The 112542-nt window shown below is 58.7% G+C and carries 111 protein-coding genes, 3 tRNA genes and 3 riboswitches (2 of these 117 only partly in view); of the genes, 70 read left to right on the top strand and 44 right to left on the bottom strand.

Annotation, left to right across the window (positions count from 1 at the left end; all coding sequences use genetic code 11):
• The 7 genes in view from KQI82_RS12360 to KQI82_RS12330 are tightly spaced (at most 58 nt apart) and all read left to right on the top strand, a layout consistent with a single transcriptional unit that may run on beyond the window.
• Positions 1 to 925, top strand: partial view of a hypothetical protein gene (locus KQI82_RS12360; protein WP_216633046.1) — the final stretch only. It extends 1277 nt beyond the left edge of the window; only the last 925 of its 2202 coding nucleotides appear in the window; its start codon lies off the left edge, out of view; its stop codon occupies positions 923 to 925.
• A gap of 49 nt (positions 926 to 974) precedes the next feature.
• Complete coding sequence (locus KQI82_RS12355; protein WP_216633045.1) at positions 975 to 1139, top strand: hypothetical protein; 165 nt, start codon at positions 975 to 977, stop codon at positions 1137 to 1139.
• Positions 1140 to 2042, top strand: a complete 903-nt coding sequence (locus KQI82_RS12350; RefSeq protein ID WP_216633044.1) for an Ig-like domain-containing protein — start codon at positions 1140 to 1142, stop codon at positions 2040 to 2042.
• A gap of 5 nt (positions 2043 to 2047) precedes the next feature.
• Complete coding sequence (locus tag KQI82_RS12345) at positions 2048 to 2662, top strand: hypothetical protein (RefSeq protein ID WP_216633043.1); 615 nt, start codon at positions 2048 to 2050, stop codon at positions 2660 to 2662.
• Between the two features lies 1 nt (position 2663).
• Positions 2664 to 4436: an emp24/gp25L/p24 family protein gene (locus KQI82_RS12340; RefSeq protein ID WP_216633042.1), complete on the top strand. Its 1773-nt coding sequence runs from the start codon at positions 2664 to 2666 to the stop codon at positions 4434 to 4436.
• Positions 4437 to 4450: 14 nt separating this feature from the next.
• Complete coding sequence (locus KQI82_RS12335; RefSeq protein ID WP_216633041.1) at positions 4451 to 4681, top strand: hypothetical protein; 231 nt, start codon at positions 4451 to 4453, stop codon at positions 4679 to 4681.
• A 58-nt stretch (positions 4682 to 4739) separates the two neighbouring features.
• On the top strand, positions 4740 to 4895 hold the full coding sequence (locus KQI82_RS12330; protein ID WP_216633040.1) for a hypothetical protein: 156 nt from the start codon (positions 4740 to 4742) through the stop codon (positions 4893 to 4895).
• Here KQI82_RS12330 and KQI82_RS12325 read toward each other — a convergent pair whose 3' ends face one another.
• The gene (locus KQI82_RS12325) at positions 4896 to 5090 is read right to left on the bottom strand and encodes a hypothetical protein (RefSeq protein ID WP_216633039.1); all 195 of its coding nucleotides are present in this window, start codon (positions 5088 to 5090) and stop codon (positions 4896 to 4898) included.
• 92 nt (positions 5091 to 5182) lie between these two features.
• Here KQI82_RS12325 and KQI82_RS12320 point away from each other — a divergent pair, with 92 nt between their 5' ends.
• The 5 genes from KQI82_RS12320 to KQI82_RS12300 all read left to right on the top strand — a co-directional run bounded on the left by KQI82_RS12320 (position 5183) and on the right by KQI82_RS12300 (position 7604).
• Positions 5183 to 5530, top strand: coding sequence for a hypothetical protein (locus KQI82_RS12320; protein WP_216633038.1), 348 nt, complete (start codon positions 5183 to 5185; stop codon positions 5528 to 5530).
• 14 nt (positions 5531 to 5544) lie between these two features.
• Complete coding sequence (locus tag KQI82_RS12315; protein ID WP_216633037.1) at positions 5545 to 5853, top strand: hypothetical protein; 309 nt, start codon at positions 5545 to 5547, stop codon at positions 5851 to 5853.
• A gap of 3 nt (positions 5854 to 5856) precedes the next feature.
• A complete protein-coding gene (locus tag KQI82_RS12310; protein WP_216633036.1) occupies positions 5857 to 6135 on the top strand; it encodes a phage holin family protein in 279 nt (92 codons plus the stop codon).
• Complete coding sequence (locus KQI82_RS15905) at positions 6128 to 7150, top strand: D-Ala-D-Ala carboxypeptidase family metallohydrolase (RefSeq protein WP_216633035.1); 1023 nt, start codon at positions 6128 to 6130, stop codon at positions 7148 to 7150. The genes KQI82_RS12310 and KQI82_RS15905 overlap by 8 nt, the downstream gene beginning before the upstream one ends.
• 184 nt (positions 7151 to 7334) lie before the next feature.
• Positions 7335 to 7604: a helix-turn-helix transcriptional regulator gene (locus tag KQI82_RS12300; RefSeq protein ID WP_216633034.1), complete on the top strand. Its 270-nt coding sequence runs from the start codon at positions 7335 to 7337 to the stop codon at positions 7602 to 7604.
• A gap of 160 nt (positions 7605 to 7764) precedes the next feature.
• On the opposite strand, the gene KQI82_RS12295 is transcribed toward KQI82_RS12300, so the two are convergent.
• Positions 7765 to 9165, bottom strand: coding sequence for an alanine/glycine:cation symporter family protein (locus tag KQI82_RS12295; protein WP_216633033.1), 1401 nt, complete (start codon positions 9163 to 9165; stop codon positions 7765 to 7767).
• A 159-nt stretch (positions 9166 to 9324) separates the two neighbouring features.
• Here KQI82_RS12295 and KQI82_RS12290 point away from each other — a divergent pair, with 159 nt between their 5' ends.
• Entirely contained in the window at positions 9325 to 10185 is an 861-nt protein-coding gene (locus KQI82_RS12290) for a LysR family transcriptional regulator (protein WP_216633032.1), read from the top strand.
• Positions 10186 to 10233: 48 nt separating this feature from the next.
• Here the strand turns inward: KQI82_RS12290 and KQI82_RS12285 are convergent, their stop codons facing one another.
• From KQI82_RS12285 to KQI82_RS12275, 3 genes are all read right to left on the bottom strand, one after another.
• Positions 10234 to 10656 (bottom strand): hypothetical protein, encoded by a 423-nt coding sequence (locus tag KQI82_RS12285; RefSeq protein ID WP_216633031.1) that lies wholly within the window; start codon positions 10654 to 10656, stop codon positions 10234 to 10236.
• 45 nt (positions 10657 to 10701) lie between these two features.
• The gene (locus tag KQI82_RS12280; protein ID WP_187333502.1) at positions 10702 to 10845 is read right to left on the bottom strand and encodes a hypothetical protein; all 144 of its coding nucleotides are present in this window, start codon (positions 10843 to 10845) and stop codon (positions 10702 to 10704) included.
• 119 nt (positions 10846 to 10964) lie between these two features.
• On the bottom strand, positions 10965 to 14102 hold the full coding sequence (locus KQI82_RS12275; protein ID WP_216633030.1) for a UvrD-helicase domain-containing protein: 3138 nt from the start codon (positions 14100 to 14102) through the stop codon (positions 10965 to 10967).
• A 783-nt stretch (positions 14103 to 14885) separates the two neighbouring features.
• Between KQI82_RS12275 and KQI82_RS12270 the strand changes: the two genes are divergently transcribed.
• The 4 genes from KQI82_RS12270 to KQI82_RS12255 are packed head-to-tail and all read left to right on the top strand — an operon-like array spanning position 14886 to position 17484.
• Positions 14886 to 15170 carry a TM1266 family iron-only hydrogenase system putative regulator gene (locus KQI82_RS12270; protein WP_216633029.1) on the top strand — a complete coding sequence of 95 codons (285 nt, stop codon included), beginning with the start codon at positions 14886 to 14888 and terminating at the stop codon, positions 15168 to 15170.
• Between the two features lies 1 nt (position 15171).
• Positions 15172 to 16185 (top strand): ABC transporter substrate-binding protein, encoded by a 1014-nt coding sequence (locus KQI82_RS12265; RefSeq protein WP_216633028.1) that lies wholly within the window; start codon positions 15172 to 15174, stop codon positions 16183 to 16185.
• Complete coding sequence (locus KQI82_RS12260) at positions 16109 to 16921, top strand: ABC transporter permease (protein WP_338148978.1); 813 nt, start codon at positions 16109 to 16111, stop codon at positions 16919 to 16921. Before KQI82_RS12265 ends, KQI82_RS12260 begins: the two co-directional genes overlap by 77 nt.
• Positions 16921 to 17484: an ATP-binding cassette domain-containing protein gene (locus KQI82_RS12255; RefSeq protein WP_216633027.1), complete on the top strand. Its 564-nt coding sequence runs from the start codon at positions 16921 to 16923 to the stop codon at positions 17482 to 17484. Before KQI82_RS12260 ends, KQI82_RS12255 begins: the two co-directional genes overlap by 1 nt.
• 36 nt (positions 17485 to 17520) lie before the next feature.
• Here KQI82_RS12255 and KQI82_RS12250 read toward each other — a convergent pair whose 3' ends face one another.
• Entirely contained in the window at positions 17521 to 18141 is a 621-nt protein-coding gene (locus KQI82_RS12250; protein WP_216633026.1) for a flavodoxin family protein, read from the bottom strand.
• 518 nt (positions 18142 to 18659) lie between these two features.
• Here KQI82_RS12250 and KQI82_RS12245 point away from each other — a divergent pair.
• From KQI82_RS12245 to KQI82_RS12235, 3 genes are all read left to right on the top strand, one after another.
• Entirely contained in the window at positions 18660 to 20102 is a 1443-nt protein-coding gene (locus tag KQI82_RS12245; protein WP_241426704.1) for a stalk domain-containing protein, read from the top strand.
• 334 nt (positions 20103 to 20436) lie between these two features.
• Positions 20437 to 23745 carry an Ig-like domain-containing protein gene (locus KQI82_RS12240; protein ID WP_216633025.1) on the top strand — a complete coding sequence of 1103 codons (3309 nt, stop codon included), beginning with the start codon at positions 20437 to 20439 and terminating at the stop codon, positions 23743 to 23745.
• Between the two features lie 107 nt (positions 23746 to 23852).
• Complete coding sequence (locus KQI82_RS12235; RefSeq protein WP_216633024.1) at positions 23853 to 24059, top strand: sporulation sigma factor SigK; 207 nt, start codon at positions 23853 to 23855, stop codon at positions 24057 to 24059.
• Here the strand turns inward: KQI82_RS12235 and KQI82_RS12230 are convergent.
• Positions 24046 to 25677, bottom strand: a complete 1632-nt coding sequence (locus tag KQI82_RS12230) for a recombinase family protein (protein ID WP_216633023.1) — start codon at positions 25675 to 25677, stop codon at positions 24046 to 24048. The genes KQI82_RS12235 and KQI82_RS12230 overlap by 14 nt on opposite strands.
• A 287-nt stretch (positions 25678 to 25964) precedes the next feature.
• On the opposite strand from KQI82_RS12230, the gene KQI82_RS12225 reads away from it, so the two are divergent.
• The 8 genes from KQI82_RS12225 to mmuM all read left to right on the top strand — a co-directional run bounded on the left by KQI82_RS12225 (position 25965) and on the right by mmuM (position 38157).
• The gene (locus tag KQI82_RS12225; protein ID WP_216633022.1) at positions 25965 to 27119 is read left to right on the top strand and encodes an IS3 family transposase; all 1155 of its coding nucleotides are present in this window, start codon (positions 25965 to 25967) and stop codon (positions 27117 to 27119) included.
• A gap of 407 nt (positions 27120 to 27526) precedes the next feature.
• Positions 27527 to 28825 (top strand): ATP-binding protein, encoded by a 1299-nt coding sequence (locus tag KQI82_RS12220; RefSeq protein WP_216633021.1) that lies wholly within the window; start codon positions 27527 to 27529, stop codon positions 28823 to 28825.
• 94 nt (positions 28826 to 28919) lie between these two features.
• Complete coding sequence (locus KQI82_RS12215; protein WP_216633020.1) at positions 28920 to 30422, top strand: type I restriction-modification system subunit M; 1503 nt, start codon at positions 28920 to 28922, stop codon at positions 30420 to 30422.
• Complete coding sequence (locus tag KQI82_RS12210) at positions 30419 to 31534, top strand: restriction endonuclease subunit S (protein WP_216633019.1); 1116 nt, start codon at positions 30419 to 30421, stop codon at positions 31532 to 31534. Before KQI82_RS12215 ends, KQI82_RS12210 begins: the two co-directional genes overlap by 4 nt.
• Positions 31535 to 31545: 11 nt before the next feature.
• A complete protein-coding gene (locus KQI82_RS12205; protein WP_216633018.1) occupies positions 31546 to 34848 on the top strand; it encodes a DEAD/DEAH box helicase family protein in 3303 nt (1100 codons plus the stop codon).
• Positions 34849 to 35054: 206 nt separating this feature from the next.
• Entirely contained in the window at positions 35055 to 35564 is a 510-nt protein-coding gene (locus KQI82_RS12200) for a sigma-70 family RNA polymerase sigma factor (protein WP_216633017.1), read from the top strand.
• Positions 35565 to 35760: 196 nt separating this feature from the next.
• The gene (locus tag KQI82_RS12195) at positions 35761 to 37194 is read left to right on the top strand and encodes an alanine/glycine:cation symporter family protein (protein ID WP_216633016.1); all 1434 of its coding nucleotides are present in this window, start codon (positions 35761 to 35763) and stop codon (positions 37192 to 37194) included.
• A gap of 3 nt (positions 37195 to 37197) precedes the next feature.
• A complete protein-coding gene (gene mmuM / locus KQI82_RS12190) occupies positions 37198 to 38157 on the top strand; it encodes a homocysteine S-methyltransferase (RefSeq protein ID WP_216633015.1) in 960 nt (319 codons plus the stop codon).
• Positions 38158 to 38233: 76 nt separating this feature from the next.
• On the opposite strand, the gene glyA is transcribed toward mmuM, so the two are convergent.
• The 11 genes from glyA to KQI82_RS12135 all read right to left on the bottom strand — a co-directional run bounded on the left by glyA (position 38234) and on the right by KQI82_RS12135 (position 49883).
• Positions 38234 to 39481, bottom strand: a complete 1248-nt coding sequence (gene glyA / locus KQI82_RS12185; RefSeq protein WP_241426703.1) for a serine hydroxymethyltransferase — start codon at positions 39479 to 39481, stop codon at positions 38234 to 38236.
• A 54-nt stretch (positions 39482 to 39535) separates the two neighbouring features.
• Positions 39536 to 40960: an aminomethyl-transferring glycine dehydrogenase subunit GcvPB gene (gene gcvPB, locus KQI82_RS12180; protein WP_216633014.1), complete on the bottom strand. Its 1425-nt coding sequence runs from the start codon at positions 40958 to 40960 to the stop codon at positions 39536 to 39538.
• Position 40961: 1 nt separating this feature from the next.
• On the bottom strand, positions 40962 to 42275 hold the full coding sequence (gene gcvPA / locus KQI82_RS12175) for an aminomethyl-transferring glycine dehydrogenase subunit GcvPA (protein WP_216633013.1): 1314 nt from the start codon (positions 42273 to 42275) through the stop codon (positions 40962 to 40964).
• A gap of 38 nt (positions 42276 to 42313) precedes the next feature.
• The gene (gene gcvH / locus KQI82_RS12170) at positions 42314 to 42691 is read right to left on the bottom strand and encodes a glycine cleavage system protein GcvH (protein WP_216633012.1); all 378 of its coding nucleotides are present in this window, start codon (positions 42689 to 42691) and stop codon (positions 42314 to 42316) included.
• A 49-nt stretch (positions 42692 to 42740) separates the two neighbouring features.
• Positions 42741 to 43838: a glycine cleavage system aminomethyltransferase GcvT gene (gcvT, locus tag KQI82_RS12165; protein ID WP_216633011.1), complete on the bottom strand. Its 1098-nt coding sequence runs from the start codon at positions 43836 to 43838 to the stop codon at positions 42741 to 42743.
• A gap of 78 nt (positions 43839 to 43916) precedes the next feature.
• A riboswitch (glycine riboswitch) is annotated at positions 43917 to 44008 on the bottom strand.
• A gap of 235 nt (positions 44009 to 44243) precedes the next feature.
• Positions 44244 to 44825: a 5-formyltetrahydrofolate cyclo-ligase gene (locus KQI82_RS12160; protein WP_216633010.1), complete on the bottom strand. Its 582-nt coding sequence runs from the start codon at positions 44823 to 44825 to the stop codon at positions 44244 to 44246.
• A gap of 3 nt (positions 44826 to 44828) precedes the next feature.
• Complete coding sequence (gene dinB, locus KQI82_RS12155; RefSeq protein WP_216633009.1) at positions 44829 to 46034, bottom strand: DNA polymerase IV; 1206 nt, start codon at positions 46032 to 46034, stop codon at positions 44829 to 44831.
• Positions 46035 to 46170: 136 nt separating this feature from the next.
• Positions 46171 to 46560, bottom strand: coding sequence for an SRPBCC family protein (locus KQI82_RS12150; RefSeq protein WP_216633008.1), 390 nt, complete (start codon positions 46558 to 46560; stop codon positions 46171 to 46173).
• Positions 46561 to 46573: 13 nt separating this feature from the next.
• On the bottom strand, positions 46574 to 48499 hold the full coding sequence (locus KQI82_RS12145) for an LTA synthase family protein (RefSeq protein ID WP_216633007.1): 1926 nt from the start codon (positions 48497 to 48499) through the stop codon (positions 46574 to 46576).
• Positions 48500 to 48685: 186 nt separating this feature from the next.
• Positions 48686 to 49303, bottom strand: coding sequence for an ECF transporter S component (locus KQI82_RS12140; RefSeq protein WP_216633006.1), 618 nt, complete (start codon positions 49301 to 49303; stop codon positions 48686 to 48688).
• A gap of 126 nt (positions 49304 to 49429) precedes the next feature.
• A riboswitch (FMN riboswitch) is annotated at positions 49430 to 49564 on the bottom strand.
• 94 nt (positions 49565 to 49658) lie between these two features.
• Positions 49659 to 49883, bottom strand: a complete 225-nt coding sequence (locus KQI82_RS12135) for a helix-turn-helix domain-containing protein (protein WP_216633005.1) — start codon at positions 49881 to 49883, stop codon at positions 49659 to 49661.
• 150 nt (positions 49884 to 50033) lie between these two features.
• Between KQI82_RS12135 and KQI82_RS12130 the strand changes: the two genes are divergently transcribed.
• The 3 genes from KQI82_RS12130 (at position 50034) to KQI82_RS12120 (ending at position 52554) form a co-directional block, all read left to right on the top strand.
• Positions 50034 to 50543, top strand: a complete 510-nt coding sequence (locus KQI82_RS12130; protein WP_216633004.1) for an SLOG family protein — start codon at positions 50034 to 50036, stop codon at positions 50541 to 50543.
• A gap of 624 nt (positions 50544 to 51167) precedes the next feature.
• Positions 51168 to 52013, top strand: a complete 846-nt coding sequence (locus KQI82_RS12125; RefSeq protein WP_216633003.1) for a tyrosine-type recombinase/integrase — start codon at positions 51168 to 51170, stop codon at positions 52011 to 52013.
• Positions 52014 to 52299: 286 nt separating this feature from the next.
• Positions 52300 to 52554, top strand: coding sequence for a hypothetical protein (locus tag KQI82_RS12120; RefSeq protein ID WP_216633002.1), 255 nt, complete (start codon positions 52300 to 52302; stop codon positions 52552 to 52554).
• A 59-nt stretch (positions 52555 to 52613) separates the two neighbouring features.
• Here KQI82_RS12120 and spoVAE read toward each other — a convergent pair whose 3' ends face one another.
• Both spoVAE and spoVAD read right to left on the bottom strand, forming a co-directional pair.
• Positions 52614 to 52970 carry a stage V sporulation protein AE gene (spoVAE, locus tag KQI82_RS12115; protein ID WP_216633001.1) on the bottom strand — a complete coding sequence of 119 codons (357 nt, stop codon included), beginning with the start codon at positions 52968 to 52970 and terminating at the stop codon, positions 52614 to 52616.
• A gap of 9 nt (positions 52971 to 52979) precedes the next feature.
• On the bottom strand, positions 52980 to 53996 hold the full coding sequence (gene spoVAD, locus KQI82_RS12110; protein ID WP_216633000.1) for a stage V sporulation protein AD: 1017 nt from the start codon (positions 53994 to 53996) through the stop codon (positions 52980 to 52982).
• Positions 53997 to 54138: 142 nt separating this feature from the next.
• Here spoVAD and KQI82_RS12105 point away from each other — a divergent pair, with 142 nt between their 5' ends.
• The 3 genes from KQI82_RS12105 to KQI82_RS12095 are packed head-to-tail and all read left to right on the top strand — an operon-like array spanning position 54139 to position 57238.
• Positions 54139 to 54747, top strand: coding sequence for a hypothetical protein (locus KQI82_RS12105; RefSeq protein ID WP_216632999.1), 609 nt, complete (start codon positions 54139 to 54141; stop codon positions 54745 to 54747).
• A complete protein-coding gene (locus KQI82_RS12100) occupies positions 54747 to 56075 on the top strand; it encodes a Na+/H+ antiporter NhaC family protein (protein ID WP_216632998.1) in 1329 nt (442 codons plus the stop codon). The genes KQI82_RS12105 and KQI82_RS12100 overlap by 1 nt, the downstream gene beginning before the upstream one ends.
• Positions 56072 to 57238 (top strand): cation diffusion facilitator family transporter, encoded by a 1167-nt coding sequence (locus KQI82_RS12095; protein ID WP_216632997.1) that lies wholly within the window; start codon positions 56072 to 56074, stop codon positions 57236 to 57238. Before KQI82_RS12100 ends, KQI82_RS12095 begins: the two co-directional genes overlap by 4 nt.
• A 70-nt stretch (positions 57239 to 57308) precedes the next feature.
• On the opposite strand, the gene KQI82_RS12090 is transcribed toward KQI82_RS12095, so the two are convergent.
• Positions 57309 to 57644: an arsenate reductase family protein gene (locus KQI82_RS12090; RefSeq protein WP_216632996.1), complete on the bottom strand. Its 336-nt coding sequence runs from the start codon at positions 57642 to 57644 to the stop codon at positions 57309 to 57311.
• Between the two features lie 44 nt (positions 57645 to 57688).
• Between KQI82_RS12090 and KQI82_RS12085 the strand changes: the two genes are divergently transcribed.
• From KQI82_RS12085 to KQI82_RS12050, 8 genes are all read left to right on the top strand, one after another.
• Positions 57689 to 58399: an NAD-dependent protein deacylase gene (locus KQI82_RS12085; RefSeq protein ID WP_216632995.1), complete on the top strand. Its 711-nt coding sequence runs from the start codon at positions 57689 to 57691 to the stop codon at positions 58397 to 58399.
• Positions 58400 to 58591: 192 nt separating this feature from the next.
• A tRNA-Leu gene (locus KQI82_RS12080) sits at positions 58592 to 58676 on the top strand.
• Between the two features lie 39 nt (positions 58677 to 58715).
• Positions 58716 to 58803: transfer RNA gene (locus KQI82_RS12075), tRNA-Leu, on the top strand.
• 66 nt (positions 58804 to 58869) lie between these two features.
• Positions 58870 to 58957 (top strand) — tRNA-Leu (locus KQI82_RS12070).
• A gap of 264 nt (positions 58958 to 59221) precedes the next feature.
• Positions 59222 to 59899: a response regulator transcription factor gene (locus KQI82_RS12065; protein WP_216632994.1), complete on the top strand. Its 678-nt coding sequence runs from the start codon at positions 59222 to 59224 to the stop codon at positions 59897 to 59899.
• Positions 59900 to 59901: 2 nt separating this feature from the next.
• Entirely contained in the window at positions 59902 to 60882 is a 981-nt protein-coding gene (locus KQI82_RS12060; RefSeq protein ID WP_216632993.1) for a sensor histidine kinase, read from the top strand.
• 103 nt (positions 60883 to 60985) lie between these two features.
• The gene (locus KQI82_RS12055) at positions 60986 to 61753 is read left to right on the top strand and encodes an ABC transporter ATP-binding protein (protein WP_216632992.1); all 768 of its coding nucleotides are present in this window, start codon (positions 60986 to 60988) and stop codon (positions 61751 to 61753) included.
• Positions 61746 to 63704, top strand: a complete 1959-nt coding sequence (locus tag KQI82_RS12050; protein WP_216632991.1) for an ABC transporter permease — start codon at positions 61746 to 61748, stop codon at positions 63702 to 63704. The genes KQI82_RS12055 and KQI82_RS12050 overlap by 8 nt, the downstream gene beginning before the upstream one ends.
• Positions 63705 to 63771: 67 nt before the next feature.
• On the opposite strand, the gene KQI82_RS12045 is transcribed toward KQI82_RS12050, so the two are convergent.
• The 3 genes from KQI82_RS12045 to ade form a co-directional block, all read right to left on the bottom strand.
• Positions 63772 to 64569 carry a TIGR04255 family protein gene (locus tag KQI82_RS12045; protein ID WP_216632990.1) on the bottom strand — a complete coding sequence of 266 codons (798 nt, stop codon included), beginning with the start codon at positions 64567 to 64569 and terminating at the stop codon, positions 63772 to 63774.
• A 65-nt stretch (positions 64570 to 64634) separates the two neighbouring features.
• The gene (locus KQI82_RS12040; RefSeq protein WP_216632989.1) at positions 64635 to 65414 is read right to left on the bottom strand and encodes a cell wall hydrolase; all 780 of its coding nucleotides are present in this window, start codon (positions 65412 to 65414) and stop codon (positions 64635 to 64637) included.
• A 213-nt stretch (positions 65415 to 65627) separates the two neighbouring features.
• Positions 65628 to 67352 carry an adenine deaminase gene (gene ade / locus KQI82_RS12035; RefSeq protein ID WP_216632988.1) on the bottom strand — a complete coding sequence of 575 codons (1725 nt, stop codon included), beginning with the start codon at positions 67350 to 67352 and terminating at the stop codon, positions 65628 to 65630.
• A gap of 222 nt (positions 67353 to 67574) precedes the next feature.
• On the opposite strand from ade, the gene KQI82_RS12030 reads away from it, so the two are divergent.
• On the top strand, positions 67575 to 68201 hold the full coding sequence (locus KQI82_RS12030) for a flavin reductase (RefSeq protein WP_216632987.1): 627 nt from the start codon (positions 67575 to 67577) through the stop codon (positions 68199 to 68201).
• Between the two features lie 70 nt (positions 68202 to 68271).
• Here the strand turns inward: KQI82_RS12030 and KQI82_RS12025 are convergent, their stop codons facing one another.
• Positions 68272 to 68835: a phosphoribosyltransferase family protein gene (locus KQI82_RS12025; protein WP_216632986.1), complete on the bottom strand. Its 564-nt coding sequence runs from the start codon at positions 68833 to 68835 to the stop codon at positions 68272 to 68274.
• Between the two features lie 391 nt (positions 68836 to 69226).
• Here KQI82_RS12025 and gdhA point away from each other — a divergent pair, with 391 nt between their 5' ends.
• Positions 69227 to 70579: an NADP-specific glutamate dehydrogenase gene (gene gdhA, locus KQI82_RS12020; RefSeq protein ID WP_216632985.1), complete on the top strand. Its 1353-nt coding sequence runs from the start codon at positions 69227 to 69229 to the stop codon at positions 70577 to 70579.
• A gap of 135 nt (positions 70580 to 70714) precedes the next feature.
• On the opposite strand, the gene KQI82_RS12015 is transcribed toward gdhA, so the two are convergent.
• Positions 70715 to 70912, bottom strand: a complete 198-nt coding sequence (locus KQI82_RS12015) for an alpha/beta-type small acid-soluble spore protein (protein ID WP_187333554.1) — start codon at positions 70910 to 70912, stop codon at positions 70715 to 70717.
• A gap of 201 nt (positions 70913 to 71113) precedes the next feature.
• Here KQI82_RS12015 and KQI82_RS12010 point away from each other — a divergent pair, with 201 nt between their 5' ends.
• Positions 71114 to 71677, top strand: coding sequence for a hypothetical protein (locus tag KQI82_RS12010; RefSeq protein WP_216632984.1), 564 nt, complete (start codon positions 71114 to 71116; stop codon positions 71675 to 71677).
• A gap of 165 nt (positions 71678 to 71842) precedes the next feature.
• Here the strand turns inward: KQI82_RS12010 and KQI82_RS12005 are convergent, their stop codons facing one another.
• From KQI82_RS12005 to KQI82_RS11990, 4 genes are all read right to left on the bottom strand, one after another.
• On the bottom strand, positions 71843 to 74500 hold the full coding sequence (locus KQI82_RS12005; protein ID WP_216632983.1) for an ABC transporter permease: 2658 nt from the start codon (positions 74498 to 74500) through the stop codon (positions 71843 to 71845).
• 5 nt (positions 74501 to 74505) lie between these two features.
• Positions 74506 to 75177: an ABC transporter ATP-binding protein gene (locus KQI82_RS12000; RefSeq protein WP_216632982.1), complete on the bottom strand. Its 672-nt coding sequence runs from the start codon at positions 75175 to 75177 to the stop codon at positions 74506 to 74508.
• A gap of 104 nt (positions 75178 to 75281) precedes the next feature.
• The gene (locus KQI82_RS11995; protein WP_216632981.1) at positions 75282 to 76190 is read right to left on the bottom strand and encodes a sensor histidine kinase; all 909 of its coding nucleotides are present in this window, start codon (positions 76188 to 76190) and stop codon (positions 75282 to 75284) included.
• Positions 76183 to 76866, bottom strand: a complete 684-nt coding sequence (locus KQI82_RS11990; protein ID WP_216632980.1) for a response regulator transcription factor — start codon at positions 76864 to 76866, stop codon at positions 76183 to 76185. The genes KQI82_RS11995 and KQI82_RS11990 overlap by 8 nt, the downstream gene beginning before the upstream one ends.
• A gap of 187 nt (positions 76867 to 77053) precedes the next feature.
• Between KQI82_RS11990 and KQI82_RS11985 the strand changes: the two genes are divergently transcribed.
• From KQI82_RS11985 to KQI82_RS11970, 4 genes are read left to right on the top strand one after another with little or no spacing between them, the layout of a single operon-like run.
• A complete protein-coding gene (locus KQI82_RS11985; protein WP_216632979.1) occupies positions 77054 to 78808 on the top strand; it encodes an FtsW/RodA/SpoVE family cell cycle protein in 1755 nt (584 codons plus the stop codon).
• Positions 78795 to 80162: a penicillin-binding transpeptidase domain-containing protein gene (locus tag KQI82_RS11980; RefSeq protein ID WP_216632978.1), complete on the top strand. Its 1368-nt coding sequence runs from the start codon at positions 78795 to 78797 to the stop codon at positions 80160 to 80162. Before KQI82_RS11985 ends, KQI82_RS11980 begins: the two co-directional genes overlap by 14 nt.
• A gap of 18 nt (positions 80163 to 80180) precedes the next feature.
• Entirely contained in the window at positions 80181 to 80534 is a 354-nt protein-coding gene (locus KQI82_RS11975) for a CidA/LrgA family protein (RefSeq protein WP_216632977.1), read from the top strand.
• Positions 80531 to 81223, top strand: a complete 693-nt coding sequence (locus tag KQI82_RS11970; protein WP_216632976.1) for an LrgB family protein — start codon at positions 80531 to 80533, stop codon at positions 81221 to 81223. The genes KQI82_RS11975 and KQI82_RS11970 overlap by 4 nt, the downstream gene beginning before the upstream one ends.
• A 37-nt stretch (positions 81224 to 81260) precedes the next feature.
• On the opposite strand, the gene KQI82_RS11965 is transcribed toward KQI82_RS11970, so the two are convergent.
• Positions 81261 to 82517 carry a diaminopimelate decarboxylase gene (locus KQI82_RS11965; protein ID WP_216632975.1) on the bottom strand — a complete coding sequence of 419 codons (1257 nt, stop codon included), beginning with the start codon at positions 82515 to 82517 and terminating at the stop codon, positions 81261 to 81263.
• Positions 82518 to 82926: 409 nt separating this feature from the next.
• Between KQI82_RS11965 and yedF the strand changes: the two genes are divergently transcribed.
• The 4 genes from yedF to KQI82_RS11945 are packed head-to-tail and all read left to right on the top strand — an operon-like array spanning position 82927 to position 85098.
• Positions 82927 to 83538: a sulfurtransferase-like selenium metabolism protein YedF gene (gene yedF, locus KQI82_RS11960; RefSeq protein WP_216632974.1), complete on the top strand. Its 612-nt coding sequence runs from the start codon at positions 82927 to 82929 to the stop codon at positions 83536 to 83538.
• On the top strand, positions 83535 to 84665 hold the full coding sequence (locus tag KQI82_RS11955; RefSeq protein WP_216632973.1) for an aminotransferase class V-fold PLP-dependent enzyme: 1131 nt from the start codon (positions 83535 to 83537) through the stop codon (positions 84663 to 84665). The genes yedF and KQI82_RS11955 overlap by 4 nt, the downstream gene beginning before the upstream one ends.
• 2 nt (positions 84666 to 84667) lie before the next feature.
• Positions 84668 to 84904: a putative Se/S carrier protein gene (locus KQI82_RS11950; protein ID WP_216632972.1), complete on the top strand. Its 237-nt coding sequence runs from the start codon at positions 84668 to 84670 to the stop codon at positions 84902 to 84904.
• Between the two features lie 14 nt (positions 84905 to 84918).
• Positions 84919 to 85098, top strand: coding sequence for a DUF6472 family protein (locus KQI82_RS11945; RefSeq protein WP_216632971.1), 180 nt, complete (start codon positions 84919 to 84921; stop codon positions 85096 to 85098).
• 32 nt (positions 85099 to 85130) lie between these two features.
• Here KQI82_RS11945 and KQI82_RS11940 read toward each other — a convergent pair whose 3' ends face one another.
• Complete coding sequence (locus tag KQI82_RS11940; protein ID WP_216632970.1) at positions 85131 to 85742, bottom strand: single-stranded DNA-binding protein; 612 nt, start codon at positions 85740 to 85742, stop codon at positions 85131 to 85133.
• A 138-nt stretch (positions 85743 to 85880) separates the two neighbouring features.
• Here KQI82_RS11940 and KQI82_RS11935 point away from each other — a divergent pair, with 138 nt between their 5' ends.
• The 3 genes from KQI82_RS11935 to KQI82_RS11925 are packed head-to-tail and all read left to right on the top strand — an operon-like array spanning position 85881 to position 89135.
• A complete protein-coding gene (locus KQI82_RS11935) occupies positions 85881 to 87026 on the top strand; it encodes a DUF2974 domain-containing protein (RefSeq protein ID WP_216632969.1) in 1146 nt (381 codons plus the stop codon).
• On the top strand, positions 87023 to 87544 hold the full coding sequence (locus KQI82_RS11930) for a hypothetical protein (RefSeq protein ID WP_216632968.1): 522 nt from the start codon (positions 87023 to 87025) through the stop codon (positions 87542 to 87544). Before KQI82_RS11935 ends, KQI82_RS11930 begins: the two co-directional genes overlap by 4 nt.
• Positions 87534 to 89135 (top strand): gamma-glutamyltransferase family protein, encoded by a 1602-nt coding sequence (locus KQI82_RS11925; RefSeq protein ID WP_216632967.1) that lies wholly within the window; start codon positions 87534 to 87536, stop codon positions 89133 to 89135. Before KQI82_RS11930 ends, KQI82_RS11925 begins: the two co-directional genes overlap by 11 nt.
• A gap of 45 nt (positions 89136 to 89180) precedes the next feature.
• On the opposite strand, the gene KQI82_RS11920 is transcribed toward KQI82_RS11925, so the two are convergent.
• The 9 genes from KQI82_RS11920 to KQI82_RS11880 form a co-directional block, all read right to left on the bottom strand.
• Complete coding sequence (locus KQI82_RS11920) at positions 89181 to 90380, bottom strand: DUF401 family protein (RefSeq protein ID WP_216632966.1); 1200 nt, start codon at positions 90378 to 90380, stop codon at positions 89181 to 89183.
• A gap of 152 nt (positions 90381 to 90532) precedes the next feature.
• Positions 90533 to 91813, bottom strand: coding sequence for a GTPase ObgE (obgE, locus tag KQI82_RS11915; RefSeq protein ID WP_216632965.1), 1281 nt, complete (start codon positions 91811 to 91813; stop codon positions 90533 to 90535).
• A gap of 107 nt (positions 91814 to 91920) precedes the next feature.
• Positions 91921 to 92202, bottom strand: coding sequence for a 50S ribosomal protein L27 (rpmA, locus tag KQI82_RS11910; protein ID WP_187333584.1), 282 nt, complete (start codon positions 92200 to 92202; stop codon positions 91921 to 91923).
• 48 nt (positions 92203 to 92250) lie between these two features.
• Positions 92251 to 92580: a ribosomal-processing cysteine protease Prp gene (locus tag KQI82_RS11905; RefSeq protein ID WP_216632964.1), complete on the bottom strand. Its 330-nt coding sequence runs from the start codon at positions 92578 to 92580 to the stop codon at positions 92251 to 92253.
• Between the two features lie 4 nt (positions 92581 to 92584).
• Complete coding sequence (gene rplU / locus KQI82_RS11900; RefSeq protein ID WP_216632963.1) at positions 92585 to 92896, bottom strand: 50S ribosomal protein L21; 312 nt, start codon at positions 92894 to 92896, stop codon at positions 92585 to 92587.
• 180 nt (positions 92897 to 93076) lie between these two features.
• Positions 93077 to 93763, bottom strand: a complete 687-nt coding sequence (locus KQI82_RS11895; protein ID WP_216632962.1) for a YczE/YyaS/YitT family protein — start codon at positions 93761 to 93763, stop codon at positions 93077 to 93079.
• Positions 93764 to 93778: 15 nt separating this feature from the next.
• Entirely contained in the window at positions 93779 to 94246 is a 468-nt protein-coding gene (locus tag KQI82_RS11890) for an S-ribosylhomocysteine lyase (protein WP_216632961.1), read from the bottom strand.
• Between the two features lies 1 nt (position 94247).
• On the bottom strand, positions 94248 to 94931 hold the full coding sequence (locus KQI82_RS11885) for a 5'-methylthioadenosine/S-adenosylhomocysteine nucleosidase (protein ID WP_216632960.1): 684 nt from the start codon (positions 94929 to 94931) through the stop codon (positions 94248 to 94250).
• A gap of 102 nt (positions 94932 to 95033) precedes the next feature.
• Complete coding sequence (locus KQI82_RS11880) at positions 95034 to 96239, bottom strand: acetate/propionate family kinase (RefSeq protein WP_216632959.1); 1206 nt, start codon at positions 96237 to 96239, stop codon at positions 95034 to 95036.
• Positions 96240 to 96439: 200 nt separating this feature from the next.
• Here KQI82_RS11880 and KQI82_RS11875 point away from each other — a divergent pair, with 200 nt between their 5' ends.
• The 8 genes from KQI82_RS11875 to KQI82_RS11840 all read left to right on the top strand — a co-directional run bounded on the left by KQI82_RS11875 (position 96440) and on the right by KQI82_RS11840 (position 104826).
• Positions 96440 to 97636: a tRNA(Met) cytidine acetate ligase gene (locus tag KQI82_RS11875; protein ID WP_216632958.1), complete on the top strand. Its 1197-nt coding sequence runs from the start codon at positions 96440 to 96442 to the stop codon at positions 97634 to 97636.
• A gap of 15 nt (positions 97637 to 97651) precedes the next feature.
• Positions 97652 to 98545: a DUF3298 and DUF4163 domain-containing protein gene (locus KQI82_RS11870; protein WP_216632957.1), complete on the top strand. Its 894-nt coding sequence runs from the start codon at positions 97652 to 97654 to the stop codon at positions 98543 to 98545.
• A 115-nt stretch (positions 98546 to 98660) separates the two neighbouring features.
• Positions 98661 to 99107: a MarR family winged helix-turn-helix transcriptional regulator gene (locus KQI82_RS11865; protein ID WP_216632956.1), complete on the top strand. Its 447-nt coding sequence runs from the start codon at positions 98661 to 98663 to the stop codon at positions 99105 to 99107.
• A gap of 33 nt (positions 99108 to 99140) precedes the next feature.
• Positions 99141 to 100487, top strand: a complete 1347-nt coding sequence (locus KQI82_RS11860) for an MATE family efflux transporter (RefSeq protein ID WP_216632955.1) — start codon at positions 99141 to 99143, stop codon at positions 100485 to 100487.
• Positions 100488 to 100710: 223 nt separating this feature from the next.
• Entirely contained in the window at positions 100711 to 102618 is a 1908-nt protein-coding gene (locus KQI82_RS11855; protein WP_216632954.1) for an OPT family oligopeptide transporter, read from the top strand.
• A gap of 71 nt (positions 102619 to 102689) precedes the next feature.
• The gene (locus KQI82_RS11850) at positions 102690 to 103112 is read left to right on the top strand and encodes a PqqD family protein (protein WP_216632953.1); all 423 of its coding nucleotides are present in this window, start codon (positions 102690 to 102692) and stop codon (positions 103110 to 103112) included.
• Positions 103113 to 103116: 4 nt separating this feature from the next.
• Complete coding sequence (locus KQI82_RS11845) at positions 103117 to 104559, top strand: aminoacyl-histidine dipeptidase (RefSeq protein ID WP_216632952.1); 1443 nt, start codon at positions 103117 to 103119, stop codon at positions 104557 to 104559.
• 36 nt (positions 104560 to 104595) lie between these two features.
• Entirely contained in the window at positions 104596 to 104826 is a 231-nt protein-coding gene (locus KQI82_RS11840) for a hypothetical protein (protein ID WP_216632951.1), read from the top strand.
• 50 nt (positions 104827 to 104876) lie between these two features.
• Here KQI82_RS11840 and KQI82_RS11835 read toward each other — a convergent pair whose 3' ends face one another.
• Positions 104877 to 105743 carry a rhomboid family intramembrane serine protease gene (locus KQI82_RS11835; protein WP_241426702.1) on the bottom strand — a complete coding sequence of 289 codons (867 nt, stop codon included), beginning with the start codon at positions 105741 to 105743 and terminating at the stop codon, positions 104877 to 104879.
• A gap of 186 nt (positions 105744 to 105929) precedes the next feature.
• Positions 105930 to 106022, top strand: a riboswitch (SAM riboswitch).
• 90 nt (positions 106023 to 106112) lie between these two features.
• Here KQI82_RS11835 and metK point away from each other — a divergent pair.
• A complete protein-coding gene (gene metK, locus KQI82_RS11830; protein ID WP_216632950.1) occupies positions 106113 to 107297 on the top strand; it encodes a methionine adenosyltransferase in 1185 nt (394 codons plus the stop codon).
• Between the two features lie 243 nt (positions 107298 to 107540).
• The gene (locus KQI82_RS11825; protein WP_216632949.1) at positions 107541 to 107756 is read left to right on the top strand and encodes a cold-shock protein; all 216 of its coding nucleotides are present in this window, start codon (positions 107541 to 107543) and stop codon (positions 107754 to 107756) included.
• An 82-nt stretch (positions 107757 to 107838) separates the two neighbouring features.
• Here KQI82_RS11825 and KQI82_RS11820 read toward each other — a convergent pair whose 3' ends face one another.
• Entirely contained in the window at positions 107839 to 108870 is a 1032-nt protein-coding gene (locus tag KQI82_RS11820) for an acyltransferase family protein (protein ID WP_216632948.1), read from the bottom strand.
• Positions 108871 to 108900: 30 nt separating this feature from the next.
• On the bottom strand, positions 108901 to 109122 hold the full coding sequence (locus KQI82_RS11815; RefSeq protein ID WP_216632947.1) for an AbrB/MazE/SpoVT family DNA-binding domain-containing protein: 222 nt from the start codon (positions 109120 to 109122) through the stop codon (positions 108901 to 108903).
• Between the two features lie 223 nt (positions 109123 to 109345).
• On the opposite strand from KQI82_RS11815, the gene KQI82_RS11810 reads away from it, so the two are divergent.
• The 4 genes in view from KQI82_RS11810 to KQI82_RS11795 are tightly spaced (at most 36 nt apart) and all read left to right on the top strand, a layout consistent with a single transcriptional unit that may run on beyond the window.
• Positions 109346 to 110410, top strand: coding sequence for an FAD-binding protein (locus KQI82_RS11810; protein ID WP_216632946.1), 1065 nt, complete (start codon positions 109346 to 109348; stop codon positions 110408 to 110410).
• Positions 110407 to 111318, top strand: coding sequence for a DMT family transporter (locus tag KQI82_RS11805; protein ID WP_216632945.1), 912 nt, complete (start codon positions 110407 to 110409; stop codon positions 111316 to 111318). Before KQI82_RS11810 ends, KQI82_RS11805 begins: the two co-directional genes overlap by 4 nt.
• 36 nt (positions 111319 to 111354) lie before the next feature.
• Positions 111355 to 112371 carry a glycosyltransferase gene (locus KQI82_RS11800; RefSeq protein ID WP_216632944.1) on the top strand — a complete coding sequence of 339 codons (1017 nt, stop codon included), beginning with the start codon at positions 111355 to 111357 and terminating at the stop codon, positions 112369 to 112371.
• A gap of 15 nt (positions 112372 to 112386) precedes the next feature.
• A protein-coding gene (locus KQI82_RS11795; protein WP_216632943.1) for an O-antigen ligase family protein crosses the window boundary here: on the top strand, positions 112387 to 112542 show its beginning. Its footprint extends 1383 nt past the window's final position; only the first 156 of its 1539 coding nucleotides appear in the window; it begins with the start codon at positions 112387 to 112389; the stop codon falls past the right edge of the window.

Raw genomic sequence — 112542 nt, 5'->3', positions numbered from 1 at the left:
TGGCACCACAAGTATTTACAATATCGGCGGAAACAGCACAGCATCGAGTAAAACCATTAGCATTGACAATCCGTTCATTCATACAACGGAAACGGCTCTAACTGCGGCAAAACAGATATTGAAATCCTATGGTGGCAATCAGATTATAATCTCTGAGCGTGGCGACCCGGCAAATGAACTGGGAGACGTCGACTCCGTACAGCTTGATAAATCGCAGGCTACGTCTGCCAGACGCATTGCACAACAGTTTGCATTTAACGATGGAGTTATGAGTGGGCTGCAAGCCACGTTGATACAGCCGAGCGGGTTCTTTATGTATAACAAGTCAATTGTATTGACTGGCTCCGGGACATGGACTGCGCCGAGCGGCATTACTTCTCTTGGCATTATTGTTGTTGGCGGTGGCGACGGCGGTACAAGCGGAACAGATGGAACGTGGGATACCGCAGGAGTTGATGGAACAAACGGAAACGGCGGAAAGGTGTTTTCGGCGCAAATTTCCATCAATAATGGACAGAGCTTTACATATTCTGCTGGTGCTGGCGGCGCCATTGGAGCGGTCGGCTCTGCGTCTATATTCGGCATATACACAAGCGCAAGCGGTAATATCTATGACTATGGATATATGGACATTAACAATGGCAATGTATACGGAAGAAGCGGAACGGAATTCCCGGCGACTGGGACAGGAGATGGTGGAATTGCAGGAAAGGGAGGCTGCAAAGGAGAACGGAAGTGGGTGACTACCATCACGAAAGACTACACTTGCGGAGGCACGATTACCGGTGGGCAAACAGAGGTATACATTCCTGTGACAACATCCGGATGGGACGTTAGTTGCGAGCCAGGACACGGAACAGATGGAAAGGCCGGGGCGAATGGTTGCATTATCGTGTTCTATGCAGATTTAGGTGGTGAAATGTGATTAATGTTCTGGATGCATCGACCGCTGGCCGCTATGGCAAGGAGGGAGAATGAGCTACACAATCCAGATACCGGAGATCACATCGGCGGACATTGTAGCAAACCCAGTTTCCATCAATATATCGGTCAAGCTGTCCGTTTCCGTCATCGAAAAGACCATTACCCTGGAACCCATGTGGTATTACAGCGGCGAACTCTACGGAGGTGAAGTATAAATGGCAATCTCACAGGTGCGTGCCCGGATAAACAGCACGTGGCACACCCTTACATACAACAGCGCCACCGGGAAGTATGAGGCCACCATCACGGCCCCGGGCGCAACCTCGTACCACCAAAGCGGCGGCTACTACAATGTAACTGTGGAGGCGACCAATGACGCGGGCACCACGGCGACGGCGGACGGCTCCACACTGGACGGCCTGAAGCTGGTGGTGAAGGAGAAGGTGGCTCCGGTCATCACCATCCTCTCACCCACCTCCGGGGCCTATGTGACCAACTCCAAACAGCCGGTGGTCTTCAATGTGGTGGACGAATCCGGCGGCTCAGGCGTGGATTTAAGCTCCCTTGTGGTCAAGTTGGACGGGGCCGCAGTGGCGTCCTCCGCCATTGCCTCCACGGCAATTGCAAACGGGTACAGTGTGACCTATACCCCTGTAAGTGCCTTGTCGGACGGGCCCCACACGGTGCAGATCACCTGCTCCGACCACGACGGTAACGCGGCCGCGGCAAAGAGCACCACATATACTGTGGACACCGTGCCGCCGGTTCTCAATGTGACGGCGCCCACTGACGGCCTGATTACCAACGCCACGGCCCTGACTGTGCGCGGCACCACCAACGACGCCACCTCCAGCCCGGTCAGCGTGGCAATCAAGCTGAATGGGACAGACCAGGGCGCGGTGACGGTTGGTTCCGACGGTGCGTTTACAAAGGCGGTCGTCCTCTCCGAGGGCAGCAACACCATCGTGGTCACAGCCACAGACGCCGCCGGGAAGACCTCCAGTGTGACCAGGACGATCACCCTGGATACCAGCGTACCCACCATCCAAAGCGCGACGATCACGCCCAATCCCGCTGACGCCGGAGCTACGGTGGTCATCTCCGTCCAGATTGGGTGACACCGATGAAACAGGCAATTGCACTCACGCTGCCGTCCTCCACGCTGTATGTATCTGGTGCGGTCAACGATGTGTCCGTTACATGGACCAACACGGAGGGCAACACCTGGGAGGCGGCAGCGGACCGGGCAGAGGATGACGTCTACCGTGTGGCGCTGACCATAGTGCCCACCTCCGGGACTACCACCACGGCGGAGATCACGCTCTACTACGGCATTCTTAACCTCATCACGGACCGGACAAGAGCGGATGTATTCAATGGGACAGACAAGGGGTATTACAACGCGGAGGACTTAAACCGCGTGGGCTCCGCCGTGGAGTATGTGGCTGGGCGGTTTGCCGACTATGGATACTCTGTGGACGTGAGCCCCAGGAAGGACTGGTCCATGGGGGACATCCCCCGTGAAGCCGACATGGTGAAGTACCTCTCCGAGGTGGCACAGCTGCGGAGCCTGGTCTCCGTGCTACCCACCACGCCGGAGACGCCGGGGGACATGGAGTGCCTAAGCTATATGGAGGCAAACAACATTGAGCAGATTCTGGTGGATGTTGATTTTCTGCTGACCAATATGGCCGCCGCGTGGTATTACAGCGGCGAGATTTACGCAGGGGAGTGTTAATATGAAAGATCGTGTGCCGACAAAGCCGGGGCGGGTAAAGCTGACTCCGGTTTCCGGGCAGGCCAACACCTATGACATGGTACGGGCGGACCAGCCCACGCAGGAGGGGACGCCGCTGGGGAAGGCGACTCTGTTTGACTCTGGTGCGGAACAAGCGGTGTTTGGAGATGCTACGGGGGATCATACGCCGGCGGAGGCGTTTGCCGCGCTGCCGAACAGGATCGAGCCGATCGGGACCATTAAGACTACGGTGCGGACTGATCTTGGAGACAAATGGCTGCTGTGCAATGGAGACACTATTTATGGATCAGAGTATCGGGAACTGGTTGATTTGCTGTATAAGAAAGGTGGCCCTTTTAGCAAAAACTTTGCGGAAGTAAATTTATGGGATGGCGGAATATCTTCTCAACTCAATTTCATTAAGTATATAAATGGTTATTTTGTTGTTGGCGGTCAAAGGCGCGTTAACAATACTTATTACGCCTCTATAGCCTATGCTGCATCTCTTGACGGTGAATGGATAAGTTTAGATTTGTGGTCTGGCAGCAGCAGTACTACCCTAAACGATATCACATATGCGAACGGGTATTGGGTTGCTTGCGGAAGACGATACTATAACACCACAAATTACGCGTATATCGCATACTCAACATCTATCTCTACAGGGTGGGCGACCAAAGAATTATGGTATGGCGGAAGCAACTCTTATGCATCTGAAGCGAAAGGTGTTGAGTATGGAAATGACGGCTATTGGGTAGTTTGCGGGACCGCGTACGGAGACAATGACAACCCGAGCATATGTAGAATTGCATATGCGGCATCTCCATATGATACTTGGACGAATAAAAGCCTATACAGCAGCGGAAACACTGATGACACTTTGTATTGTATTAAGTATGCAAATGGCTACTGGGTAGCTGCCGGAATGGCCTATAGTTCCGGTTACAGTACGTCTATTTTTTATACCACTTCACCGAGTGGGACTTGGACAAGAAAACAATTGTGGAAAGGTCTTAATAGCGGAGCCAACAATGCAATCCACCGCCTTAAATATATAAACGGCTATTGGATCGCTTGCGGAGAATATTACACAAGCAGTTATGCATGTAACGCTATGATATCATATGCCACAACTCCAAGTGACACATGGACAAATAAAATCGTATGGTCTTCCACCACGACCAGCAGTGAGGGCAGCAGAGGCGAAGCGGTATATGATATCGTATATACCGAAGGCCGTTGGGTGGTTTGTGGCCATGCATTTAACATAACCAATCGTAAAAAAGGCCGTTTAGCATACACTTCATCTTTCGATAATGAGTGGATGTTGGAGGACCTATGGACTGACGTGGATCACAATGGAGGATTAAGCGGCATTATATACACGGACGGTGTTTTTGGAATTTGCGGACAATATGCCCCCAATAAAGGCCATCTCTGGTATTCGATAGATGCAATCGCGCTTCCAATAGTTGAGGGCGATTTTTACGCCTACATCAAAGCAAAGGAAGGGTTTTCAGAACCGGTCGTAGAGCTGACGCTGGTCGTGAACACCTATGTCATGCCGTCGTTTAACGGCCTTACTGTCACCTGCCCGGATGGGACAACTCTGCACGGAACCAGCGACAAGGTGGAGCAGACGGTTACATTCACATTTACCGTAAACCAGTACGGAACCTATACCGCTGAGGTGGACAACGGCAAGGAGGGCATCAACTCCGGCTCCGTCACCTTTGCTGAAGGCGGCCCCACCACACAGACCATCAGCGTATAAAGGAGGAATGAGCCATGCCAATCACAAAACCGCAGCTCCCGCCCCGCGCGGGATACGTGGAGGTGGTCAATGCCGACGGTCTCCACGTCTACAAGCCCACGCCTGAAACGGCCAGAAAGTTAGCGGAGGAAGAAGCCCTGAAGGCGGAGAACCACGCCCTGAAGGCTCAAATTTCCGCGCTCAGCGACCAGAATGACTTCCAGGAGGAATTGATCGTGGAGCTTGCAAACATCGTATATGCGTGAGTTCTGCGCCTCAGTGGCGCTTACGCTTTACTATTTACTATCGAAAGGAGATCAAGGAATGATGGCCATGTTATTTGCGCAGAGGGTGATCCTTGGAAAGACGGAGTTCAGCGCCGTGCCCAATAAGCTGAAAGAGCAGGTGGCGGAGATTCTGGTCAATGAATGCGGCCTGCCTGAGCTGGTGCCCACGGAGTACGGCGGAACCGCTGAATAATCACTCCTCCCAATGCCCGGTCCTCCAGTTGCGCCCCGGCTCATGGGAAACCCATTTCATAGCCCCGCAGTTAGGACAGGCCTGATCCATGTGGAACCTGGGCCAGAGCTGACCGGCGGCCGGAGGATCAAAGGGGCATGGGGCCCCGCAGCTTCCGCAGATGACCACTACTTTATAGGGATTATGCTTCACCATATCACCCTTTCAGGAGAGAGAAGAATGATACAGAGTATTGCCGCATTACATGCAAATATCCCAGCGATTTTACAAGAGGGAGGGGTGATTGGATGGAGACATTGATCTTACTCCTGTCAGGCGCCGCGGGCGCGGCGATGATCAAGCTGTTGGACGGGATTGTCCAATTCGCCCTCCAGCGCCGGGCAAAGCGTCAGGATGACGGCCAGAGCCAGAAAACAGAGATGGAAAAACGCATCGAGGCCATTGCGGACTGCATGATGGTCTCCATGCTGGACCGCATTCAGTACCTCAGCAAGTGCTACATAAAGGACGGCTCCGTGGATGTGGAGGACCTGAGAAGGCTACACATCATGCATGAAAAGTATCACGCGGTGGGCGGCAACGGGGACCTGGACAGGCTTATGAGCCAGGTGGACGACCTGCCGATCAGGATTTGAAAGGAGAGCGCATTATGAATCTGAAGAAGTACGCATGGAACATCTTTGAGATCGCAAAGGCGAACAACGAGGACCTGGGCGTGGCCCGGAGAATGCTGATCAACAACATCACCAAGGGCATGGCTGTCAACGGCGGAACAGAACTGGATTATCCCGCTCTGTGCAAGCGCTGGGAGGCCATGGATGGCGCGGCCCAGGAGGCTGCCTTGGAGGAGCTGAATGCTTACCTCACCGACTTTTCCACCGACGCGCCCTACCACAGCCTCTGCAAGGCCTTTGAGCAGGGCGACCGGGAGGCATTTGACAAGGCGCTGGAGGGTTAAAAGATGGACATTACCTCATTGGGCATCACGGGGGTGGCGGTGATCACGGTGATCTGCTACCTGATCGGCCAGGCGGTCAAGGTGACGGGTCTTGACAACAAGTACATCCCCGTGATCGTGGGTACGACGGGCGGTATATTGGGCGTGGCGGGCATGTTCCTCATGCCGGACTTCCCGGCTAACGACTACATGACCGCCGTGGCCGTGGGCATCGTGAGCGGCCTCGCCGCCACGGGCATTAACCAGGTGGTCAAGCAGATGGGCGGTGGAGGCAGTGAGTGACCATTGCGCCGTCACCATTCCTTTGAAGGACGTCGCCCGCATTCAGGTTTACATCAACAGCCCCCGCAAGACACTGTCCTCCATCAAGCAGGCCACCGGGGCGGACTACCTCCTCAATGGAACGCTCTACAACATGTCCACCGGGGCCGTCAACTGCCACCTGAAGGTGGAGGGCAGGGTGATTGCCAGGCCGGGGTACTCCGTATACGGCTATGCCTGGGATGTTGGGCCGGACATCGCCATGCGGGTGCTGCCAGCAAACACGGCCAATTACATCGCCTGTACGCCGCTCATCATCGGCGGGGTGAAATCGGCCAGGCCCACCTACGACCCCGGCCAGGGCGGGAGAAGGGGCCGCAGCGCAATCGGGATCAAGGGGGACCGGCTGGCCCTGTACTGCACACGGGACGGGGGGAGCATGGCCCGGACGCCGGAAGGGCTGCGGGATGACCTCTATGCCGCCGGGTGGGACAGCGCGGTCATGTTGGACGGCGGCGGCAGCTCCCAGTGCGACTTTGCCGGGAAGAAGATCACAAGCTCCCGGAAGGTCCAGCATTTGATTCTGGTGTACCTCCGCAAGGGGGACGCATATGAGCCGAAAGGAGACAAGCCCATGATTGAGATAAACGCGTACAGCAAGAAGGCAGACGGCGCCAAGAAGCTGTCTACCAACTTTAAGGTCAGCGAGTTCGCCTGCAAGGACGGCAGCGACGCGATCCTGGTGGCGCCGCGTCTGGTGATGGTGCTCCAGAGCATCCGGAGCCACTTTGGCAGGGCGGTGAACATCACCAGCGCCTACCGTACGCCCCAGTACAACGAGAAGGTGGGCGGGGCGGCGCAGAGCCAGCACTGCTATGGCACGGCGGCCGACATCACGCTCAGCGGCGTCAGCGTGGACAAGATAGCATCCTATGCCCGGCAGATCCTGCCGGACTGGGGCGGCGTGGGCGTCTATGCCAAGCAGGGCTTTGTCCACGTGGATGTGCGGGACGTAAAGGCGGACTGGAACGAATAAAGGAGAGCCCCCGGGGAGAGCGATCTCCTCGGGGGATTTTTTGCTACTCAGTAGTATGAAGTAGTATTGGTGTGCACTGACCTGTTATGATATGATAAATATATAACAAAAAAAGAGAGAGTACGTGTGTTTGGGTCTCGGATGGAAATTTCCTGTGTTCGATTGAATGGAGGAGGTTTTGCTGATGTGCCAGTACAAATCATTACTCCGTATGTTTCTGCGCGACACACTGTATTCCTACCGCAAAGACCACGGGCTCTCACAGGAGCAGATGGCGGAGCTTCTGCACATTTCACCCCGCTCGTATATCGACCAGGAGCACGGCAGGTACAGCTTTTCCGCGCCCACCATGATGTTTTTCATCCTTGCTCTTTCGGATGAGGAAAAGTTGGCCTTGATTCACGGGTTCAAGGAGTACATGGAGAAGGCTGAGGAGCGTGGGGATGTGATGTGAGACTTAATCATGAAATTGCACACAATTTTGCACATGTGTAAAATAATATGCTGTATTTTCAACGAATATAAAGAATTTTATCCGGGGTTCAACTCCCCCGCCTCCACCAAAAAGAAAAGCCAGATGAACCCAATCAGGTTCATCTGGCTTTTCTTTGGCGTTACTTGTGCAGTTGTTCGTACTCCCGCAAAGAGGCAAGGGCCTGCTTGGACATGGGGAGGATGACGGCGATGTTGAAAATGGTCATCAGGCCGATTCCCACGTCTCCCAAGTCCCACACGAACGTGTAGGTGGCCAGCCCTCCGATGAACAGCATCCCCAGCGCCAGCACCTTGTAGGCGGTCTGAGAGAACCAGTTGTCTCCGAAGAGATAAGCCACGTTGGAACGTGCGTAGAAGAGGATGCCGATGAAGGTGGAAAAGCTGAACAGCCACAGAACCACGGCGATGAACACCACGCCGAACCGGCCCAGATGATACTGCATGGAGGCCTGGAGCAGGTCCATGCCCTCCATGCCGGCCACGTTGGTCTCCGGTGTGACCAGCATGATCAGAGCCGTGCAGCTGCAGATGACAATGGTGTCGATGAACACGCCCAGAGCCTGGAGGAGTCCCGACTTGGCCGGATGGGATACGTCCGCCGCGGCCGCTGCGCAGGGGGCGGAGCCGGAGCCGGCCTCGTTGGAGAAAAGGCCCCGCTTCACACCGTTCATCAGTACGGCTCCAAAACCGCCGGCCACCGCCTGCCGCAGACCAAACGCCTCGGAGAAGATGCGCTGAAAGACCGAGGGCAGAAGCGCCGCGTTTTTAATCAGCAGGAACAGGGTAATGACAAAATAGCAGCCCGCCATGATGGGCACCAGCACGTCCAGTACCTTCACCGTGGCGTTTTTCCGCAGCACGATGACGGCGGCCAGCGCGACCAGAACCACCGTGGTGTAAAGGGGCGGAATCTGAAATGCGTTTTGAAAGGCGCTGGAGACGGAGTTGCTGATGACCTGGCTGATGCCGCACCAGCAGATCAGGCCGGAGATGGCAAAAAGAACCGCAATTACGGAATACCGCCGGGCTGTTCCGCCCAACTTTTCCTCGACGAAACGGTGAATATAGTAGGCGGGACCGCCCCGGTAGCCGCCGTAGAGAGGATCTTTCTGCTTGTGGAGCTGGGCCAGCGTGGCCTCAATGAAGGCGGTGGAGGAGCCCAGAAGGGCGGAAATCCACATCCAGAACACCGCGCCCGCCCCGCCTGCGGAGATGGCCGCGACCACGCCGACCAGGTTTCCCATTCCCACCCGGGTGGCGGTGGAGACAATCAGCGCCTGAAGGCCGGAGATGCCGTGCCTGCGGTCTCTGGACCGCTTTTCCGCGGCAACGCGCAGCATTTCCGGAAAGAGACGGATTGGCAGAAAACGGGTGCGGATGGTGAAGTAAATGCCGGTGGGAATCAAAAGCAGCACCAGAAGCGAAATGCCCACAGCGCCTCCGCCGGGCAGGGGAATGGAAAAGAGGTCCCCCCATAAAAACTGATAGACAGTGGAAATAAGTCGGATAATCGGTTCCATTGGCCTGTGTCCCTTTCCTGATTCATGTTTGCCGCCGGCGCGCCGGCAGTTGATTTTTCCAGAAATCAGTATATAATGGGAACGTCTATTTGTAAAATCGATAATTCAGATAAGGAAGATCAAAAAAATAGATGGAGGAAAGCGATGGACCTGCGGAATTTGAGAACATTCATCTATGTCTCGGAGCAGTGCAGCTTTACAAAGGCGGCGGAGCGGCTGGGGTATTCCCAGTCCACGGTCTCCTTCCAGATCAGGCAGCTGGAGGAGGAGCTGAACGTGCGGCTCTTTGAGCGGATTCATCACACGGTGAAGCTGACGGACCAGGGACGGGAAGTGCTGCGCTACGCCCACCGGATGGACAAGCTGAGAGCGGAACTGGAGCAGGACCTGCGGGAGGAGAAAGAGGTGACGGGCCACGTGCGCCTGGCTATGGCGGATTCGCTGTGCACCCAGTTGGGCAGGACGTTTCAGGATTTTTGGATAAGGTACCCGGGCATCAGCCTGAAAATCATTGCGGCGGGCACGGAGGAGATGTTCCGGCTTTTAAACCACAATGAGGTGGACCTGGTCTTCACGCTGGATAATCACATCTACAATACGGAGTACCGGCTGATCCGGGAGGAAAAGATTGAGACCCATTTTGTGGCCGCGCCGGACTGCCCCCTTGTCGGGCGGGAGCGTGTTTCCGTCCGGGAGGTGGCAGACTACCCTTTCCTCCTGACGGAGAAGGGGATGAGCTACCGCCGCCTGATGGATGAACAGCTGGCGTCCCGCTCCCTGGAGGTCAGCCCCATTCTGGAGACGGGCAACACGGAGATCATCTGTCAGCTGGTGTCCCGGGGAGCGGGGTGCGCCTTCCTCCCGGATTACGCTACCGAGGAGGATGTGCTGGCGGGACGGCTGGTGCGGCTAAAGGTGGATGATTTTACGGTGGAGGTTTGGAAGCAGCTGTTCTGCCATCGGGACAAGTGGGTATCCCCCCATCTTCAGTCCGTGATGGCCTACTGCGCCGGAATCTGAAAAGAGATGTGCCGCGGCTTTTAAGCCGCGGCACATCTCTTTTATCCCTTATAAAAAGGGCTTCATCTGTTCCACATTGGACTGCTCGGTTGCAAGAAGCTCTTCCGCCAGCGACCGCACCTGGCGGTCGTCGCCGGCGTAGTCGTGGAGATGCTTCAGGCCCTTGGTGATGCCCATTTGATTTCCCTTGATCACCATCTCGGCAATTTTGGAAGAAGAGGGGTCGGCCAGGGTCTGCACAGTGGACATGACCTCGGAGGAAATCCGGGCCATGAGAGCGGGCTCCCTGGGTGTTTCCCCTTTGGAGCGCAGCATCCGGGCGGAGCGTCTGGAGATGTTCTCATATTCAGAAATCTGGGACTGGATGGACTCTCTCAGCCTGTCGTCGGCCTGTCCCACCACATTTTGAAGTCCCTCTATGCCCATCTCCGCCGTCTCGTGGACATATTGAAGCAATTCGGTATCCTGCATTGTACTCACCTCTGCCAATAGTATGACCAATGGGGACAAGAATACTTAAAGGTCCTCCAGGTCCGCGGCAGGCAGGTCGTTTTCCACGTTGTCCCTTCCCAGGTCAGTGTCGATGACGGGATATACGCTGGGAATGGGTTTTTCCTGCAGTCCCGGCTGGGGAAGCTCAATGCGCTTTTTTTCATCCATTGCAATCACCTCCGACATAGTTTGCCCGCATACGGGCGGTTTATGTCGAATGAGACATTGCACGGAGGTCGGCTGGTAAACTGTTCGGAAAATCTATTTGTTATTTTGATTTAATTCCATTAAAACAGGCTGATCTGCTCCGCCGGGCGCGCGCTTTTCCGCGCGGTTTCCCACCGCACGCACTCCGGAAGCTCCTTCAGGAACAAAGACTCTCCGGATCCGGCGGTGAGGATCAGCTCCTCCCGGGCGCGGGTCATGCCCACATAGAACAACCTCCGTTCCTCCTCCACATCCGTGGTCCGGGTCTGGGCCTCCAGGGGGAGGGTATCCACGCCGGCCAGAAAGACCGCCGGGAACTCCAGCCCTTTGGATGCGTGGAAGGTCATGAGACGCACCGCGCCGGACTCCCAGCCTTTTCCCGCCGCGCGGCACAGGTCCGCCTCCTGTCCCAGGGTCAACGCATTCAGGAAGTCGGGGAAGGAGGCGTGGAAAACCGCCGTGTTTTTCAGCTGTTTTAGGGCGGGCGAACCGCCGTACTGCTCTATCCAGCGCTCGATTAACCGCCAGGGCTTTTCACTGCCCACCAGGGGCAAATAGGCTTCCGTCCGGGCCAGCCAATCCTCCAGGAGGCCGTGGCCCCGCGCGGTATCCCGCAGGGCCTCCGGGTTCAGAACCTCCAGGTCGCGGCAGGCTGCCTGGGCGATTTGGATCAGATCGGCGGGGCAGTCCCACACAAGGCGCAGAGCGGTTTTTAGGGCCGCGCCGTGGCCGGGGCTCAGGAGAAAGTGGAAAAAGGAGAGGAGGCCACGGACCTCGTCCCGCTCCAAAAACTCCTCCCGGCCCGTTACCACACAGGGAATGTCGTCGTGGCGCAGACACTTTTCCACTAACTCCAGCTGACGATGGGTGCGGCAGAGGACGGCAATGTCGGAAAAGGCCCGGGCATTCCGCTCGTGATTTAGTCCCTGGGCCTCTAACATGTCCACGCCGCCGGTCATGCGGCCAATCTCTTTGGCAATGAAAACGCTCTCTTCAAACCCTCCCGCGGCCCGCACCAGGCGCACCTGGGGACCGGAGAGACGGTTGGGTCGGAGGCGGCGGAGGCCGCCGGGGTTTTTTGCGATGACCCCAAGGGCGGATTCCAGAATCTCGGGCGTGGAGCGGTAGTTTTCCATGAGGCGGATTTCCCGCCTCTCAGGATACTCCTCCATCAATTGCCGGAAGCAGCGTCCGCTGGCGCCGCGGAAGCCGTAGATGGACTGGTCGCCGTCGCCGATGACGAAAAGGCTTGCGCCACTCCGGCTCCAGGCGCGGACCAGGTCGTACTGGACCGCGTTGATATCCTGGAATTCATCCACCAGCAGGTGGGTAAACCCCCTGCGTCCGGTGGTGTCTAACTTCAGCGCCTCTGTCAGCAGATCGTCAAAGTCAAGGAGGCCCGATTCTTTGAGACGGGCACCGTAGGCCTCGTACAGGGACTCCTCCAGCTCCGCCCCCTCCGGGGATGAACCGTTTTTGATCCGGGAAACCGCCTGCAAAAGGGCCTTGGGGCTCTTCCGGCTTCCGGCCTCCCGCAGCACGGCGGACGCGGTCTCAAGGGCCTCCCCCTGACTGATGAGGCGCACCCTGCCCAAGAGCTTTAAGCAGATGGCATGGAAGGTGCCGATGGTCATGGAGGACACGGCCCGCTTGCCGCCCAGCCGCTGCTCCAGCCGCTGGCGCATCTCGGCGGCAGCCTGGTTGGTGAAGGTGACGGCGGTGATTTCGCCGGGCTTGACGCCACGCTCCTCCACCAGGTGGGCAATCCGCGCGACCAGGGTCTTGGTCTTGCCCGTTCCCGGCCCGGCCACCACGGCCACCGTCCGCTCCGGCGCGCAGACCGCCTGGCGCTGCTCCGGGTTGAGGGAGACCGCCTCCGGGGAGGATGGGGCGGGGGCTGGAGTGGTCTTCTTCAGCGTCCGCTGACGCCTGGGCAGCTGGCTGGGAGCCGCAGCGCCGAACAGGGAGACCTGGCCGCTGAGCAGTGAGATCTCGGCGGGAGTCAGCAGAGAGATGGCGCCGTACTCCCCGTCAAACCCGGCGCGCCGCTGCACCTGGCCCAGCCGGAGGCGGCGGATGCCCTCCGCCACGCAGGGGCCTGACACGCGCTCAATGTCGGGGATGGAGACCTCCCGCAGGATGTGAAATTCCGGACCCAGTTCCCGGAGCATATGCTCATACTGCTCCAACGTCTTTTTCCCGGCGGCGGAGGCTCCGGTGGAGGCGGCGATAACCTCCGGCAGAGGGGCCAGGCTTTCAAAGGGCTTGGCGGATTGGGGGCGGAAGCCGTGAGGCCGGTCGGCCAGCTCCTCCACCCGGTGCTCCACGCCGATGGTGAGCTTTTTTCCGCACACCGGACAGCGGCCCTCCCGCTCCTCCGTCTCGGTCGGTGTGAGGCAGACGCCGCAGCTGCGGTGGCCGTCCAGGTGGTATTTGCCCTCCTCGGGGAAAAATTCAATGGTTCCCGTAAACCCCTTGCCGGTACGGATGGCCTGCATCAGGTGGGGATAGGAGAGGTCCGCGTCCAACAGATTGGCCTCCCGGCCCAACTTGGAGGGGGAGTGGGCGTCGGAATTGGACACCAGCGTCAGATGGTCCAGGGCGGAGAGACGCCAGTTCATCGGCGGATCGGAGGAGAGGCCGGTCTCCACGGCGTGGATGTGGGGCGTCAGATCGCCGAAGCACTCCTCCATGGTGTCAAAGCCGGAAAAGGCGCCGAACATGGCAAAGTGCGGCGTCCAGATGTGGGCGGGGATCAGCTCCGCGCCGGGGCATGTCTCCAGCGTCAGCTCCAAAAGGTCCCTGCTGTCCAAGCCCAGGATGGGGCGGCCGTCGGAGTGGATGTTGCCGATGGCCTCCAGTCTGGCGGAGAGCTCGTCCGCGTCCTTCAGGCTTGGAAGAAGGATGAGGTTGTGGACCTTGCGGGTCTTTCCGTCCCGCTTATAGATGGAGCTGATCTCACCCGTGACCACAAAGCGGGGCGCCTCCGCCGCCTCCCTGTCCGGAAGGAGCAGCTCCTCACGCAGCGTGTAGACCCCGTCCCCGGCGGGAAGCAGCTGCTCTTTCAGCTCCGCGCGCCAGGCGGGGTGGGTAAAGTCCCCGGTGCCCAAGAGGTGGATGCCCTTGCGCCGGGCCCACCAGTCCAGGTGGGGCAGGTCGCAGTCGCGGCTGGTGGCCCGGGAAAAGCGGGAGTGGATATGGAGATCGGCAATATACAAATCGTCACCTTCTGTCGAATGGTTTTCTTGATTATACCGCCTCCCGCGCCCCATTGCAACGCTGGTGCGGGGCATCTCCCTATTACTTAATTTGTGCATTTGGAGCGCCCATTGCCAAAAGAACAGGGGCAGCCTCAAAAGTGAGACCGCCCCTGTAAACTGGAGGCTACCTTGTTCTCTCAGGGCAAACCGCCTTTGCTGTCAATATGATAATTGCCATCACAGCAATTTGCACAAATGTGACAAGAAGCATAAGGCCGCGTGATTCATAATAGCGGAAGTTGTCCCAATTTATAACCAGTTCAACAATTACGGTCAACAGGATACTAAACCAAACATATGTGCGATTGATAATGTAACATACAACGGGCAGAATAAATGTCAATGCAAATACAACCGGCGATAAAAGATATTGAATGAGTACTGCCAACATTGTAAGCCCTCCAAATCGCAGACGGTTGCTTTTTAATACCTGCATGTATTTTATCACGCAGGCGAACTGCTTTCAGTATTTGGTCAAACTGCCGGAGATTTTAAGCGTGCACCAATAAAGGAAAAGGGAGCGCCGGTGCAGGGTCTTGCCAGGCGGGAAATCCTGTGCTACAGTAAAAGCGTTGGGGGAAAGATATGCACTGCCCCCTGACAGATGAACAAGCGACCGTTCTGACAGGCCCGGAGGAGTCCGGGCGGGAAGAGGCGGAGAAGGGCGCGCTGCGGCACGCTCCGGATTGTCTGCGCCTTTTCCTCAGGGGAAAGGCGCTTTTGCTGTTTGGAGGAGAAGAGATGGAGACACGAATTGCCCTGCTTGCCATTGTGGTGCAGGAGACCGGATCGGTGGGCCGGCTCAACGAGCTGCTCCACCAGTACGGGACATGGATCATCGGACGGATGGGCGTCCCCTACCGTCAGCGGGGCCTTCATATCATCAGCGTGGCCATGGACGCGCCCCAGGATGAGATCAGCGCCTTGGCTGGGAAGATCGGACGGCTGGAGGGCGTCACGGCGAAAACGGTTTACGCGCCGGCGGAGTCCGCGCCCGGCGAAAGACGGGAAAAGGAGAGGAACTGAGATGAAAAAAATGCTGGCGGCAGGACTGAGCCTCCTTCTAATCCTCTCTTTGGCCTCTTGCGGCGGCTCAAATGGAGCAGGCGGCCAAAGCGCCTCCACCCCCTCGGCGGAGGCGGAGCAGGCGGTCACAGTCCGGGCGGCGGCGCTGAAGGGCCCCACCGCCATGGGACTGGTGAAGCTGATGCGGGATTCGGAGGATGGAGACAGCACCTATGGATACTACGACTTTACGCTGGCCGCGTCCGCTGACGAGGTGAGCCCCGGCCTCATCCAAGGAGAGATAGACGTGGCCTGCGTCCCGGCCAACTTAGCGTCGGTGCTCTATGGAAAGAGCAGGGGGGAGATCGTGGCCCTGAATATCAACACCCTGGGCGTCCTCTATATCGTGGAGCGGGGGGAGAGCGTCACGTCCCTTTCCGATTTGAAGGGCAAGACCATTGCGGCGGCGGGAAAGGGTTCCACGCCGGAGTACGCCCTGCGGTATCTGCTGCGGGAAAACGGAGTGGATCCGGACGCCGATGTGACCATTGAGTGGAAGAGCGAGCACAGCGAGTGCGTCGGCGCCCTTGCCTCCGGCAGCGCAGCCATCGCCCTGCTGCCCCAGCCCTTTGTCACCGTAGCCCAGGGAAAGATAGAGGGACTGCGGGTGGCGCTGGATTTGACGGAGCAGTGGGACAAATTGGAGAGCGGCTCCGCCCTGATCACCGGCGTGACGGTGGGCCGCCGGCAGTTTGTGGAGGAGCATCCGGAAGCGGCGGCGTTGTTTTTGGAGGGATACGGCGCGTCTGTGGCGTGGGTCAATGAACAGACGGAGGACTCGGCACGGCTCATCGGCTCCTATGGGATTGTGGACGCCGCGGTGGCGGAGCAGGCGCTGCCCCGGTGCAACATCGTGTGCATCACCGGCGCTGAGATGAAGGAGAAACTGTCCGGCTACCTTGACGTGCTCTGCGACCAGGACCCGGCTTCCGTGGGAGGTGCTCTGCCTGAGGACGACTTCTATTACGGCGCGTAAAGCGCCAAGGCTCTGGGCCGTGTTCTTCTGGCTGGCCGTGTGGCAGGGGTTTGCCCTGCTGGTGGGGGAAGAGCTGCTGCTGCCGGGGCCGATTGACGCGGCTTGGAGCCTTGTTTTGCTGATGGGCTCCGTTTCGTTCTGGCAGGCGGCGGGATATTCGGCGGCGCGCATCTTGGGCGGCTTTTTCCTGGCCGCCGCCGCTGGGGTGCTCTGCGCCGCCTGCGGCTGTGCTTTCCGGGCGGTGCGGGAGCTGCTGCAGCCCCTGGTGGACGTGATGAAGGCTGTTCCGGTGGCCTCTTTCATCCTACTTGCGCTGATGTGCGTGCCCTCCCGGAAGCTGCCGCTGCTGATCTCCTTTCTGATCGTCTTTCCGACGGTCTACGGCAATGTGCTGGAGGGGAGCGGCCACGCGGAGGCGCAGCTTCTGGAGATGGCCCGGGTGTTCCGTGTGCCGCCGGCCCGCCAGATTCGGAGCATCTATCTGCCTCAGGTGATGCCCTACTTCCGCTCGGCCTGCTCCCTGAGCCTGGGGCTTTGCTGGAAGGCAGGAGTGGCGGCGGAGATCATCGGACTGCCGGCCGGGTCTGTGGGAGAACGGCTCTACACAGCCAAAATCTACTTTGAGACGCCGGAGCTGTTTGCCTGGACGGCCGCGGTGGTGGCCCTGTCGGCCCTCTCGGAGCGGCTGATCCTTGGGCTGATGGACCGTTTTTCCGGCGGGATGGGGGGTGCGTGATGGACGTGGTGCATCTTTGGAAAGCCTATGGGGACAAGCTTGTCCTGAGGGACCTCTCCTTTTCGGCGCCTCCGGGCGTCACCTGTATTGAGGCGCCCTCCGGCGGCGGAAAGACCACGCTGCTGCGAATCATCCTTGGACTGGAGAAGGCGGACCGGGGAAGGGTTGAGGGACTGGAGGGAGCACGGCTGGCCGCCGTATTCCAGGAGGACCGGCTGCTGCTGCACGCCGCGGCGATAGAGAATCTGACCTTTGTCAGAGCGGGCGCGGAGGAAGCGGCGGCAGAGCTGCTGGAGGAGCTGGGACTTCCCCTGTCCGGACAGCCGGTGGCGGAGTTTTCCGGTGGGATGCGCCGCCGGGTGGCCCTTGCAAGGGCACTGCTTGCGCCGTCGGACGCGCTGGTGTTGGACGAACCCTTCACGGGCCTGGATACGCAGAGCCGGGCCGCGTGCCTTGCCTGCCTCCGGCGAAGGGGAGAGGGAAAGGTCGTCCTGCTGGCTTCCCACAACCCTCAGGACGCCCGGGAGCTTGACGCCCGGGTGGTCCGTCTGCCTGCCATTTAAAAAGGTGGGGCGGCCTTTGTGGCCGCCCCGCCTTTTTCAGCAGATGAAGCTGGTTTTGATCTTTGGCTCGTACTGGGGGCGGGCCACGCCGGCCTGGTCGCCGGCCTGGATGCACTGGAGCAGCCAGGCCATGTTCTCCCCAAGGGTACGCATGGTCTGAAGACCTTCTTTGTCTTGAAGCACCTGCTCCGGCGTGTTGCCGTGCACCTGGTTCCAGTACTGGGAGGGGACAATGGGCATGTTGCTGATGGTGAAGTATTTGTTCAGCTGGTCAAAGGCCGCCGACGCGCCGCCCCGGCGGCAGGAGACCACGGCGGCGCCGGGCTTTCCCGCCATTCTTCCTCCGGCTATGTAAAAGAGCCGGTCCAAAAATGAGGTGATCTGACCGCTGGCGGCGGCATAGTGGACGGGGCTGCCCACCACCAGACCGTCAAATTCGTCCAGCCGCCCGGCAACCTCGTTGACCAGGTCCTCCCGGAAGCAGCGACCGGTTTTGGCGCAGCTGCCGCAGCCGATGCACCCGGCCACCGGCTGTACGCCCAAATAGACGATCTCCGTCTCCACGCCCCGGCGCTGCAGCGCCTTTTCCACCTCGCTGAGGGCGGTGTAGGTGCAGCCGCGTTCGTGGGGGCTGCCGTTGAGCAACAGTACTTTCATAAAAACGCTCCTTTCAGATGATCCGCCGGCCAAGCCGGCCGCTTCTTGGATTCAGTGTAGCACGGTGAAAAATCAAATGCAAATCTCTTTGGCCGGCGGCTTTGGGCTTTGCCGGAGCGGATCGGATCCCAATTCGCTCCGGGTCCCGGGAAGCTGCCACGGTTATGCAGAAAACTATATGACGGCAATCCCTTCCGGCATTCCTTTTACAGCTTGACCTTCTCCTGAGCCGGTGCCGTCCGGGCAAACAGGCGCCCTGCGATTTCGCGGACGTCCCTTGTGGCGACCGCGCTGCCGCCGGAGTACAGGCCGCTCCGGGAGGAGGCAGCCTGATTGATCCCTGTAAAACGCAGAACTGATATTGAGAAATGGCGTAAAAACCGGATGGGGAATATGGAGAGGGCTGTAAAACCGGAGAATTGGGGCAAAAATCGGAAATTTGTTGTTTTCAAAGGGACAAGGGTATGATATGCTGGATTTACACCCGGAAGGGAATCTGTGAAAAGAGAGAACTGCTTATGAAACATCTGCTTGGAAAACGCATAATGGCCATGGTCCTGGCAGCCGTGCTGACAGCGGCCATGGTGCTTCCCGCCTCCGCTGTGCTGGGGCAGAAGAAGAACCTGGAAGTCACCGCCGGCATTGGACTGACCATCAACGGTCTGAAGGCCAAAGCCACCGATGTCACCGGCAAGGCAGTAGACACCTTCTATTATGATGGCACCACCTATGTGCCGGTCCGCGCCGTGGGGGAGGCACTGGGCCAGACGGTGGCCTGGGATTCCGCCGGACAGTCTGTGGCCATCGGCACCAAAGGCAATGACGCGGCCAACGACGCGGCCTACCTGAGCGAGTATTTCGGCATTTCCCGGCTCAACGGCACGCTCAGCTGGGCCACCTACAACAGCGCCCTGGAGAAGATCGGCTTTGAAAAGGCCGCCGCCTCCGGGACCCTGACGGCTGCTACGGCCGCAAAATCCCTGGTGGCCGCCGCTAACATGACTGAACTGGCCCTGACCTACACGTCTCAGGAGGCCTCTGAGGCCTGCAAGCGCTACGGGACCATCTCCGCAGCCGACGCGCCCTATGTGGCCTGTGCCATTGAGATGGGGCTGATCCCCAACTCCGTGGACTTCACCGCCGCGCTGGACGGGGACACTGCCTCCGTGCTGCTGATGAACGCGGTGGAGGCCTCCGGCAAGGGCCGCAACTACATCGGCTTCTCCAATGATCCCGACATCGCCCAGAGACTGACCTCCACCTGGAACTCCTTTACCGTCTTTGACGACGAAGCGCTGAGTAAGCTGGGCGTGGAGATCGTCAGCAGCGGCGCGACCACCGGATACAATCTGAAATACGACGGCAATGCCGCCCGTTTCCTCTCCGGCAATACCATCCAGTACGGACATGACAACATCACCCACGCCGTGCAGCTGATGGGACTTTTGAACCGGGCGGGTCTGGTGGCCCGGGTCCAGCTGGAGCCCAAGGTCTCCGTCTATGAGTACCTGCTGGAGTGGAACGACGGCAAGATGCCCGCCTCTACTCCCACCTATGAAGTGCGTCAGGTGGCCGACAACCTGTACCTCACCTATGCGGTGGAGTATGATTTGCAATTGGAATTTTCCAGCCAGGCGGACCGCAACGCCTTTGACGGCATCATCGAGGAGTATGCCAAGAAGTACGACGACAATCCCGAGCTGGAGGGCCTCATCTACAGCTCCTGGTGGCAGCCGCTCTACAGCACCAAGGTGCAGATGAGCGCGCCGCAGTACCAGCAGATTTACGACGTGGTGGTCCGCAACGGCGACTACACCATCCATCCCTTTGCCACGGCCGAAACCCTTGGCGCCGTCCAGGGGAAGGTTGCCTCCGCGGCCTCCGGGCTCAGCGTGACTCCCACCAGGATCTGGGTTAACGCCGCCTTCTACCGCTATATCACCGGCACCAGCCATCAGTAAGCTTCAGATTACAGGGGAAGGCCGCCCAATTTGGGCGGCCTTCCTGTTTTGAGTCTGGAAACTTCCACCAGGTTTACTGCAGGGGATTTGGAGCATTTTACACGGGTTTTTCCTGAATCATATGAAAATACAGGAAAAAGGGAAACAAAGCTCAGTGGAAAATCGTCTATATACAAATAGACAATCGCGCTACATCTTGTGTCGGGAGCGATATTTGGCACTATATTTTCTGAAAGTGGCTTGTGGAATACAAGAAGATAGTATATAATAATAGCGCTAAATACTCTTGCGGAGAAACTCAGTTGATCACCGACGATGAAATGAGGTAAAGAAAATGAAAAAGCGTGTTGGTATCAAAAGAATCGTTTCCTTTTGCCTGACCCTTATACTTGTATGCGGGTTGGTGACGGTGCAGAGCACTGCCGCCACACTCAGCGACATCAAGGGCCATTGGGCTGAGGAAGCCATCCGGTCCGGAGTGAACGCCGGTTACATCAGCGGTTATCAGGATGGTACGTTCCGGCCGGACAACCCTGTGTCCCGTTCGGAGTTTTCCAAGATGCTCAATCAGGCCCTGGGTCTGAGCAACACGGTATCCATCAGCTTTTCTGATATCAGAAGTAGCGACTGGTGCTATTCTGAGCTGCAGAAGGCGGTTTCCGCCGGTTACATCGCCGGCTACACCGACGGCACCTTCCGGCCCAACCAGACCATCACCCGCCAGGAATCGGCATTGATGCTCAGCCGTGTGGTGACGCTGCCTGCGTCGGTCTCCTCCTCCAAGGTCTTTGCGGACTCCTCCTCCATCGGGGACTGGGCCCGTGACGGCGTGGACATCATCTACACCAAGGGGTACATGAAGGGCGACGGAACCAATAAGTTCAATCCCAACGCCAAGATGACCCGCGCCCAGGTGGCCCAGGTGATCTATCTGCTGCTGAAGGGCGAGAACGTGGTGTCTGATTCCACCGTTTCCATCTCCTCCGCCGTGACCCGCAGCAACACCCTTTATGCCAACAACGTCACCATCACCGACGCTGCGGGAACCGGCGCCGTGACGCTGCGCAACAGCCGTGTCTTAGGCGCTCTGACCGTCAACGGCGGCAGCATGGTCACGCTTTATGACACCAATGTAAACTACCTGTCCGCTTCTAAGGAGGATGCGGCCGTCTATGCCACCGGCAACACGGCGGTGAAGGAGACCGTGGTCAAAAACGGTGTCACCCTCTCTGAATCCTCCCTCACCGGCGAGGGCTTCCAGAATGTGACCCTTACCGGCTCTTCACTGGCCAGCAGCACCGTCAAGCTCTCCGGAACATTTGACAAGCTGACCGTGCAGAGCAGCACCGTCATCAACCACAGCAGCGGCAAGATTGCGGCCATGAGCCTGACCAGCAAGACCAACACGGTGATCCAGAAGGGCACCATCACCGCCCTGACCGTGGACAAGGCCGCCGCCGGCACCACCATCTCCTTGGCCAAGGGCGTCAGCGTGGGCACCGCCACCATGAACGGTCTGACCACTTTTTATGGTGAGGGCACCATTTCCACTGCTGTGGAAAATGTGAACGGCATCACCTATGAGACTCAGCCGGGCAAGATCACGAACAACGCGGACAAGGATACCAACGGAATCCTCCAGCCCACTGTGGTGCCCTCCAAGGGCGCTGGCTCCGTGGATACTTCGGCCACCATCTCTTTGGTCTTTGACGAGGCCATCTACAATTCCAGCGGAAACAGCGTCTCTGGCAGCTACATTGAAAATTCTGTGGTGGAGCTGCGCCGCGGAAGCTCCAGCGGCACCAAGGTGAATTTCTCCGCTTCCGTCAGCGGCAGGACCGTGACCATTACGCCGGACGCGGAACTCTCCACCGGTACTACCTACTATGTGATCGTCAAGGGCAGCACCCTGAAAAACAGCGCCGGACAGCGGAACACGGAGTACACCTCCTATTTCGGAACCAAATCCGCCTCCACCACCCTGAGCCCCACGGTCTCCCCCTCCAACGCCTCCACCGGTGTGGCCATTTCCAGCGCCATCACTCTGACCTTCCACGATGTGCTCTTCAATTCCAGCGGCAACACCCTCACCACCTCCTATGTGGAGGGCAGCGTGGTGGAACTGCGCCGCGGAAGTTCCAGCGGCGCGCTGGTCAGCTATACCGCATCCATCAGCTCCGATAAGAAGACCATCACCATCCGGCCGGATGAGGATCTGGCCACAAACACCACCTATTATGTGGTCGTGGCGGCCTCCAAGCTGAAAAACTCCGATGGAGCCACCAATCCCAAGGTCACCTCCTACTTCACCACCGGCACCTCCACCACCCTGACGCCTTCTGTCTCCCCCGCCAACGGCCGTACCAGCGTGTCCAAGACCACCAGCATCACGCTGACCTTTGACGAGGCGGTCTATGAGGATGTGGGTGTGACGCTGACCGCCTCCTACATTAGAAACAGCGTGGTGGAGCTGCGCAAGGACAGCACCACCGGTGAGAGCCTGGCCTATACCGCCACCATCAGTTCCAATAAGCGCACCATCACCATCAAGCCCAACGTGGCGCTGGCGGATGACACCACCTATTATGTTGTGGTGAACAAAGGGACGCTTGTCAATGAAAACGGCAGCTCCAACGGACGCTTTGTCTCCAAGTTCTCCACCGGCAAGACCGTGGAGACGGACATCGTGGTTTCTCCTGAGGATAAGGCCGTCAACGTCTCCGCCGGCGGACCCATCACGCTGACCTTTGGCTCCCCGGTCTACCGGTCGGGCTACACCACTTTGAAGCCTTCCTATGTGGAGAGCACTGCCATTGAGCTGCGCCGCGGCAGCACCTCCGGCTCCAAGGTGGACTTCACCGCCTCTGTCTCCAACGATGGCAAGACGGTTACCATTCAGCCCTATAACGACCTTGAGCTGAATACGAAATACTATGTGGTGGTAGTGTCCGGAACCCTGGAATATGAGGATGGCTCCAATGTGGGTTCTTTCTCCTCCTATTTCACCACGGAGGATTCCAACCCCCTGAACATCGTGGTGGACACAGACAATGACGTCTCCAGCACCTCCGCTGTATTTTCCGTGCAGTCCGACGTGGAGGGTAAGCTGACCGTGACCTATTCCGGCGGCGGCAAGACCACCACCCTGATTTCCAATATCACCACCAAGGCGAATGAGGCCAGGCGGTTTGAGCTGTCCGACCTGAAGGCGGGCACCAGCTATACCATCCGTGCCACACTGGTGTACAACGGCCTCACTTACACCAAGAGCCAGAGCTTCTCCACCACCTCCTCTTCCGTCACTTCCACGCTGAAGGAGATGCGCCTGATTGCGGACCCTGATGTCTACAGCATCATCGATACCGCTACCACGACCTCTTCCTATACGGTTTATCCTGCGGCGGCCGCAGGAGCGAAGCTGACCATGCTGCCCACCGAGGACTCCGTCAGTTCCATTGAGTACAAGATCGGCACCAGCAGCTCCACACCCTATATCCAGCTGGACCGGGACGGCGACGGGTACTATACCATCTCCAACCTGGACTTTGCCAAGGGTGAGACCATGACCATCCAGATCAAGGTGACGGCTGAGAATGCCAGCTACAACCGCACGTATACAGTGAAGATCACCTGTAACTATTGAGTTCAGGAATAGAGAAAAGGACCGCGGGATATTTCCCGCGGTCCTCTTTTCAAGAATAGGGACTTCCTCTGTGCTCATAGGATAAATGGCGAAAGGGGGAGTTTCCCATGCTGTCCGCTACGCTGCTGCTGCTGTGCAACAGCCTGCTGTTTTCCCTGAGGCTGGAAGGCAGCGGCAGTTCATTTCCAAAGCCCCTCTCTGCGGCGGAGGAAAGGCTGTATTTGGAACGGTTTTCACAAGGGGATGTGGAGGCCAGAAATGTACTCATCGAACACAATCTGAGACTGGTGGCACATATCATCAAGAACGGATGAAGCGGAAGGAAGAATTTTTCCGGTCAAAAACGACCCCGTAGGGGTCGCCGAATTTCAGGTGGATGTCCAGATGTACTTCTTCGCGGGTAGAGCCCGTTTTGACCACAATGTGGTCCAAGATGGTGGTCACCAGCTCGGAATGGATGCCGTTCTCGAAGGATAGATCCTGCTCGAGGGCGGCTTTTATTTTGTCCAGCTGCTCCACAGAGCGCTTGCTCTTTTGCTCTTCTGCTTTCAGAAGCTCCAGCCGTTCCTCCAGCCCTCTGATCTGCTCGTTAAAGCCGTCGTTGCGGCGCTTGAACTCATTGATGGTAATAGCCTCCGCCATACTCATCTCCAGCAGGCGGTCTTTTTTTGCGTGGATCGCGGACAAGTCCTCCTCGATCCGCAGGACGTCCCGCCCGTAGTCATGCTCATCGGGGACCGATTGGATGACCTTCACCACCGCGTCCACGATGGCCTGTTTATTCTGGGCCAGTTGGTCGAAGATGTGCGCCATAATCTGGTCCAGCTCGGTGGTGCGGAGCTGGGGCGCGGAGCAGGCCGCCCGGCCCCGGTTGCGGTACACCCGGCACTGCCAGACCTCCTTTTCCCCCTTAGCGCTTTTCAGCACCTGCCGGTGGTAGCTGGTGCCATGCTCCTCACAGATAATTTTACCGCTGTAGGGATAGCGGTTGTGAAACTCGGCGGCGCTCTGGTGGGCCATCATCTGCTCGCTGCGGCGCTTGTAGAGGGCGTTGGCCCGGTCCCACAACTCCTCAGACACGATGGCCGGGATGGAGGGGTCCGGGTACATGACCCACTCGCTCTCGTCCAGGAAGACCTTCCGTTTGCTGCGGTAGTCCACCGTCTGGGACTTGTTGGCGCAGTACCAGCCTTTGTACTTGGGATTGCAGAGGATGTGCCGGATGGTCAGCACGTTGAAGGCGTTTCCCTTCCGGCTGGTAAAGCCCTCGTCGTACAGCGTCTGGGAGATGCGCCTGATGCCCATCTGCTGATTGGCATAGAGGTCGAAAATGCGGCGGACCACTTGAGCTTCCTCCTCGTTGACGGTCAGCACGCAGTCCTTCTTGTCATAACCCCACAGCTTGTCGTTTCCCAACACATGCCCATTTTTGATGGCCTGGCGGAAGCCGAACTTCAGTCGCTCGGAGAGCTTGCGCACCTCATCCTGGGCCACGCCGGCCATGACCACCAGCCGGAATTCGCTGTCTGAATCCAGAGTGTTGATGTTATCGTTTTGGAACAACACCCCCACGTCGTGTTCCAGCAGCTCCTGGGTGTACTGGATGCTGTCCAGGGTGGAACGGGAAAAGCGGGATATTTCTTTCGTGATGATGAAGTCAAAGCATCCCGCTTTGGCGTCCGAGATCATCCGATTGAAACTATCCCGCTTTTTGGTACTTGTCCCGCTGATCCCCTCGTCGATATATCCCTCGACGTAGGTCCAGTTTGGTTTGCTTTGGATCAGCTCGGTATAATATTGCACTTGGTTTTCCAAACTGTTGAGTTGTTCATCCTTATCTGTGGATACCCGCGCGTAGAATGTCACGCGCAATGGGAGGTCGAAAATGGACTTCCCGTTCCTCATCTCATTGCGTATTTTCAGTACATTCATGGCTGTTCGCCTCCTCTGTCAAGCACACAGGATACCGAAAAAGCTCCGGCAAGTCTATCACAGAATGCACCAAATCTTCCGCGTGGGAATAGGTGGATTTCGATATAAGACCGAGGGAAAAAACGCGTCCCAGCAGGACGCTGACGACCTCTCTCTGTGCGCTCTCCAAAATTGCATCACCTCTTTTTCAAAGTATGAGGGTGGGAACACAAAAATGCCGGGCGGCCAAGCCGTCCGGCATGAAGATGTGGTATGATTGCAGTATCAACGCGGAAAGGAGCGGTTTGATGAAAGAGCGATTGACGCCAGAGGAAAAGCAGAGACTGGTAGTCCGTTACCAGTCGGGTGAGCCGGTCAAGGCCTTGTGCGCGGAGGTGGGTGCGTCCAAAAGCAGCTTTTATGAGTGGATTGGACAATACCGGGAAACTAAGACCCTAAGCGGGCAGGTGATGACGCCGCGGGAGTTTGAGTTTCTACGGCGGCGGGCACAGAAGTTGGAAGAGATGCTTACGGTATTAAAAACAGCGGGCTGCACGGTGTCCGCACCCTTACAGGAGAAGCTGAAGGAGCTGGAAAAGCTGTACGGGCAATTCAGCGTACACGTTTTGTGCGAGGCCATGGAGGTTTCCCGCGGTACCTTTTACAACTTCATGTTTCGAAGTAAGCGGGGAAATTCAGCCGCCGCCATGCGCCGTGAAGAGCTTCGGGTGCAGATTCGTGACGTCTACGAGGAGAACAGGCAGTTGTTCGGCGCGGGTAAGATTCGGGCCATATTGGTGGAACGTGGTCAAAGGGTCAGTCAGAAACTGGTGGCGGAACTGATGCGGGAGATGGGGCTTTCCAGTATACGCGTCACCGCCAAGCGGGATTACGAGAGATTGCAGAGCTACGAGAAGAAAGCAAACATTTTAAAGCAGCAATTTCAAACGCAAGAGCCAAATCAGGTATGGGTCAGTGATGTGACTTGTTTTCGGCTGAAAGATCGATGGTTTTATATCTGTGTAATGATCGACTTGTTTTCCCGCAAAGTAGTCACCTGTGGCATTTCACAGAAAAACAGTACCCGGCTGATTACCACAACATTTAAACAAGCATTTGCGGAGCGAAAGCCAAAGAAGGGCCTGATTTTCCACAGCGACCAAGGGGCGCAGTATACCGCCTATGCGTTCCGCAAACTTCTAAAGACGGTGGGCGTGACACAATCATTTTCTAAGCCGGGGACGCCCCATGACAACGCCGTGGCGGAAGCCTTTTTTGCGTCGTTCAAAAAAGAAGAGCTATACCGAACCAATTATCATTCAGAAGCGGAGTTTCGACGGCGGGTCCTCGACTACATGGATTTCTATAATAACGGTCGACCGCATAGAACGCTACATTACAAAACGCCCAACCGGGTTGAACAGGACTTTCAACTACATGATTTAGAAAGTAGCCGGAGCTGAGGGTTCTAAAAACAGATTTTAATAGTTTCTTCTCTTAAAATGAGAGGAAGTGTCATCCGGACGTTCCGGAAGCACGTGGACAAAAAAGACCGCCGAACCCTTGTGCAAGAAGGATTCAGCGGCGCAAAGAGAGATGGAGCACAAACCAGATTCCGGAGTTCTTGTTGCGAAAAAGAAGCTACGTCTACATGGTGCGAGTGACGGGACTCGAACCCCCATCATATTTCATATCGACCATTACACCACGAGAGATGGTGTTTTTTTATTGCCTATTTTAGAATCAATGCTGCAATCTGCGTGTTTTGGTTTGAAAAAATGAAAATATTCATCCAAAAGTCGTTTGATTTTTTGTAAATCTGTGGTACACTGGAAACAACGAGAATAAACCGATGTGAGGTGATGTGCTCATGTTTCGATCTGCAATGAAGGAGCTTGAGAAGTGGAAAGCGAAAAAACGACGCAAACCACTCATTATCCGAGGCGCCCGCCAGGTTGGCAAAACGTGGCTGATGAAGGAATTTGGTGCCACGGCGTATGCTCATACTATATATATCAATTTTGACAACAACGAGCGAATGAAACTGCTTTTTGGAGGCAGCTTTTCGGTTGAACGAATTGTCACCGGACTGGAGTTGTATGCTGGGCAGAAAATCGACGCAGACAGTACCCTGCTCATTTTTGATGAGGTGCAGGAGGTGCCCCAGGCGCTTGCAGCGCTCAAATACTTTAACGAGGATGCGCCGCAGTATCAAATCATCTGCGCCGGTTCCTTGTTGGGGGTGGCACTCCATCCCGGCACATCCTTTCCTGTGGGCAAGGTAGAGTTTCTCGATCTCTATCCGCTGTCTTTCTTTGAGTTTATGATGGCTATGGGCAAGGAGCAGTATGTGGACCTGTTGCAAAGAGGTGATTTTGAGATGGCCTCTACCTTTAGGCAAGACTATATCGACATGCTGAAACACTACTACTATGTGGGTGGAATGCCGGAAGTGGTGCAGGCCTTTGCGGACAACCGGGACTTTAACGAGGCGCGGGAGATCCAGCAGCGCATTTTGGCCGCCTACGAGCAGGATTTCTCCAAGCATGCTCCCAATGAGGTAGTCCCCCGTATACGGATGCTTTGGAACAGTATCCCGGCGCAACTGGCCAAAGAGAATAAAAAGTTCATTTATGGCCTCATTAAAGAGGGTGCCAGAGCGAAGGAATACGAGCTGGCCATGCTATGGCTCACCGACTGCGGGCTCGTTCATAAGGTCCACCGGGTGTCTGCTCCTAACCTACCGCTGAAAGCCTATGAGGATTTGAAAGCGTTTAAGTTGTTCCTCTTAGATGTTGGACTGCTGTCCTGCATGGTGGGCCTGCGGCAAGATGTTCTTTTGGACGGCAATGTACTGTTTAATGAATTCAAGGGCGCCTTAACGGAGCAGTATGTGCTTCAGCAACTGAAAACAATCAAAGGATTGAATATCTACTACTGGACGGCCGAGCGCGGAACAGCGGAAGTGGACTTCGTGATTGATAATGGTAGCGATGTGATTCCAGTTGAGGTTAAGGCAGAAGTCAATCTACAAGCCAAAAGTTTAAAGGTGTATCGAGAAAAGTTTAAGCCCCAATTATCCATTCGAACTTCTATGACGGAGTATAGACAAGAGGACTGGTTGCTGAACTTGCCGCTATGGGCAGTGGAAACAATAGCACGCGGTTAGGGTATCATTTCGCTAACCAAAATTTGTGCTATAATAAATGTACTTCATGAGAAAATGTCCTATATAAAGTAAAGACAGGAGATTTTACTGTATTATGATTACCGGAGAATTAAAACACAAAATAGACAGCCTTTGGGAGACCTTTTGGACCGGCGGACTGACCAATCCGCTGACAGTCATTGAGCAGATTACCTATTTAATGTTTATCCGCGATCTGGACGATACAGATAGCCTCCGCTCCAAAGAGGCTTTGATGCTGGACCAGAAATATACCAGTGTCTTTGACGGGGAATTCACCGTCGGGGAGAAACAAATGCCCGGTACCCAGTTTAAGTGGTCCGTTTTCCATGACCTGCCTGCCGCCGCCATGTTTGAAATCGTCCAAAATGGCGTGTTCCCATTTATTAAAAACCTCCACCCCGATAAGGACAGCGCCTACGCCACCTATATGGCGGACGCTATTTTTATGGTGCCTACCGCTCAGAAATTGAGCCAGATCGTGGATCAAATGGATGGAATTTATGATACTGTACTGAAAGAGAAGGAAAAGAAAGCGGATGTGCGTGGCGACCTGTATGAGTATCTGCTTTCAAAGCTCTCCACGGCAGGCACCAACGGACAGTTCCGCACGCCGAGGCACATCATCAAAATGATGGTGGAGCTGCTTCAGCCAGAACCGGGCGACATCATCTGCGACCCCGCCTTTGGCACCGCCGGTTTTCTGGTGGCTGTGGGAGAGTATCTTCAGGAACATTACCATGATGAACTGGCGTATGACGATGAGAAAAAGAAGCAGTATCATAACACAATGTTTACCGGCTATGATATGGACCGCACCATGCTGCGCATCGGAGCTATGAACCTGATGATGCACGGCGTTGCTAATCCCCAGATTGCATATCGGGACAGCCTTTCCGACCAGAACACGGACACAGAAAAATACACAAAAATTTGGGCCAATCCCCCGTTTAAAGGCAGCTTGGACTATGACATTGTGGCGACAGATTTGTTGAAGGTCTGCAAGACGAAGAAAACAGAGCTGCTATATCTGGCGCTTTTCCTGCGGATGCTGAAAGTGGGCGGGCGGTGCGCCTGCATCGTGCCCGACGGGGTGCTCTTCGGCTCCTCCACCGCCCATAAGGCCATCCGCAAGGAACTGATTGAAAAAAACAGGTTGGAGGCGGTGATCTCCATGCCCTCCGGCGTGTTCAAGCCCTACGCCGGCGTGTCTACCGCCGTATTGGTCTTCACTAAGACCGGACACGGCGGCACGGATGAGGTGTGGTTCTACAACATGAAGTCCGACGGTTTTAGTCTGGATGATAAGCGCGTCGAGGTGCAGGAGAACGACATTCCTGACATCATTGCCCGGTTTCAAGACTTAGATGGGGAGAAGAAACGCGCCCGCACGGAGCAGTCCTTCCTGGTGTCCCTGCAGGAGATCGTGGACAACGGCTACGATTTGTCCATCAACAAGTATAAGCAGGTGGAGTACGTACCCGAGGAGTACCCCTCTACCCAGGAAATTTTGGAGGACCTCCATAAACTGGAGATGGAGATCACCAAGGGCCTGGAGGAGTTGGAGGGGATGCTATGAGAGTCTATATAGAAGATGTTTGTGAAATCTTGGATAGTAGACGTATTCCAATCACAGCTTCAAATAGAAAGGCTGGACCATATCCTTATTTGGGGGCAAACGGGATTCAAGATTATGTGGCAGATTACATTTTTGATGATGATTTGGTTTTACTTGCAGAAGATGGAGGAAATTTTTGCTCAAAAGAGAGACCTATTGCTTATAGAGCATCAGGAAAATGCTGGGTAAATAATCATGCGCATGTTTTAAAGCCTAAACCAGGGCTTGACGTTGATTATTTGTGTTACTCATTGATGTTTTATGACGTAAGTAATCTCATTAACGGAGCGACTCGTCAAAAGCTGACACAATCAGATATGAGAAAAATGCAAATTTCCTATCCTGTATTGGAAGAACAAAAAATAATTGTCTCTCAACTAAATGCAGTAGGTAGTCTGATTATAAAACGTCTTCAGCAACTTACCAAACTGGATGAGTTGGTCAAATCCCGATTTATTGAACTGTTTGGCGATCCCGTAGCAAACCCAATAGGATGGCCGATTCGTGAGTTATCAGAATTTATTGAATTTCTCACATCTGGATCGCGTGGCTGGGCAAAGTACTTTACCAATGAAGGCGAATACTTTATTACAATTAAAAATGTAAAAAATTGTAAAATTACTCTTAATGATGTTCAACATATTGTGCCACCTGATAATGCAGAAGCAAGACGTACAAAAGTTCAAGAAGGCGATTTGTTGATTAGCATCACGGCAGATTTAGGAAGAACTGGCGTTGTTTTAAAAGAAATTGCAGAGCATGGTGCTTATATAAATCAGCATCTGACCTGCATCAGGTTAAACAAAGCCGCAATATGCCCTTTGTATGTTGCATATTACATGGAGAGCGAAGCTGGAAAAAGCCAGTTCCAAGCAAAAAATCAAAGTGCTGTAAAAGCTGGACTTAATTTTAACGCGATCAATACATTGAAGCTAATGGTACCGCCCATAGAACTACAAAAGGAATTTATTTCCTTTGTCGAACGGACTGACAAATCAAAATTAGCCATTCAAAAGAGCCTCGATCAATTGGAAACCCTAAAGAAAGCCCTCATGCAGCAATATTTTGGGTGAGGTGATATCACATGACCAATTTCGACTTCCTCAAATCTGACGCTCAGTTCTCCGCCTTTGCCAATGCGGCCATCGCAGCCGAGCGGGTCTATCAGATCGATGTGCCCACCTGTGTGCTGAACTGTCGGCGGGCTCTGGAGTTTGCCGTCAAGTGGATATACTCGGTGGATGAGGGCCTGGCCATGCCCTATCAGGACAACTTGGTCAGCCTGATGAACACCCGGGAGTTTCAAGACCTACTGGACGACCGGAACCTGTGGCGGCGGATGGACAGCATCCGCAAGATGGGCAACGTGGCCGCCCACAGCGCGCAGAAGCTCTCAAAGGGACAGGCCCAGCTGGCCTTGGAAAACCTATTCTACTTCATGGATTTTGTGGCCTGCTGTTACAGCTCAGGCTATCAGCCCAGGGAGTTCGACAAATCCCTGCTGGAGGCCCCCGCCCCGACCGCCGCGCCAACCACTACGCCCGAGGTGGATCTTAAAGCACTCATGGCAGAGAACGAGAGCCTCCGCGCCCAGCTCACTGCCCGGCGGACCGAGCAGGAGAAAAACTATGTCTCCAAGCCCCTGGACCTTACCGAGTATGAAACCCGCAAGCGCTACATCGACACCATGCTCCAGGATGCGGACTGGACCGAGGGCGTGGACTGGATTTCCGAATATCCCCTGGAGGGGATGCCCAGCAAGTCCGGCGAGGGCTTTGCCGACTATGTGCTTTTTGGCAGCGACGGCAGACCCTTAGCGGTGCTGGAGGCGAAGCGCACCTGTAAGGATGTGGCTGTGGGGCGGCAGCAGGCAAAGCTGTACGCGGATTTGCTGGAGCAGAAGTTTGGCCGCAGACCCGTCATCTTCCTGTCCAACGGTTTTGATACCCGTATCTGGAACGACCGCTATTACAACGAGCGTCCGGTGTCCGGCATCTACGCCAAGCGGGATTTGGAGAAAGAGTTCAACAAGCTCACCATCCGTACACACTTGGATGACATCCAAATCAGCAACGCCATCTCCGACTACTACTACCAGAAGGAAGCGATCCGGGCGGTGTGTGAGGCATTTGACCGGGAAAACCGCCGCAAAGCCCTGCTGGTTATGGCCACCGGCTCGGGCAAGACCCGGACGGTCATCTCTTTGGTGGACGTGCTGTTGCGCCACGGCTGGGTGAAAAACGTGCTTTTTCTGGCCGACCGCAACAGCTTGGTTACCCAAGCCAAACGGGCCTTCACCAATTTTCTGCCGGACCTATCCGTTATAAACCTGTGTGAGGACAAAGAGCATGTCTCGGCACGGGCGGTTTTCTCCACCTACCAGACCATGATGGGATGCATCGACGACGTACGGGACGAGGCCGGCGGAAAGCTCTTTACGGTGGGGCACTTCGATCTGATTATCGTGGACGAGGCCCACCGCAGTATTTACCGCAAATATCAGGATATTTTCAACTACTTCGACGCCCATCTGGTGGGCCTTACCGCCACGCCCCGGGATGAGATCGACAAGAATACATATGGCATTTTTGAGTTGGAGGAGGGCGTGCCCACCTATGGGTATGAGCTGGACCAAGCAGTGCAGGACGGCTATCTGGTGGATTTCCGCAGCCTTGAGACCACCTTGAAGTTTCCAAGCAAGGGCATTGCCTACGACGAGCTTTCCGCCGATGACAGGGAACAGTATGAGGACTCGTTTACCGATGAAAACGGCGATCTGCCGGACCGGATTGAAAGCGCGGCCCTCAACGAGTGGGTCTTTAACGAGGATACCATCCGTAAGGCCCTGGATATTTTGATGACGCAGGGCATCCGGGTGGATTATGGAAACAAACTGGGAAAAACAATTATTTTCGCGAAGAATCACCGTCATGCCGAAAAAATTTGTGAGGTATTTAACCGGGAATATCCCGCCTGTGTAGGCTGGGCAAGGGTTATTGACAACTATACCAACTATGCACAAAGTGCGATTGACGAGTTTTCCACGCCGGACAAGCTGCCTCAAATTGCAATCTCCGTGGACATGCTGGATACAGGAATTGATGTACGGGATATTGTCAACCTGGTATTTTTCAAGAAGGTCATGAGCAAGTCCAAGTTTTGGCAGATGATTGGCCGCGGAACCCGCCTATGCCCGGGATTGCTGGACGGAAAAGATAAGGAATGTTTCTATATTTTTGATTTCTGCGATAACTTTGCGTTCTTCCGCGTCAATCCCAAAGGCAAGGAGGCGGCCCTCCAGACATCATTGCAGGAGAGAATTTTTAACTTGAAGTCGCAGATTGTCCTCCGTCTTCAGGAGCTGGAGTATCAGACTGAAGAACTCGCGGCCTTTCGGAAGAACTTGGTAGCTGAGTTGTTGAATGCGGTGCGAGGTCTTAGAGAATTGGGCGGTTTTGCTGTGCGCCAGCATCTGCGGTATGTGGAGCGGTTCTCAGATCCGGAGGCTTATACGGCCCTGACTTATGAGAATACCCTTCAACTGGAAGAACTGGCTCCGCTCCTGCCGCCCAGTACGGACGAGGCCACTGCGGTCCAATTCGACTCTTTGATGTATGGGATCGAACTGGCTTATCTGGTTGGTAAGACATATACGAAGGCCAGAAAGGACTTGATGAAAAAAATCAGGGCAGTGGCCGATGTATCGAATATTCCAGCCATCAATACACAGAAAGCATTTTTAGATCAGCTCCTCCACACTGACTATGTGGAATCCGCTGGGATCAACGAATTTGAACAGATCCGAGAGGCTATGCGTGACCTGATCAAGTATATACCCTTGAAAGAACGGCATTTTGTAGAGACTGATTTGGCAGACGAGATTGTGTCCATGGAATGGCATGAGTCGGAGCTGGAAAGTCACGACTTGGACAGCTACAAGAAAAAAGTGAATTACTATATTCGTCAGCATCAGGATGAGCTGGTCATCGCCAAGCTTCACAGCAATCAGCCGCTGACTGAGCAGGATGTGGAGCAGTTGGAACGCATCCTCTGGAGTGAGGTCGGAACAAAAGAGGAATATCAGCGGGAATACGGCGCCAAGCCGTTGGGGGAGCTGGTTCGTGAGATCGTGGGCCTGGACATGAACGCGGCGAAGGCAGCGTTCTCACAGTATTTAGGCGATGTGAATTTGGACCAGAGGCAGAGCTACTTCGTGAATCAAATTATCAATTATATTGTCAGGAATGGACTGATGAAAGACCTGTCCGTACTGCAAGACACGCCTTTTACCGCTCACGGCAGCGTTGTTGAGATTTTCACGGATATGAATGTCTGGATGAAAGTCCGCAAAGTAATCGAGTCCATCAATGCCAATGCGGTAGCCTGATCAGAAGGATCAAATGATATTTAGCTGAAAAGGCCAGCGGATATATGATGTATCCGCTGGCCTTTTCAAGTATTCATACTCGAGTAATTTAGCCACCATTTTTACTTTCTTAACCTTTTACAGCATGATTGTGTAGCAATATAATATCTTTCGGTTAAAATCTCGGAAACAGGCTTGTCCACTGAATTTCCAGAGGTTTTCTCCTTTTGCTGTCTCCGTTAAAGAAATACTACACCCAAAATGCCGACCAGGAGGATTTGATTTCCATTGGGACCATCGGGCTGATCAAGGGGATCAGCAGCTTCGATCCGTCTAAAGGCGCGCGGCTGGCCACCTATGCGGCCCGCTGCGTGGAAAACGAAATTTTGATGTACTTCAGAAGCCAGAAGAAGTTGCAGGGCGAGGTGTCCCTCTCTGATTCCATAGAGACGGACAAGGACGGGAATTCCCTCATGCTGATGGACGTGGTGGGAGTGGACGACACCATGCTGGAGGATCTCCACGACCGGGATAACAGCATACGAATCCGTCATCTGGTGCAGGAGTGCCTGACGGAGCGGGAGGCGCAGATCATCCGCCTGCGCTACGGCCTGGGGGGCGGAATTCCCCAGACCCAGCGGGAGGTGGCCAAGGTGTTCGGCATCAGCAGAAGCTATGTATCCCGCATTGAAAAGAGGGCGCTGAACAAATTGGAAGAGGCGCTGGGCGCGGAATAGCGCGCCTGATACTGAGTGAAGAAGTCGATACTGCCCGGGGAAAGTCTTCCAGCTATTTTGACAGCAATTGATGGGGAAAAGCGCCATTCTTTGACAGATGCTCCGTTGACAAATCCCACAGCAATGTGCTAAAGTTTTACCAATCTGAGACCGGGGAAAGTGTGTGGCCCCGGCATGTTGTGGGAGGGGAAATAGGATGCTGGATATTCTGTACGCAATTTCTGATTTTCTGTGGGGCACGCCCATGACGGTGGCGCTCTTAGGAACAGGGCTCTTTTTATCGATTGCCTTTGGCTTCCGGTATAACTTCCGGAAGATCGGTTTCCACTTCAAAAATACCTTTGGAAAGATGTTCAAGAAGGGAGAGGGGACCGGCACGGTCTCTGGCTTTGCCGCCGCCTGCACCGCCATGGCCAATACCATCGGCGTGGGAAATATCGGCGGCGTGGCCACGGCCATCGTGGCCGGAGGGCCGGGCGCCGTGTTCTGGATGTGGGTCTCAGGCCTTTTGGGAATGTCCACCAAGGCCTGCGAGATCATCCTGGGCCAGCGTTACCGGGTGAAATACAGCGAGTCCATGGATGAGTACATGTGCGACCGCTCCTTTGTGATGAAAAATGCGCTGGGCTGGAAGCGGGGCGCGGTGGTCCTGTCGGCAGCCTGCTTTATCCTTGGCCCCTGGACCTGCTGCGTCCAGACGGAGTCCGTCACCAGTTCCCTTCAGGAGGGGTTCGGCATTGACCCGCTGATCTCCGTCATTGTGCTGGGCGTCACCTGCCTGCTGACCATCGCCGGCGGGCTGAAGCGCATCTCCTTCATCATGGAGCGGGTGGTGCCCTTTATGGCCATGCTCTATATCCTGGGCGGCCTTGGTATTTTGCTGATGAACCTGCCTCAGGTGCCCGCGGCATTCAGCCTGATCTTCAAGAGCGCCTTTACGCCCATGGCCGGGGTGGGGGGCTTTGCCGGCGCCACCGTCCGGGACGCCATCCGCTACGGCATTGCCCGGGGACTCTACTCCAACGACGCCGGAACCGGCTACGGCATCATTGCCCACGCCTCCGCCAAGACGGATCATCCGGTCCGCCAGTCCTCCTGGGGCTGGGGCGAGGTATTTTTGGACACCATCGTGGTCTGCTCCGTCACCGCGCTGTCCCTGATCCTGACCAATGCCTACATCGACTATCCGGAGATCGACAGCGCCCAGCTGACCACCGTGGCCTTCAAGGTGGCCTACGGCGATTTCGGCGGCTGGTTCATGGCCATTGCCATCACGATTTTTGCATGGACCACCATCATCGGCATGTACTACAGCTGCGAGAAGTCGGTTAACTATGCCTTTGGCGACACCAAGGCCAACCGCCGGGCCACCTGGGTCTACATGATCTATTACATGGTGCCCTGTGTGGTGCTCTACAATATCCAGGCGGATGCGCTGTGGGCTATGACCGATATCCTCTCCGCGGTTTATGTGATTATTACCCTGATCTTCATCTATGCCAAGCACAAGGAGATTTTCCGCCTGTTCCACGATTTCTGGGACCGCTTTATCCCGGCCCAGCGCAGAGGGGAGCATCCGGAGAACGTCAGCTATGGCACGGTGGACGAGAAGGCGGAAAAGGGAGTGTAAACAATGCGTACCACATTTGCTGAGACGTTGGAAAAAACAGGCGGCGTGATTGTCATTGACGGCTCTATGTCCACGGCCCTGGAGGCGCTGGGCTGCGATCTGAACGACAGCCTCTGGACCGCCAAAGCGCTGGCGGAATCTCCGGAGAAGGTCAGGCAGGTGCACCTGAACTATTTCCGCTCCGGAGCTGACTGCGGGATTACCGGCAGCTATCAGGCCACCATCCCCGGCCTGATGGCAAAAGGGTTTACCTGCCAGCAGGCGGAGGGGCTGATCACCCGCTCGGTGGAGCTTTTCCTGGAGGCGCGCCGGGAGTGGTGGGACGCCGAAGGGAAGGACAGCGGCCGGGCCTATCCCCTGTGCCTGGGCGCTGTGGGTCCCTATGGAGCTTACCTTGCCGACGGATCCGAATACCGGGGAAACTACGGCATTTCTGAAAAGGAGCTCTACGACTTCCATCGCCGGCGCATGGAGCTGCTGTGGGAGGCGGGGGCGGATCTGCTGCTGATCGAAACCCAGCCCTCCATGGACGAGGCGCTGATTGAGGCTCAGATTGCCGAGGAGTTAGGCGCGGCCTATTGGATCAGCTTCAGCTGCAAGGATGGCTCTCACATCAACGAGGGCGATCATATCCGCTCCTGCGCCGAGCGGCTGAGCCGCAAGCACCCCGGACTCCAGGCCATCGGCGTCAACTGCACGCCGCCCCAGTTTGTGGAGAACCTGATCCGGGAGCTGAAGGACAGCTGCGGCCTGCCTGTGGCGGTCTACCCCAACAGCGGCGAGGAGTACGATCCCGCCACCAAAACTTGGCACGGCAGCCGGGACGGCATGCGCTTCGGCGACTACGCCCGCCGGTGGATGCGCTCCGGGGCCAGCGCGGTGGGAGGGTGCTGCCGCACGCTGCCCTCCCATATTGAAGAGGTGGCCCGGGCCAGGGAGGCCTATCTGAAGCTGTGCCGGTGAGGGTACGTCAGAAGACATTTGAATAGAGCAAATAAGCGGGCCGCAGAACTTCTGCGGCCCGCTTTTGACATGGCATTTACTGGTAGATGGGGAACTGCTGGCAAAGGGCGTTGACCTCGGACTTGACCTGGTCCCGGGTGCCCTCGAAATCCTTGGCGGTCATGGCCATCCACTGGGCGATCTTCACCATCTCCGGCTCTTTGAAGCCGCGGGAGGTGGCGGCGGGCGTGCCCACCCGGATGCCAGAGGTGACAAAGGGCTTTTCCGGATCGTTGGGGATGGAGTTCTTGTTGACGGTGATCTGGACCTCGTCCAGGCGGCGCTCCAGCTCCTTGCCGGTGATGTGGAAGTTGCGCACGTCCACCAGCATCAGGTGGTTGTCGGTGCCGCCGGAAACCAGGCGGAAACCCTGCTTCTGGAGCTCCTCGGCCAGCACAGCGGCATTTTTTACAATCTGCTGCTGATAGGTCTTGAACTCAGGCTTCAGCGCCTCGCCGAAGCAGACGGCCTTGGCCGCGATGATGTGCATCAGCGGGCCGCCCTGGGTGCCGGGGAACACGGCGGAGTTGATCTTCTTGAAGATGTCGTCGTCGTTGCACAGGATCATGCCGCCCCGGGGACCGCGGAGGGTCTTGTGGGTGGTGGTGGTCACCACGTCGGCGTAGGGCATGGGATTGGGGTGGAGGCCCGCGGCCACGAGGCCCGCGATGTGGGCCATATCCACCATCAGATAGGCGCCCACGGCGTCAGCCACCTCACGGAATTTGGCAAAGTCGATGGCGCGGGGATAGGCGGAGGCACCGGCAATGATCATCTTGGGCTGGCACTCCTTGGCCACCTGCATCAGAGCGTCGTAGTCGATGGTCTCGGTCTCCTCGCCCAAGCCGTAGGGGACGATGTTGAAGTACTTGCCGGAGATGTTGACGGGGCTTCCGTGGCTCAGGTGTCCGCCGTGGGCCAGGTTCATGCCAAGGATGGTGTCGCCGGGCTTTACCAGGGCAACAAAGGCCGCCAGGTTGGCGGAGGCTCCGGAGTGAGGCTGGACGTTTGCATGCTTGGCACCGAAGAGCTCACAGGCACGGTTGCGGGCGATCTCCTCGGTGACGTCCACAGCGTAGCAGCCGCCGTAGTAGCGCTTGCCGGGATAGCCCTCGGCGTACTTGTTGGTCAGGCAGGTGCCCATGGCCAGCATGACGGCCTCGCTGACAATGTTCTCAGAGGCGATCAGCTCAATGTTGCGGCATTCGCGGTTGAACTCTTCACGAATGGAGGCGCCGACTTCCGGGTCGGCCTGTTCGAGAAAATCCATGGTTTCCTTAATCATTGGGAAAGTTCCTCCTTCAATTTCTTCCATAAGCAGATGGTGCGCGCCTGGTTCTCAAAAGCTGTAACGCAGAACCGGATTGCGGGCGGCACCCACCTCGTCCAGGCGGCGGACCGGCGTGCACACCGGCGCGTCGTGCAGAGCCTGGGGATTGGCCTTGGCCTCCTTGTAGAGTTTCAGGAACACGTCGCAGGCGTGGTCCATTGTCTCCTTGCTCTCCGTCTCCGTGGGCTCCACCATCAGCGCCTCATGGACGATGAGGGGGAAGTACATGGTGGGCGGATGGATGCCGTTGTCCAAAAGGCCCTTGGCGATGTCCATGGCGGATACGCCGGTCTCGTTGTGGAGCCGGTCCAGGGTCATGACGAACTCATGCATGCAGTAGCCGCCATAGGCCATGTCATAGGTGTCCTTCAGCCGCGCCATCATGTAGTTGGCATTGAGAACGGCGTTGCGGGCGGCCTCGGGGATGTTCTCCTTGCCCAGGGTCATCATATAGGTCATGGCTCTGACCACCACGGAGAAGTTGCCATAGTAATTCTTCATGCGGCCGATAGAGTGTTTTGGGGTGCAGAAGGCGTATCTGCCGTTTTTCTCCGCCACGGCGGGACCGGGCAGGAAGTCCTTCAAAAGAGCCTTGCAGCCCACCGCGCCGGAGCCGGGGCCACCGCCGCCATGGGGCGTGGAAAAGGTCTTGTGTAGGTTGAGATGGATCACATCAAAGCCCATATCGCCGGGGCGGACCACACCCATGACCGCGTTGAGATTGGCGCCGTCATAGTAGCAGAGGCCTCCCGCGTCGTGGACGATCTGGGTGATCTCAAGGATGTTTTTGTCAAAGATGCCCACGGTGTTGGGATTGGTGAGCATCAGTCCGGCGGTGTCGGGGCCGACGGCCGCCCGGAGAGCCTCCAGGTCCACGCATCCGTCGGGAGCGGAGGGAATATTGACCACGGTGAAGCCGGCCATCACGGCGGAGGCGGGGTTGGTGCCGTGGGCGGAGTCGGGGACGATGATCTTCTTGCGGGCAAGGTCCTTGCGATGGGTGTGGTAGGCCTTGATGAGCAGAAGGCCGGTGAACTCACCCTGGGCGCCGGCCGCGGGCTGGAGCGTCACGCCGTCCATGCCGGTGATCTCGCAGAGGTACTTCTCAGCGGTGTACATCGCCTCCAGGCAACCCTGGACCGTCCCCTCGCTCTGGGAGGGATGGACTTGGGTGAAGCCGGGCAGGGCGGCCATATCCTCATTGATCTTGGGGTTATATTTCATGGTGCACGAGCCAAGGGGATAGAAGCCGTCATTGACACCGTGGACCCGCTTGGCAAGGGCGGTGTAGTGGCGGGTCAGCTCGTTTTCGCACACGTGGGGCAGCCGGAGGGGAACCTGGCGGGTTTCCTTCAGCTTGACAACCGGCACGTCGCACTCGGGCAGAAGGGTCATGTGCTGCTCAGGGGAACCCTGCTCAAAAATCAGTTTCATCTCAGCACACCTCCTTCAAAATTGCAACCGCCCGGTCCAGCTCGGAGCGGGGAACCACCTCGGTGACGCACCAGAGAAGGCCGCCCTCCACGCTCAGGCCGCCTAAGATGCCGTTTTTCTCCAGGGCCTTCAGGGCCTTTTTGGCGGTCTTGTCATCCACTTCCGTCACAAATTCGTGGAAAAATTCGCCCTTGTACTTCAGCTTCCAGCCCAACTCCCTTTCCAGAGCCTTGGCAAAGTAATGGGCCTTGGACATAGAGAGGGTGGCGGCCTGGCGCATGCCCTCGGCACCCATGGCGCTCATGTACACGCCGGCCATGAAGGCGCACAGCGCCTGGTTGGAGCAGATGTTGGAGGAGGCCTTCTCGCGGCGGATGTGCTGCTCGCGGGCGGTGAGGGTCAGCACATAGCCCACGTTGCCGTCCACGTCGTGGGTCTGGCCCACAATGCGGCCCGGCAGATTGCGCATCATCGCTTTCGTCGCGGCCATGAAGCCAAGGTACGGGCCGCCGAAGGCAAGGTCCAGCCCAAGGGGCTGGCCGTCGCCCACGGCCACGTCGGCCCCGTATTCGGCGGGGGTCTTCATCAGGGCGCAGGCGATGGGGTTGACGGACAGGACAAACTTGGCGCCTGCGGCGTGGACGATCTCCCCGGCCTGGTCGGCGTCCTCCATCAGGCCGTAGTAGTTAGGCTGCTGAAGGATCAGACAGGCGGCGTCGGCGCTTAACATCTCCTTAAGGGCCTTCAGGTCGGTGCGGCCGCCCTTGGCTGGCACCACCACCAGCTCCGTATCGGAGCCGAAACAATAGGTCCTCACCGTTTCGATGACGCTGGGCTGAACCGTGGCGGAGATGTAGGCCCTGGTGCGCCTGCGGTCCCGGCACATGGTGACGGCTTCCGCAGCGGCGGTGGCTCCGTCGTAGACGGAGGCGTTGGAGACCGCCATGCCGGTGAGCTCACAGATCATGGTCTGGTATTCGAAGATGGACTGGAGAATGCCCTGGCTGATCTCCGCCTGATAGGGCGTGTAGGCGGTGACCAGCTCCTCCCGGGAGGAGACGGATTTTACCACGGAGGGAATGAAGTGGCGGTACGCGCCCGCGCCCCGGAGGCAGGTCTTGAAAACCGTGTTCTTCTCCGCCATGGCCGTGACTGCGGAGCGGACCTCCAGCTCGCTCATGCCGGCGGGCAGGTCCAGATGCTTCACCAGCATCTTTTTCGGCACATTGCCATAGAGCTCATCAATGGATTTTGCGCCGATGACATCTATCATTTCCCTTTGTACAGCAGGGGAATTGGGAACGTATGTACCCATCAAATCACCTTTCTTTCCTGGATAGATCGAAAACCGGCTCAGGCTTCCTTGGTAAAGGACTCATAATCCGCCGCGTCCAACAGCTCCTCCGTATCGGTGATGTTCTCGATCTTGGCGATCCATGCGCCGTAGGGGTCGTCGTTGAGCTTTTCAGGGGCGTCCAACAGCTCCTCGTTGACCTCGGCCACCACGCCGGTGACCGGGGACATGACGTCGGAGACAGCCTTGACGGACTCCACATCGCACATGGCCTCTTCCTTGGTGACACTGTCGCCCACCTGGGGCAGGTTGATGAACACCAGGTCGCCCAACTCCTCCTGGGCAAAGTCGGAGATGCCCACCAGGGCGGTGGTGTCATCTAACATCTTGACCCACTCATGGGACTTGGAATACTTCAGTTCAGCGGGAAAGTTCATACTCATATCCTCCATTTATTCTCAATTTGTTTCTGTTTGAATGATTTGTTCAGCGCTCAATCTTGTAGAAGGGAAGGGAGACGATCTCCACCTCCACCATGCGGCCGCGGACGTCGGCGTTGAGGTGCCTGCCCACCTCGTTCTCCTCCACGTTCACATAGCCCATGGCCACGGCGTGCCCCAGGAAGGGACAGTGGGTGCCGGAGGAGACCCAGCCCACCTTCCTGCCGTCTAAGGCGTAGAGGTCGCAGTGCTCCCGGGGAATGCCGCGGCCCACCACCTTCATGCCGATGCGCTTGATGGTGGGGGCGCCCCGGGCGATGATGGCGTCCCGGCCGATGAAGTCCTTGCCGTCCAACTTACAGGGGAGCCCCGCCTCCTTGGGGGAGATGTCGTCGTTCATCTCATGGCCGTAGAGGGGCATGCTGGCCTCCAGGCGCAGCGTGTCGCGGGCACCGAGGCCGCAGGGCAGGATTCCCTCCTCGCTGCCGGCCTCCAGCAGGGCGTTCCAGAGCGTCACCGCGTCCTCGGCCCTACAGTAGATCTCAAAGCCGAACTCGCCGGTATAGCCGGTCTGGGAGACGATGGCGGGGATGTCCCGCCCGCCTGCCTTCAAAGAGGCGCCCTCGGTGAAGTGGTAGTATTTCTGGGGGATTTGCGCCTCGTCGCAGAGCTTTTTCAGCACCTCGCCGGCCTTGGGACCCTGCAGGGCCAGCTGGGCCACCTGCTCGGACACATCGGCGTAATGCACGTCGCCGCTGATGTGGGACTCCACCCAGGCGGCGTCCTTTTCGTGGTTGCCGGCGTTGACCACCAGCAGGTATTTATCGGCGGAGCGGCGGTAGATCACAAGGTCATCCACAATGCCGCCCTTGTCGTTGCAGAGCATGGCGTACTTGACCTGGCCGTCCACCATTTTGGAGATGTCCGCGGTGACGAGATGCTGAATGTTGGCAACAGCGTCTGGGCCCTCCAGAATCAGCTCGGCCATATGGGAGACGTCGAACAGGCCGACCTTCTGACGGACCGCCATGTGTTCGGCGATGACACCAGCGCCGTACTGGACCGGCATCAGGTAGCCGCCGAACTCGACGATCTTCCCGCCCAGGTCCACGTGGGTCTGGTACAGTGGCGTTTTCTTTTCCATAATTTATGTGCCTCCATCCACAAAAATTAAGTATTAAAAAGACAGAGGCGCAACTTACCCCCTTGTAGTGTGAGTTCTTGTTGCGCCTCTGTGTCTTTACCTGAGAGATTCCCGGACCATGGTCCGGTTGCCCCGCCGGTGCATGTGTCATGCTTTTCAGAGATTCGTCCCGATCCAGTCCTCTGCCCCGTGCAGCGCGGATTGCCGCCCGCAGCTTGGCCTCTTCTGAATCATTCATCCGACAATATGCAATTTTTTACACAGACACGCGGCCTGTTTGATTGTTTTTGTTGAAGATAGGATACCAAAAAGCGGAAGCGGTGTCAAGAAATTTTACCTGAGCTAAAAGGAGAAAACGCCCTGTATTGCAGGGCATTTTCCATGTGTGCGCATGTAAACGATTGCCTATATCTCATCTGTCCGGCAGTGGTAGATTTGGGCATCTGTCACAAGTATTTCGATGGTCTGGTCATACAAATCCGCAGGGATGCGCCGCCGCATCAGAGACTCCCGGCACACCATTGCCGCCTGGCCCCGGTAGTCCGCCAGAAAGCGGTCGTAATAGCCGCCGCCCCGGCCCAGGCGGCGGCCGGAGCGGTCGCAGGAGAGGCAGGGCACCACCGTGAAGTCCACCTCGCTGCTTTGGAGCACCTGGCAGGAGGCCACCGGCTCCAAAATGTCATAGGCGCCGGGAGAGAGGTCGTTTAAGGAGCGGATGACCACCGGCTCCATCCGGCCGCCGGCCAGGCAGCGGGGAACGCAGAGCCTGCGGCCGGAGGAGAGCACGTCCAGAAGGATGGGGCGGGTGTCGATCTCGTGGGGCGTTCCCACAAAGCAGAACACCGTGTCGGCGTTTTGGTATTCGCTCAGCGTCCGCAGCCGGGTGAGGATCCGCTCGTCGGAACAAAGCTTCTCCTCCAGAGGGAGGGCACGTTCCGCCATGCGCACCTCACGGCGCAAAGCCTTTTTCTCTTCCGCAATCTCCATGGTTCAATCCTCCGTTTCGTCCAGTCGCCCGGCCGGAGAGCCAAAGGCGATGGCATCTTTTCCGTAGCGGCCCCGGATGGAATCCATGGCCCGCTCCAGTTTTTCCTGTTTTTCACTTTTTGCTGCACTGTTCAAAAGGTCCAGCTGGGAGTAGGACTCCTCCTCCGCCACCAGATGGATGGCGGTGACGGAGAGCATCCGGATGGGGGACGGGGGACGCCAGATGGTTTTGACCAGCTCCAGCGCGCCGTCGGAGAGGTCCCGCATCAGGTGGGTGGGATGGGAAAACTGGGTCTGGCGGGAGCGGTTTTGAAACTCCGGATTCCGGACCGTGACCTGGACCCCGCCGGCGCAGAGGCTGTGGCGGCGCAGGCGCATGGCCACGCTGTCCGAGAGCATGGCGATGCCGGTGCGCACCTCGTCCCAGGTGGTCAGATTTCTGGAGAAGGTGGAGCTGTTCCCCACGGATTTCACCGGCTCGCGCTCTGCGGCGCTCAGCACCCGGGACTGGTCCAGCCCATTGGCATAGGCGTGGAGCTGAAGCCCCTGCTTGCCCAAAAGACCCTCTAACATCTCGCCGCTGCACCCGGCCAGCTGGCCGATGGTGGTGATCCCGAACCGGCCCAGAGCCCTCTTCACGGCCTGCCCCACAAAGAGCAACGACCCCACCGGCAGAGGCCACACGATCTCCCTCCAGTTTGCCGGGGAGATGAGGGTGGTTGCGTCCGGCTTTTTATAGTCGCTGCCCAATTTGGCAAAGACCTTGTTGAAGCTGACCCCGACGGAGGCGGTCAGGCCGAACTCCTCCCGGATCCGGCGGCGGAGCTCGTCGGCGATCCTGACGCCGTCGCCGCCGAAGAGGTGGGCGGAGCCGGTGATGTCCAGCCAGCTTTCGTCGATGCCGAAGGGCTCCACCAGGTCGGTGTACTGATTATAGAGGGCGTTGACCTGTTTGGAGTACTCCCGGTAGAGGTCGTGGTGGGGCGGAAGGAGCACCAGATCGGGACACTTCCGCTTGGCCTGCCAGATGGTTTCCGCCGTGATCACGCCCATCTGCTTGGCAGGCTCGTTTTTGGCCAAAATGATGCCGTGGCGGGCGCCGGGGTCGCCGCACACCGCCATGGGCACATCGCGCAGGTCCTGGTGGGAGAGCAGCTCCACGGAGGCGTAAAAACAGTTTAGATCACAGTGCAGTATGGTTCGTTCCACGATTGCCTCCCTCCTTTGCCGGTGAGGCTCAGAGGCACGCCCCCTGCCGCAGTCCCCCGCGCCTGCTGTCAGTATGCCATAGATGAGCCGCATTTTCCAGAGAAATCTCCCCGGCGGTATTCCGCCGGGGAGTAATTCATTCGCCCAGTGCCTGTTTCAAATCCATGAGATACTGCTTTTGCTGGCGCCTCAGATAGAACCCTGCCGCAAGCTTCAGCAGCGGCTTTTTGGGAAAAACCTCCTCACGAAACTCCACGGCGGTGCCGCCGGAGGGATGAGGTGAAAAGCGACCGGCCCACCGTCCGGTGAGATTGTCATTTTCCATGGAGAAGGCGTAATACCGGGGCGGGTCAAATTCCGTGATGGTGAAGGCGGTGGGGCGGCCGCTCTTTGTGTACTCGATAAACCCACCCTCCGTGGGTTCGATGCGGCTCAAATCGCTGCGCCAGTCCCAGCGGCCAAGGTCCGTCACAAGAGCCCAGACCTGCTCCGGCGCGGCGCGCAGCGTATCCTGGATGACGGCCATGAAATCCCTCCTGTCAGCTGTAAAATCCCTCCGGGTGATTGTCATCGTCAAAGAGGTGGTTGTAGGCCATGATCCGGTAGTCGTCGTAGAGGGCCTGCTGCTCTTCGGTGAGCTCCGCTTCCTCCTCCGTCACCAGGCCGTCGGCGGTGCGAAAGCCGATGGTGGTGGTTACGTAGAACTGCTCCATCAGCGCGGCATGGAGCTGCTGGTAGCCGGTGAGGGGGAAACCCGCTGCCTGTGCGGTGAGAGTGCCCAGGTAATTGGAGCTGATGCGCACGTCCTTGGATTCGGGGATGTCGTAATTGGCCCAGATGAAAAACGGGGTCTCGTGCTGGACCATGGCCTCCTCCGTGGTGCGCTCCCCCAACTTCTTGCCGTAGAGGTACTCGTAGAAGGAGTTCTCCAGGGGGGGCTGGTGGTCGCCGAAAAAGACGATCATGGTGCGCTCGTCGGAGGCGCTGTAGTGTTCGATGAGCTCCCGGATGGCGTTGTCGCTCTCGCGCATCAGGGAGAAGAACTGGGCGGCAACCGGCGATTTGCCCTGACTGTCGCCGGAGAGCTCCACGGTGCGCTCCAGGTTGTTCCACCCCTGCTGGTAGCCGCTGTGGTTCTGGATGGTCACATTGAAGATAAAGGTGGGCTCCTCCGATTCATCGGTCATCCGGTAGAGCTGTTCATAGTCGTTTGAGTCGCTGATGTACTTTCGGATATATGCGGGGTTTTGCACGTCCTCGTCGTAGAGCTGCTCGTCAAAGCCCAGCCAGTCATAGACAAAGGTGCGGTTCCAACCGGAGGAATAGTAGGGGTGGAAGGCGATGGTGTGATAGCCCAGGGCCTTGGCCTGGGAGACAAGGGAGGGGCAGTTGTCATAGAGGTAGAGCTGATAGGCCACGGTGGAGGAGGGCAGAAAGGCCAGGGAATCGCCGGTCAGATATTCAAACTCCACGTTGGCGGTGCCGCCGCCGGTAACGGGGGAGTACATGGTGCCCTTGATCGTATTCTCCGTCAGCGAATGGTAGTAGGGGAGCGGGTCCTCGGAAAGCTCCAACTTGTCAAAACCGCCGAGGTCCGCAAAGGATTCGTTCATGACCACGATCAGGTTTACCGGGTACTCCGCCCCGTCCACGACGGCGGTGCCGGGATAACGCTGTGCGATCTCATTGACCCGGTCCAGGTCGTATCCCTCCGGCGCGCGGACAAAGCTGTAGCTGAGGGAGGTCATGAAGTTCAGCAGCCAGCCGTTCTGCTGGGTCCGCCACTGCTGGGCGTAAATGCCCACGGTGGGCAGCAGGCCCGTGCAGAAAAAGGCAAAGAGGAACGCCCCGATGACGCCCCAGGAGAGGAGACAGGTGCGCAGGCGCAGCCTGTTCCGGCCCCTGTGGCGGGGGACCAGAAACAAAAGCACCAGGTAGACCAGTAAAATGGCCAGGGCGGACCAAACGGTTCGATCCGGTGTGTAGTCGTAGTCCGAGGCCACATTGGCGGCGGTCTGAAGGCACAGAAGGTCGACGGGGAAGATGACCCGGCCCCGAAAGGCCAGAACATAGTGGTTCAAAAGGCCGATGACAAAGCAGAACACTGCGCTGATGCCGGCGGACAGATTCCTCCGGCCCGTCACCATCCGCATCACCCAGTAGATCAGGCTGTACCACAAAAGGTTGAAAAAAATCTGCCCGATATTTAAATCAGTGAAGGGATTGTTGGTATTCATCAGCTCCACGCCGCAGTAGGAGGCGAAAGGACCGATCCAAAATACCGCCCGGGAGAGGTTTTGCCGGTCTTTCAGCCATGCGGGCAGCGCCCACCGTCCGGCTCTGCGCGCAGAGCCGTCTTCTGCCCCGGCAGAAGACGCAGCTCCCTCTGAATGATCCGGAACAGTGAGGGGCCTGACAGCGGGGGAGTACTGCTCCTCCGGCGCCGTCTGAAGATTGGATTCCATGATTGCGAGTTCCTTCCTTATGGGTAAAAATCGGATTTTACGTGAAATTCACGATGCTTTAATATATCATAGACGGAATGAAAATTCAACTTGTGCCGCCTGACCAAAAATTTCACCTTCTGCCAGCGCGGCCGGAAGAGAAAAAATACGCCGCCCGATATCGGGCGGCGCATCAAAGAGAGAAGCTTATTTATGCAGCAGGGGGGACAGGGGCTTATAGATCAGGAAGCAGAGGATCACGTCGATCAGCCCCTTGAGGAAGGTGAAGGGCATGTTGAAGGTCACGAGGCAGTCCAGAAGGCCGTTGGCGGAGGGGCGGATGGCCTGGTACATGCCGACGATCACATCGATGGGCATCAGCTTGGCGTAGATGGGATAGGTGAGATAGTAGTTCAGCGGCACGCTGAGCACCGCCATAGCCAGGGCCCCCAGGACGGAGCCGATGATGGCGCCCTTGCGGCTCTTGTGGTTGTGGAAGCGCAGATAGACGACGCCCGCCACATATACGAAGATGGCGCCCAACAAAAAGTTACAAAGCTCGCCGACGCAGCCGGTGGAGGTGCGCAGGCAGTTGATCAGGTTTTTGATGAAGCATACGGCCACGCCATAGACCGGGCCCAGGCTGAAGGAGGCCAGAAGGGCCGGAAGCTCCGAGACGTCCATCTTGATGAATGCGGGCATAAAGGGGACGGAGAAGTCCACAAACATCAGTACCGCGGACACCGCCGAAAGCATGGCGGTGACGGTGATTCTGTGGGTTTTGCTCTGTGTGCGGCTTCCTGCCGCGTTTTCTACTCGTTCCATAATACAGTCTCCTTTGCTGTTTGCGCGCCAAAAGGCGCTGAATTTTTTGCCCTGAGGCAAGAAAAAACACCTTGAAAGCATGTGCCTTCCAAGGTGAACAAACAGCAAGGAACCACTCCCTGCCGTACTCATCTTCTACCATCCAGACTGTAACTGTCGGTACCGGATTCGCACCGGTTCGTGCTGTATAACAGCTCGCGGACTCAGCCCATTGAGGGAATCACCGCCGGTGGGGACTTGCACCCCGCCCCGAAGACATAGATTCAATTGTTTTTCCGCACTCCATTATAATCACCCCCGCATCAAAATGCAAGAGGAAATTTTGGAAGCGCCGGAAGCGTGGAAGCCTGGGCATTTACCGGCAAACTTCCTTCCGGTCCGTCCGCCCCGCCAGATAATCCAGGGAAACCTGGTAATACTCCGCAATGCGCACCAGGATATCCAGCTTTGGCTCCCGGGTCATCAGCTCATAGTTCTGGTAGGTTTTTTCAGTGATATTGCAGTAGATTGCCACCTGGCCCTGGGTCAATCCTGCCTCGACCCTGCACTGGCGGAGGCGGCTGGCTAAAACATCTCTCATATACAAGCACCCACAATTGTTCTTGACACACTTAGTATATGAGGCTAAAATGAAGAATATACTAACGATTGTTGGTGGAGATCAATTCTCCACTTTACAAAATAGAAAATTTGTTCTATACTGAATTTAAATTGGCAGAGGGGGAGCGGGATGAGAGGACGGCAGAGTACCTGCAGCTTTACCGGCCACCGGCCGGGGAAGCTGCCCTGGGGAACGGACGAGGGAGACCTTAGGTGCCTGAATTTGAAGCAGCGGCTGTGGGACGCGGTGGAGGCCGCATACCAGGAGGGGATGCGGCATTTCATCTGCGGCATGGCGCTGGGCTGCGACCTCTTTTTTGCGGAGGCCGTGCTCCGGCTGCGGGAGATGCACCCGGAGGTGACGATAGAGGCGGCGATCCCCTGCCTCACCCAGGCGGACACATGGCCTCCGGCGCAGCAGCGGCGCTACCGCGCGCTGCTTGCGCAGTGCGACTATGAGACGGTAGTGCAGGAGAAGTACTCCAGCACCTGCATGCAGCGGCGGGACCGGTATATGGTGGACCACTCCTCCATCCTGATTGCCGTGTTCGACGGCCTGCCCGGCGGTACGCGCTATACGGTCCAGTACGCCATGGAGCGGGGAGTCAGTGTGGTGGACCTGCCCACGGTGCTGCGATAGAACAAGACCCGCCGGAGTTCCGGCGGGTCTTGTTCATTATGGGCGGCAGTTTGACCAGGCCCTTATACATGGCACAACCCCCCATTCGTCCAACGCGAATGGGGGGCTACCGCTCTTTCTGATTTTCGGTCAAACTTGCTACCTCTAACTTTCTACGGGTTCGTCCGGAACGGAGTTGAAACGACTGTGGATTGCTATGCAAACGACCGGAAACACATTGCACGCAGGATACTTCCTCATGCTTCTCATCAGAGTGAGTGCTGTTTTGGTTTTGCTGTTAGCGCCAGTTGTTCCGAACGGCTGGGATAGGGATTTGCTCCGGGATCAGAATTTGCTCTGGGATAGGAGTTCTGAGATAGGATCTATCTTCTGAGAATTTCGTGGCCCATGGGACTCACTCCTTCCCTGTGTCTACAGCATACAATAGGCTCCCTGAAAAGTCAAGGGGGTGGAAACGAATTCTACAAAAATTGAAAGTAAAACGATTTGTTATTGTGCAAAATATACAAAAATCGGAAGAACGAATGCCGCCGGCGATGCTGTGGGAATCAGGCGGCTTCTCTATTTTGAATAGAGTGCCTCCGGCAAGGTAAAATAAGCCATCACACTGCGGAGGTTATGAACATGAATGGATATCTGATGACACAGCGGGAGATCGCGGCTTTTGAACAGCATCTCCGCGGCGAGGAGCGAAGCGCCGGCACGATTGAAAAATACCTGCGGGATGTGAATGCCTTCGCCCGCTGGATGGAGGGGCGGGCAGTGGCCAGGGAGGACGCCGCCCGGTGGAAGGCCCATCTTTTGGACCATGGTTACGCTCCGGTCACCATCAACTCCATGCTGGCCGCGCTCAACGGCTTTTTCCGCTTTGCGGGATGGGAGGGATACCGGGTGAAATTCTTAAAGGTCCAGCGGCGGATGTTCCGGGAGGCCAGCCGGGAGCTGAGCCGCGGCGACTACGGACGGCTGCTTGACACCGCGCGGGAGCGGGGACAGGAGCGGCTGGCTCTGCTGATGGAGGCCATCGGCGGAACCGGGGTGCGGGTCAGCGAGGTGCGCTATCTCACTGTGGAGGCGGCCCTTGCGGGGCGCGCGGAGGTGTCGCTGAAGGGGAAAATCCGGGTGATCCTCCTGCCCGAAAAGCTCTGCAGGAAGCTGTTGAAATACGCCAAAAAGCAAAAAATCGCCTCCGGTGAGATCTTTCTCACGGGAAGCGGAAAAGGCCTTTCGCGGCGGCAGATTTGGGCGGAGATGAAGCGGCTGTGCAGACATGCCGGGGTGGAACCCTCCAAGGTGTTTCCCCACAACCTCCGCCATCTCTTCGCGGCCACGTTTTACAGGGCCTGCCGGGACATTGCCCACCTGGCCGATGTGCTGGGCCACTCCTGCATCGAAACCACCCGCATCTATCTGCTGGCCACCGGCGCGGAGCAGAGGGAGCAGATAGACAGGCTGGGACTGATCCGTTAGCGACAAAATCAACATTTTGCCGCAGCGGCCAATCCGCCTTGGCTACATATTCTGTTGGAATCATACCACGAACCTTTGGAAAATACAAGTGATTTCCCAATTTGCGCGCACCGGATCAGGCCGCAGAACACAGCTGTTTTGCGGCCTGGTCTCCGTGCCTCCAAACGGCTCTTAAAGCCCTTTATCGTACCGCCTGTCCTCCGGTTTTCCGGACTCAACTGAAAAAGGCGGCCGGAGCTTAATGCAAAATGTTGATTTTGTTGTTTGGAAGCGGAAGGAGTGACACATGCTGAGTGGAAGTACGGCGATTTCCCTGCTGGAGGCCATGCAGCTTCACGCGGGCTGCGAATACCTGTCGGACCTGCGCCAGCTCCAGGGATGGCAGCGGCTGCACCTTGCAAGGGTGCTGGAGGGCGTAGCCGCGGAAGCGGCACCGCTGCGGGAGTGGAACGACGCGCTTGCCTATTTGTCCCGGGAACGGCCCCGGGAAACCGCCGAGGCAGCGCGGGCGCGGCTGATTCTGTCGCTGCGCGGCGGATGAGCGGAAAACAAGGGAAAGACGGCGCCTCCTTGTACGGGAGTCCGCCGTCTTTCCCTTGTTTAGCGTTTGTCGCCGGGGCGAAACAGCATGGCCATGAGGAAGCCGAACAGCACGGCCGCTGCGATGCCGCCTGCGGTGGCGGTGAGCCCTCCGGTGAGGACGCCCAGCCAGCCCTTCTCACCCACGGCCTTGCTCACGCCCTTGGCCAGGTTGTAACCAAAGCCGGTCAGGGGGACGGTGGCTCCGGCGCCGCCCCACTGGACGATGGGCTCATAAATGCCCAGGGCCCCCAGAATCACGCCGGACACCACGTAGCCGGTGAGGATGCGGGCGGGAGTCAGCTGGGTCTTATCGATGAGAATCTGCCCGATGGCGCAGAGGATACCGCCGCAAAGAAACGCATTCAAGTAGTCCATAGAGTCACCTCACTTGGTATTGGATATGCAGATGGCGTGGCTGATGCCGGGGATGGATTCCCCCTGGAAGGAGGAGGTTGGTGAGAGCAGTGCGCCGGTGGGGGCGAAGAGAATGCGCTTCCACCGCTTTTCCCGCATGCCCCGCAGCAAATAGCCGTTGAGCACGGAGGCCGAGCAGCCGCAGCCAGACCCTCCGGCGTGCATATCCTGCTGCTCCAGGTCATAGAGCAGCAGCCCGCAGTCCTTGTAGTTCTTCCCCATCCTGACGCCGTCCTGGGCCATCAGATCGCAGAGGATTTCATGGCCAAGAGCCCCAAGGTCCCCGGTGACCACCAGGTCGAAATCGGAGGGGGAGGTGTTGGTGTCCTGGAAAAAAGACAGCAGCGTATCGTGGGCGGCGGGGGCCATGGCCGCGCCCATGTTGTTCACGTCGGAGATGCCAAGGTCCACGATCCTGCCGCAGGTGGCATGGGTGATATAGGGCCCGTCGCCCTGGGCGCCTAAGATGCAGCATCCGGCGGCGGTGGCGGTCCACTGGGCGGTGGGAGTCCGCTGGTTGCCGTAGGGCACGGGCATGCGGTACTGCCGCTCCGCCGTGCAGAAGTGGGAGGAGGTCATGGCCGCGGCCAGCGTGGCAAAGCCGCCGTCAATGGCCATGGCCGCCATGGCAAGGCTCTCGCCCATGGTGGAGCAGGCTCCATAGAGGCCAAGGAAGGGCACGCCGAACTCCCGCAGGCCGAAGGAGGAACCGATGCACTGGTTCAGCAGGTCTCCCGCGAAAATATAGTCCAGGTCGGCGGGGGCCATCCCCGCCTTTTGCAGCGCCCGGTTCAAAACCCGCTTCTGCATGGCGGATTCACCCTTTTCCCAGGTTTTCTCGCCAAAGAAGGAGTCCTGGTCTAACTCGTCAAAATAGTCTGCAAGGGGGCCGCGGCTTTCCATTTTGCCGCCTATATTGGAAAAAGAGATCACCGACGGCGGCGAGGCAAAGGCCACCGTTCGTTTTCCCAGTTGTTTGCTTGTCATATGCACGCTCCTTTCCGTGGATGTAGTATTTCCCCGGGTGGGAAAAATATCACACATTTTTGGAAAATAGAAGAAAAGACTGGAATTCCACAGTGGAAGCAGGTATAATATTTGCCTGATAACGAGTTGGGAGGAATTTACTATGAACGGCGAACAGATGCGGACCTTCGGCTATATCTGCCCGGACTGCGGCAAGCCGGTGATCGGCACCCGCAGCGTGTTTGCCCTGGAGGCGTCCAATGCGGAAGTGGCCTGCGAGTGCGGGGCCAGCGCGCTGCGGGTGGAAAACGAGGGGGAGCGGTTCCGGGTGCTGGTGCCCTGCGGGATCTGCGGCGAGACGCATCAGGCCTTTTGCCGGCCGGAGGCGCTGTTGGAGGGGAACGGCGTCGGCCTGGGCTGCACCGAAACCGGCCAGCTGTGCTGCTACATCGGCCCCATGGAGCGTGTGGAGCCAGCTCTGCGGGAACTTGCGGTGCTGGTGGAAAAAGAGCGGGAGCAAAAGGAAAACCCGGAGGCGTTTTTGGACAATGTCATCATGTATGAAGTGCTCTGCGAACTGAAGGAGATTGCAAAGCGCCCCAACGGCATCACCTGCTCCTGCGGCTCAGGGAGATATTCCATTGAGGTGCGCCATGCGGCCGTGGACCTGGTGTGCAGGGACTGCGGCGCAAAGCTGCGCCTGCCCGCCGCCACGGACGAGGATCTGGACCGGCTGTGCTGTCATATGAAGCTCCAGATCAGGGGGAAATAATGGCTGTTTGCTTTTTGCTGTTTCTGACGGCGGTGGGGGCCTGCCTTGTGACGGGGCGGCCGCTGCTGTACGCGATTTTTTTTGGCCTTGTCCTCTTTTTTGCCATGGGACTGAAGCGGGGCTACTGCGCGAAAGCCCTGTGGGCGATGGCGTGGAGAAAAGGGAAGAAGGCGCTGATCGTGGTGCAGATTCTGATCTGCATCGGGATGCTGACCGCCATGTGGCGCTCCTGCGGGACCATTGCCTTTTTCTCCTATTACGGGGTTCGGGCGGTGACGCCCTCCTTCTTTATCCTGATTGCCTTTCTGTTGACCACGGTGCTCTCACTGCTGTTAGGCAGTTCTTTCGGCGTGATCGGCACGGCGGGCATAATTCTCATGGCCCTGGCCCGCAGCGGCGGGGTCAGCGTGGCGGTGACGGCGGGGGCCATTCTCTCCGGCTCCTATTTCGGCGACCGCTGTTCGCCGGCCTCCTCCTGCCTGGCACTGATCAGCGCCGTGACGGGAACCGAGATGCGCCGCAATCTGCAGCTGACCCAGCGGACGGTGCTGGTGCCGCTGGCATTGACCACGGCCGTGTACGCCCTGCTCTCCTATATGCACCCCATCGCCCGGGTGGACGGGGAGATTCTTGGCGCCCTGGCCGGCCGGTTCAGCCTCCACTGGGTGGTTGTGGTGCCGGCGCTCATCATGCTGGTGCTGCCTCTTTGCAAGGTGGAGATCAAGCTGACCATGGTGCTGAGCATCGTATCCGCGGCAGTGATTACGGTGGCGCTCCAAGGCATGGGAGCGGGGGAAATGCTGCGCACGCTTGTGCTGGGCTACGATCCGGCGGACCCCTTGCTGGCCCGGGTTCTCCACGGCGGCGGGCTCTTTTCCATGGCGTCCTCCATGGGCATGATCTTTATCACCAGCCTCTACTCCGGGATTCTGGAGGGCGCCAACCTGCTGGAGCCTGTGCGCCATCATGTGGACTCTCTGGCCGACCGCATTGGTCTCTACTTAACCACGGCCCTGGTCAGCGTGGCCAGCGTTTTCATATTCTGTAATCAGAGCGTGATGGTCTTTATGGATGAGCAGCTCCTGAGGCAGACCTACCGCCGCAAGGACAATTCTCCGACAGACCTGGCCATAGACATCGCCAACACAGGCGTGGTGTTGGCGGAACTGGTGCCCTGGAGCATCTCCCTGACCATCCCCCTTGCCATGTTGGGAGCGGGACTCAGCGCGGCACCCTACGCGGTGCTGCACTACGTGCTGCCTCTTTGCTACTATTTTACCCGCCCCCATTTTCATGAACAAATTTCCCGAAAGGAAAGACTTGCATGATTTCTCTGCTGGCGAAAGCCCTCATCAAAGATTACCGGCAGTACGCCTCCGCACCGGTGCGCAAGGCCTATGGATTGCTGTGCGGCGCGGTGGGAATCTGCCTGAATATTCTGCTGTTTGCCGGGAAGCTGTTTGCCGGGACCATCTCCGGGTCCATCGCCATCACCGCCGATGCCTTCAACAACCTCTCCGACGCCGGCTCCTCCCTGATCACGCTGCTTGGGTTTCAGTTAGCGGGCCAGAAACCGGATAAGAATCACCCATTCGGCCACGGACGGGTGGAATACCTCTCCGGCCTTGTGGTGTCGGTGCTGATTCTGCTGATGGGCCTGGAGTTAGGAAAATCCTCCATCGAAAAAATCCTCCACCCCGGTGAGGTGGAGTTCTCCGTTCTGGCCGTTGGGATTTTGGCGGCCTCCATTGTGGTAAAGGTGTACATGTGCCTCTATAACCGCAGCGTGGGAAAGAAGATCAGCTCTCCGGCCATGCGGGCCACGGCCATGGACAGCCTGTCCGACAGCATCTCCACCGCGGTGGTGCTGGCCGCCTCCCTGGTGGGCCACTTTACCGGACTGCAGATCGACGGCTGGTGCGGCGTGCTGGTGGCCCTGTTCATCCTGTGGACGGGCTACGGCGCGGCCAGGGACACCATCAGCCCGCTTCTGGGCCAGCCGCCCACGCCGGAATTTGTGCACGAAATTGAGTCTCTGGTCATGGCGCACCAGGGCGTCCGGGGCATCCACGACCTGGTGGTCCACGACTACGGACCGGGCCGCCTGATGATCTCCCTCCATGCCGAGGTACCCTCCCACGAGGACATCATGACGCTTCACGATGAGATCGACAACATTGAGCGGGAGCTGCGCGAAAAGCTCAGCTGTGAGGCGGTCATTCACATGGACCCGGTGGTCACGGACGACGATGTCACCGAGCAGACCCGCAGGAAGGTGACGGAGCTGGTGCACGTGGTGGATCCGTCCATTTCCATTCACGACTTCCGCATGGTCAGCGGCCCCACACACACCAATGTGATTTTTGACGCCGTGGTGCCATTTCAGTTTCGGATGTCCGATGAGGAGGCAGCCCAGGCCATCAGCCGGGCCGTGCGCACCATGGAGGGAAACTACTATGCCGTGGTGACGGTGGAAAAGTCCTACATTTGATAAAAAGCAGCCTGCCACAAGACAGGCTGCTTTCCTTTTTTGCACACTGTGTGATATGATGGGGAGGACCTCACTCCCATTTGCTCCAGACCTCGGGGCAGTAGCCCACGGTGGCCTCTTTCCCGTTGCGGACGATGGGCGTGTTGAACAGCTCCGGGTGCTCCAACAGCTTTTCCTCCGCCGCTTCCGGCGTGATATAGGCCATGTAGAGGTCCGCATAGGCCCGGCACCTGGTGTTCACCAGCGCCGCATAGCCCACCTTCTGCCTGACGGACTGATACTCCCTTGGGGAGAGACCCTTGGCAGGAAGGTCCACATACTGGTATTTGATGCGCCGCTCTTTGAACCAGCGCTCCGCCTTTTTTGTGTCAAAGGATTTACTGGAACCGAAAATTTGAATATTCATCCGCAAGTCTCCTGTCTGCATAGATTAAAAGGGGGTCAAATCAAATGGACGAAAGGATCAGAAAGCTGAAAGAACTGGTGGAGGGCTCTGACAATATTGTGTTCTTTGGCGGCGCCGGAGTGAGCACGGAGAGCGGCATTCCCGACTTTCGCAGTGTGGACGGGCTGTACCATCAGCAGTACAGGTACCCGCCGGAAACCATCCTCAGCCACACATTCTACAAGCAAAATCCAGAGGAGTTTTTCCGCTTTTACCGCAGCAAGCTCCTGTGCCCGGGGGCAAAGCCCAATGCGGCCCACCGCAAGTTGGCGGAGCTGGAGGCAAGGGAAAAGCTGAAGGCGGTGATCACGCAGAACATCGACGGCCTGCATCAGGCCGCGGGAAGCAAAACCGTGCTGGAGCTCCACGGCAGCACGCTGCGCAACTACTGTGAGCGGTGCGGAAAATTCTACCCCATGGAGGCGATCCTCCACGGCGAAGAAATCCCCCGCTGCACCTGCGGCGGACGGATCAAGCCCGACGTGGTGCTCTATGAGGAGGGGTTGGACAGCACCACGCTGACCGATGCGGTCCGATGCCTGACGGATGCGGAATTGCTGATCATCGGGGGAACCTCCCTGAGCGTCTATCCCGCGGCGGGGCTGGTCCACTATTTCCGGGGCCGAAACGTAGTGGTCATCAACAAGACCGCGGTAGGCGGTGAAGCGGACCTGTTCATCGACCGGCCCATCGCCGAAACCCTGGCTCAAATATAGGGAACGGCACCACTTTACCACAGAGAGGCTCTTTCGGCAACACGGTATTGTCTTTTTCCTGATGGATGCGCGGCCCTCCGGTCCTGCCGGGCCGGAGGGAAAATCTTTCAAAAAGAACCGCAAATTATGGTTGACAAAGCGGCGGCTACTCGCTATAATAATCAAGCAGTCGTTTTTTGGAAGCGTTGATCTGCGAGTGTGCTGGAACTGGTAGACAGGCACGTTTGAGGGGCGTGTGTCGAACGACGTACGGGTTCAAGTCCCGTCACTCGCACCATCTGCTCTTTCCGGCGACAGGGCGACAGGAAGTTTATACGCGCGAGTGGTGGAATTGGCAGACTCGCTAGATTCAGGTTCTAGTGTGCATTACGCACGTGCGGGTTCAAGTCCCGCCTCGCGCACCAACTCCCATCGGAGAGAAATTCTTCGGTGGGAACCATTTTGACCTTTTATAAACTGCATATCGATACGCGCGAGTGGTGGAATTGGCAGACTCGCTAGATTCAGGTTCTAGTGTCCATTACGGACGTGCGGGTTCAAGTCCCGCCTCGCGCACCATATCGGAGCAAGCGAAATGACGCTTGCTCCGATTTTTTAAGTGCAATCCGCTTTGCGGGACTCTCCGCTGCATCATCGGCCCTGCGGGTGGGGTCGACGAAAACGGGCCGGAAGAAAACCCACAGAACAGCTGATCTTTCGCAACAGGCAGGAGCAGATCTGCTCCTGCCTGTTTTTTTTTCAGCCGGCACAGGGGAAAATTGCAATTCCAGGCAAAACAATGTACAATGGCGGTACTGCGCGGAAGGGACAGGAGGGACTCACTTGGAAGGATATCGGATTTTAATTGTGGAGGACGACGGCGTCATTGCCCGGGTGATGGAGGAGCATCTGAAAAGCTGGGGATACACGGTCCGCTGTGTTACGGATTTTGAGCACGTGCTGGAGGAGTTTGCCGCCTTTGATCCCCAGTTGGTGCTGATGGACATCTCCCTGCCCTTTTTCAACGGCTATCACTGGTGCGCGGAGCTGCGCAGGGTGTCCAAGGTGCCGGTGGTGTTTATCTCCTCCGCCTCCGACGACATGAACCTCATTATGGCGGTCAATATGGGAGGGGACGACTTTCTGCCCAAGCCCTTTGAGCTGCCGGTATTGACGGCAAAGGTGCAGGCGCTGCTGCGCCGTACCTACGACTTCGGCGCTCCGGCCCATGTGCTCAGCTGCGGAGGGGCGGTGCTGAATGTGTCGGACTCCTCGCTCAGCGCCGGGGGCAGACGGGTGGAGCTGACCCGCAACGAGCTACGGATATTGCAGCTGCTGATAGAGAACCGGGGCAGGATCGTCAGCCGGGAAACCCTGATGGTACGGCTGTGGGAGTCGGATGCCTTTGTGGATGAAAACACGCTGACGGTCAATATGACCCGGCTGCGGAAAAAATTGGGGAGCGCCGGCCTTTCGGACCTGATTCAGACCAAAAAGGGCGCCGGCTATCTGGTGGAGTGAGTATGCTGATTTCTTATATCAAGCGTCAGTACAAGCTGATTTTGATGCTGGCCCTGTTCGCCGTCGTGTTCGCGTCGGTCTTTGCCCTCTACGATCTGCAGGCGGAGGCGGTCTTTTACGCGGCCTCCCTGTGCCTGCTAATCGGGCTTGTGCTCTTCTTTGTGGGGTACCGGCGGTATCTGCGCACCCATCGGGAGCTCAAGCGGCTGCTGGCGAACGTGGAGGAGCTCTCCTTCTGCCTCCCACCGCCCCAGGGCGCGCTGGAGGCGGACTACCAGGCGCTGGTGCGCTCCCTCTGCCAGGACAGGGCCCGGATTGTAGCGGAGGGAGAGGACAGAAGCAAAGACATGCTGGACTATTTTACCCTCTGGGTCCACCAGATTAAGACGCCGGTGGCAGCCATGAGCCTGCTGCTCCAGACGGAGGAGGCCAGCCGGGAGGCGATGGGCGCGGAGCTTTTGAAGATCGAGCAGTACGTGGAGATGGTGCTGACCTATCTCCGGTTGGGCGGCGACTCCACGGACTATGTGCTGCGCCGGTGCAGTCTGGACGAGCTGGTCCGCGCCTGCGCGCGCCGGTATGCAAAGCTGTTTGTGCTCAAAAAGATATCCCTGCGTTTCGACGAGACGGGACGCAGCGTGCTCACGGATGAGAAGTGGCTCTCCTTTGTGGTGGGGCAGCTGCTCTCAAACGCCATCAAGTATACGCCGGAAGGCGGCGAGGTCCGGGTCTATGGAGACGGGCAGACGCTGGTGGTCTCGGACACGGGCATTGGAATCCGGGAGGAGGACCTGCCCCGTGTGTTTGAAAAGGGGTTTACAGGGCAAAATGGGCGGGCGGAGAAAAAATCCACCGGCATCGGGCTCTACCTCTGCCGGAGGATATTGGACAAGTTGGGCGGTTCCGTTTCCATCGTGTCCCGGCCGGGGAAGGGGACCATTGTCCGGGTGCTGCTGCCGGAGGGGAAGCAGGTTTTGGAGTAACCTTGCAAAAGTGTAAGATTGGGGGCCGGAGTGTAAGCCAAAGCGATGGCAGCACAGTCCGGCCCCATGCTATGATGGTCAGGAACAAAAGGAGGAGAACGATATGTCACTTTTGGAAGTCAGCCATCTGCGAAAAGTCTACACCACCCGCTTTGGCGGCAATCAGGTGGAGGCGCTGCGCAACGTAAATTTCTCCGTGGAAGACGGGGAGTACGTGGCCATCATGGGCGAGTCCGGCTCCGGCAAGACCACGCTGCTGAACATTCTGGCGGCCTTGGACCGGCCCACCTCCGGAGAGGTGTTTTTAAACGGCAAGGCGCTCTCGGACATCCGGGAGCGGGATATGGCAACCTTCCGCCGCAGCAACTTGGGCTTTGTGTTCCAGGACTTCAACCTGTTGGACACCTTTTCCATCCAGGACAACATCTTTCTGCCCTTGGTCCTGGCGGGCAAGGACTATGACCTGATGCAAAAAAAACTGGCCCCCATTGCCGAAAAGCTGGAGATCACGGAGATTCTCACCAAGTTCCCCTACGAGGTGTCCGGCGGCCAGAAGCAGCGCTCGGCCGTGGCCCGGGCTCTGATCACCGACCCCCAGATCATCTTGGCCGACGAGCCCACCGGCGCCCTGGACTCCAGGGCTTCGGACCACCTGCTGGACCTTTTGGGCCAGGTCAACGAGAGCGCTCAGACCATCCTCATGGTGACCCATTCCATCAAGGCGGCCAGCCACGCTAAAAGGGTGCTCTTTTTGCGAGACGGCGAGGTGTACCACCAGCTCTACCGGGGCGGCGAAAGCCAGGAGTCCCAGTTCCGGCGGATATCCGATACGCTGACGCTGCTGGCACAAGGCGGTGACCTCCATGCGTAAAAGCGGCTTTTATCCCCGTATGGCCGCGGTGAATCTGGCCCGGAACTGGCAATTTTACGGGCCCTACCTCTTCTCCTGCGGCGGTACGGCGGCCATGTTCTACATCCTGTGCTTTCTCACCTGGAACGATCTCATCGACTCGGTCCGGGGCGCGGCCTACCTTCAGTCCCTCATGTATCTTGGATGCATCATCGTGGCGCTCTTCGCGGCGGTGATCCTGCTCTACGCCAACAGCTTCGTGATGAAGTGCCGGCGGCGGGAATTAGGGCTTTACAACATCCTGGGCATGGAGAAGCGGCACATTGCCCGGGTGATGGTGTGGGAGACGCTGATGAGCGCCGCCGCGGCCATGGTGGGCGGACTGCTGGCCGGGATCGTGCTGTCCAAGCTGATTTTGCTGCTGCTTTTGAAGTTGGTGCGGATCCCGGTGGCCATGGGCTTTGAGATCAGCCTGCCGGGCATAGGATACACGGCGGCGCTCTTCGCGGCGCTGTTCCTTCTGACGCTGTTGAGCAACCTGTTCCGCCTGGGCCGTTCCCGCCCCATTGAGCTGCTCCACAGCACAAGCGTGGGTGAGCGAGAGCCCAAAACCAAGCGGCTGCTGACGTTTGTCGGCATCCTGAGCCTGGCCGGCGGGTACGGCATTGCCCTGAAGGTGCAGGATCCGGCGGAGGCGCTGGTCTTCTTTTTCGTGGCGGTGCTCCTGGTGATGTTAGGCACCTACTGCCTGTTCACCGCCGGCTCCATCGCCCTGCTCAAGCGGCTGCGGGCCAACCGGGCCTTCTATTACCAGACCAACCACTTCACCGCCGTGGCCGGCATGTTCTACCGCATGAAGCAAAACGCGGTGGGCCTTGCCAACATCTGTATTCTGGCCACCATGGTGCTGGTGACGGTCTCCTCCACCGTGTGCCTCTATCTTGGCATGGAGGATTCCCTTGACACCATGTTCCCCCACGATATTGAGGTGACGGAGCATCTGGCCGGCCAGGGAACGGACCCGGAGGGAACCTTTGCAAAAGTGCAGGAGGAGGTGGCCGCCTCAGGCCGGAAGGTGGAGTACCTGAGCTATGATACGCTCACCACCCTCAGAGGATGGCGCAGCGGCGGCACGGTGGAGTTTGCGGCCTCTGATGGGATTTTTACAGAGTTGGAGATTTTTACGGCCGATGAGTACGGCCGCCTGACCGGAGAAACCGTCTCCCTGAAGGAGGGAGAGGTGCTGGTCCACTCCACGGACCAGGCCCTGCCCGGGACTCTGAGCGTGGGCGGGCTCCCCTTTCAGGTCAAAGGCCGTCTGAAGGCTTTTACGGAGGAAACCAACGCTGCCGTGATCAGCAACATGGAGAACGTGGAGATGGTAGTGGCGGACGAGGCCGTGGTGGAGCGCCTGAAGGAGGCGGCGGGCGGCGGCTACACCGCATTTCGCATCCGCATGGACATCGACGGCACCGACGCGGAGAAGATCGCCTGCGCCAATGCCATACTGGGCGTTTCAGACGGCGCCTTCAGCCTTACCAGCCGCCAGGACAACGCCCTGGATATCTACACCATGTACGGCGGATTTTTGTTCTTGGGGCTGTTTTTAGGCCTGCTGTTCCTGATGACCACGGTTCTCATCATCTACTATAAGCAGGTCTCGGAGGGATACGAGGACCGGAAGCGGTTCGAGATCATGCAGCAGGTGGGTATGAGCCCCCGGGAGGTCCGCTCCTCCATCCGCAGCCAGATTCTCATTGTGTTCTTCCTGCCACTTGCCATGGCGGGACTCCACATTCTGGCGGCCTTCCCCATGATCTCCAAGCTGCTGCGTCTTTTTCAGCTCACCAACATCACGCTGTTCGCCCTGTGCACCGCCGGAACGCTGCTGGCCTTCTGCCTCATCTACGCGCTGGTTTACTGGGCCACGGCCAGGACCTATTACCGGATCGTGCAAAAGCCCGGGTTTTAATGAAAGTAATCAAAAAGGGAGGAGCGGATTACAGATGTAATCCGCTCCTCCCTTTTTGGGTTGGAAGTTAGTCCAGCGGCCCCATGGCCTGGCGCAGCGTGTCGGTCACAGCGCCCTCAAAGAGACGGGTGGCATGGCCGTGCAGCGTCTCCAGGCCGCCGGCCGCCAGATTGGCCGTCACCTTACCGCCCATGGACAGATCCATGTCCAGGATGAATTTGGTTTCACGATCCTCCGGCGCGCCGGGTTTGTTGTTTTTCACCATGCCGGGGCCTGCATGAATTTTGGCCCGGCAGCTGCTGTCCAGATTCAGCTCCAGCTCCACCGCGCACTTGGAGACCATCTGCTCGGCCACGTCCGATTCATCCAATGCGCTCAGGTAGGCGCGCTCAAAGAGGTCGGACCAGGGCGTGCCCTCCAACCCCAGGGCGCTGCGGGAGACGATGTTCACGTACCTGAGCCCGATCCGCTCAAAAAAGGCGGGCCGGTAGATGCGGATGAACTCCGCCAGGGGCTTGTCTAACCTGGAGGCAAACTCCCGCCAGGAGGTATAGTGCAGAGTGGACAGGGCGATGAAGCTCCGGGTCAGGTTGATCTTCCAGAGGCTGTCCGAGGAGACAAAGTTGTAGTTGACCACCGTGGGCGGCGTCTCCAACTTGGGCGCCGGCGTCCCGACGCCCACCACTCTGGGCGCCGGCGTCTCCTGCTTGGCGGCATAGAGGGGGAAGTCCTCCCGGATGGACTCCTGAAAATCCGCGGGCTCCACGTTGCCGATGGAGAGGATCGCGGGAAAACGAAGCTGACAGATCACCTCGCGCAGGGGAGAGCGGGCATACCGGCAGCTTTCACGGTCAGAAAACAGCATGGCGCATGGCTCCTTTGTTTGTTTTCTCCATTTTATCCCCGGGAGGGAAAAAAGTCAACGAGAGCCTACAGGTAGAACTGGTGGCAGCCGATGGTCTTCAGGTAGGTGCGGTTCTGGCGGATCCAGGTGCCCTGTGAAAGGGCGGGGGCGAAGAAGTAGAGACTGCCGCCTGCGGTGGAGCTGCCGCTGAGCACCAGCCTGGCCGCTGCCACGGACTGGGCCGTGGGGGCGTTGTACAGCGTGCCGTTGGAGAGTGGTTCAAACTGAACGCCGTTTTTGGTGTCGAACACCACCTCGCGTATGGTATTGGGGAACTGGTCGGAGGCCACCCGGTTGAGCACCACGTTGCCCACGGCAATCTGGCCCTCCAGAGGCTCGCCCTGGCTCTCGGCACTGATGATCCGGCTGAGCCAGTAGAGGTCCTCCTCCGTGTATTGAGAGGAGTCCTGGGACTTCAGCACGGCGCCGTCGCCGGACCAGGCCACGGAGGTGCCGCAGGCCGCGGCCAGAAGCCGGGCGGGGACATATGTACGGCCCTGAGTCAGAAAGGTCTGGGCCGTGCTCACATAGCGGCTGCCATTGAGTGTGACGGTGCCGCTGCCAATGGGAGCCGACAGCCTTGAGCCGCCGGAGGAGGCGACAGCGGAGCGGGAGGCGCTGTCCCAGGAGACTTCCCAGCCGCCCAGGGCATCCAGCGCCTCCCGGAGGGAGACATAGGTGGTTCCCTGACTGAAGTAGCCGCTGACGCGGCTGTCGTCCACCTGGACGTCCACCCGCTCCATGGCACTGGCGGTGCCGGTGAGCAGGGCCGCGGCCGCAAAGCCGCACAAGAGTGTTCGCATCATAGAGAAATTCCTCACTTTCCACAAATTGTGGCCGGCGGAGAGCGCCGGCGCCACAGTGCTTCCTGCTGGAAAGAAGCAGTCTGTTCTGGAAATGCATTATACGGGAAGGCAGGGAGTGGAAACAAGCTGTAAACCTTGGAAACAGAGGAAAAGAGCGGACGGAATGTGAATTCCGTCCGCTCTTGGATTGCCCGTTCCCCTGGGGGAGAGGGGTTACACGTAATTTTGCTGCAGCACGTCAAAGACGCCCCGGGTGGTCAGGCGCAGGGTGGGAATGACTGGCAGAGCCATAAAGCTCAGCGTCATGAAGGGGTCGATGTGGTGGGAGACACCAAGGGAGAAGGCCTTTTCCTTGGCGTCCTCCAAAGATGCGTTGACAGACACCAACGTGTCGCTGCTCATGATGCCGGCAATGTCCAGGCGCACCTCGCCCAGGACGGCTCCGCTGTCCATGACCGTGATGCCTCCGCCGATCTCCACGATCCGGTTCACCGCGTCGGCCATCTGCTGTTCGTCGGTGCCCACCACAATGATGTTGTGGGAGTCGTGGGAGACGCTGGTGGCCACCGCGCCCCTCTTGAGCCCATAGCCCTGGAGATAGCCGATGCCGATATGGTGGGTGTTCCTGTGGCGTTCCACCACGGCGATCTTCAAAATGTCGTACTCCACGTCGATGCGGTCGGAGTACCCGGCGTCCACCGTGGTAATCTCACCCGCCACCATACCCAAAATGCCTCTGGGCCGCTTTTCCGCGAAATCCTCCGCGATGAGGTGGGACACGTGGAAGGTGTCCGCGGCCCGCTTTTCAAGATAGGGGTCGATGGAGGGGATGGGGAAGTCCTTCAGCTGCCCGTCGCTGAACATCAGCTCGCCCTTTTTGTAGACCTGTTCAATGTGGAACTCCTTGAAACTGTCGATGATCACAAAGTCTCCCAAGTAGCCCGGCGCGATGGCGCCCCGGTTGTTGAGCAGGAAGTACCGGGCTGCGTTGTGACAGGCCACCTTGATGGCGGTGATGGGGTCCACGCCAAGGGAGATGGCCCGCTTGACAATGTAGTCGATATGGCCCTTTTCCAACAGGTCGCTTGGGTGCTTGTCGTCGGTGCAGAACATGCACCGCTCGGAATACTTGTCGCACAGCAGGGGGACCAGGGCCTCCAGGTTCCGGGCCGCGGTGCCCTCCCGGATCATGATGAACTGACCCCTTTCAAGCTTGGCGATGGCGTCGGCCAGGTCATGGCACTCATGGTCGGAATAGACGCCGGCGGCGATATAGGCGTTTAGGTCGTTGCCCTGAAGGTCCGGGGCGTGGCCGTCGATCTTCTTGTGATGGGCCTGGGCGGCCACAATCTTTTCCACCGGCTGCTCGTCGCCGTTGATGACGCCCACAAAGTTCATCATCTCCGCCAGGCCCTGGACCCTGGGGTGGTCGTAGAAGGAGTCGATGGCCCGGTAGTCCAAAATGGCGCCGGACTCATCCAGCGGCGTGGCCGGCACGCAGGAGGGCAGCATGAACCGAACGTCCACCGGCAGCTCCTCCGTGGCCTGCAGCATGTACTCAATGCCGTCCGTCCCCATGACGTTGGCAATCTCATGGGGATCGGTGATGACGGTGGTGGTGCCGTGGGGAAGCACCGCCCGGACGAATTCGCCGGGGGAGACCAGAGAGCTCTCAAGGTGGATGTGGGCGTCCAAAAACCCTGGACAGACGATCTTGCCGGTGACATCCACCTCCCGTTTGCCGGAGTAGTCGCCCATGCCCACGATCAGCCCCTCGGTGACGGCGATGTCAGCGGTGCACAGCTTGTTGGAAAAGACGTTCACATAGGTGGCGTTTTTCAGCACCAGGTCCGCCGGCTCCCGGCCTGCCGCCGCGTCGATGATCCGCTGCTTTTTTACCAGTTTGCGGTTGATTTTCCCTGCGTAGCTCTCCGGCATATGCTCAGCTCCTTTACATATTTAATATTATAAGATGTACTTATCTTGACTATTAAAACAATTTATGCCCCCTTGTTTAATTTGTTAGTATATCGCAAACGGGGCATATTGTCCATATGGTGCGAAGAAAATTTTTACTGTTGCAATAATCATAGATAAAACCGGCAAAGATTGGTATAATGCGATAAAAACCAGAGGAAAAAAGAAAGGAAGGCGAATTTTATGAATCCTAAGGCATATGCAAAGATGAACTACGGACTCTATCTCATCTCCGCCGCTGCGGAGGGCAAGCGCCAGGGCTGCATTGTCAGCTCCTTTGCCCAGGTGACCTCTTCCAACCCGGCCAAATTCACTGTGACGCTGAACCGGGATCACGAGACGTGCAAGGCGGTGGAGGCTGCGGGCAGCTTCTGTGTGACGCTGCTCTCTGAAAACTGCCCCACGGAGATAGTGGAGCACTTCGGCTACAAGTCCGGCCGGGTGGGCGACAAGTTCGACGGCTATGCCGTGGAGACTGATGCCGCGGGCAACCCCTATCTCAGCGAGCACATGGTCTCCCGGGTCAGCTGCCGTGTCACGGGAAAGATAGAGATTGGGAATTACGTGCTGTTTGTGGGCGAAGTCACGGAGGCGGAGCTCCTTGAAGGCGGCAAGGTGATGACCCTGGACGACTACAACAACGGGGGAAAACCCACACCGCCCTCCGCCACGGTCTACCGCACGGTGGAGATCAACGGCTACCGCTGCACCGTCTGCGGCTACGTATACGAAGGCGAGAGCCTGCCGGCGGATTTTGTCTGTCCCATCTGCCACGCGCCTGCGGAGAAATTTGTAAAAATAGAAAAGTGATGAAAAGAGGGCCCGTGCGTGAAGCACAGGCCCTCTTTTTGATTTACGCTACGCTGCAAAATCCCCCGGATCAGGCTTTGACGGTGCCGTCGGCGTTGAATACCGGCAGCGGCGCCAGAAATCTGATGTCGCTGCGGTTCTGGGCGTCGCCCTCCGCCAAAACGGCAATACGGCCGGCGACCGTGCCGCCGGAGAGCTCCACCAGCGCCTCCATGGCATGGAGAGAGCCGCCGGTGGAGATCACGTCATCCACCAGCAGAATCCGCTTGCCCCGGATCAGCTCCGCATCGTCCCGGCCTAAGAACAGCTTCTGGGTACCGGAGGTGGTGATGGAGTGGTCCTCCACATGGATGGGATCGGGCATATAGGCTTTGGGGCCTTTGCGGGCAATGAAATATTTTTGGGCGCCGGACTGGCGGGCCATCTCATGGATCAGGGGGATGCTCTTGGCCTCGGCGGTGAGCATATAGTCATAGCTCCCTTCCTCCGCAAGCTTTAAAAGCTCTCTGGCGCAGGCCACCGTCAGCTCCGCGTCGCCGAAAACAATAAAGGCGCCTATGTACAGCTCATCCGTAATTTTACAGATGGGCAGCTTGCGGTCCAGGCCCGCTATATGCATGGGATAATACTGCATGATAAAATCCTCCCTCACACATTTGCCGCGTTCTACCGGCGATATCAATTTAAGACCAGGGAACATTATACAGGGTCTGGCGGAAAAGTCAACAAAGCAGGGATATTTGTCAAAAAAGAAACAAAAATCGCAATAATTCCTGCAAATGCAAGATAAAATTCACCAAAATATGCATGGTATGAGGCTTTTGCATGTCAAATATCAAGGTGTGAAATGGACAACTTGCACAAAAAGAAGAGGAAATATTTTCGAAAAAAACAGGTTGTTTTCGTTCAATTCATGAGAAAAAGCACTTGTTTCTCTCACCTTTCAGTGTTAAAATGACGACAGTGATGGAAAGTAATTCCGTCATAATGCCTAAGAACGGAAAAAAATTAGGAGGCTGTTTGTTATGAATGCTTATCTGAGCAGAGTTCTCGAAGACGTAAAGACCAAAAACGCCAACGAGCCCGAGTTTCTGCAGACTGTGGAAGAGGTTCTGTCCTCTCTGGAGCCTGTGATCGAAGCCCATCCCGAGTATGAGAAGGCCGCGCTGCTGGAGCGCATCGTGGAGCCCGAGCGCACCATTGAGTTCCGTGTGACCTGGGAAGACGACAACCACGTTTGGCATGTCAACCGCGGCTATCGCGTGCAGTACAACGGCGCCCTGGGCCCCTACAAGGGCGGTATCCGCTTTGATCCCTCCGTCAACCTGTCCATCATCAAGTTCCTTGGCTTTGAGCAGGTCTTCAAGGATGCCATGACCGGTCTGCCCATCGGCGGCGCCAAGGGCGGCTCTGACTTTGATCCCCGCGGCAAGAGCGACGCCGAGGTCATGCGGTTCTGCCAGGCCTTCATCAGCGAGCTGTATCGCCACATCGGCCAGGACATCGACTGCCCCGCCGGCGATCTGGGCTGCGGCGGCCGTGAGATCGGCTACATGTACGGCCAGTACCGCCGTCTGGTGGGCGCTTCCGAGTTCGGAGCTCTCTCCGGCAAGGCTGTGTGCACCGGCGGTTCCATCCTGCGTCCCGAGGCCACTGGTTTCGGCGCCGTCTATTATCTGGTCGAGGCCCTTAAGCATGACGGTGAGGACATCAAGGGCAAGCGCATTGCCATGTCCGGCTACGGCAACGTGGGCTGGGGCATCATGAAGAAGGCCGCTGAACTGGGCGCCAAGGTCACCTATTTCGCCGGTCCCGACGGCTACATCCACGATCCCGATGGCGTCACCACCGAGGAGAAGCTGAACTACATCCTTGAGATGCGTGCCAAGGATCCCATGCACTGCCAGCCCTACGCCGAGAAGTTCGGCTGCGAGTTCGTGCCCGCCACCAAGTGCTGGGGCATCAAGGACGTGGACATCTACATGCCCGCCGCCACCCAGAACGATGTCAACCTTGACTGGGCCAAGAAGATCGCTGAGTCCGGCGTGAAGTACTACATCGAAGTGGCCAACATGCCCACCACCAACGAGGCTCTGGAGTTCCTGAAGGAGCAGAAGCACATGGTGGTCGCGCCCTCCAAGGCTGTCAATGCCGGCGGTGTGTCCGTGTCTGAGCTGGAGATGGCTCAGAACGCTGAGCGCCTGTACTGGACTGCCGAGGAAGTGGACGAGAAGCTCAAGGGCATCATGAAGAACATCTATCACTCCTCCGTCGAGGTCGCCGAGCGCTATGGCCTGGGTTACGACCTGGTTGCCGGCGCCAACATCGTGGGCTTCCAGAAGGTTGCCGACGCTATGATGGCTCAGGGCATTTTCTAAGGAAAAACTGCAAAGGAAGGGCGCGGCATATCAGCTGATATGCCGCGTCCTCTTTTTTACTTCGCCTGCTTCAGGTGAAGCGGGAGACCCGCGCCATGCCGCGCAGGTCTCCCTTTCCTGGGTTGAGAGACCTGTTTACAGGGACTTCTCGTAGGACTCGATCATCTTCTTGACCATCTGGCCGCCCACGCTGCCGGCCTCACGGGAGGTCAGGTCGCCGTTGTAGCCTTCCTTCAGGTTGACGCCAACCTCGGAAGCGGCCTCCATCTTGAACTTATCCATAGCGGCACGGGCCTCGGGAACGTTGAGCTTGTTGTTGTTCTTACTGGACATAATCGTAATCTCCTTTTGATTTATTGATTGTTGAAAGTTAGGCGATTTGGATATCGCAAGCATAGTTTGACTCGAACCGAAGCGAATATGCCGAAAATTTGACGGTAAATTTTTGAAGTGCGTGCAAACGCGGCTGCAGCCTTGCGCTTTGGCCGGGCGGATGCTATACTGATTCCACAGATTGCGCAGGGAGGGACGCCCATGAAAAAAACACTGCTGATCGCCGCCGCGCTGGTGCTGACGCTTGCGGCCGCAGCCGGATTGTACGCCGCGCAGTATCCCATCCGTGCGGATCAGAGCAACTTAGCCGAATACACCCGGCAGCGCATCAACCAAGGAAGGAGCGAGTCTTTTCCAGTCGGAAAGCAAATTAATCTATATGATTTTGTGGATATCGGGCGGGACCGGTTCGTATTGGTTGAAATCGACGAGTCACTGGGCCAGCTTTCGCTGCAAAGAGGGCTGACAGGGCAGTATCGACTGGGCTCCGTGGGCTATGGCGGCGGAAATTTCAGAGAACGGGTTGTGGAGAGCGGAGGCAAACAGTATTATTTGCTTGGCGGCAGAAATACAGATCTGGCCATCACAGAGATAGTTGTTTCCCTGGACGGCAGGGAATATTGCCTGGATATTCCGGAAAAGAAGCGCTTTTTTGTCTGTACGCAGATCGACAGCGCAATAGAGGAGACTCATTCTGATTTGGATGACATGAAATTTTTCGATAAAGACGGCAGGGACATCACGGACACTGTAAAGTGGAATTGAGAAACACGTGAACCGGAGGGACTCCTGTTTCCCATTAGTATCTCTATGGAAGAGAAGCTGTGGTAAACTCCTGTCGGAAAATGAAGGAAAGTGCGCGGGATGGCTGCGCGTCACATGAAACACAGATCCCCCGCCGAGCTGTTCGGCGGGGGATCTGTGTTTCAGCTATTCCGCCTCCCGCAGGCGCTCCACCACGGTGGAGCGGGCAACGGAGCGGTAGACCGCCAAAGGCACCACACAGCCCAAAACGGCAAAGAGGGGCATGAGCAGCAGGATGGGAAAGATGATAAACCGATAGGTGAAAAACCAGAACATGCTCTCCATGGCCGCGGACAGCAGCGGCCCCATGACCAGCGTCAGCAGCAGTGAGAAGAGCACGGAGCCAAGGGCGTAGAACAGGCCCTCATACACCAGCATCCGCTTGAGCTGCTTTCCGGTCATTCCGATGGACTGGAGTACGGCGAACTCACGCTTGCGGGTGATGATGCCGGTGAGCACGGCGTTGAAAAAGTTCAGCACGCCCACAAGGCCCACGATGAAGCTCAACGCGCCGCCCAACATCAAAAACATGGAGCGGAAGCTCTCAAACTCCCCCACATAGGTGGCCTTGCTCTCATAGTCGAACTGGGGGTTCTGATTTTCCGTATAATCCGCAAGGAAGGCTTCCATGGCGCTGTCCGCGCTGTCGTCCACAGCGTCAAAGGCATAGAACATCACCTTGTCGGTGCCGGTATCCTGGATGAAGGTCTGGTCGTTCAGAACGAATTCGTCGCTGCCGTAGTAGCGGTAGCTCAGGGTGCTGGGCACGCTGACCAGGGCCGCCACCTCGTAGTCCACGTCCCGGTAGCTGACCGCCCGGGCCTGCCAGGGCTGGTCTTCCGGAATATCGCCCTCGTACACCCCGCCGGTGAGTGGATTGTAATATTCGAACTCCTCCACATACCGCAGCGTGACGATGTCGCCCAATTTGGCCCAGTGGGAGTTCATCACCGGATTTCCGTAGTCGTCGTCTGTATAGACCGCGGCGATGAAGCGGGAACCCGGCTCGTAGAGCCTGGAGAGATCGCCCTCCAGCACGCTCAGATGATCGAGGGCAAAGCGCTCCATTCCGTAGAGCTGGGCGGTGTCCACCAACTTCCCGCCGTCGGAGCGCTCCATGTTCTCCACGATCAGATCCATATCCTCGGGACTGTTCCACTTATTCCAGATGCTGCGGTAGTAGTCCTCGTCCACAAACTCCTGGACCGCGGAGGTGCGGCCGTAGACCTTGCCGCCGTCCGCGACGCCTCCCTGGGCGGTAACGGTGTCGATGACCTCCTGGGGCACCGCCATGTCCACGTTGAACATATCGCCGCCTGTCTGGAAATATCCGGCGTCGCCCACAATGAAGTCCGCCACCATGCTGCGCAGGTATTTGTCCATGTCAAAGCCGCCTGTAAAGGTGGCGGTCATGTTCAGCAGCACAACCGCCAGGGAGAGGGAGAGGATCGTCACAACGGTTTTGCTGCGGCTGCGGCCCAAGTTGGCCCTGGCCATGGAGAAGAGGGACACGCCCCTGCCGGATTTCCTCAATTTGCGCTTGACGGATCCGCCCTCGGTGTAACGCACGGCCTCAATGGGGGAAACCCGGGCGGCCATGCGGCCGGGCTTGCGGCAGGAGAGCAGAACCGTCATCAGGGAGAAGAGCGCCGACGCCGCAAAGATCAGCGGATTCAGCGAAACCATGCTGACAATGCCGTTGAGCCGGGAGATGATGACCGGCGTCAGCCTGGCGCCCACCAGCCAGCCTAAAATGAGGCCGACGGGGATTCCGGCGGCGCTCAGAATCAGCGCCTGCTGGCGGATGATGCGGCGCAGCTGACGGGGCGTGGTGCCAATGGTCTTCAGCAGTCCGTAAAACCGGATGTCGTTGGTGACTGAGATCTGGAACACATTGTAGATGATGAGATAGCCGGTGAAGACGATCAGCGCAAGCACAGCCGCGATGGCAAGCACCGTGGCGGGGTCCATGTTGTCCGCCAACTGGGCGCCGGAATAGCCCCAGTTGACGCCGATGGAGATGAAGTTGTCCCCCTCGGCCCGGCTTTCGCTCTGATAGCCGTGATTTTGCAGAACTTCCTTCATGTCCCGGTCAATGTGCAGGGAGTTTTTGAACATCACGTCCAAGTTCCAGGTGCCGGAGTTGTCTTGAGAATTGTCCGGATCCACCCCCAGTTCGGAGAGGACCTCGTTCACCCGGCTTTCGGGGATCAGGATGTGGTTGGCCACAATGGCCTCGTCATAGTCCCACCAGCCGCAAAGGGTAAAGGTCTGGACGGTGGGCCTGCCGTCCACATAAAAGGTCACGGTAAACTCTGCGCCAAGCTCCGGCTCCACCCCAAGAAGCTCCAGCACATGGGTGTCGGTGGCCGCCTCGTCGGTACCCTCCTGGGGAAGACGGCCCTCCACCGGGTCGCAGTACATCCAGTGGGCCTGGGTTTCGTCGGAATAGCCCACCTCCACGTGGCTTTTGTTGAAGGGGATGTCCTTGGGCATGCCCAAAAAGCGGCGCAGGCCCCACTGCCTGATAAGCGGATCGTCCTTAAGGTCGCCGAACTGCTCTTCGCTCAGGTATTTGAAGGTGCCGTGGCTCCAGCCGCCGCACTGGCGGAAGTTGGACTGCTGGAACCCGTCGTTGATGGACATGGCGATGGTGAAGAGGGAAGTGAACAGCACCGTGGTCAGGGCAATGGCCGCAATAGCCACCAGGTTCCGGGTTTTGGCGGCTTTCATGGACCGGTTTCCAAGATGCCGGATGCACTTGCCGTTGGAGACGTTGACCATGCCGCTCACCCCTTCACCACAATGCGGCCGTCCTCGATGCGGACGATGCGGTCCGCCATCTGGGCCAGCTCTTCGTTGTGGGTGATCATGACGATGGTCTGGCTGAACTTCTGGCCCGTGACCTTCAAAAGGCCCATCACGTCCTGACTGGTGCGGGAGTCCAGGTTGCCGGTGGGCTCGTCGGCCAGGACAATGGCGGGCTTTGCCGCCAGGGCCCGGGCGATGGCCACCCGCTGCTGCTGCCCGCCGGAGAGATTGTTGGGCAGATTCTGAAGCTTGCTCTCCAGCCCTAAGATGTCGATGATCTGCCCCACGTACTCCTCGTCCGGCGCCTCGCCGTCCAGCTGGATGGGCAGGACGATGTTCTCCCGCACATTCAGCACCGGCACCAGATTGTAGTTCTGGAACACAAAGCCGATCTTCCGCCGGCGGAAGATGGTCAGCTCTTCATCCTTAAGAGCTGAAAGCTCCTTGCCGTCCACGGTGACGGTGCCGCCCGTGGGGCGGTCCAGTCCGCCAAGCATGTGGAGCAGGGTGGACTTGCCGGAGCCGGATGTACCCACCACGGCGACGAACTCGCCTTTTTCCACCCGCAGGTCCACACCGTCCAGGGCGTGGACCGCGGTCTCGCCGCTGCCGTAAATCTTGGTCAGGCCGTTTGTTTCCAATATGGTCATGCTTTTTACCTCCGATGATGGAAAGAGTCTGTATCACTACGATACAGACTCTACCACGGCATTCTTTCCACATTCTTTCTGAAATCTTACAGTTCTGCAAGATTTCAGGGGTCTCTTGGGAGAAACAGGGAGAATACGGACCCCTTCCCCGGAGCGGAGCAGGCCTTGATGTACCCGCCCTGACCCTGGGCGATCTGCCGGGCCAGATAGAGTCCCAGGCCGGTGCCCTCGACGCCGCTGGCGGCGCTGGAGCGATAGAACCGGCCAAAGACCTTAGGCAGCTCCTCTTCGCTGATGCCCATGCCTGTGTCCGCCACATCGACGCGGCAGAAGAGGGGATAGGAGGTGAGGCGGACCGTGACGGCGCCTCCGGGGGCGGTGTATTTTACCGCGTTGTCCAAGAGGTTGTAGAGGGCCTCCGCAGTCCACTTGGGGTCAAAGCAGGCTGTGTCCTCAGAGGGGTGCAGAGTCAGCTCAATACCCCTGGCCCGGGCTTTGGGCGCCGCCTGGGCCAGGGAGCGCTCCACTGTGGGCAGGATTGGCCCCGGGACCGGGCGGAGCGTCAGGATGCCGGTCTCCAGCCGGGAGACCTTCACCAGGGCGTCGATGAGAAAGCGGAGCTTTTCCGCCTGGGCGGTCAGGGCCTTCACACAGTCCCGTCCCTCGGCGTTCAGCTCCTGCTCGCAAAGCAGCTGGGCGTAGAGGAGGATGTTGGCGATCGGCGTTTTGGTCTGGTGGGAGATATCGCTGATCATGGATTTGATCTTGTCTTTTTCCGAGTACAGGTTCCGCGCGGACACAGCGGAGGCGGTGAGATAGTGGGCCAGCTTGGTCTCCACGGCGCTGAGGCGGCTTTCGTCAAAATCCCGCTCGATGAAAGAGCCGTCCATGGCCTGGCTCAGCATCCGGTCCATTTCGCTGAGAGTGCGGCGCAGGCGGAGGCGGTCATAGATCATCACGGCCGCCGCGGCCAGAATCGCTCCGGCGGCGGCAAAGAGCAATGCCTTATCCATTTCCGTTCACCGCCCAGGTATAGCCGATGCCGTAGACCGTCTTGATGTAGGCGGGCCTGGAGGGCACGTCCTCTAACTTGTCCCGGAGACGTTTTACCGTGACGGAGAGGGCGTTTTCATCCACATAGTCCGCGCCGTCGGTCCAGATGCGGTCCACTAACTGCTCGCGCCGCAGGGTCTGGCCCCGGTTTTCCACCAGCATCCGCAGCAGCTTTTGCTCCGTGCGGCTCAGCTCCACGGCTGTGCCGCCCTTTGAAAATTCCATCCGGTCAAAGTCAAACAAAAATTCATTCAGGCTCACCCTGTTTTCCGGATGGACCGTCCGGCGCAGCTGAGCGTTGACCCTGGCCCGGAGCACGGCCAGGGAAAAGGGCTTGGTGATGTAATCGTCGGCGCCCAACTCCAATCCGGCCACGATGTCGGTCTCAAGGTCGTTGGCCGTCAGCAGGATCACCGGCGTGGAGCCGCAGCGGCGCAGCTCCTGCAAAAAATCCAGCCCGCTGCCGTCGGGCAGGTTGATGTCCAGAATAATGAGCTCAAAGGACTGATTGGAGAGCTGCCGGCGCGCGGAGGACAGGTCGAAGCACTGGGTGAGGCCGGTGCCCTCTCCCTTCAGAGCGAGGCAGATACCGGCGCTGAGGGCGCGGTCGTCCTCTATCACCAGAAGTTGGTTCATAAAAGAGAGTCTCCTTTCCGGAACGGTCTGGTTTACAGTAGCACAGCCGGGCCGAATTTGCAAGAATCGGCCCATAGGTTGTTTCCTTTTTTCCATGGAATTTACAAAATAGCATAGCATGCGGTTGACACACATGCTACAATAGGGACTTGATGAAGATGGGCAGAACAAGCCGAGGAGGTGTGACATGCAGGCAGGCTTTGATCATTTGACCGCGCTGATCGCCGCCAATCCGGCGGTGGGGGAGTGGTATACCACCATTGTCCGGTTTCTCTTTCCGGTACTGGCTCTGCTGATCCTGATTCGGGCCATCCGGTCGCTGCTCCGCGTGCCCCACACACCGGAGACCTGGGCTCAGCTCTCCATGCCCAACGGCGCGCCGGCGATGCTGACCCATTGGGAGAATATCATCGGCCGCAACAGATTTGCCGATGTGGTGCTCAACTATCCCAGCATCTCCCGCCAGCACGCCGCGCTGATCCGCGACAAGGACGCGGTGTGGACCGTATATGACCTGGATTCCAAGGGCGGCACGCTGGTGAATGGGGAAAAGATCGAAGGCTCCGCCCAGGTGCGGGAAGGCGATACCATCACCTTGGGCGGTGTGCCGCTGATGCTGCTGCCCATCACGGCGGAGGAGAAGCAGGCACAGGCGGCCCATCGGAAGGCGGAGCGCCCGGCCACCATCTGGCCCTCCTTTTTGTGGCTGACGCTGTTCCAGGTGCTGACCTGCTTCCAGCTGATTGTCGCATCGGGCGAGCAGGCCACGGTGATGATCCCGGTGGTGTTTTTGTGCCTCATTGTGGTGATGTGGCTCTATTTTATTGTGATCCGACTGACGCGGTGCGTGGGCTTTGAGATGGAGACCATCGCCTTCTTCCTCTCCACGCTGTCCCTTTCTGTGACGGCTTCCTCGGCGCCTTCGGCGCTGCCCAAGCAGCTGATCGCCGTACTGCTGGGGCTGGGGCTTTTTTTGGTTTTGGGAATTTTCCTCCGGGACCTGAGTCGGGTGCAGAGGATCCGGTGGCTGATGGCGGCCGGCGCCATCGCCCTTTTGGGGATTACGCTGGTGTTGGGAAAGAGCAAGTACGGCGCCTCCAACTGGCTTGTGTTAGGCGGACTCTCCTTCCAGCCCTCGGAGATCGCGAAAATCTGCTACATCTTTGCCGGTTCGGCCACGCTGGACCGGCTGTTCCGCCGAAGAAACCTGGGGTTGTTCATCGTCCTCACCGGTGTTTGCATCGGGTGCCTTGGGCTGATGAGCGACTTTGGAACCGCCGCCATCTTCTTTGTGACCTTCCTTGTCATCGCATACCTGCGCTCCGGGGATTTTGCCACGCTGAGCCTGATCTGCGGCGGAGCGGTGTTCGGCGGCATCATCATTCTGGAGTTCAAGCCCTACATCCTGAACCGGTTTGCCGCCTGGGGCCATGCCTGGGAACAGGCCTCCGGCGCCGGCTTCCAGCAGACCCGCACCATGTCCGCCGCCGCGTCCGGCGGTTTGGTGGGCGTGGGCGCGGGCAACGGGTGGCTGCACAATGTGGCTGCGGCGGACACGGACCTGGTGTTCGGCATGCTGTGTGAGGAGTGGGGGCTGCTCATCGCCATTTTGGCGGTGCTGTCCATCATCACCCTGGCCGTTTTTGCCGCCCGGGCCTGCCGGGTGGGCAGGTCCAGCTTCTATACCATCGCCGCCTGCGCCGCTTCGTCGCTACTGGTGTTCCAGACCTGCCTCAATGTGTTCGGCTCCGTGGACCTGCTGCCGCTGACCGGCGTCACCTTTCCCTTTGTGTCCAACGGCGGCTCGGCCATGATGTCCGCCTGGGGGCTGATCGCCTTCCTGAAGGCCACCGATACAAGGGAGAACGCCAGCTTTGCCACCCGGTTCCTCTCGCCCCGCCAAAGCGTCGGAAAGGAGGCGCGCGCCGATGAAGAAGATTGAAAAGCGGGCTCTGGTCTGCTGGATTCTGGCTTTTTTGCTTCTTGCGGGCCTGTGCTTCTTCACCCTCCGCTGGTTTACCCGGGGCGGGGGATGGGCCTCCTCTGCCTTTAACCGCCACATCTATAACAATGCGGGCGTGCTCAAAAGCGGCACGATTCTGGATCGGGACGGCGACGTGCTGACCACCGCCGTGGACGGCCGGCGCACCTATTACGACAATGAGACCGTCCGCAAGGCCACGCTCCATGTGGTGGGCGACCTGTACGGCAACATCGGCACCGGCGCGCTCAGCGCCTTTGCCGACAAGCTCACAGGCTACAATTTTTTAAACGGCGCCTATTACGGGAACAAGGGGAACAACCTGTACCTGACCATCGACGCCCGGTACAACTACATCGCCTACAATGCCCTCAACGGGAAAAAGGGAGTGGTGGCGGTCTATAACTATGAGACGGGCGAGATTCTCTGCCTTGTTTCGGCGCCCTCCTATGATCCGCTGAACGTTCCATCGGACATCGACACAAACGAGCGTTACGACGGCGCGTACATCAACCGCTTTCTCTCCTCCACCTTTGTGCCCGGGTCGGTCTTCAAGACCGTGACCGCGGCGGCGGCCATCGAGCGGCTGCCGGATTTGTTCAGCCGGACCTTTACCTGCGAGGGCTCCGCCCAGGTGGGGGAGGGCGTGGTCACCTGTCCCCACGCCCACGGGACCATGGATATCTACGGGGCTCTTTCCAACTCCTGCAACATCGCCTTTGCCCGTCTGGCGGTGGAGATGGGCCCGGACGTCATGGAGCGGTATACGGAAAAGGCGGGGCTGACGGACTCCTACTCCGTCAACGGCCTGCCCTGTGCAAAAGGGAGCTTTTTCTTCCGGGATGCCACGGAGAACCAGTTGGGCTGGTCCGGAGTGGGTCAGCACAACGATCTGGTGAACCCCTGCTCCCTGATGGTCTATATGGGGGCCATTGCAAACGGGGGCAAGGCGGCGGTGCCCCGGATTCTCCTGAAAAGCACCACGGGCGGCGGCGTGCCCTCCTCGCTGCAGCTGACCCGGAAAACCGGTACGCTGATCCGCCCGGAGACGGCCGGGACGCTCTCCGAGATGATGCGCCGCAACGTGGAGCAGATTTACGGCACCAGCCGATTCCCCAATATGACCGTCTGTGCCAAGTCCGGCACCGCCGAGGTGGGCGGAGACGCCAATGCCAACGCCTGGTTTGCAGGTTTTTTGCAGGATGAGGATTTCCCCTATGCCTTTGTGGTGCTGGTGGAGAGTGGCGGCGGAGGAGCCTCCGTGGCGGGCACGGTGGCCGGCAAGGTGCTGGACGCCATGGTCAACGGATACTGAGAAAAAGAGGAACGATTCATGAAATTCATGCAACAGCTGTCTGTTATCTTAGGTATTTCCCTTTTGGGCGAGGTGGTTCATGCTCTGGTGCCCCTGCCGTTTCCGGCCAGCATTTACGGCCTGGTGCTGATGCTGGCGGCGCTGTGCACCGGCCTCATCCCGTTAAGCCGGGTGAAAGAGACCGGAAAATTCCTGGTGGAGATCATGCCGCTACTGTTCATTCCCCTGACGGTGGGGATGATGGATTCCTGGCCGGTGCTCCGGCCCATCCTGCTGCCCTTTGCCGCCATTGTGCTCCTCTCCACCGTGGTGGTGATGGCGGTCTCCGGACGGGTGACCCAGTGGGCGATCCGGAAAGGAGGGCGCCGGTGAAGGAGATTCTGTGCCAGTCCGCCTTTTTCGGCGTGACCATCAGCCTGGCCGCCTATGGCTTGGGCATGTGGATGAAGAGCAGATGGAAGCTGGCGGTGTTCAATCCGCTGCTGGTGTCCACCGTTGTGGTGATCGCCGCGCTGGCGGTGCTGAGGATCGATTACGACAGCTACTATGAAGGGGCCCGCTATTTAAACTATTTTTTGACGCCGTCCACGGTGTGCCTGGCCATTCCCCTCTATGAGGAGCTCAGGCTGCTGGGGAAAAACTGGAAAGCCGTGCTGGCGGGCGTGGCCTCCGGCGTGCTGGCCAGCATGACCACGGTGTTTTTGCTGTGCCGGCTGTTTCGGATGGACCACACCATTTACGCCACGCTGCTGCCCAAGTCCATCACCACCGCCATCGGCGTGGGCGTGGCGGAGGAGCTTGGCGGGCTTCCCACCATCACGGTGGCGGCCATCATCGTCACCGGGATTTTCGGGAACGTGGCGGCGGAGGGGATTTGCCGGCTGTTCCGCATCCGGGAGAGTGTGGCCCGGGGCATTGCCATCGGCTCCGCCTCCCATGCCATTGGCACTGCCAAGGCCATGGAGATGGGCGAGGTGGAGGGCGCCATGAGCAGCCTCTCCATCGTGGTTTCGGGCCTGCTGACGGTGCTGTGCGCCCCGGTTTTTGCCGGAGTGCTATAAAAAAGGAGGGAGACCGCAACGCGGTCTCCCTTTCTGATTACCAGATGACGGTGGCAAAGTAATCGTCCGGCGTCTCCGGCCGGCGAATCAGCTCCACGCTGCCGTCCTCCCGGAGCAGCAGCTCCGCGGAGCGCAGTTTGCCGTTGTAGTTGTATCCCATGGAGAACCCGTGGGCGCCGGTGTCATGGATCACCAGCAGGTCGCCTGAGTCCACTTTGGGAAGCATCCGGTCAATGGCAAACTTGTCGTTGTTTTCGCAAAGAGACCCCGCAACGTCGTACTTGTGGTCGCAGGGCAGCTGTTCCTTACCCATAACGGTGATGTGGTGGTAGGCGCCGTACATGGCGGGCCGCATCAAATTGACGGCGCAGGCGTCCACACCCACATAGTCCTTGTAGGTGTGCTTTTCATGCACGGCGGTGGTTACCAGGTGGCCGTAGGGGCCCAGCATAAACCGGCCCAGCTCCGTGCACAGGGCCACATCCCCCATGCCGGCGGGAATCAGGAGCTCCTCATAGGCCCTGCGGACGCCATCGCCGATGACATCGATGTCGCCGGCAGGCTCCTCAGGACGGTAGGGGATGCCGATGCCTCCGGAGAGGTTGATGAACGTGATGTGGCAGCCTGTCTCCTCCTTCAGCTCCGCCGCCAGACGGAACAGAATGCGGGCCAGGGTGGGATAGTACTCGTTGGAGAGGGTATTAGAGGCCAGGAAGGCATGGATGCCGAACTCCCGGGCACCCAACTCCTTCAGGCGAAGGAAGGCGTCTCGGATTTGATCCCGGGTCATGCCGTATTTGGCGTCCCCGGGGTTGTCCATCACCTGAAAGCCCTCGTGGCTTTGCCCAATGGTGAATATGCCGCCGGGGTTGAAGCGGCAGCTGATTTTTTCTGGGATATACCCTAACGTATTCTTTAAAAAGTCCACGTGGGTGATGTCGTCCAGGTTGATGATAGCGCCCATCCGCGCCGCCATCTCAAACTCCTCAGCCGGTGTGTCGTTGGAGGAGAACATGACGTCCTCTCCCCGGACGCCGCACCCCTCGGCCAGCATCAGCTCCGTCAAAGAGGAGCAGTCCAGTCCGCAGCCCTCTTCGTGGAGGAGCTTTAAAATCTTGGGAGTGGGCGTGGCCTTGACGGCAAAATACTCCCGGAATCCGGGATTCCATGCGAAGGCACGTTTCAAACGGCGGGCATTTTCCCGGATGCCTTTCTCGTCGTAGATGTGGAAAGGGGTGGGATAGCGCTCAACAATGGAGCGCAGCTGCTCGGCGGTGACAAACGGTGTCTTCATGGCAATTCCTCTTTCTTCTTGCCTCTTTCCGTGGGGAAGGAGGGAAATCCTACTTATTTTAAGAGAAAAGAGGGCGGCTGTCAAGCAAAAGCCTTTTTTGCGGGAACAGGGAGGGGTTCCGCCGCAAAAATAGACAAGTGAGAGCGGTGGACAGAAAACGCGGCGGCGGGACCGTCCTGTGCATTGATTTTAGCGGGCCGGTCTGCTAAGATAAGAAGGAAAACCCGGTGGAATCCCCTCCGCGGGATTCCGCTTGCCCGCCGTTTTGCCGGGCAAGCGCCCAAGCGAAAATACCATTGATATTTTAAATGATATTTTGGATATCATCGAAAATTGGCGTTGGAAAATTGGCGGAAGGCGCACTATACTGAAAAAGAAAACGATTCCACAGACAGGAGGACGATGATAAATGGAAAAGGTGGTTGTAAACGCGATTGGGGAGCAGTGTCCCATTCCGGTGGTCAAGGCCACAAAGGCCCTCAAAGCCATGAGGGAGGCCGGGGAATTAGAGGTTCACGTGGACAACGACATCGCTGTGCAGAACCTCAATCGCATGGCCGCCAAGTTCGGCTGCAAAATGCGCTCGGAGAAGCAGGATGAGAAGCATTATGTGGTGACGCTGGACGTGGTCAATCCGGTGGCGGAGAGCGCCGTGGAGGAAGAGGAGATCACCTGCGCGCCCAATGCCATAGGCGCCTTCGTGGTGGCCGTGGACAGCAGCGTCATGGGCCGCGGCAGCGACGAGTTGGGCAAGACGCTGATGAAGGGGTTTCTCTATGCGCTCAGCCAGCTGGAGCGGCTGCCCAGGACGATTCTCTTTTATAACGGCGGCGCGCACCTGACCGCCGAGGGCTCCGACTCCATAGAGGATCTGCGGAACATGGAGGCCATGGGCGTGGAGATTCTCACCTGTGGCACCTGCGCCAACTTTTATCAGCTGACTCCCGTGGTGGGCGGAGTGACCAATATGTATACCATTGTGGAGAAGCTGACCGCCGCGGCAAAAGTGGTCAAGCCATGATCTACCTGGACAACGCGGCCACCACGCTGCATAAACCGCCCTGCGTCATCGAAGCGGTGACGGCGGCCATGACCTCCATGGGCAACAGTGCCCGTGGAGCCTATGGCAGCGCCCTGACCGCCTCCCGCACCATTTTTGAGACCAGGGAGAAGCTGGCCCGCCTTTTTGGCAGCGGCCGGCCGGATCATGTCTGTTTCACCGCAAACTCCACGGAGGCGCTGAACATCGCCATTGCCGGACTCTTTGGCTCCGGGGACCATGTGATCTCCACAGACCTGGAGCACAACTCCGTTCTGCGGCCGCTGTACCGCCTGGAGCGGCAGGGCGGAGAGGTGAGCTTTGTTCCAGCCGACCGCACGGGCCGGATCGACTATGATGCGTTTGAGGTGCTGATCCGGCCCAATACGAAGGGGATCGTCTGCACCCACGGTTCCAACCTGACCGGGGACTTGGTGGATATCCGCCGCGTGGGGCGGATTGCCCGCGATCACGGCCTGATTTTTGTGGTGGACGCCTCCCAGACCGCGGGTGTATTCCCCGTGAGTGTGGAGGACGCGGACGTCATCTGTTTTACCGGCCATAAAAGCCTGATGGGGCCCCAGGGCACAGGCGGGCTCTGCCTGGGTGACGGGGTGGAAATCCGCCCCTGGAAGACCGGCGGCACCGGCATCCAGACCTACAACCCGGACCAGCCGGAGGAGTATCCCACCCGGTTGGAGGCGGGTACGCTGAACGGCCACGGAATCGCGGGTCTGGGCGCGGCGCTGGATTACATTGGGGAGACCGGCCTTGAGGTGATCTGCGAGTATGAGCAGGGGCTGATGCGCCGGTTTTATGAACAGGTGTCCCGGGTGAAGGACGTGCGGATATGCGGAGACTTTGACGCAAAGCTGCGAGCCCCAATCGTATCTTTGAACATCGGCGATTACGATTCCTCCCAGGTTTCCGACGAACTCTCCGAGCGCTGGGGGATCGCCACCCGTCCCGGCGCCCATTGTGCGCCCCGGCTCCACCGGGCCCTGGGAACCCGGGACCAGGGGCTGGTCCGCTTCAGCTTTGCCTGGTTCAATACCGGGGAGGAAGTTGACACAGCGGCCCGGGCCGTCCGGACCCTGGCGGAGGAATAGAGATGCGGGAAAAAACGTTGAAGCTGATCGTCACCTTTCATACCACCGTGGGCGCCATGGCCATGGAAAAATGGTGCAAGGAAGAGGGGGTCCCCGGACGGCTGATTCCCGTTCCCCGGGCGATCAGCGCCGGATGCGGCATGTGCTGGATGGCGCGGCCGGAGGAGCAGACTCAGGTGGAGAGGGTCGTGGCGTCCCACGGCCTGGATGTGGACGGCACCTATAAGCTGATGCTGTAGAGGGAGGGAGTCTTTTGGCCGGAAGATCGAAATGCGAGGACTGTTTTCACTATGACTACGATGAGGAGATAGACGCCTGCGTCTGTGAAATGGACCTGGATGAGGACGAAATGGCCCGGTTCCTGCGGGCGGAGGCGGATCGCTGCCCCTATTATCAGCCCGGCGACGACTACACCCTTGCAAGAAGACAGTGAAAAAGAGCGCGGATTGTTCCGCGCTCTTTTCTTTATGTAGCCGCATCCTCTTCCGGGTCCAGAAGATGCATCACAGAGACCTCGTATGCGATGCGCTCCTGGGGGACGCCGTCGATGAGCTTTGTGTAGGTCCTGCTCTGTACCCGCCCCTCCAGGGCCAGAGGGTCTCCCACCTGCATGGCGCCGGCGCGCAGAGCCAGCTGGCCCCAGGTGATGACCGGCAGATAGTCGGCCCGGCCGTAATGGCGTCCCACGGCCAGCATGATGTCGCAGATGTTTCGCCCCAATGGCGTGCGGCGCAGAACAGGAGCCTTGCAGATGACGCCGGTGAGCTGAATCTCATTGCGGGTTTCCCCGTCACCAGGGGAGATGGATTGGGCGAAGACGGTGATCACCAGACGGTTTCCCTGGCCGCTCTTGTTGTTGAACGAGCGCAGCTGTCCGCTCAGGCGCAGGGGGACGTCCTGATGCACCTGATCCCTCAGGGACATGGGCAGCAGCACCGGCAGCCGGTCCGCCTGGCCGGAGAGGCGGGGCACTGCCAGCGGGAACTGATAGAAAGTCTGACCGTGATTTTCGTGGGAGAGGACGGGGGAGGATTCCGGGACGCCCCACAGCTCCACCTGGTTTTTACTGTTTGTCATATCCGTACACCTCTGTTGTTGATGAATAGTACACGATATGAAGGGCACGTCCCAATTAGACCTCTTTTCAAAAATGCTTTTTCGGCGTATAATACCACATAGATTGCCGGGTGAACTCGGCCGGATGGAGGATTGCGTGTGGCAAATCTGCTGGACTATATTGACTGGCGCGGAGACCTGACCTTTGCGATGTCACCGTTTAACGAGGTGGATAACCTGATCCTGGCGGAGCTTTCCTTTCTGGATTTTGAGGACATTGTGCCGCCGGTGGGCGGCGGAGCGGGCGTCCCGCTGAAAAAGGCGGCGGAGGACTATTTCAAGCTGCATCCCGACCGGGAGGAGGACATGGGCCTGATCGTGCCCGACCGCATTCCGGAGTTGCTGGAAAAGGCGGCGGGAAGCCTCCGGTTTTCCGGCATGGTGCTCAGCTGCTTTACCGACCGTCTGGACGAGGAGCAGGGGCTTCAGTTCGCCGCCTGCACGGCGGAATTGGGTGACGGCAGCCTGTATGTCGCCTTTCGTGGCACGGACGACACCATCGTGGGGTGGAAAGAGGATTTCAACATGAGCTTCATGGATGTGGTCCCCGCCCAGCGGGAGGCCGTATCGTACCTCCGCTCCGTGGCCGCCCAGCACCGGCGGCGGAAGCTGCGCATCGGCGGCCACTCCAAGGGGGGAAACCTGGCGGTATACAGCGCGGTTCACTGCGGCGCGGCCATCCAGCGCAGAATCCTGAGCGTGTACAACAACGACGGGCCCGGTTTTCGCACCAGCATGCTGCAAAAGGCGGAGCATACCCGGATTGCGGACCGGATCACCACCATTGTGCCCCAGTCCTCCGTGGTGGGGATGATCATGGAGCACGAGGAGACCTTTACCCTGGTCAAAAGCGACCAGAAAGGAATCTTGCAGCACGACGGCTTTTCCTGGGAGGTTATGGGAACCGGATTCGTCCATCTAACCGAGGATGCTCCGGAGCGCTGGCGCAACGACCTGACGCTGAAGGGCTGGATCTCCGGCATGAGCGATGAGCAGCGCCGCCGGTTTACGGAGGGACTCTTTGACATCCTCTCCGGTGCTGACGCAAAGACGCTGACCGAGCTGACGGAGGACGGGTTCAAGACGGCGGCCGCCATGGTGAAGGCCATGGCGGATATGGACAAGGAGACCCGGGATGTGCTTCTCTACGCATTCCGGAAGCTCTTTTTGAGCAAGGCCCAGGTGATCCAGGAGGAGCTGATCGGCAAGCGCCGGAAAAAAGAGAAGAAAGAGGAAAAGAAATGAAAGCGATCGTTTATACCTCCAAGGCGGGCCACACGGAGCGCTATGCCCGGATGCTCTCCAAGAGCACCGGCCTCCCGGCCTACACCCTGCCGGAGGCCAGAAGCGCGCTGGCCAAGGGCGAGGAGGTCTTTTACATGGGCTGGGTAATGGCCGGTACGATCTCCGGCATACGCCAGGCCGCAAAATGGTATCAGGTCCGGGGGGTGGCCGCCTGCGGCGCCTATGCGCCGGATCCGGAGGCCACCCGGCAGATGCGCGTCAACTGCGGTGTGGCGGAGGATGTGGGCCTCTTCTATCTCCAGGGCGGCATTGACTACAAAAAGCTCCACGGCCTGAACCGCTGGATGATGCTCTACATGAGCAAGATGATGGGCGAAAAATTAGAGGCGAAGCCCCAGCGCACGGAGGCGGAGGAGGAGATGCTCCGCACGCTGAAAGAGGGCGGCGACTTTGTCATGGCGAAAAACCTCAACGAGATCGAGGGGTGGATGAAAGCGCGGCAGGCCAATGAACTTTGACCCGCTGGAGCGGCGCTATCCCTCCCGGCGAGGGGTGATCTTCGGCCGATGCGCCGTGGCCGCCTCCCAGCCTCTTGCCGCCCAGGCGGGGCTGGACGTTCTCAAAGAGGGGGGAAACGCCGTGGACGCAGCCATTGCCGCCGCAGCTGTGCTGACGGTGGCGGAGCCCACCTCCAACGGCCTGGGCAGCGACGCCTTTGCCCTGATCTGGAACGGGAGGCGGCTCTACGGCCTCAACGGCAGCGGCTGTTCGCCCGCGTCCATTTCAGCGCGGGCTCTCTCCGGCCAAAGGGAAGTACCCCGCTTCGGCTGGACCCCGGTGACGGTGCCGGGAGCGGCGGGCGCCTGGGCGGAGATGTGGCGCCGCTTTGGACGACTGCCCTTTCCAAGACTCCTCCAGAGTGCTGTGGATGCGGCCCGCAATGGAGTGGTGGTGCAGCCCGCCACCGCCCGCAGCTGGCGTCAGGCCCTGGAGCTGCACAGCCGGGAGCTTCACGGACCGGAGTTTGAAGAGTGGTTTCGGGTGTTCGCCCCCGGCGGCGCAGCGCCCCGGCCAGGGGAGCTCTGGCGCTCGGAGGATCACGCCCGCACGCTGGAGGAGATGGCCCGGACGGAGTGCGAGTCCCTGTACCGGGGTGGCCTGGCGGAGCGGATTGACCGGGCCAGCCGGGAAAACGGCGGCTTTTTGCGCAAAGAGGACCTGCACGCCTACCGGCCGGAGTGGGTGGAGCCCATCTCCGTGGGCTACAGGGGCTATGAGGTCTGTGAGATTCCACCCAACGGCTGCGGAATCGCGGCGCTGATGGCACTCAATATCCTGAAAAACATGTCCCTGGGGGAAAAGGAGCGCGGGGATAGCTGCCACAAGCTGATGGAGGCCATGAAGCTTGCCTACAGCGACGCAAGGGAGTATGTGGCGGACCCAAGGTACATGGACTATTCTCCGGAAGAGCTGCTTTCCCCCGGCTACGGCGCCGCCCGCGCGGCCCTCATCGGCGATCAGGCGCTGGAGCCGGCGCCGGGCGCGCCGCCGAAGGGCGGCACGGTATACTTCTGCACCGCCGACGCAGAGGGAAACATGGTCTCCTTCATCCAGAGCAGCTATGTCGGCTTTGGCTCCGCGGTTGTGGTGCCCGGCACGGGCATCACGCTTCAGAACCGGGGCTGCGGATTCAACCTGCGCCCCGGCCACCCCAGCTGTCTGGGCGGAGGGAAAAGGCCCTGCCACAGCATCCTTCCCGGATTTTTGATGAAGGACGGACAGGCGGTGGGGGCGTTCGGCGTCATGGGCGGTGCCATGCAGCCCCAGGGCCATCTGCAGGTAGTCACCAATACCATCGACTTTGGCCTCAGCCCCCAGGATAGCCTGGACGCGCCCCGGTGGCAGTGGACCGGGGGCAGGGAGATTCTGGTGGAGCCCGGCTTTTCCCGGGAAATCGCGGAGGAACTTCGCCGCCGGGGCCACGAGGTCCGCTTTGCTCAGGGATCAGACTCCTTTGGCCGGGGACAGATCATCTGGCGGGACCGGGAGACGGGAATCCTCTGCGTGGGCACGGAATCCCGCTGCGACAGCGCCGCTGCCATCCTGTAACAGACAAAAAAGAAAGCCTGCCGGAGTCCCGGCAGGCTTTTTGCGTCACAGCAGAAGCAGCAGGTGGTAATAGCCGATCATCAGCAGGCAGAACAACAGCGACAGCGGCACCGTCTTGCGGATCAGCTCCCCAAGGGAGATGTGGAAGTAATCCGCCGCCACCACAAGACATACGTGGGTGGGAGAGAGCTGGCTGGCCGCGTGGCAGATGCACATGAGCAGCACCACCAGCGGCACTCCGCCGTCCATGGCGGCAAAGGCCAGGGGCGTGCCCAGGGCGATGATCCCGCTGGTGCCGCTGATGATGGTGCCCAGGAAAAACAGCAGCACAAAGATCAGGTAGGTGGGAATGGGAAGATTGCCCAACAAGTCGGGGAGCAGCTCCAAAACGCCGGTGTAGGCGATCAGCTCCTTCAGGACCAGAACCAAAAAGGTGCTGAACAGCAGCTTGGCCTCAAAGGCACTGGACACCATGGCAAGAAGCTCACGGGGTGAAAAGCGGCAGAGGATGGCCATGGCTGCAATGGAGATCAAAACGGCCTCCACCACACCCAGGCCGCAGGCCAGAATGAGGAAGAGGATCAGTAGCAGGGGCCACAGGTGCTGGAGCAGATGCAGCGCGTCCAGCCGCCGGCTGGAGCTGGGCGCTGAGCCCGGGTCCTTGGGCAGCTTGCGCAGATAGGGCAGGTAGCCCAACAGAACCAGCACGCAAACAGGCGCCAGCATGGCCAGCAGAAACCGGGGCAGAGCCACGCCGGACAGATTGCAGATCAGAAGCACTCCGGCATAGGTGGGCAGAGAGCTCTCCGGGATGTGGCGGAACCAGCTGGTGGTCACGGCCTGCTCTTTGGGCGTGAGATAGCCGTCGGTGGCGTCTTTGACAATATCGCCGCAGAGAATCATGGCCGCCGCGGAGGGAAGCAGACCGATGAACATGGAGGCGCCGGCCACATTGACGCGGCGGTTGTGAAAAAGGCCATTCAGGTCCTGCTGGGCCTGTTTGATGAGGCTGCGCCGCTCCAGCATCCGCTGGAGGTAGGTGATGAGATACAGGGATATCAGCACGGAACAGGAGCCGCGATCGGTGAAGACCCGGAGCACCCGGTGGAGGACAGCCAGCGCCGGTATGCGGTAGAGCAGCGCCGTCATCACCACGCCGCCAAGGATGGCCTGATAGAGGGGGCGGTGAAAGGCCAGCAGCAGAACGATCGTCAAAAAGACGACTCCCAGATATGCAGCCGTCATAGGTCCTCCCGGATTGCCGGCGCCGGGTAAGGGCGCCTGAACTTGTTGGGTCTTATCCCAGTATACGGGCAAAGCGGGGCGCTGTCAATCCACTGAACAGATGGCAAAAGGGCCGGAGCAGTGATCTGCTCCGGCCCAGGGACGTAAAAAGCTTAACGCTGGTAGTCGAATTCCAAGTTGTACATGGACACGGTGTCGCCGTCCTGAATGCCCATCTCCTCCATCCGGTCAAAGAGCCCGGACTCCCGGAGCATCTTGTCGAACCAGTTGCGGCTTTCATAATCGCCGAAATTGGTGTTGGCGATGAGCCGCTGGAGCCAGGGCCCCTCCACGATCCAGACGCCGTCCACCACCTCGATGTTCAAAGGTGCGGAAGTGTCCACCTCGGCGGGCCGGGGCACATACTCCGGCTCGTAGACCGCCACGGGCGGCAGGGCGGAGAGGGCCTGAGCCACCTTCTGCACCAGTTCCCGGGTGCCCTTGTGGGAGGCGGCGGAAATCTCATAGAGAGGATAACCAAGAGCTTCCACATGGCGGCGGAGCACATCCACGTTCTCCGCCGTCTCGCAGATGTCGGTTTTGTTGGCCGCCACGATCTGGGGGCGGACGGCCAGCTCGGGGCTGTACTGCTTCAGCTCCTCGCAGATGGCGTCGAAGTCCGCCACCGGGTCCCGTCCCTCGCTGCCGGAGACGTCCACCACGTGGACCAGCAGGCGGCAGCGGTCGATGTGCCTGAGGAAGTCGTGGCCCAAACCGGCGCCGTCGCTGGCACCCTCAATGATGCCGGGGATGTCCGCCATGACAAAGCTGACGCCCTCGTCCACATACACCACGCCCAGGTTGGGGTAGAGGGTGGTGAAGTGGTAGTTGGCGATCTTGGGCTGGGCTTTGGAAACCACGCTGAGCAGCGTGGATTTGCCCACGTTGGGAAAGCCCACCAGTCCCACGTCCGCCAGCAGCTTCAGCTCCAGGATCACATCGTGGGATTCTCCGGGCAGTCCCGCCTTGGCAAAGCGGGGCACCTGGCGGGTGGGGGTGGCAAAATGGGTGTTGCCCCAGCCCCCCTTGCCGCCCCGGCAGAGGACAAAGGGCTCTGAGTCCGACATGTCCCTGATGATCTCATTGGTCTCCGCGTCACGGATCAGCGTGCCCCGGGGGACTTTGATGGTCAGGGATTTCCCGTCCTTTCCGGACTTGCGGGCGCCCTGGCCGTCCACACCGTTTTCCGCCACGTACTTGCGCTTATAGCGGAAATCCATCAGCGTGGACATGTTGTCGTCCACTTGGACGATGATGGAGCCGCCCTGGCCGCCGTCGCCGCCGTCGGGACCGCCTGCGGCCACGTATTTTTCCCGGTGGAAGGAGACCGCGCCGTTGCCGCCCTTGCCCGCGCGGACGGTGATGCGGGCCTTATCGATAAAAGATGTCGCCATGGGAACCCTCCGTTTTCTCTTTAGTATGCCAATTGACGCCCCGGCCATACGTCCGGGAAGGACAAAGAGCCCCGAACGGAACGTTCGAGGCTCTTCTCACAATCTCATTACTGGGCTTCGTAAACAGAGACCTGCTTGCGATCTTTACCCAGGCGCTCAAAACGAACGACGCCGGAGGCGGTGGCAAACAGCGTGTCGTCGCTGCCCTTGCCAACGTTCACACCGGGATGAATGTGCGTACCGCGCTGACGAACCAAGATGTTGCCGGCCTTGACAAACTGACCGTCGGCACGCTTGGGCCCAAGGCGCTTGGACTCGGAATCACGGCCGTTCTTGGTGGAGCCCATACCTTTTTTATGAGCGAAAAACTGCAGACCAATACGGATCATAGCAAAGTACCATCCTTTCTGTAAGATGATGTTGGAAGAGGGAGGAGGTCAGCCCTCCAGCACCTCGACATAGTCCGGGTAATCCTCGTGCAATTGAGAGAGATAGACCATCAGCCCCGTCAAAAGCGTCTGACAGGTGGATTCCGCCGTGGGGGAGAGCCCCCCGGGCAGCCGGAGCGAAAGTTTCGCGTCCCGCTCACTGATCTTCACCGCTGCGGCCAGGCCCATCACGTCGTTGACGGTGGCCTCGACCAAGGTGATGACCGCGGTGATGGATGCGCAGACGATGTCCGCCCCGGCCTCGGCGTAACCGCTGTGGCCCCGGCTTTCAAAGCCCACGATCCGATTGCCCTCCAAATGGAACGTAACGGTGGTCATCCTCTTAGAGGGAGATCTTGCCGATCGTCACCTTGGTATAAGGCTGACGATGGCCCTGACGCTTACGATAGCCCTTCTTGGGATTGTACTTGAAAATACGGATCTTCTTGCCCTTGCCGTTCTTCACGACAGAGGCCTCCACCTTGGCGCCTTCCACTGCGGGAGCGCCGAACTTGGTGTTCTCACCGTCCAGGACAGCCAGGACACGGTCGAAGGTGACGCTGTCGCCGGCCTCTGCGGGCAGCTTTTCGATGAACAGGACATCGCCTTCGGCGACCTTGTACTGCTTACCGCCGGTTTCAATGATTGCGTGCATACTTTGCACCTCTCTTTCCTTTATTACGGACTCGCTGTCGGGGGCGGAGAAGTCTTCTCACTTGTCAACCCATTCAAAGCGGCTTATCAAGTATATCAGCGAATACCCGGCTTGTCAATGGATTCCGGAAGAAATTTGCAAAAAAACAGGGGAATCCCGGCACTTTTGCGGCAAACCGTCTCAGACCTTTTGATCCTGTGGCGCGGCGCGGCCGCAGAGCAAACGCCCCATCTCCAAAAAGTCCGTGTGGCGCACGTCCCGGGGCTCAAAGCGGAAGAGACGGAACACCGCCTGCATGGCTGCGCCCAGGCCGAAGACGGAAACCAGGGTCCCCATGCCGATGGGTCCCCTGAGCAGCCACGCGGCGCAGATCACCATCCCAAGCAGTATGACATTCACCGTTCCGATGGGGAGGCGGCGCATCCGTTTTCCTAAGGCCACCAGCAGGGAATCCCGGGGGCCGCAGCACAGCGCGGAGCGCATATAGATGAGCTGCCCGACGGCGATGATAAAAAGACCCAGAACCAGTACCGCAAAAGAGACGGGCAGAGAGGTTTGAAGAGGCACTGCCTCCAACGCGGTGAACAGGTCTATGCTGAGTCCCACCAGAACCGCGTCCAAGAGCGTGCCCATGCCGATCCGCTCCCCTAACAGCAGGTCGGCCCCCACCACAAAGACGCTCAGGAGAATGGAGGCGGTCCCATAGCTGATCCCAAAACACCGGGAGAGCCCCATATTCAAAGCGTCCCAGGGCGCCAGCCCGATGTTGGCCTGGATGGTCAGATAGATGCCGAACGCCGCCACAAAAAGCCCTCCAGCGGCCTGGAGAGTCCGGGGCAGAAGCATCAATCGGGGGGAACGGCTCATAGCGGACACTCCTTTTTACGCATTGGTATAGGACAGCTGCTCCACGGTCCAGCCGGCGATCAGCTCCGCGTACCACTTGCAGACCGATTTTGCGGCCTCCACGTTTAAGTTTACATAATTTCCGCACTCGGCGGCGCTCTTTCCGGGCAGCTCGCCGTCAAAGCCGGCGGCCTGCTGAAAGACCCGCTTTAAAAGCTCCACCGCATCCTCGCAGCAGAGCAGGCGGTTGTCAAAGAGAAAGTAGAAGCCGGTCTGACAGCCCATGGGGCCGAAATAGATCACGGCCTCTTGTTCCGGTGCGTTGCGCAGCAGCGTGGCGATGAGGTGCTCTGTGGAGTGGAGCTCGCTGTTGGAGAGCAGATCGCCGGTGTTGGGCTTCTTAAAGCGGAGGTCGAAGGTAATGATGTCTGCGTCCCGGCGGGAGAAGTAGAGCCCGGGCAGCAGGCTGTTGTGATCCACGGTAAAGCTGGCGATGCGGTCCATATCAGAATTCCTCCTGCAGTTTTTTGGCAAAGGGCAGCACCACCCTGCCCAAGGCTTTTAGGGCCTGGCTGAAATCAAAATATTCCTCCGCCTGCTTTTCAGAAAACAGCCGGTCGGACACGGACTTCAGGGAGACAAAGCGCACACCGCTGCGCAGGCAGACCTGAGCGATGGCTCCGCCCTCCATTTCGCAAAGAGTGGGGGAGAAGGTATCCCGCACCCGGCGGGCCCGATCCCCGCCCACGGCAAACCAGTCCCCGGTGGCCACCCGGCCCAGTTGGGCGGAGAAGCCCAGCTGACGCAGAAGAGCCTGGCAGTGCTCCGGCCGCCAGGTGGGAAATTCCACCCGGTTGACGGTGGAGACCAGGCCGATCGGGTCGCCCACGGCGGAGGTGTCCACGTCGTGCTGTACAAAGTCCCTGGCCAGCACCAGCGTGCCGATGGGCAGGTCCCGGCAGCACCCGGCCACGCCGGCGTTGAGGATCAGCTCCACGCCGCAGTGCAGGCACAAGAGCTCAGCGGCCATGGCGGCGTTCACCTTACCCACGCCTCCCGCGCAGGCCAAGATTCCCTCCGCCACCTCAAAGACCGGGATGCCGGACACGGTTTCCAGCGGTACAAGGTCCCGGGCGCCGGGCAGGGCGTGTAGCTCCGAGGGCATGGCGAATTGCAGACCAATTTTCATAGTGGCTCCTTTGCTGAAGACGGAGCGTGCTCCGTCTCTGATTTGGGAAGGTGAAATCAAAAAAAGGGGCGGACCCAAGGCCCGCCCCTTTCTGGAAGGCACTTATTTCCCGGAGACGATGGTCGCGGTGTCCATCGCGATCATCAGCTCTTCATTGGTGGGGATCAGCAGGACCTTGACCTTGGAGTCGGGGGCGGAGATCACGGTCTCTTCACCGCGGACCTTGTTGGCCTCGGCGTCCATCTTCACGCCCATGAACTCCAGATCAGAGGCAATGGCCAGGCGCTGGGAGGCGGAGTTCTCGCCCACGCCGGCGGTGAAGATGATGGCATCCACGCCGCCCATGGCGGCGGCATAGGAGCCGATGAGCTTCTTGACGCCGTAGTTGAACATCTCCACGGACAGGGAGGCCCGCTCATTGCCCTCCTTGCCTGCGTTCTCCAGATCACGGAAGTCGGAGCTGACGCCGCTGACGCCCAACACGCCGGACTTCTTGTTCAGAATGGAGACCATCTCCTTGATGTCCATGTTGTACTTGGTCATCAGATACTCAAGGATACCGGCGTCCAGGTCGCCGGAGCGGGTGCCCATGGGCAGGCCGGCCAGGGGCGTAAAGCCCATGGAGGTGTCCACGCTCTTTCCGCCGTCCACGGCGGTGACGGAGGAGCCGTTGCCAAGGTGGCAGGAGATCAGCTTCAGATCCTCGCTCTTTTTGCCTAACATGGCGGCGGCACGGCCGGCCACATACTTGTGACTGGTGCCGTGGAAGCCGTAGCGGCGGACCTTGTCAGTCTCATAGTACTCGTAGGGCAGGGCGTACATATAGGCCTTGGCGGGCATGGTCTGATGGAAGGCGGTGTCGAACACGGCCACCATGGGTACGCCGGGCATAACCTTCTCGCAGGCGCGGATACCGGTCAGGTTGGCGGGGTTGTGAAGGGGGGCCAGGGGGATGCAGTCCTCGATGGCGCGCATCACGTCGTCGGTGATGAGGACGGATTTGTTGAAGGCCTCGCCGCCGTGAACCACGCGGTGGCCCACAGCGTCGATCTCCTTCATGGAGGCGATCACGCCGTTTTTGGCGTCCACCAGAGCGTCCAGCACAGCCTGGATGGCTTCGGAGTGAGTGGGCATGGCCACGTCCACTTCCTTCAGCGCTTCCTTGCCTTCCACCTGGGGCTTATAGGTGAATTTGCCGTCGATGCCGATGCGCTCGCACAGGCCCTTGGCCAGCACCGCGCCGCTGTCGGGATTGAGCAGCTGATACTTCAGGGAAGAACTTCCGGCGTTGATGACTAATACGTTCATGTTTTTAACTCCTTTTTTCCAGACGCTTGCGTAACGCCCGCAAATGATATAAAATAATAACAATCAGTTTTCCCGCTATTTTCGGGACAACACCTTCATTATAACAAAAATTTTCCTGGATACAACCGTTATTTTCCTGGACTTTGCGGTTTTTGGATGAAAAAATTGTAACCAATTGTCACTTTTTGAGGGGGAAGTCCATGGGGGCGGCAGGTATAATAGCAGAATATAATCCACTTCATCTGGGCCACCAGTATCAGATGGAGCGCACCCGCGCCCTGTTGGGGGAGGAGACGCCCATCGTCTGCGTGATGAGCGGGAACTTTGTCCAGCGGGGAGCCTTCGCCATTGTCCGCAAGCATGTGCGTGCGGAGGCGGCGGTCAGCGCGGGAGCGGATTTGGTGCTGGAACTGCCCCTTCCCTGGGCCCTTGCCTCGGCGGAGCGGTTTGCCCAGGGCGGAGTCAGAGTTTTGCAGGCCACCGGCGTTGTGAGCCACCTCTCCTTCGGCAGCGAAAGCGGCGACGCTTTATCACTGATGGAGCTGGCCCGGGGCCTGCTGCGGCCGGAATTTCCACCGCTTTTGCGCCGGGAGCTGCGGTCGGGGGACAGCTTTCCCCGTGCCCGCCAGCGGGCGCTGGAGCAGCTTTTGGGCACGCGGGCGCATAGACTGGAACAGCCCAATGACACGTTGGGTGTGGAATACTGCAAAGCGCTGGCGCAGCTTGCACCGCGGATTGAGCCGCTGGCCATTTTACGCACCGGCGCCGGACACGACGGCGAGGCGGTGGGGGGAATCGCATCCGCCTCGGCCATCCGCGCACTGCTTTTGGATGGGAAAGAGGCGGACCGATACATGACCCCCGACATGGCCCGGCTCTACCGGGAGGAGATTGTCATCGGCCGCGCCCCCGTGGACCTGTCGGTTTGTGAAAGGGCGGTGCTGGCCCGCCTGCGGACCATGGAAGAGGCGGACTGGGCGCTCTATGACGAGGGGGCGGAGGGCCTCTACCACCGGTTTTACGACGCGGCCAACTCCTGCACCACGGTGGAGGAGCTGCTGTGCGCCGTCAAGACCAAACGCTATCCCATGGCGCGGCTGCGCCGGATGCTGCTGCGGGCCTATCTGGAGCTGCGGGACCTGCCGGAGGATATTCCATACCTCCGGGTGCTGGCCGCCGGTCCCCGGGGACGGGAGCTGCTGGCCCGGATGCGCCGATGTGCCGCGCTGCCGGTGCTGACCAAGCCCGCCGATGTGCGCGGCCTCTCGCCAGAGGCAAACCGAGTCTTTTTGATGGAGGTCCGGGCCACCGACCTCTATGCCCTTGCCTACCCATCTCTCCGCCAGGCATCCGGCGGCAGCGAATGGACAACAGGACCACGCATCCAAACTCCCTGAAAAGGAGCGTTTTCTATGGAAAAGCTGATCGCCCTGTTCTGCGCTCTTTGTCTGATGGCCGGCTGCGCCAGCGTCCCGCCGGAATCGGAGGAAGCGCCGCTGAAAAAAGAGCCTGCGGCGGAGAAAATCTCCCAGTCGGTGGAGAAATCCGCCGTCTACGGCGCTGCTGTCCAAACGGCCGCCTATACGGTGGAAAGTCAGATCCGCGCCGACACGGTCTATGATGAGGACGGAGCGCTGCTGGTCAACTACCGCTATGAGGTGCCCCATCTGACTGCATGGGATGAAGGCGGAGAACCCTGGGCCTGTCAGGATGACGATGTGGCCGCCAACCTTGAGACGTTCAACGGACGCTTTGAAGAGTGGCTCAGCGGTGAGGATTTCCAGGAGAAGGCGGACGAGGCCCGCGCGTTTTATGAGGACTGGAAGGCGGAGCGGGAGACTGCTCAAAGCGAGGCCGTTTGGAGCCGTGAATTTTTATACGACCTCTCGTTTACCTCCTATATGACCACCGACCTCATCAGCATCAGCGGGCGTTACTATGACTACAGCGGCGGAGCCCACGGAATGACCGTGCTGCTGGGCTGGAACTACGATCTGACCGGCCGGAGATTCATCGGCCCGCTGGAGCTTGCCGCCGACCAGGCCGCTTTCACAGAGGCGGTGGCCCGGGAGATTTTGGCTCAGATTGGACCGGGGGACCCGCTGTATTGGGATGATTACGATGAAATTGTGGCCTGTTGGCCCAATTATGCCGTCTCCTTCAATGAGGAAGGGATGGAGGTGGGATTTTCCCCCTATGAGCTGGCCTGCTATGCCGCCGGCCCCCAGCAGTTCCAGATATCCCGGGAATTCATGGAGCCCTATCTCAGCGACTACGGCAGGGCCCTCTTAGGATACGCGGCATAAAAAAGAGAGAAAGTCCCCATCCGGACCGGATGGGGACTTTTTGCAGCATGGTTGACAACAATACGAATTCGTACTAAAATAAAAGTACGAATTCGTATTGTGAGCAGGAGGGGCTATGGACGGGACGATGGAACAGGTGCGCAGCATCATGATCGGCATCAACCGCATTGACGGACTCTATTACCTGTGTGCAAAGCGCACGGGGCTCAAAGAGAACACCCTTGCCCTGCTCTATGCGCTCAACGACGGGAAGCGCCATACCCAGACCCAGATCAGCGAGCAGTGGCTCATCCCCAAGACCACGATTAATACGGTGGTAAAAGAGTGCGTGGAGCAGGGGTATGTGGCCTTTGAGCCGGGGGAGCGCAGGCGGGAAAAGACGCTTTTTCTGACCCCGGAGGGCAAGGAGCACGCGAGCGCCCTTCTCTCAGACCTCTGTCAAATGGAATGCACGGCGCTGAAAAAGACGCTGGAGCGCTATCCGGCTGACTGGATCGACGCCCTTTCGGAATTTGCCGCGCAGCTGACGGCGGCCTTTGGGGAAAAGGAGGAGCGCCGCTGAATACGGATTGAATCAAGGACGGAGTATCATAGTATGCATTTTGAAACCATGCAGCCCACAAGGTTGTTTTTCCACTGCGCGATTCCCAGTATGATCAGCATGGCGGTCAGCTCCCTTTACACGGTGGCGGACGGCATCTTTGTGGGACGCTTCATCGGCCAGGATGCCTTAGCGGCGGTGAACCTGGTCATGCCGCTGGTGATGATCTGCTTTGCCCTGGCGGATATGGTGGCGGTGGGCTCATCGGTCCAGATATCCATTTTGCTGGGCCGCAGGGAGGAGGACCAGGCGAGGCTGACCTTTTCCTCCTGCGTCAAACTGATTGCCGCCTTCTCCTGCCTGGCGGGTGTGCTTGGCTTTTTCCTATCAAGGCCGGTACTGCTGACCATGGGAGCGGGGGAGAACGTGACGGAGCTGGCCGCTCAATACATCCGGGTCTACGCTCTGTTTTCCCCACTTGTGATGGTGTTTTTCGCCATTGACAACTATCTCCGTGTCTGCGGAAAGGCCCGCTACAGCATGGTGCTGAATGTGGTCACGGCGCTGGGAAACATCCTGCTGGATTTTGTGTTTATCGTCCTGCTGCGCTGGGGAATCTGGTCCGCTGCGCTGGCCAGCTGCCTGAGCCTGTCCCTTGGGACAGTGCTGGCGATGGCACCCTTTTTCCGGAAAAAGCTGACGCTCTATTTTGTCAGAGGGGTCATCCCCCTCCGTCAGCTTGGACACCTGCTGGCCAACGGTTCCTCGGAGCTGTTTACCAACATCGCAAGCTCCGCGATGATGCTGATCCTGAATGCGGTGCTGCTGCGGATCGGAGGGTCGCTGGCGGTGGCCGCCGTCTCGGTGGTCCTGTATGTGGACAGCATCGTAAACTCCCTGGTCTTTGGGCTGGCGGACTCCATGCAGCCCGCCATCAGCTACTGCCACGGCCGCGGGCTCAGAATACGGGTCCGGGTGCTGGAACAGCGGGTGCTGCTCACGGCGGCGGCCATCTCTCTGGCGGCGCTTATTTTCATGCGCAGTTGCGGCGGAGGGCTCATCGCCCTCTTTGCCCAAAAGGGCGACGGCGCGCTTTTGATGATGAGCCTGCGGGCCATGGAGCTTTTTTCCCTGTCCTATGTGGTGAGCTGGGTGGACGCCTGCCTGGGCTCCTATCTGACGGCGCTGGACCGGCCCGGCAGGTCCCTGGCGGTCACACTCTGCGGCACGCTGGTGTTCCCGGTGCTGTCGCTTGGCATCCTTGCCCCGCTGTGGGGCCTGGACGGCGTGTGGTGCATGCCTTTGGCAGCCGGCATTGCCAGCGCCGTTGTAGCGGTGGCGGCCGTGGCCGCCATGGGGCGGACGGGCGGCGCCGCTGCAAGCGCTGATTCGCAGGAATGAAGAAAAAAAGCACCCGGTGGACGAAAGCCCACCGGGTGCTTTTTGATCGGTTGCCACAGTCATCGCGGCATCTCGCCGGCGGTCAAACGTGAAGGCGCGGACCGGATTTCCGGAAATTTCCTCGAATGAAAGCTTGTGGAAGGGAGAGATTGAATCCGGGGGCTTTTATCAAAAGAGCCTGTCTGCGCGATCAGGCGCGGCCGGACTGGAAAGGAAGAGAGTCATGGAAGAGAACAAACCCTATGTCCCCGCGGATCGGGTGATGCCTGAGCTGACAGTGGTTTCCGTGGTGTTAGGCGTGGTGCTGGCCGTCCTCTTTGGGGGCGCCAACGCGTATCTGGGGCTGCGGGTGGGGATGACGGTCTCCGCCTCCGTCCCCGCGGCGGTCATCTCCATGGGGGTGATCCGCAAGCTGATGCGCCGCAACTCCATTTTGGAAAACAACATGGTGCAGACCATCGGCTCCGCCGGGGAATCGGTGGCCTCCGGGGCCATATTTACGCTGCCGGCGCTGTTCATGTGGGCGGGAGAGGGCCTGGGCGACATGCCGTCGCTCCTTGAGATCGGGCTGATCGCCCTGTGCGGAGGCGTCTTGGGCGTGCTGTTGATGATCCCGCTGCGCAGCGCGCTGATCGTCAAAGAGCATGCCGTACTGGCCTATCCGGAGGGGCAGGCCTGCGCCGAGGTGCTCATCGCCGGGGAAGAGGGAGGCACCAGAGCCTCGGTGGTGTTCTCCGGCCTGGGGATCGCGGGGCTCTACAAATTCATTGCCGACGGGCTGAAGGCGTTTCCAAGCGAGATCGCCTATGATATCCACGGCTACCGGGGCTCCGGCATCGGTGTGGATGTTTTGCCGGCCCTGGCGGGCGTGGGCTATATCTGCGGGGTCAGGGTGTCCTCCTATCTCTTTGCCGGCGGCGTGCTGGGCTGGTTTGTGCTCATGCCTCTCATCGCGCTCTTCGGCGGAGATGCGGTGCTGTTCCCCGCCACCGTGTCGGTCAATGAGCTGCTTCAGGAAGGTTCTTCGGCGCTCTGGGGCAGCTTCATCCGCTATATCGGCGCGGGCGCCGTGGCGGCGGGCGGAATCATCAGCCTGATCAAATCCCTCCCCCTGATTGCGCGCACCTTCCGGGACGCCCTGGGAGGCTATGGCAAAAACGGACTGGGGACGCTCCGCACGGAGCAGGACCTCTCCATGGGATTTTTGCTGGCGGCGGTGGCCGTGGTGGCGGCCGCCCTGTGGCTGATCCCGGTGATCCCGCTCACGCTGCCCACCGCGCTGCTGGTCATCATCTTTTCCTTTTTCTTTGCCACCGTGTCCTCCCGGATGGTGGGGCTGATCGGTTCCTCCAACAACCCGGTCTCCGGAATGGCCATCGCGACGCTGCTGATCTCCACGCTGCTGTTGAAGGCTGCGGGCGAAACGGGGATTGAGGGAATGACCGCAGCCATCACTATCGGCTCTGTGATCTGCATCGTGGCAGCCATTGCCGGAGATACCTCTCAGGACCTGAAGACCGGCTTTCTCTTAGGCGCGACGCCCCGCAAGCAGCAGATCGGAGAACTGATCGGCTGCACGGCGTCGGCCATCGCCATCGGCGCCATACTCTATCTTCTCTCCATCGCCTGGGGATACGACTCCACGGAGCTGCCCGCCCCACAGGCCACGCTGATGAAGCTGGTGGTGGAAGGCGTCATGGGCGGAAACCTGCCCTGGACTCTGGTGGGGGTGGGTGTGATGATCGCCGTGGCGGCGGAGGTCCTTGGGATCCCAGTGCTGCCCTTTGCCATTGGGCTGTATCTGCCCATTTACCTCTCCACCCCGATCATGGCCGGCGCGCTGGTCCGGCACTTTGTGGAAAAGCGCCGCTACCGCTCGGAAGAGGAGAAGGACGGCGCGGTGCGCTCCGGTGTGCTCTACGCCTCCGGACTCATTGCCGGAGAGGGGCTTGTGGGTATTGTGCTGGCCCTGTTTGCCGTGATCCCCTTTCGGGGATATGCGTCCTTCGGCGCGTTCCTGGATCTTTCGAACCGGGGCGTCGGCATCGGCAGCGTGGGCGGGCTGGTCGCCTTTTCGTTGCTGCTTACAAGCCTCTGGTGGGCCGCCGCACGGGGACGGGACGGCAATTGAAGCTTGCAAGAAAGGCGGGAGGGCTGTATACTTTTGGTGTACGGCCTTTCCGGTCAGTCGGAGGAGGAAGCGTGGCAAAGAAGGAGAACTTTCTGGACTGGGTGCCTGAGGTCAATCCGGCGTTCCGGTGGGAGGAGCGGGAGGATGGCACGGTGGTCATCCATATGACCCACGGCGGCGTTTTTGACCGCATTGCCCAGACTGTGGCCCATACGCCGCCGGTGAGCCATATCGCACTGGACGGCTACGGCAGCTACCTGTGGCGCCAGATGGACGGAACTTCTACGGTTGGCCAGCTGGCGGAGCGGATGCTGGATCAGTTTGGACCCGAGGTGGAACCGCTTTACAACAGGCTGGTCTGCTACCTGAACACCCTTTGGAGCGGACGGCTGATCCGGTTTGCGGACGCTTCCCCGATGCCGGGAACGGCAAGTCGCGGCACCCGCGGAGCGCGGGGGAGATCATGGGCGGCCAACGCCGCAAGGAGGAAATAGAGCGATGCGTGTATTGGAACAGCTGGAGCCCGGCCGGGTATTTTACTATTTTGAGGAGCTTTGCAAAATTCCTCACGGCTCCCGGAATACCAAGGCCATCAGCGATTACTGCGTGGAGTTTGCAAGGGCCCGGGGCCTGGAGTGCCACCAGGACGCGGCAAACAACGTCATCATCGTCAAGGAGGCCACTCCCGGCTATGAGTCGGCGGAACCGGTGATTTTGCAGGGCCACCTGGATATGGTCTGCGAACAGGCGCCGGAGTGCACCCTTGATATGGAGAAAGAGGGACTGGAGCTGGCGGTGGACGGCGATCAGGTGTACGCGAAGGGAACCACCTTGGGCGGAGATGACGGCATTGCCGTGGCCATGACCCTTGCCGTGCTGGAATCCGGCGAGATCAGCCATCCCCGTCTGGAGGCGGTGTTCACCGTGGATGAGGAGATCGGCATGTTAGGAGCGGCGGCGCTGGATGTGTCGCCTCTAAAGGGCCGCAAGCTCATCAACATCGACTCCGAGGTGGAGGGCATCTTCACCGTCAGCTGTGCCGGCGGCGTGGTGGCCCGGTGCGACCTGCCGGTTCAGTGGGAGGCGGCGGCTGGAACCGTGTATACCGTGACGGTGGGCGGCCTGAAGGGCGGCCACTCCGGCGTGGAGATCGACAAGGGCCGGGGCATGGGCAACGAGCTGATGGGCCGGATCCTCTGCGCCCTGAGCCGCCGGACGGAGATTCGGCTGGTGTCCGTCGGCGGCGGCACAAAGGACAACGCCATTGTCCGGGAGTCCTCCGCCCGGTTCCTGTGCGAAGACACCCGGACGGTGAGGGAAACGGTGGAGGAACTGGAAAACGCCTTCCGCCAGGAGCTGGCGTCTTCCGATCCGGGGGTGAGCGTTTTCCTGACCGCTTGCGAAAAGTGGAGCGGAAAGGCCATGACCAATGCCTCCACCCAGGGGATCGTTCTCTTTCTGAGCCTTTCCCCCAGCGGCATTCAGGCCATGAGCCAGGATATCCCGGGCCTGGTGCAGAGCTCGCTGAACCTGGGGATACTCACCACGGAGGAGAACCAGGTGGCGGCCGCCTACTGCGTCCGCAGCTCCGTGGCCAGCCAGAAGCAGATGATGATAGACCGGCTGGGTTTCCTGGCAGGTCAGATCGGCGGAACGCTGCACTTGAGCGGCGACTATCCGGCCTGGGAGTACCGCAAGGATTCGCCCCTGCGCCAGGTGATGGAGGACGTATTCACGGAGCAGTATGGCCGCGCCCCCAAGGTGGAGGCCATCCACGCGGGGCTGGAATGCGGCCTTCTCTCCGGAAAGATGCCGGGATTGGACTGCGTGTCCATCGGCCCCGATCTCACCAAAATCCACACCGCCCAGGAGCGGATGAGCGTCTCCTCTGTCCAGCGGGTCTGGACGTTCCTGCTGGAGGTGCTGAGGCGTTGCAGGTAAAGGCAGTCGGAACGCCGCGCACAGGAGGGATATCACATGGATCAGGAACAGCTGCTTTTAAGGCTCCAGGGGGACCTGGACGCTGTTGTGATGCAGATTGGAGAGGCGGATTACGGCTGTGAGGAGCGGCCGGAGGGAGAGCCGGACCGGGTGTTCCTCCGGATTCTCACCCACCGGGGCCAAGTGTGCCGGGAGGTCCCGGAGCCTCTTTTGGAACGTCTGGGCCTGGAGGAGGGAACAGCCTTCCGCCTGAAGGACCTGAGTTGATCGGATTTTTCAAAAAAGCGCCTCTTCCAAACAGGAAGAGGCGCTTTTTATCAGGGCTGATCGTCGGTGAAGTGCACATGGTTGAAGATGTGATCCTGACAGTAGCAGTGGTAGCCGGTGCAGCGGGAGCAGTAGCGGAACTGGAGCTCCGGATGATCCGCGTCGGTGCGGCCGCAGACGGCGCATTTGTGGCGGTAGGAGCGCTTTGTGGGTTCCTCTTTGTGCATCGTCTTTCGGAAGCTGCTGCTCTGCCGGCTGTGCTGGTAGCGCTTGCGCTCGGCAAAGTGGAAGAAGTCCGGTGCGAAAAAGACAAAGAAGTTAAAGAGCGCAATGAGGGGGAAGAGGATACCGCTGAGGTTGAACCATATAAGAGAGCGCAGGATGTCCACCGCGAAGAGCGCCGCGTTGGCCCATGCCAGCCACTTGACCTTCAGCGGGATGATGAAAAACAGCAGTACCTGCATGTCGGGGTAGAGCATGGCAAAGGCAAAGAACATGGACATGTTCACATAGTAGGTGCCGGACAGCGTCAGATACCAGTTGCCGCTGATCAGCGAGGCGGCCACTGTGGCCAGGAGCGTCAGCACCGCGCCGCTGAGGTAGTAGAGCGTGAATTTGGCCGTACCCCACTCCCGCTCCAGCACACTGCCCACGAAATAGTAAAAATAGAGCGAGATGGCCAGGGAGAAGAGATCGAAGGTATTGGGGACAAAGAGGAACGTCAGCAGCCGCCAGAGTTCACCGTGGAGCAGGTGGTACAGATCAAAGCTCAAAAAGGAGATGGCGCCGTAATTGCTCAGCCGGGCCAGCAGATAGATGATGGCGTTGCCGATGACAATGGTCATCATCAGGTTGGGGATGCCGAAGCGCGGGTGGGTGGCGCAGAACCGGTCCACCGCGTCATACAGTTTTCTCAAAATCACAACCTCCATTGCGAAAGACAAATCATAACGCAATATACCATACCATAGAGAATGGGAAAAGTCATGTCTATTTTTTGAATTTCCTGTAATGGCAGCAAAAAAACGCAAATCACACAGAATCCGGCAAGTGTATATTGACAATCCGTCAAAAACTGCGTAGTATAGTAAACACAATTGAATCCCTTATCAAGAGTGGTGGAGGGAACGGCCCTGTGAAACCACGGCAACCTGCCCTGCAAGGTGCCAAATCCGACGGCTATCGAAAGATGAGGAGCGGTAAAAGCTTACTGACACGGTCCGTCGAGTACGGAGCGTGCTTTTTTTCGGCTTGCGCTCCAAAGGGAACATGAAAGGAGCAACTATATGGCAAAGCATTTCTTCACCTCTGAATCTGTGACGGAGGGGCATCCCGACAAAATCTGCGACCAGATCTCCGATGCGGTTTTGGATGCGATCATCGAAAAGGACCCCGAGGCCCGGGTGGCCTGTGAAACCACGGCCTGCACCGGATTGATCCACGTCATGGGTGAAATCAGCACCAGCTGCTATGTGGATATCCCTAAGATCGCCCGGGAGGTAGTGCGGGAGATCGGCTACGACCGGGGCAAGTTCGGCTTTGACTGCGAGACCTGTGCCGTCATCACGTCCATTGACGAGCAGTCCGGCGACATCGCCATGGGCGTGGACCAGTCCCTGGAGAGCAAGGAGGGCAAGGACAGCCTGACCAACGGCGCCGGGGACCAGGGCATGATGTTCGGCTATGCCTGCGACGAGACCCCTGAACTGATGCCCCTGGCCATCTCACTGAGCCACAAGCTGGCCCTGCGGCTGACAGAGATCCGCAAGAGCGGCGCGGTGGACTACCTGCGGCCCGACGGAAAGACCCAGGTCACCGTGGAATATGAGGGGGACAAGCCGGTCCGGGTGGATACGGTGGTGGTCTCCACCCAGCACGGCCCCGAGGTCTCTCTTGAGCAGATCCGCAGGGATATGATCAAGCTTGTGGTCCGGCACACCATTCCCGCGGAGCTGTTGGATGAGAACACAAAATTTTATGTCAACCCCACGGGCCGGTTTGTCAAGGGCGGTCCGGCGGCGGACTCCGGCCTCACCGGCCGCAAGATCATTGTGGACACATACGGCGGCAGCGCGCCTCACGGCGGCGGCTGTTTCTCCGGCAAGGACCCCACCAAGGTGGACCGCAGCGCCGCCTATGCGGCCCGGTACGTGGCCAAGAACGTGGTGGCCGCGGGGCTGGCCAGGAAGTGCCAGGTGGAGCTGGCCTACGCCATCGGCGTGGCCCAGCCGGTCTCCGTACTGGTGGAGACCTTCGGCACCGGCACGGTGTCCGACGACGTGTTGGAGGCCGCGGTGCGCAAGGTCTTCGACCTGCGTCCGGCTGCCATCATCCGGGATCTGGACCTGCGCAGGCCTATCTACCGGAAGTTAGCCGCTTACGGCCATATGGGCCGCACCGATCTGAATGTCCGCTGGGAGGATACCGACCGGACCGAGGCGCTGAAATCCGCCGTGGTGCAGAGCAACTGATCCCCTGTCAGGGCATCCCGGGACTTCCGGGATGCCCTGCGCTTTTATCTCCATACGGCACATAATTTATCTAATGCAAAAAATAAAGCTTGCTTTTTCCAAAATGGCTGTTATAATAGATTTGTGTTCTAAATGTAGTGATTGATTGCCACCGGATGTAAGTCAATTTTCATTTTGACTTAGTCCAGGTGGTTTTTTGTTTGCCAGATTTTGAAGCACAATCTTTTCAGGAGGTACATGTTGATGAATAACGGTACTGTTAAATGGTTTAATGAGGAAAAGGGCTTTGGATTTATCTCCAACGACAACGGCAGCGGCGATGTGTTCGTGCATTTCTCCGCCATCCAGGGTCAGGGCTTCCGCACGCTGCAGGAGGGCCAGAAGGTCACTTTTGAGACCGAGACCGACCCCAAGGACAGCAGAAAGCTCCGGGCTGTCAACGTCCGGGCCGCCGCCTAAGGGTAAAATCGAACCATCCGCCTGAAGCAGCAGGCGAATGAGCGGGAGCCGCGAAACAATTTGTTTCGCGGCTCCCGCTGTTTTATTTCCGGCGCATCCCCAATACAAGAGAGCGGACGACGGGGATCCTCCGGAACAGTTCCCACAGGGCAAAGGAGATGGAAAATTCCAAAATGAGGGCGCCGGCGTAGTTTGCAAGAGGCGGCAGTCGGAAAAAACGGATCAGCGCGTAACAGACCGATAGGACAACGGGGTAGTGGAGGATATACAGCCCAAAGCTTGCCTGCGACAGATAAGAGGATACCTTACGGTTCAGGAAGGCTCTTCCGCAGCCCAGAATGGCCAGCGTGGCCGACCAGAGGTATGCGTTGGTGAAAAAATCCTGAAGGGAGAAGAGGTAGTTTTCCCCAAAATAACAGAGCGTGTACAGTGCGGCCAGCAATATGGAAGCCGCCAGCAGGGGGAGGTGAAACCGCTCCAGCAGGGCCTGTATCCGCTCATGGGAAAAAATCAGATATCCAATCAAAAAGGCGGAGGCATATATGCCGAACCGATACATAATCAGCACCGGCAGGTTCCCAATCTGCGCCGCTCCCCAGATGGGAACCACTAAAAACAGCAGGACCGGAAAGCTGCACTTACCGCACCAGCGCCAAAGGCGGTCGTTCCGGTCCACACTGCGCAGCAGAACCACCAGCACGGAAAACAGAAACAGCATCTGGATAAACCACAGCGGCCCGGTTCCGCTGAGGGCCGAGATGGGGTAGAGCAGAGCGGCGGGAATGGAGTCCGCGCCCCCGCCGATTTTGATATTGAGATAGCCGCCGATCCAATGGTAAACGAACAAACCAATTGTGGACGGGATTAACAGCTTTGTGGCACGCTCCTTGAGAAATTCCCGGCTGCTCCGCTTTTTTAAGGAGTATCTGGCGCACATGCCCGCAATGAGAAACAATACAAACATGCACCAGGGATAGACCACGTACAAAAACACATCAAAGAGCCGTCCTCCGCCTGTATCTCCCATGGCGCCTGGCAGGCCGATGTGGTTATAGAGGAAGAAGACATGGTAGACGAGTACCAGTCCCACAGTCATGCAGCGAAGATTGTCCAAATATGGCCGCCTCATGGGGCTTCCTGTCCTTTATCTGCCGCTATCTGCAGTCGCAGTGTCAAATAATCTGGCTGCGAATTCTGAAAAAGACTCTTTGGGCGGGATTGCAATTCCCCGCTGCTCATCGCCAAGCAGAATCAAAGTATCCCCGGGGTGAATATCAAAAATCTCACGGGCTTGCTTCGGAATGACAAACTGCCCCTTTTCTCCCACCGTCACAGTCCATGCGTATTTCCCTTTTGGTCCGTTCATAAAAGCCCTCCCGGAAGTATGATTATTACAACTAATCATACTTCCGGGAGAAATGAATGTCAAGCTGCTTTTGAAAATCGGGTGGTGCGGGAGAGAAAAGCATGGTACAATAGGCGAAAAAAGAGCGATTACCGGATCATTTGGAACGGACGGCGGATTCCGACCGGGCGGACCGCGCCGCTTTACGCTGGAATGGAAGCGGACACTTGGGAAGGGGAGACAGATGGAGACATTTGACATCGTTGTGGTGGGAGGCGGTCCGGCGGGGGCCACCTTTTCCCGGATTGCCTCCGGCGGAGCGCGCAGCGTTCTGCTGCTGGACGGAAATATCAGGGGAAAGCCCTGCGGCGGGCTGCTGGCCCCTGACGCGCAGAAGGCCCTGGCCCGGTTTGACCTGACGCTGCCAAAGGATATTTTGGTGGATCCTCAGATTTTTGCCGTGCGCACCATTGATCTGAAAACAACAAGACAGCGGTATTACCAGCGCATGTATATCAACCTGGACCGGGACAAATTCGACCGCTGGCTGATCTCGCTGGCAGACTCCTCGGCCCAGGTGCGGCGGGGGCGATGCACAGCCCTGAAGCGGACCAAGGGCGGCGTGGCCGTCACCTACCGGACCGATGCGGGGGAGTATCAGACCGTGCTGGGCAAAGCGGTGGTGGGTGCCGACGGAGCAAACTCCATCGTGCGCCGCAGCTTTTTCCCGACCCTGCACACCCGGAGCTATGTGGCCATCCAGCAGTGGTTTCCACTTCAGGAGGAGAGCCGCAAGGCCTTTTACTCCTGTATCTTCGACCCGGACACCTCGGATTGCTGCTCCTGGTCCATCCACAAGGACGACTGTATGATCTTTGGCGGGGCCTTTGCGCCCCACGGCTGCCGGGAGAACTTTGAACGCCAGAAGGAGAAGCTGGCTCCCTTTGGCTTCCGCCTGGGCCAACCGGTGAAGACCGAGGCCTGCATGGTGCTGCGGCCCATGGGCCCGCGCAGCTTTTGCTGCGGAGGAAACGGAGTGTACCTGATCGGCGAGGCGGCGGGACTTATCAGCCCCAGTTCCCTGGAGGGGATCAGCTCCGCCATTGTCAGCGCTGTGGCGCTGCGCCAGGCGATAGATGCGGCGGACCCGGGCCGGGAGTACCTGCGCCGCACCCGCCGTCTGCGCTGGAAGCTGACGCTGAAGAACCTGAAGTGCCCCTTTATGTACCTGCCCCTGCTGCGGAATCTGGTGATGGCCTCGGGCCTTTCCTCCATCCGCCTTTACGACGGAGAGGAAGACAGCCTATGAAAAAACTGATCGTCCTTTTGGGCGTGGCCGGGGTCTCTGTCTCGGCGCTGCTGGTCCGGTATTCCACCGCTCCCAGCCTGACGATAGTGGCCTACCGCATGGCCTTTGCAACGCTGCTTCTGATGCCGTGGGCCGGTGTCTTCCACCGCGATGAGCTGCGGAGCATAGGGCGCCGCCGGCTGCTGCTGTGCGGTGTGTCGGGACTCTTCCTTGGGCTTCACTTTTTCGCCTATTTTTCCTCGCTGCAATATACCTCCATCGCCTCCTCCGTGGTGCTGGTGGATACGGAGGTATTTTGGGTGGCAGGGCTGATGTTCCTGCTGACCGGGGAGCGGGTGGGGAAGTGGGGGGCCTTGGGCATCGCTTTGGCCTTTGCGGGCAGCGTGGTCGTGGTGCTCTGCGAGGGGGCGGGAGGAAGCGTGAAGGGAGACCTCATTGCCCTGGCCGGCGCCGCGTTTATGGCGGTTTATACGGTGATTGGACGGCTGGTACGCCGGGAGATGTCCACCACGCTTTACACCGCCTTGGTCTACGGCGCGGGCTTTCTGACCGCAGCGGCCATGGCCCTGGCCACCGGCGTGCCTCTGAGCGGCTGGGGAGGGGAGAATCTGTGGATCGGACTGGGCCTTGCGGTGTTCTGCACCCTGTTGGGCCACAGTGTTTTCAGCTGGGGGCTGAAGTATGAAAAGGCCGCCTACATCTCCACGGTGAAATTTTTGGAGCCGGTCTTTGCCTCGGTGTGGGGGGTGCTCTTTTTGCGGGAGATACCGCCGCTCCCCACGGTCCTGGGCGCCCTGGTGATTTTGGCCGGCGTGGCCCTGTGCGCCTGGGACGGCGGAACGGACCGCCGCCCCCCGGAGAAAAGCATGGGCGGACGCCGTTGCCAAACAGGAAAAAAGGGCGTATAATACATCCATCTGTGAATTCAAACCGGGAGGTGTGCCATGCCCGCCATTTCTGTGATCGTACCCGTCTATAAAGCGGAGTCCTTTTTGCGCAAATGCACGGACAGCGTGCTGCATCAGAGGCTGCCGGATTTGGAGCTGCTGCTGATTGACGACGGCTCCCCCGACGGGAGCGGGGCGCTGTGCGACGCGATCGCCGGAGAGGACGGCCGCGTCCGGGTGTTCCATAAGGAAAACGGCGGCGTCAGCTCCGCCCGGAACCTGGGGCTGGCTCAGGCAAAGGGACAGTATATCGCCTTTGTGGACAGCGACGACTGGATGGAGCCGGAGATGCTCAAAACGCTCCACACCGCCCTGCAATCCGCGCAGGCGGACAGCGCGGGCTGCGCACATCTCAACGTGACCCCTTCCGGACAGAGCTGGCCGGAGGCGGGTGTTCTCCCCGCCGGCGTATATGGGACCGATGAGATGATGCGGGGCATCGTGGACCCGCTCTTAGGCGACCGGGTGGGGGCGAAGGTGGTCAACGGATTCATCTGGCGGTTTCTCTTTTCCGCCGATGTCATCCGCGCCCACGGCATGTCCTTTGAAGGAGCCTATCTGGAGGACGAGCTCTTTTTGATGGAGTATTTCTGCTACGCAAAAAAGCTGGTCATGGTGGACCAGCCCCTGTACTGCTACCTGCAAAATCCCGGCTCCGTGACCCATCGGTATATGAAAAACTACATGGATACCTTCCACCGGTTTATGGAGCGCAAGGAGGAGCTGGCGAGGCGTTTGGGGCTGGAGAGCCGCCGCCCCCAGTGGCGGCAGAACTCCAACTTTGCCGGATTGCTGATCGCCATTGGAAACGAGTATGCCGCCGGCAACAACGCAACCGCGGCGGAGAAGCGGGAGCGGGTGCGGCGGATCGCAGCCCTTCCGGAGATGGAGGAGGCGCTGTGGGCCGTACATCCCGATGGCCAGTCCCGGAACAAGCGGATTGTGACGGCATTGGTGCGGAGGCGGTGGTTTGGTCTTTTAACTCTGCTGTATCGGATGAAAAATAGAAGCTGAGAGGAATATACGCAAATGGTAGATACGATCAAAGAAAGCTTCATCTGCTGCGCCCTGCTCCGGCTTTGGACGGCGCTCAGCCAAGTGTGGAACGACAGCCGGACCGGGGAAACGATCCATCGGTTTGAAGCCTGGTGCCAGCGGGTCTGGCATGGCAGCGCGCTGGTTGGC

Source organism: Dysosmobacter acutus (genome assembly GCF_018919205.1).
GTDB lineage: Bacteria > Bacillota > Clostridia > Oscillospirales > Oscillospiraceae > Oscillibacter > Oscillibacter acutus.
The sequence above is the reverse complement of the archived record's forward strand: the minus strand, read 5'-3'. Positions and strand labels throughout refer to the sequence as shown.

What these genes read in the sequence shown, in the direction of transcription:
- KQI82_RS12355 (WP_216633045.1), top strand. Translation starts at nt 975, where the DNA reads ATGAGCTACACAATCCAGATACCGGAGATCACATCGGCGGACATTGTA.
- KQI82_RS12350 (WP_216633044.1), top strand. Translation starts at nt 1,140, where the DNA reads ATGGCAATCTCACAGGTGCGTGCCCGGATAAACAGCACGTGGCACACC.
- KQI82_RS12345 (WP_216633043.1), top strand. Translation starts at nt 2,048, where the DNA reads ATGAAACAGGCAATTGCACTCACGCTGCCGTCCTCCACGCTGTATGTA.
- KQI82_RS12340 (WP_216633042.1), top strand. Translation starts at nt 2,664, where the DNA reads ATGAAAGATCGTGTGCCGACAAAGCCGGGGCGGGTAAAGCTGACTCCG.
- KQI82_RS12335 (WP_216633041.1), top strand. Translation starts at nt 4,451, where the DNA reads ATGCCAATCACAAAACCGCAGCTCCCGCCCCGCGCGGGATACGTGGAG.
- KQI82_RS12330 (WP_216633040.1), top strand. Translation starts at nt 4,740, where the DNA reads ATGATGGCCATGTTATTTGCGCAGAGGGTGATCCTTGGAAAGACGGAG.
- KQI82_RS12325 (WP_216633039.1), bottom strand. Translation starts at nt 5,090, where the DNA reads ATGGTGAAGCATAATCCCTATAAAGTAGTGGTCATCTGCGGAAGCTGC.
- KQI82_RS12320 (WP_216633038.1), top strand. Translation starts at nt 5,183, where the DNA reads ATGGAGACATTGATCTTACTCCTGTCAGGCGCCGCGGGCGCGGCGATG.
- KQI82_RS12315 (WP_216633037.1), top strand. Translation starts at nt 5,545, where the DNA reads ATGAATCTGAAGAAGTACGCATGGAACATCTTTGAGATCGCAAAGGCG.
- KQI82_RS12310 (WP_216633036.1), top strand. Translation starts at nt 5,857, where the DNA reads ATGGACATTACCTCATTGGGCATCACGGGGGTGGCGGTGATCACGGTG.
- KQI82_RS12300 (WP_216633034.1), top strand. Translation starts at nt 7,335, where the DNA reads ATGTGCCAGTACAAATCATTACTCCGTATGTTTCTGCGCGACACACTG.
- KQI82_RS12295 (WP_216633033.1), bottom strand. Translation starts at nt 9,165, where the DNA reads ATGGAACCGATTATCCGACTTATTTCCACTGTCTATCAGTTTTTATGG.
- KQI82_RS12285 (WP_216633031.1), bottom strand. Translation starts at nt 10,656, where the DNA reads ATGCAGGATACCGAATTGCTTCAATATGTCCACGAGACGGCGGAGATG.
- KQI82_RS12280 (WP_187333502.1), bottom strand. Translation starts at nt 10,845, where the DNA reads ATGGATGAAAAAAAGCGCATTGAGCTTCCCCAGCCGGGACTGCAGGAA.
- KQI82_RS12270 (WP_216633029.1), top strand. Translation starts at nt 14,886, where the DNA reads ATGGAGACACGAATTGCCCTGCTTGCCATTGTGGTGCAGGAGACCGGA.
- KQI82_RS12265 (WP_216633028.1), top strand. Translation starts at nt 15,172, where the DNA reads ATGAAAAAAATGCTGGCGGCAGGACTGAGCCTCCTTCTAATCCTCTCT.
- KQI82_RS12255 (WP_216633027.1), top strand. Translation starts at nt 16,921, where the DNA reads ATGGACGTGGTGCATCTTTGGAAAGCCTATGGGGACAAGCTTGTCCTG.
- KQI82_RS12250 (WP_216633026.1), bottom strand. Translation starts at nt 18,141, where the DNA reads ATGAAAGTACTGTTGCTCAACGGCAGCCCCCACGAACGCGGCTGCACC.
- KQI82_RS12245 (WP_241426704.1), top strand. Translation starts at nt 18,660, where the DNA reads ATGAAACATCTGCTTGGAAAACGCATAATGGCCATGGTCCTGGCAGCC.
- KQI82_RS12240 (WP_216633025.1), top strand. Translation starts at nt 20,437, where the DNA reads ATGAAAAAGCGTGTTGGTATCAAAAGAATCGTTTCCTTTTGCCTGACC.
- KQI82_RS12235 (WP_216633024.1), top strand. Translation starts at nt 23,853, where the DNA reads ATGCTGTCCGCTACGCTGCTGCTGCTGTGCAACAGCCTGCTGTTTTCC.
- KQI82_RS12230 (WP_216633023.1), bottom strand. Translation starts at nt 25,677, where the DNA reads ATGAATGTACTGAAAATACGCAATGAGATGAGGAACGGGAAGTCCATT.
- KQI82_RS12225 (WP_216633022.1), top strand. Translation starts at nt 25,965, where the DNA reads ATGAAAGAGCGATTGACGCCAGAGGAAAAGCAGAGACTGGTAGTCCGT.
- KQI82_RS12220 (WP_216633021.1), top strand. Translation starts at nt 27,527, where the DNA reads ATGTTTCGATCTGCAATGAAGGAGCTTGAGAAGTGGAAAGCGAAAAAA.
- KQI82_RS12215 (WP_216633020.1), top strand. Translation starts at nt 28,920, where the DNA reads ATGATTACCGGAGAATTAAAACACAAAATAGACAGCCTTTGGGAGACC.
- KQI82_RS12210 (WP_216633019.1), top strand. Translation starts at nt 30,419, where the DNA reads ATGAGAGTCTATATAGAAGATGTTTGTGAAATCTTGGATAGTAGACGT.
- KQI82_RS12205 (WP_216633018.1), top strand. Translation starts at nt 31,546, where the DNA reads ATGACCAATTTCGACTTCCTCAAATCTGACGCTCAGTTCTCCGCCTTT.
- KQI82_RS12195 (WP_216633016.1), top strand. Translation starts at nt 35,761, where the DNA reads ATGCTGGATATTCTGTACGCAATTTCTGATTTTCTGTGGGGCACGCCC.
- mmuM (WP_216633015.1), top strand. Translation starts at nt 37,198, where the DNA reads ATGCGTACCACATTTGCTGAGACGTTGGAAAAAACAGGCGGCGTGATT.
- glyA (WP_241426703.1), bottom strand. Translation starts at nt 39,481, where the DNA reads ATGATTAAGGAAACCATGGATTTTCTCGAACAGGCCGACCCGGAAGTC.
- gcvPB (WP_216633014.1), bottom strand. Translation starts at nt 40,960, where the DNA reads ATGAAACTGATTTTTGAGCAGGGTTCCCCTGAGCAGCACATGACCCTT.
- gcvPA (WP_216633013.1), bottom strand. Translation starts at nt 42,275, where the DNA reads ATGGGTACATACGTTCCCAATTCCCCTGCTGTACAAAGGGAAATGATA.
- gcvH (WP_216633012.1), bottom strand. Translation starts at nt 42,691, where the DNA reads ATGAACTTTCCCGCTGAACTGAAGTATTCCAAGTCCCATGAGTGGGTC.
- gcvT (WP_216633011.1), bottom strand. Translation starts at nt 43,838, where the DNA reads ATGGAAAAGAAAACGCCACTGTACCAGACCCACGTGGACCTGGGCGGG.
- KQI82_RS12160 (WP_216633010.1), bottom strand. Translation starts at nt 44,825, where the DNA reads ATGGAGATTGCGGAAGAGAAAAAGGCTTTGCGCCGTGAGGTGCGCATG.
- KQI82_RS12150 (WP_216633008.1), bottom strand. Translation starts at nt 46,560, where the DNA reads ATGGCCGTCATCCAGGATACGCTGCGCGCCGCGCCGGAGCAGGTCTGG.
- KQI82_RS12145 (WP_216633007.1), bottom strand. Translation starts at nt 48,499, where the DNA reads ATGGAATCCAATCTTCAGACGGCGCCGGAGGAGCAGTACTCCCCCGCT.
- KQI82_RS12140 (WP_216633006.1), bottom strand. Translation starts at nt 49,303, where the DNA reads ATGGAACGAGTAGAAAACGCGGCAGGAAGCCGCACACAGAGCAAAACC.
- KQI82_RS12135 (WP_216633005.1), bottom strand. Translation starts at nt 49,883, where the DNA reads ATGAGAGATGTTTTAGCCAGCCGCCTCCGCCAGTGCAGGGTCGAGGCA.
- KQI82_RS12130 (WP_216633004.1), top strand. Translation starts at nt 50,034, where the DNA reads ATGAGAGGACGGCAGAGTACCTGCAGCTTTACCGGCCACCGGCCGGGG.
- KQI82_RS12125 (WP_216633003.1), top strand. Translation starts at nt 51,168, where the DNA reads ATGAATGGATATCTGATGACACAGCGGGAGATCGCGGCTTTTGAACAG.
- KQI82_RS12120 (WP_216633002.1), top strand. Translation starts at nt 52,300, where the DNA reads ATGCTGAGTGGAAGTACGGCGATTTCCCTGCTGGAGGCCATGCAGCTT.
- spoVAE (WP_216633001.1), bottom strand. Translation starts at nt 52,970, where the DNA reads ATGGACTACTTGAATGCGTTTCTTTGCGGCGGTATCCTCTGCGCCATC.
- spoVAD (WP_216633000.1), bottom strand. Translation starts at nt 53,996, where the DNA reads ATGACAAGCAAACAACTGGGAAAACGAACGGTGGCCTTTGCCTCGCCG.
- KQI82_RS12105 (WP_216632999.1), top strand. Translation starts at nt 54,139, where the DNA reads ATGAACGGCGAACAGATGCGGACCTTCGGCTATATCTGCCCGGACTGC.
- KQI82_RS12100 (WP_216632998.1), top strand. Translation starts at nt 54,747, where the DNA reads ATGGCTGTTTGCTTTTTGCTGTTTCTGACGGCGGTGGGGGCCTGCCTT.
- KQI82_RS12095 (WP_216632997.1), top strand. Translation starts at nt 56,072, where the DNA reads ATGATTTCTCTGCTGGCGAAAGCCCTCATCAAAGATTACCGGCAGTAC.
- KQI82_RS12090 (WP_216632996.1), bottom strand. Translation starts at nt 57,644, where the DNA reads ATGAATATTCAAATTTTCGGTTCCAGTAAATCCTTTGACACAAAAAAG.
- KQI82_RS12085 (WP_216632995.1), top strand. Translation starts at nt 57,689, where the DNA reads ATGGACGAAAGGATCAGAAAGCTGAAAGAACTGGTGGAGGGCTCTGAC.
- KQI82_RS12060 (WP_216632993.1), top strand. Translation starts at nt 59,902, where the DNA reads ATGCTGATTTCTTATATCAAGCGTCAGTACAAGCTGATTTTGATGCTG.
- KQI82_RS12055 (WP_216632992.1), top strand. Translation starts at nt 60,986, where the DNA reads ATGTCACTTTTGGAAGTCAGCCATCTGCGAAAAGTCTACACCACCCGC.
- KQI82_RS12050 (WP_216632991.1), top strand. Translation starts at nt 61,746, where the DNA reads ATGCGTAAAAGCGGCTTTTATCCCCGTATGGCCGCGGTGAATCTGGCC.
- KQI82_RS12045 (WP_216632990.1), bottom strand. Translation starts at nt 64,569, where the DNA reads ATGCTGTTTTCTGACCGTGAAAGCTGCCGGTATGCCCGCTCTCCCCTG.
- KQI82_RS12040 (WP_216632989.1), bottom strand. Translation starts at nt 65,414, where the DNA reads ATGATGCGAACACTCTTGTGCGGCTTTGCGGCCGCGGCCCTGCTCACC.
- ade (WP_216632988.1), bottom strand. Translation starts at nt 67,352, where the DNA reads ATGCCGGAGAGCTACGCAGGGAAAATCAACCGCAAACTGGTAAAAAAG.
- KQI82_RS12030 (WP_216632987.1), top strand. Translation starts at nt 67,575, where the DNA reads ATGAATCCTAAGGCATATGCAAAGATGAACTACGGACTCTATCTCATC.
- KQI82_RS12025 (WP_216632986.1), bottom strand. Translation starts at nt 68,835, where the DNA reads ATGCAGTATTATCCCATGCATATAGCGGGCCTGGACCGCAAGCTGCCC.
- gdhA (WP_216632985.1), top strand. Translation starts at nt 69,227, where the DNA reads ATGAATGCTTATCTGAGCAGAGTTCTCGAAGACGTAAAGACCAAAAAC.
- KQI82_RS12015 (WP_187333554.1), bottom strand. Translation starts at nt 70,912, where the DNA reads ATGTCCAGTAAGAACAACAACAAGCTCAACGTTCCCGAGGCCCGTGCC.
- KQI82_RS12010 (WP_216632984.1), top strand. Translation starts at nt 71,114, where the DNA reads ATGAAAAAAACACTGCTGATCGCCGCCGCGCTGGTGCTGACGCTTGCG.
- KQI82_RS12005 (WP_216632983.1), bottom strand. Translation starts at nt 74,500, where the DNA reads ATGGTCAACGTCTCCAACGGCAAGTGCATCCGGCATCTTGGAAACCGG.
- KQI82_RS12000 (WP_216632982.1), bottom strand. Translation starts at nt 75,177, where the DNA reads ATGACCATATTGGAAACAAACGGCCTGACCAAGATTTACGGCAGCGGC.
- KQI82_RS11995 (WP_216632981.1), bottom strand. Translation starts at nt 76,190, where the DNA reads ATGGATAAGGCATTGCTCTTTGCCGCCGCCGGAGCGATTCTGGCCGCG.
- KQI82_RS11990 (WP_216632980.1), bottom strand. Translation starts at nt 76,866, where the DNA reads ATGAACCAACTTCTGGTGATAGAGGACGACCGCGCCCTCAGCGCCGGT.
- KQI82_RS11985 (WP_216632979.1), top strand. Translation starts at nt 77,054, where the DNA reads ATGCAGGCAGGCTTTGATCATTTGACCGCGCTGATCGCCGCCAATCCG.
- KQI82_RS11980 (WP_216632978.1), top strand. Translation starts at nt 78,795, where the DNA reads ATGAAGAAGATTGAAAAGCGGGCTCTGGTCTGCTGGATTCTGGCTTTT.
- KQI82_RS11975 (WP_216632977.1), top strand. Translation starts at nt 80,181, where the DNA reads ATGAAATTCATGCAACAGCTGTCTGTTATCTTAGGTATTTCCCTTTTG.
- KQI82_RS11965 (WP_216632975.1), bottom strand. Translation starts at nt 82,517, where the DNA reads ATGAAGACACCGTTTGTCACCGCCGAGCAGCTGCGCTCCATTGTTGAG.
- yedF (WP_216632974.1), top strand. Translation starts at nt 82,927, where the DNA reads ATGGAAAAGGTGGTTGTAAACGCGATTGGGGAGCAGTGTCCCATTCCG.
- KQI82_RS11955 (WP_216632973.1), top strand. Translation starts at nt 83,535, where the DNA reads ATGATCTACCTGGACAACGCGGCCACCACGCTGCATAAACCGCCCTGC.
- KQI82_RS11950 (WP_216632972.1), top strand. Translation starts at nt 84,668, where the DNA reads ATGCGGGAAAAAACGTTGAAGCTGATCGTCACCTTTCATACCACCGTG.
- KQI82_RS11940 (WP_216632970.1), bottom strand. Translation starts at nt 85,742, where the DNA reads ATGACAAACAGTAAAAACCAGGTGGAGCTGTGGGGCGTCCCGGAATCC.
- KQI82_RS11930 (WP_216632968.1), top strand. Translation starts at nt 87,023, where the DNA reads ATGAAAGCGATCGTTTATACCTCCAAGGCGGGCCACACGGAGCGCTAT.
- KQI82_RS11925 (WP_216632967.1), top strand. Translation starts at nt 87,534, where the DNA reads ATGAACTTTGACCCGCTGGAGCGGCGCTATCCCTCCCGGCGAGGGGTG.
- KQI82_RS11920 (WP_216632966.1), bottom strand. Translation starts at nt 90,380, where the DNA reads ATGACGGCTGCATATCTGGGAGTCGTCTTTTTGACGATCGTTCTGCTG.
- obgE (WP_216632965.1), bottom strand. Translation starts at nt 91,813, where the DNA reads ATGGCGACATCTTTTATCGATAAGGCCCGCATCACCGTCCGCGCGGGC.
- rpmA (WP_187333584.1), bottom strand. Translation starts at nt 92,202, where the DNA reads ATGATCCGTATTGGTCTGCAGTTTTTCGCTCATAAAAAAGGTATGGGC.
- KQI82_RS11905 (WP_216632964.1), bottom strand. Translation starts at nt 92,580, where the DNA reads ATGACCACCGTTACGTTCCATTTGGAGGGCAATCGGATCGTGGGCTTT.
- rplU (WP_216632963.1), bottom strand. Translation starts at nt 92,896, where the DNA reads ATGCACGCAATCATTGAAACCGGCGGTAAGCAGTACAAGGTCGCCGAA.
- KQI82_RS11895 (WP_216632962.1), bottom strand. Translation starts at nt 93,763, where the DNA reads ATGAGCCGTTCCCCCCGATTGATGCTTCTGCCCCGGACTCTCCAGGCC.
- KQI82_RS11890 (WP_216632961.1), bottom strand. Translation starts at nt 94,246, where the DNA reads ATGGACCGCATCGCCAGCTTTACCGTGGATCACAACAGCCTGCTGCCC.
- KQI82_RS11885 (WP_216632960.1), bottom strand. Translation starts at nt 94,931, where the DNA reads ATGAAAATTGGTCTGCAATTCGCCATGCCCTCGGAGCTACACGCCCTG.
- KQI82_RS11880 (WP_216632959.1), bottom strand. Translation starts at nt 96,239, where the DNA reads ATGAACGTATTAGTCATCAACGCCGGAAGTTCTTCCCTGAAGTATCAG.
- KQI82_RS11875 (WP_216632958.1), top strand. Translation starts at nt 96,440, where the DNA reads ATGGGGGCGGCAGGTATAATAGCAGAATATAATCCACTTCATCTGGGC.
- KQI82_RS11870 (WP_216632957.1), top strand. Translation starts at nt 97,652, where the DNA reads ATGGAAAAGCTGATCGCCCTGTTCTGCGCTCTTTGTCTGATGGCCGGC.
- KQI82_RS11865 (WP_216632956.1), top strand. Translation starts at nt 98,661, where the DNA reads ATGGACGGGACGATGGAACAGGTGCGCAGCATCATGATCGGCATCAAC.
- KQI82_RS11860 (WP_216632955.1), top strand. Translation starts at nt 99,141, where the DNA reads ATGCATTTTGAAACCATGCAGCCCACAAGGTTGTTTTTCCACTGCGCG.
- KQI82_RS11855 (WP_216632954.1), top strand. Translation starts at nt 100,711, where the DNA reads ATGGAAGAGAACAAACCCTATGTCCCCGCGGATCGGGTGATGCCTGAG.
- KQI82_RS11845 (WP_216632952.1), top strand. Translation starts at nt 103,117, where the DNA reads ATGCGTGTATTGGAACAGCTGGAGCCCGGCCGGGTATTTTACTATTTT.
- KQI82_RS11840 (WP_216632951.1), top strand. Translation starts at nt 104,596, where the DNA reads ATGGATCAGGAACAGCTGCTTTTAAGGCTCCAGGGGGACCTGGACGCT.
- metK (WP_216632950.1), top strand. Translation starts at nt 106,113, where the DNA reads ATGGCAAAGCATTTCTTCACCTCTGAATCTGTGACGGAGGGGCATCCC.
- KQI82_RS11825 (WP_216632949.1), top strand. Translation starts at nt 107,541, where the DNA reads ATGAATAACGGTACTGTTAAATGGTTTAATGAGGAAAAGGGCTTTGGA.
- KQI82_RS11815 (WP_216632947.1), bottom strand. Translation starts at nt 109,122, where the DNA reads ATGAACGGACCAAAAGGGAAATACGCATGGACTGTGACGGTGGGAGAA.
- KQI82_RS11810 (WP_216632946.1), top strand. Translation starts at nt 109,346, where the DNA reads ATGGAGACATTTGACATCGTTGTGGTGGGAGGCGGTCCGGCGGGGGCC.
- KQI82_RS11805 (WP_216632945.1), top strand. Translation starts at nt 110,407, where the DNA reads ATGAAAAAACTGATCGTCCTTTTGGGCGTGGCCGGGGTCTCTGTCTCG.
- KQI82_RS11800 (WP_216632944.1), top strand. Translation starts at nt 111,355, where the DNA reads ATGCCCGCCATTTCTGTGATCGTACCCGTCTATAAAGCGGAGTCCTTT.